Below are 111,785 nucleotides of genomic sequence, written 5' to 3'. Positions count from 1 at the left end.
AATGGCGCCAAGGTCGTCATCGCCGACGTGCAGGACGAGCCTGGCCAGGCCCTGGCCAAGGAATTGGGCCAGCGCTACGTGCATTGCGACGTGACGCAGGAAGCCGACGGCAAGAGCGCCGTGGCCGCCGCGCTGGAACTGGGCGCGCTGTTTGGCCTGGTGAACTGCGCGGGCGTGGCCCCGGCCGCGAAGATCGTCGGCAAGAACGGCGCGCATCCGCTGGACCTGTTCCAGAAGGTCGTGTCGATCAACCTGATCGGCAGCTTCAACATGATGCGCCTGGCCGCCGAGGCCATGAGCGCGAACACGCCCGAGCCCACCGGCGAGCGCGGCGTCATGATCAACACGGCGTCGGTCGCCGCCTTCGACGGTCAGATCGGGCAGGCCGCTTACGCCGCCTCGAAGGCTGGCGTGGCCGGCATGACTCTGCCGATCGCCCGCGATCTGGCCAAGACCGGCATCCGCTGCATGACCATCGCCCCGGGCATCTTCGGCACGCCGATGATTTTCGGCATGCCCCAGGAAGTGCAGGACTCGCTGGCCGCCAGCATCCCCTTCCCCGCCCGCCTGGGCCGGCCGGAAGACTACGCCAAGCTGGTCTACAGCATCGTCACGAACGACATGCTGAACGGCGAAACGATTCGACTGGATGGCGCCATCCGCATGCCCCCGAAGTGAAAATCCCCCCGCGCCGCGCAGGCTCTGCACGCTTGCCGCCCCGCGCAGGGGCGGCTTTTTCTCCAGGGCAACCTGGCGGGGAACCAGCATGCTTGCGGGGCGCGGGGACTGATATTGCCGTAGCCAGTTCAACTGGCTTTACGCTTGCAGGGCCAGCCGGCCCTTTTTTTACGTAGTCCCATCCATGAGCCTGTTTCGTTCGGCGGCCACCGTCAGCAGCTTCACCCTGCTGTCCCGCATTTCCGGCCTGGTCCGTGACATTCTTGTCGCGCGCGCCTTTGGCGCCGGCCCCATCACCGACGCCTTCTGGGTCGCCTTCCGCATTCCCAACCTGCTGCGCCGCCTGTTTGCCGAAGGCGCGTTCGCCCAGGCGTTCGTGCCCATCCTTGGGGCTGCCCGCAACAAACGGTCGGAAGAAGAAGTGCGCACGCTGCTAGATCGCGTTGCGCTGCTGCTGACGGCCACGCTGATGCTGATCACGCTGATCGGGATCGCGGCCGCGCCCTGGGTCGTGTCCGCCATGGCCAGCGGCCTGCGAGGCGCCGCCCGCGATACCGAATTTGGCGCCGCCGTCTGGATGACGCGGATGATGTTTCCCTACATCTTCTGCATGTCGCTCATCGCATTCGCCTCGGGCGTGCTCAATACCTGGCGCAAATTCGCCGTACCGGCCTTCACGCCGGTGCTGCTGAACCTGTCGATGATCGCCGCCTGCATCTGGCTGGCCCCGCGCATGGACGTGCCGGTCTATGCGCTGGCGATCGGCGTGATGGCGGGCGGCGTGGCGCAACTGGCCGTGCAATGGCTCGCGCTGGCGCGCCTGGGGCTGACGCCGCGTTTCTCGCTGCGTTTCCGCGAGGCCTGGGCCGATCCCACGGTGCAACGCATCCTCAAGCAGATGGCGCCTGCCACGCTGGGCGTGTCGGTGGCGCAGATCTCGCTGCTGATCAACACCAATATCGCAACCTGGCTGACACCCGGCAGCGTGACCTGGCTGTCGTTCGCGGACCGGCTCATGGAATTTCCAACCGCTTTGCTGGGCGTCGCGCTGGGCACCGTGCTGTTGCCAAGCCTGTCGGCCGCGCACGCGCGCGATGACCATGGCGGCTACAGCGCCCTGCTCGATTGGGGCTTGCGGCTGGTGCTGCTGTTCGGCCTGCCTGCCGCGGTAGGCATGGCGCTGCTGTCGGACGGCCTGGTCGCCACCCTGTTTCACTATGGCGCCTTCGCCGCGCAGGACGTGCTGCAAACGCGGCTGGCCGTGATCTCGTATTCGGCCGGCCTGATCGGCCTGCTGGCCGTCAAGATCCTCGCCCCGGGCTTTTACGCCAAGCAGGACATCCGCACGCCGGTGAAGATCGCCATCGGCGTGCTGATCCTGACGCAGCTGATGAACCTGGTGCTGGTGCCCTTCATGGCCCATGCCGGCCTCGCGCTGGCCATCGGCCTGGGCGCCTGCCTGAATGCGCTGGCGCTGCTGATCGGCCTGCGTCGCCGGGGCGTTTACCAGCCGCGTCCGGGCTGGGCGGTGTTCGTCGCGCGCCTCGTGCCCGCCTTGGCGGCACTGGCCGCGCTGCTCTGGTACGCGGACGGCAAGATCGATTGGATCGGCCTTCAATCCCATGCGGGCTTGCGCGCTGCCTGGCTGGGTGGCGTTTTGATCACCAGTGGCGTGGTGTACTTCGGAATGTTGTTACTCTTTGGATTCAGACTTAAGGATTTTGGGCGTCGTCCAAAAGCCTGATTCGGCCGTCCGGGCGACATTCCCACCAAAAAGCCGGCTTCTCGCCGGCTTTTTGCATTAGATTCGTCAAGAATTGCCAACAGCCCGGTAATCTTTGGTAAAAAACCTTTATTATTTACAAATTGCTATTGAAAGGACCCCCGCCGATTTCTGTGCGGGAACATGAAGTGAAGTACGCCCAAGGACAACCCATGGCGGACCAGGTGATCAATTGGTTGCTACTGCTGCGCTCAGGTAAAGCGACAGCGCAGGACTACAACGACTTCCTGGCGTGGCGTGCGGCCGACCCTGTACATGAGAACGCGTGGCAGCAGCTGACGGGCTCGCTAGCAGGATCGACCTTCGGACGGCTTGGCGACGCTTACCCCGCAGCGGGGTATCCCGCCGGTGCCGCGCCCGCCGCACAGTCGCTGATCCCACCGCCCCCGGCCATCATGCCGCCTCGCCGCCGATTTCTGGCCGGTTCGCTGGCGCTCGCCAGTACGGCGGCCTGCGCCGCCTACGTCGGCAATGCCTTCTACCCGCTGAACAACGTCGCCGCGGATGCCGCGACGGCGACCGGCGAACGCCGCCGCTACCTGCTGTCCGATGGCAGCCAACTGCTGCTGGACGCCCGCAGTCGCGTCAACCTGGATTTCACGCCAGCCTATCGGCAGGTTCGCCTGCTGGACGGGGCAGTAACGGTTTCCGTGGCGCCTGACGCGCGCCGCCCCTTCCTGGTTCAGACCGCCGAGGGCACCGTACGCGCCCTGGGCACCCGCTACATGGTGCGCCAGCAAGCCCAGCGCACCGTGGTTGTGGTGCACGAACACGAGGTCGAGGTCGAAACCATGGCAGGCGCGCACGGTACTGTGCGGGCCGGCACAGGCGCACGCTTCGATGTGTCGCGCATGGATATTCCGCGCGCCGAACTGATGGCGGAAGCCGCATGGGAATCCGGCTGGGTCGACGCGCGCGGACGCCCGCTGGCCGAAGTGATCGCCGCCCTGCGCCCCTATCGCACGGGTACGCTGCGCGTGTCCATGGCGGCGGGCGGCCTGCCCGTTTCGGGGCACTTCCCGCTGGACGACACCAACGCCGCGCTGGACACGCTGGAACAGATGATGCCCATCAATGTCCGCCGCTTTACCCCCTGGTTTGTTTCCATCAACGTCGCGACTTGACAACGCTATGCGCGGCACTGTGCCTGCGCCCCGCTTCGTTGTATACTAAGCACCGTGTTTTTATCCAGTAGGCGCCGCGGGTTTTCCTCAAGGCTTTGGTTCTAGGCTTTAGCAGGGGATCATCCGAAAGGGTTCTCTAGCTAGGACTCTTTAGCCCAGGAACTTTTTCCCCTCAGCGCCCCCCGCCCGGTTGACGGGCGCTCCATCGACAGATCTGACATTAAAAGCTTGCAATCCCTTCGGGACTTGCTACAATGTTCGACTTTGCCGAATTCAACTTATATAGCAACATGGCCAATACCGCCCAAGCCCGCAAGCGCGCTCGCCAATCCGTTGAGCGCAACAAGCACAATTCCAGCCTGCGCTCGATGCTGCGCACCGCCATCAAGCGCGTTCGCCAATCTATCGCCGCTGGCGACAAAGCTGCGGCTGGCGACGTGTTCCAGAAGGCCTCGAGCGTGATCGATCGCGTGGCTGACAAGAACATCATCCACAAGAACAAGGCTGCTCGCCACAAGAGCCGCCTGGCTGCCGCTATCAAGGCGCTGGCCTAAGATTCTGCCGCCCCGCTTTCTGGGGCGTCATGAATACGGCAAATGAAGAAGGATGCCCTACGGCATCCTTTTTTGTTGCCTGCTCGATGTGGAACTCCGAAACTGGCTACGTGGCCGAAGCCTCCGCCGTATCGGCCAGCCTGGCCAGGATCGCATCGGCCGCGTCCGACAAGGACGCCATGAACGCATCCACCAAGGGATTCGCTGGCCGATGTTCTGGAAAGACCGCATTCACGCGGAATGGCAGTGACGGGCGCAGCGGCCGGATATGCAGGCCCCTGCCAGCGAAATCCAGCGCGGTCAGCGGGTTGACGATCGCCAAGCCCAGCCCCTGACGCACGAAAGTACACACGGACACTGCCGTCGGCGTTTCCACGATGGAGCGCCGTGCTACCCCCGCCTGGGCGAAGGCTTCGTCGATCTGGATTCGATAGGGGTCATTGGCCGACAGGCTCACGAAGGCGTGGCCCGCAAAATCTGGTAGATCGATTTCCCGCCGTGCCAACAAGGGGTGGCCATCCGGCAGCACGCACACCTCGTCCACCTGTAGCAAGAGCCGCACGCGCGTGCCTGCCGGCGCGGCGTCATGCTCGGTCAAGCCCAGATCGTACCGTTGCGCGGTCAGCCATTCTTCCAGGAAGGGCGATTCCTGCGTCTCCACCGACAGGCTCACCCCTGGATGCTGATCGTGAAACCGGCGAAACGCGTCGGGCAGGATCGAATGCGAGAACGCCGGCAAGGCGATCACCGACAATTGCCCGCCCCGAAATTCCCGCAGACGGGCGGCAGCGGACGCGACGCGTTCCAGCCCTGCATACGACTGGCGGATCTCGTCATACAGCGCCAGGGCCGGCATGGTGGGCCGCAGGCGGCCATGCACGCGCTCGAACAACGCAAAGCCGATGCCCTGCTCCATGCGCGCCAGCTCACGGCTGATGGTGGGTTGCGAGGTGTTGAGCAGCTGGGCCGCGCGCGTGACGCTGCCCGCAATCATCACCGCGCGAAAGACTTCGATATGGCGATGCGTCAGCATCGTGCACTCCATATCAGGAATGAATGGATCTTCAACATATAAGCATTTTACTGGATGCATCAGACGCGGCATCATTGCCGCCTGGTTTCATTCTTTTCTCAAGGTCCACGCTTCATGGCTTTCGATCCGCGCCAACTCACCCAACTCGCCACGCAGCACGGCACCCCGCTATGGGTGTATGACGCAGCGGTCATCCGCGAACGCATCGCCCAGCTGCGTCGCTTCGACACCATTCGCTACGCACAAAAAGCCTGCTCGAATCTGCACATCCTGCGTCTGATGCGCGAGGAAGGCGCGGTGGTCGACGCCGTGTCGCTGGGCGAGATCGAACGCAGCCTGGCCGCCGGATTTGACCCCAAGGGCGAACCCGAAGGCATGGTGTTCACGGCCGACCTGATCGACCACGCGACGCTCGACACCGTGCTGCGCCACGGCATCACCGTGAACGCCGGCTCGCTCGACATGCTGGACCGCGTGGGTCAGGCCTCGCCCGGCCATCGCGTATGGCTGCGCATCAATCCCGGCTTCGGCCACGGCCATAGCAACAAGACCAACACCGGCGGCCCGCAAAGCAAGCACGGGATCTGGATCGACGACGTCGCCAAGGCAGTCGCCATCGTGCGCCGCCACGGCTTGAAGCTCGTCGGCATCCACATGCACATCGGCTCCGGCGTGGACTACGGCCACCTGTCCAGCGTCTGCGACGCCATGGTCGACGTGGTGCGTTCGCTGGACCATGACATCGAAGCCATCTCGGCCGGCGGCGGCTTGTCGATCCCTTACCGCGACGGCGAGCCGCGCATCGACTGCGACCATTACTTTGAACAGTGGGACGCCGCCCGCAAGCGCATCGAACAATTTCTCAGCCATTCGGTCCGCCTGGAGATCGAACCCGGCCGTTTCCTGATCGCCGAGGCCGGCGTGCTGGTGACCGAGGTGCACGCCGTCAACCACCGCCCCGAGCGCGACTTTGCGCTGGTCGATGCCGGTTTCAACGACCTGATGCGCCCGGCCATGTACGGCAGCTTCCATCGCATTTCGGTGCACGCGCCCGACGGCTCGGACCCCAGCGGCGTGGAACACACGCGCATCGCGGTCGCAGGCCCCTTGTGCGAATCGGGCGACGTGTTCACGCAGGAAGAAGGCGGCGTCATGTCCGACCAGTTGTTGCCGCAGCCGCGCATCGGCGACTTCATAGTCCTGCACAATGCCGGCGCATACGGCTCGTCGATGTCCTCGAACTACAACACCCGGCCGCTGGCCCCAGAAGTGCTGCTGGACCAGGGCCAGGCGCGGCTGATCCGCCGCCGCCAGACCGTGGCCGAATTGCTGGCGCTGGAAGACTGAAAGCAAAAGCCCCACGCAGAAAAATCGTGGGGCTTTGTGTCGATGGCGCCCTGCGCCGCGATCAGGTGGGAAAGGCGTCGCGCAGCGCGAACGTGGCCTGCTTGAACACGCCCAAGTCGGTGCCGACGGCAACGAAGTGCATGCCCATGTCCAGATAGCGGCGCGCATCCGCATGCACCGGCGCAAGAATGCCCACCGCCTTGCCCTGGGCCGACACGCGCTGGTGCAGGTGACGAATGGTCTCTTGCACCTCGGGGTGGCCCGGGTTGCCGATATGGCCCAGCGCGGCCGCCAGGTCGGACGGGCCGATGAACACGCCGTCCACCCCTTCAACCGCGGCGATCTCGTCCACGGCCTCGATGCCTGGACGGCTTTCGATCTGTAGCAGCACGCAGATGTTGTCGTTGATGGTTTGCAGGTAATCCGGCACCGTGCCGTAGCGGTTGCTGCGCTGCGCGCCCGCCACGCCGCGGATGCCTTGCGGCGGATAACGGGTGGCCGCCACGGCCAGCCGCGCGTCGGCTTCGGATTCGATGAACGGGATCAACAGGTTGTAAAAACCGATGTCCAGCAGACGCTTGATCTGCACGGGATCGTTCCACGAAGGCCGACCCACGGCGGCGCTGGCGCTGCCCTGCAAGGCCTGCAACTGTTGCAGGAACATCGGCACTTCGTTAGGCGAATGCTCGCCATCCAGCAGCAGCCAATCAAAATCGGCCAGCCCGACCAGCTCGGCCGTGATGTGGCTGGACATGCACATCCAGAAGCCGATCAGCCGCTCGCGCGCCAGGATGCGCTGCCGGAAACGGTTGGGTAAAGGTGAGTTCATTGCCGTCTTCGCTTATGCAAAAAGAAAACCTGAGTTCGTAATATTGGCGCGCCGGGCCGCAGCCCGGCGACTCCGCATCAATCCATGCGCGCGCCCGACGCCTTGGCGGCCTTGCCCCATTTGGTGATTTCGTTGTCGACGAAGGCCGAGAACGATTTGGGGTCATCACCCACCACGACAAAGCCCACGGCCTCCAGCTTCTGCCGGATCTCTGGCGAGCCCAATGCCTTGACCGTGGCCTGGTTCAAGCGCTGGATCACGGCGGGCGGCGTCTTGGCAGGCGCCGACAAGCCAAACCACGATTCGGCCGAGAAGCCCGGATAACCTGATTCCGCCACGGTCGGCGTGTCGGGATAGGCGGGGTTGCGCTTGGCGCTGGCGACGGCCAACGCGCGCAGCTTGCCGGACTTCACTTGCGGCAGCAGCGTGTCCTGATTCAGGAACATCACCGACACGCGTCCGCCGATCATGTCGGTAATAGCGGCGGCTCCGCCCTTGTAAGGCACGTGCACCAGGTCGATCTTGGCGTCCTGCTTGAGCATTTCCATGGCCAGGTGGCCCGACGAACCGCTGCCGGAACTGGCGTGCGTGTACTTGCCGGGATTCTCGCGCGCCAGCTTGATGAAGTCGGCGAAGGTCTTGCCCGGAAACTCCATGTTGGCCACCAGCACGTTCGGCCCGGTCGCCAACAGCGAGATGTGCGCGAAGTCGCTGTTGCGATACGGCATGTTCTGGTAGACGGCGTAGCTGATCGCGTTGGAGCCCACGCCCGACAGCAGCAGCGTGTAGCCGTCAGGCTCGGCCTTGGCCACGACATCGGAACCGATGTTGCCGTTGGCCCCGCCCTTGTTTTCGACGATGACGCTTTGGCCCAGTTCTTTGGACAGCTCGGCCGCCAGCAGACGGCCGACGGAATCGGTGCTGCCGCCTGCCGGGAATGGCACGATCAGCTTGACGGGCTTGGCGGGCCAGGCGCCCGATTGCGCCAGGGCCGCCACCGGCAGCAACGTCATCGCGCCCAGGGTAGCTGCCGCGAGTACAGCAAAGCGCCTGCGCGCCAGGTTTTTGCGTTCTTGCATGGTTGTCTCTCGTCCTCTGGTTTTTTTTAGGATTTCAGCCCGGTGACCGGGTCGGTTGTTATCGGTAAGACAGTGCAGAGCAACGCTGCCGTGCGATCAGATATCGTCCAGCAGGTAAGGCGTGCCCGCGCGCTCGCAAATGCCGCGCAGGCGTTCGGCCAACGCGGCCGAAATGGGTATGCCGGCCCGCAGCCGGCGCGCGTGCTCGGCCGCTTCGGGCTCGCCCGCGACCAGAACGGGCTCGTCGGCGTTCGCGGGCGGCGTGTCGTGCAAGGCGTCGATCATGTCATCCATATCGGATTCGAACGAGCCCGCCGCGCGGAACGCATCGGGATTGAGCGCCAGGAAAAAATGGCCCACGTCGTCGGGCTCACCCGGCTTGCGCGTGGGTGCGCGACGCGCGGCGAACGCGCTGCCACTGAGCGTGCCGCCCAGTATCTGCGCCATCATCGCCAGCCCGTAGCCCTTGTGGCTGCTCATCGCGGGCGTGCCGCCCAGCGGCGTCAGGCCGCCCTCGGGCTGCTGGAAGATGTACTGCATGGCCGCATTGGCGTCGGTGACGGCGCCACCCTGCCCGTCCACCGCCCAGCCCGGCGGCAGCGGCTTGCCCAGGAAGTCATACACCTTGACCTTGTTCGCGGCCACGGTGGTGGTGGCCATGTCCAGCACGAACGGCTCGTTGTGCGCGGCGGGCGCGCCGAAGGCGATGGGGTTGGTGCCCAGCATGGGCATGGCACCGCGCGTCGGCACCATGATGATGCCGTTGGCGCTGCTGGTCACCAGGCCGACCACGCCACGCTCCACCGCGATGCGCGCATAGACACCGGCCGCGCCGAAGTGATGCGAATTGCAGACCGAGACCGCGCCCACCCCGTGTTCCAGCGCCTTGTCGACGGCCATGTGCATGGCCTGCGCCGCCACCGGATAGCCCAAGCCGCCCATGCCGTCCAGCAGCGCGCTGGCGCCGCTGTCGCGCACGATGCGCGCGCGGGCATCCAGCCGCAACGATCCGGCGCGCCATTTCTCTTCGTACGAAGGCAGCATCGAAATGCCATGCGAATCGATACCCAGCAAATCCGTCCGCGCCATCAGGCCCGCCGTGGTGTGGGCCAGGTCTTCGTCCATGCCCCACGCTTGCAGCACCTGCAAGATCTGTTCGCGCACCTGTTCTACCGGCACGTTCCTGGCTGTTGCTTCATTGCCTTGCACTGGTTGTCTCCGTGTTGTTGTGGGGTGAAGTGGCGTCGGCATGCGCGCAATCGGTCAGTCGCGTTCGCGGTCGACCAGCCGATGCCGCGCCTGCCCCAGATGAAACTGCATGGCGACGCGCGCGCGTTCGCTGTCCTGTTCGCGGATGGCGTCCAGGATGGTGGCGTGTTCGTCCACGACACGTTGCGCGCGCTGGCGCGAGCCGGTCCGTGTCAGGCTCAAGGTCAGCCGCATGAAGCCGTTGATGGATTCGTGGATGCTTTCCAGCACGCCCAGATAGAAATCATTGCCGCTGGCCTCGGCGATGCTCGCGTGAAAAGCCAGATCGGCTTCGGGCGAGACCTGGCCATGCGTCAGGCTGTCGGCAAAGGCCGCGTGCGCGTCGGCGATCTTCTTGAGCTGCTCGTCGGTGCGGCGCAGCGCCGCCAGCCGCGCGGCGTCGCCCTCCAGCGCCACGCGCACTTCTTGGGCGCGCAGATACGCGCTGACATTCTGCACGTCGTTGAAGGTCTTCAAACGCGGCGCGGGCTGGTGGCTGACGAACGTGCCCAGCCCTTGATGCGCGGTGATCAGGCCATCGGCGCGCAGACGCAGCAGCGCTTCACGCACCACCGGACGCGAGACGCCGAAGCGTTCCGAGATCTCGTTTTCCGAGGGCAGCTTGTCGCCGACGTTCAGTCCGCCAGAGACGATCTGTTCGAAGATCTGCCCGTAGACCTGATCCGCCAGCCGCACCCGGTGTCCCCGTTCAAGCACGTGGGAACCGGCGGCGTCGGCCTCGGCCGGCGTCTGCGCTTGGGGTGACGTTGTTGATTTGGATCGGGCCACGGAACCTCCTGAATGCGTAAGCCTGTCCACCATTACGCGGACAGCGCCCATCGTACCGCCAACACGCGGCTTGACGGGCGCGGCTCTGCGTTGCCCTGCACCTTTAGGCGGCCACCGCTTCCCGGTCCCACGCGGCCAGCGCGCGCGCAACGGGCGCTACGCGTTCACGCTCGGCGCTGGAAATGCCGGTCAACAGCGGCAGCATGGGGCCCATGTCCGCCACGCCCGACAGCGTCACCGCGTCGTGCAGCACGCGGATGGGGCTGATGCCGTCGCGGCAGTCTTCCAGGCCCAGGTAATGCTCGCGCACCGCCTGCGCCTCGTCGTAACGCCCTTCGCGCAGCAGATGCAGCAAACGCATCGATCCGCGCGGGGCCACGCACACCGAGCCCGACGTGAAGCTCTTCAAACCGAAGTCCCGATAGTGCACGATGGCCGGACGTTCGCCGATGCCGCTGACGATCCACTGCGAGTCCACCGACTCCAGCAGTGACGACAGATACGCGTCCTTGGTCGGGTCGTCCCGCACCACGGCGTATTTGAAGGCGGCGATACGGCCTTCTTCGATCAGACGCGCGGCAGTCTCGGGCGCCAGGTAGTCAGCCGACTTGATATAGACGACGGCGGGTTTGCCCAACGCATCCGTGAAGCGCCGCACTCCTTCGGCCAGGCCTGCGTCCGTGTAAGGAAAGGACATCGGCAACAACATGGCGGTGGGAAACGCGCGCGATCGCAGGATGGCGGCCTGATCCATCATCTTGCCGTAGTCGGGCCCGACCGACGGCAGAATCCACGTGTCCGAACCGGCCAGCCCGGCCAGCATATCCACGATACGCGCATATTCGCTTACGCCCACGTTGTAGAAATTGGCGTTGCCGCCGTACATCACGTTGCGCACGCCGCCCGCTTCCAGATGGCCAAGCAGGGCCTTGTTGGCCGCTTCGTTCAGCGAAAGATCGTCGTGGCGCGCAAGCGGCGGCACGGCGATGACCGAACGTTGCAAGTCCTGCGCGGTGACCGGGGAAGTTTTCATGAACGGGCTCCAGGCTGATCCAGTTGTAAGATAAGTAAGGTGAAAAAAGTATACTTGGTTGACAAGTAAATGCTCAATACCTATATTTCTTTGACAACTGAAAGGCATCAGGAAAGCAAGGCGGGGATCCACTCCTTGCCGTAGTACGCCTCGGGCGATGCCAGGGGCGCAAGACCTCATGGAACACCCACAAACGATGCGCGGCCACGCGCACACCGAGGAGACAGAACCATGCATGCCCCCATCGCGCGACGCCGGCTGATCGTTGCCGCCAGCTTGACGGCCATCGCCCTGGCCTTGCCCGCCGCGCAGGCTCACGCCGACTATCCCGAACGCGACGTGAAGATCATCGTGCCCTTCCCTGCCGGCGGCACCGCCGACATCGCCGCGCGCGTGGTGGCCGCCGAGCTGGGCAAGAGCTGGAATAAATCCGTGGTGGTGGACAACAAGGCCGGCGCAGGCGGCAACGTCGGCACGGCAGAGGCCGCCCGAGCCACTGCCGACGGCTACACCTTGCTGATGGGCACCGTCAGCACGCACGCCATCAACCAGTCCGTCTACAGTAAGCTGCCATACGACCCGGTCAAGGATTTCGTGCCGGTCACGCTGGTCATTCCCGTCCCGAACATTCTTGAACTGAATCCCAAGTTCGCGGACAAGCACGGCATCCGCACCGTGGCCGATCTCATCAAATACCTGAAGGCCAATCCGAACAGCGTGAACATGGCGTCCACCGGCAACGGCACGTCCACGCACCTGTCCGGCGAGCTCTTCCAGACCATGACGGGCACGCAGATGACGCACGTGCCGTACAAGGGCAGCAGCCCCGCGCTGACCGACGTGATGGGCGGATCGGCCGATCTGATCTTCGACAACCTGCCCTCGTCCATGGGCTACATCAAGGGCGGCAAGCTGCGCCCGCTGGCGGTCACGACGACGGCGCGTTCGCCCGCCCTGCCTGATGTACCGACCATGGCCGAAGCCGGCGTGAAAGGCTACGAGGCCTCCAGCTGGTTCGGATTGTTGGCGCCTGCCGGCACGCCGCCCGCCATCGTCGAAAAGATCCAGCGCGACGTCGCCGCCGCCTTGCAGCAAGCGCCCGTGCGCGCGCAGCTTCAGGCGCAAGGGGCCACGCCGTCGGGCAACACGCCCACGCAGTTCAAGCAATTCATGGCGCAAGAGACCGTCAAGTGGGCCGAGGTGGTGAAAACCTCCGGCGCAAAAGTCGACTGAACCCACGCAGATTCAGGTCCGTGCGCAACGCGTGAGCGCCGGACTTTTCATCACCACGCGAACCAGGAGACAACATGAATAAACTGTTCTGCGCGGCTGCCGCCGCGGGCGCCGTTCTACTTGCGGGGCCGGCGGCGCAGGCCGCCGGCTACCCGGAAAAGCCGGTCACCATGATCGTGCCTTTCGTGCCGGGCGGTTCGTCCGACATCACGGCGCGTTCGGTTACGCCGGCGCTGTCCAAGATTCTGGGGCAGACCTTCGTGGTCGAGAACAAGCCCGGCGCCAACAGCGCCATCGGCGCCCAGGCGCTGGCCCGCAGCACGCCCGACGGCTACACGATGATGGTGGGCTCGATCGGCACCTTCGCCATCAACGAGGCGCTGTACAAAAATCTGTCCTACAACCCCAGCAAGGATTTCTCGTACCTGACGCAGGCCGTGCGCAATCCCAATGTGCTGGTCGCCGCGCCCAGCTTCCCCGCCGCCACGGTGGCCGAACTGGTGGCTTACGCGAAGAAGAATCCGGGCAGCGTGTCGTATGCGTCGTCCGGCACGGGTTCGTCCGATCACCTGTCGGCGGTACTGTTCCGCCAACGCACGGACAGCACCGGCGTGGACGTGCCCTACAAGGGCGGCGGCGCGGCCATCGCGGACCTGATCGGCGGACAGGTCAACGTGTCGTTCCAGAACCTGGGCGCGGTGCAGAACCACATCAAGGCAGGCAAGCTCAAGGCGCTGGCCATCACGGGCGACACGCGCGCGCCCGACCTGCCCAACGTGCCCACGCTTGCCGAGGCCGGCATCAAGGACATGGTGGTGTATTCATGGCAGGGGTTTGCCGTGCCCAAGGGCACGCCGCCGGCGGTGGTCGAACAGCTGTCCAAGGCCTTGCAGACCGCGCTGCGCGACCCCAAGACCGAGCAGACGCTGCAAGGGCTGGGCTTCGAAGTCGTCGCCAATACGCCGCAGCAGTTCACGGCCTTCCAGCAAGGTGAGGTCAAGCGCTGGAAAGACGTCATCCAGAAGGCGAACATCCAGCTGGAGTAAGCCGCGCCCTGCTGCGATACGGGGATGCCTGCGGGCATCCCCTTAAGCGGCCTTCAAGGCCGAATCAAGTAGCATGGCCGTTTCGCCACCCTACCGTACGACAACATGACCACAAAGCATCGCATCATCCAGGTCGGCTCGCTGGCCGGCTCCCCTTCCGCCAACAAGAATCTTGCAGACCGCTATGACGTGGTGGAGCTTTGGAAATTTCCCGACCGCAAGGCCGCGCTGGCCGAACATGGCAAGGGCATCACCGCCGTGGTCACGTCGGCCAATTTCGGCGCGGACGCCGACCTGATCAATGCGCTGCCCGACCTTAAAGCCATTTGCAGCTGGGGCGTGGGCTACGAGACCATCGACGTGCAAGCCGCCAAGCAGCGCGGGGTGCAGGTAAGCAACACGCCCGACGTGCTGACCGACTGCGTGGCGGACCTGGCCTGGGGCCTTCTGATCGCGGGCGCGCGCCGCATGGGCCAGGGCGAACGCTTCGTGCGCGCCGGCCAGTGGGGCCAGGTGCACGGCAGCATCCCGCTGGGCCAACGCGTCAGCGGCAAGAAGCTGGGCATCGTCGGCCTGGGACGCATCGGCGAAGCCATCGCCAAACGCGGCACGGGCTTTGACATGGACGTGCGTTATCACAACCGCAGAAAGCGCGACGACATCGCTTATGGCTATGAAGCGTCGCTGGTGGACCTGGCCGCCTGGGCCGACTTCCTGGTGGTGGCAACAGTGGGCGGGCCCAGCACACGCCATCTGGTCAATCAGGCCGTGCTGGAAGCGTTGGGCCCCAAGGGCATCATCGTCAACATCGCGCGCGGTCCGGTCATCGACGAAGCCGCGCTGGTCGCGGCGCTGGAATCGGGCAAGCTGGGATGCGCTGCACTCGACGTGTTCGAACATGAGCCCAAGGTGCCGCAGGCGCTCATGACCAGCGACAATGCCGTGGTCCTGCCGCACATCGGCAGCGCCACGCTGGAAACGCGCCTGGCCATGGAAAACCTGATGCTGGACAACCTGAGGGCGTACTTCGATACGGGCACCGTGATCACGCCCGTGGAATAAGCACGGGCTGCACGCGAGCGTAAACCGCCGTCGCGCAGAAACGAAAAAGCCTCTCGGCGCCCATACCGAGAGGCTTTCGACTTTCCAGCCACTAGAGGCCGGCAGTCTTCCTGCAAAGGAACTATCTAAGGCTTTTCAGCCGACTGCTACTTCGCCGGCGTCGTGGCGCCGGAATGGTCCATCTTTGATGCCGTGCCTGATTTCGCGGCCGCCGGTTTGGCGGACGTCTTGTCAGACTTGTGATGCTTGTGCTGCGCGTGGGTCTTGGTATCACCCGCCTTGGTCGTGGCATCGGCGCCCGCTGCGAACGCCGAAGGCGCAGCAGCAAGACCGAGGCACAAGGCCGAGGTGGATAAGAACGCAGCGATACGGGAGTGGGTCGTCATTACATGAACTCCTGAATGTGCAAGGCCGAAGCCTAACCGACACGGGGCGGCAACATCGCCGCTTACCCCGTACTCCGTTTGAAGATCATGCATGCCGAAGGTTCAACGCGGAACCAGAAAATTTCGGCTGCTAACGGTTGGAAATATGGCTTGGAAACATGCCTAGGATTCGAACGCGAGCAGCGCGACGGTGGCGAACAGCATCAGCGCGAAGCTTGCTCTCAGCTTGCGTTCAGGCAGCTTGTACGCAAGCCGCACGCCGACTGGCACGAACAGCAAGCTGCCGATAGCCAGGGGCACGCCCACCATCCAGTCGGCCTGTCCGGCCCAGCCATAGGTGATCAGCGCGATGGTCGAACCGGGTATCACCATGCTCAAGGCCAATGCCTGAGCCGTGGTCTGCGATAAACGAAACACCGTGGTGATGATGGGCACGGCCAGCACCGCCCCGCCCACGCCGAAGAAGCCGCCCAAGGTGCCGCACAGCATGCCCAGCACGCTGGCGCGGCGCGGCGTGAACGCAGGCGCGGCCGGCTTCTCGGCGTGCTTCTCGGCGTGCTTCTCGGCGTGCTTCTCGGCGTGCTTGCCGGATGCCGGCTGCGGGTGCTGATCGCCCGACTTGCGGCGCGCCGCGAGTCGGCCTGCGCGCCAGGTCTGCCAGACGTAGAACACAGCGATAAAAAACAGGAACACCGCGAAGCTTCGACGCAGCACGCTGGAATCGATGCCCAGCGCCAGGCGCGCGCCGACCCATGTGAACACCACCGCGCCGGCGGCTCCGGCAGCGGCCACGCGCTTGTCGATGCGCGTTTGCTGGTTGTATTTGCGCACCGCCATGGTGATGGCGGGCAGCACCATGATCAGCGCGGTGCCCTGCGCGAGCTGCTGCGACATACCCATCAACAGCACCAGCGCGGGAATGGCGATAAGCCCGCCCCCGATGCCCAACACGCCGCCCATGAAACCAATCAGGCTACCCGCGGCCAGGCACGCGGCGATCACTAACAGACTCACGTCTTGCTCCAACAGCCCCGTCTTGTCGAGGGGCGAAAACAGCGCTTCAGCGCAACTTGTCCAACGCGGCGTCAAGCCGGTCCACTGCCCAGATCTCCAGCCCTTCGATGGGCTGGCGCGGCGCATTGGCCTTGGGAATGAGGGCAATCGAAAAGCCCAGCTTGGCGGCTTCGCGCAGACGTTCCTGGCCGCGCGGCGCGGGGCGGATCTCGCCTGCCAGACCGACTTCGCCGAAGGCGATCAGGCCGCGTGGCAGCGGCTTGTCGCGCAATGACGACATGATGGCAAGCAGCACGGGCAAGTCGGCCGCGGGTTCGGTGATACGCACACCGCCCACCGCGTTGACGAACACATCCTGATCGAATGTGGTGACGCCGGCATGCCGATGCAGCACGGCCAGCAGCATGGCCAGCCGGTTGCCTTCAAGACCCACCGTCAGGCGACGCGGGTTGGGCGCATGCGAGCTGTCCACCAATGCCTGGATTTCAACCAGCAGCGGACGCGTGCCTTCCTGCGTGGCCATCACGCAGGAACCCGCCACCTGCTGTTCGTGCTGCGACAGGAACAAGGCCGACGGGTTGGCCACGCCGCGCAGGCCACGGTCTGTCATGGCGAAGACGCCCAGCTCGTTGACGGCGCCGAAGCGGTTCTTGAACGCACGCACCAGCCGGAACGACGAATGCGTGTCGCCTTCGAAATACAGCACCGTATCGACGATGTGTTCCAGCACGCGCGGACCGGCCAGCGCACCGTCTTTGGTGACGTGGCCGATCATGACGATCGCGATGCCGGTCTGCTTGGCCAGGCGCGTCAACTGCGCCGCGCACTCGCGCACCTGCGATACGGAACCGGGCGCGGCGCTGAGTTCTCCGCTGTACAGGGTCTGGATGGAATCGATGACGGCCACGGTGGGCTTCTGTTCGGACACGGCCGCCTGGATTGCCTCAAGCCGGATCTCGGCCAGCAGGTTGACGTTGCCGGTTTGCAGATCAAGACGGCGCGCGCGCAAGGCCACCTGCTCGGCCGATTCCTCGCCCGTGACATACAGCACGCTGGTGGTTTCCGACAGGGAAGCCAAGGCCTGCAACAGCAGTGTGGACTTGCCGATGCCTGGGTCGCCGCCGATCAGCACCACGGCGCCGGCCACCAGGCCACCGCCCAGGACGCGGTCGAATTCGTCCAGCCCGGTCGGCTGGCGCGGGGTTTCACGGGCCTCGATTTCAGACAGGCTGCGCACGGGGCTGGCCGAGGCCAGCGGCGCGTAGCGATGCGCGGCAGCGGTGGGATTGGAGGATTCCACCGTCTCTTCCAGCGTGTTCCAGGCGTTGCAATGCGGGCATTTACCCTGCCACTTGGGGGTGGTGCCGCCGCACTCGGCGCACACATATACGGTTCGGGATTTAGCCATGCGCGAAAGTGTACCGGCAAGCGCAAGATTTCAATCAGCTTTCAATAACGGGGCCGGGACCAAAATATCATCTTTAAAGCCCAAGAAATTACCGCCGCAATCTTGCAAATCGCGCATAATCGACCAGTGCAGCGCATTGTCGAACCGCCCATCCAGGACGGCATACCCGGCGCCGAACGCCCGTCAGGGCGCAGCAACGGGGATCGCGGCGCATTCGCCCTGCGGCCTTTCTACCCTGGCCGCATAAACCGGAACACGACCCCAGCCACGACGAGACCGCCGGACCACCGGCGCGGCGCCCAGCAAAGGTCAAACGCGTAGGCGCCCTGCCACCGGACGCCGCCGCGAGGAGTACGCGCATGAGCATTACCTATCGGCCCCCATTCGATGAAGACGATGAGCGGGATCTGCGCGCTCTGTACCGCAAGCCCAGGCCGGGCAGCAGTCCCGAACTTGACGCAGCGGTGCGTCGCACCTGGCATCCTGGCCACAGCTGGCACCCCGGTTGGGCCGCCGCGGCCTGCGCCGCGATGGTTGCCGGCCTGTTCGCCTGGACCGACATGCGCGAAGCCGCCGACATGCAAGAGACCAATGCCCCGCTGACCGCTACCCGTGACAGCAGCGCCGATCGTACGCCGGCCCCCGTCGCATTGACGGACGCGCTGGCGACCCGCCAGCCCGCTCCCGTGGCGCAACGCGTCGCCGCGCCTCAGACCGACGCCACCGTTACACCTACTGCCCCTTCCGCTCCGGTAACCGCCGCCGTCGTCACACAAGACGCACAAGTCCAGGCCGCGCCGGCAGGCGTCGCCCAGGAAGGCGACGCCGCCGCCACGCAGGTCATGGCGTTCAGCGATGCCGACATCGAGGCGCGCGTCGCACACATCCGCCAGCTGGTGCAGGATGACCAGCAAGCCGATGCCGTCCAGGCTTTGCGCGAGCTGCAACAGGGCGCGCCCGACCTGACGCTGCCTGACGACTTGCAGGAATTGGCCGACCAGAATCCGGCCTGAGCGCCCCCGCGCAGGCTGGCCCGGCGCGGTTACCGCTCTGCCCAAAGCGCCGCCCGTACCGCCCCCCAGGCGTTGCGGGCGGCGGTGTTGCGCGCATGACGCACTGAAATTTGTGGTCAAAAAGTGGGCGGCTTCTTGCTAACATAGCCGCCATGAGTCCGAGCTTCCACCACCGCAATCTTCCCCACCTGCTGCTATACGCGCGTGAAACCCTGATGGCGCATTTCCGCCCCGTGCTGCACGCGGCTGGCGTCACCGAACAACAATGGCGCGTGTTGCGCACCCTGAGTGAATCGGGCGCGATGGAACCGAACCAGATCGCCCGCAGTTGCCAGATCCTCAGCCCGAGCCTGACGCGCATGCTGGCTGGCATGGAAGAACAAGGCCTGATCAAGCGCGTGCGCTCCAGCGCCGACCAGCGCCGCCAGGAAATTTCCCTGACCCCCAAAAGCCACAAACTGATCGACCGCATGCGCCCGCATGTGGATGCGAAGTACCAGGAAATCGAGGCGAAGATCGGCAAGGAACTGCTCGACCGCCTGTATCAGGACGTCGACACCATGGTCGAGCTCATCCGCCGCGATCCCGCCGCGCCAGCCGAATCGCGCGACGCGTCCGACACGTAGGCCTTCAGTCCGGCACGGGAAAGATGGCGTTGATCTGCCCCGTGCCCGAGCTGGTGAAGTAGTCTGTCACGATCTCGACCGGCTTGTCGTAGCCGTCCCAGCCCAACAGGCCCAGCAACATGGCGGTGTCATGCATCCCGCCCTCGCCCACGCACAGGTCGGCGTATTCGGGCAGCATGGCGCAGAAACTCTTCCAATCGCCCTGGCGCCAAAGTTCGACGACCCGCAGGTCCACCTGCCGGAAAAATTCGCGGCTGATCTGGTGCATGGCGGCTTCGGGACTGTTGTTGTCATTGAAGCGATGCGACAGCGACCCGCTGGCCAGCACGGCCACGCGGCCCTCGTAACCGTCGATGGCCTGGCGCAGCGCCGCGCCGAAGCGCCGGCTCTCGTCCAGGCTATGCCAGGCGCACCAGGCCGCCACCGACACCACCTTGAAGCGGGCATCGCCGTTCATGTAGCGCATGGGCACGAGCGTGCCGTATTCCAGTTCCAGGCTGTCGATTTCGTGGCTGCGCGTACCCACGCCCGCCGCATTGGCGCATTCGGCGATACGGCGGCCCAGATCGGGATTGCCTTCGTAGGCGTAGTGCATGTCCTTGATGAAATGCGGCAGTTCGTTGCTGGTGTAGCAACCTTTGAAGGCGCGGTTGGCATTGACGTGATACCCCGCGTTCACCAGCCAATGCACGTCCAGCACCACGATCGTGTCCACGTCCAGCTCGCGGCAACGCTGGCCGATCACGCGATGGCCCTGGATGGCGGCTTCGCGGCAGCCGTGATGCTTGCCGGGTAGCTCCGACAGATACATCGACGGCACGTGGGTCACCTTGGCGGCCAGTGCAAGCTTGCCCATGATGGTTGTCTCCTTGATGCGTTCACACGCCCCACTTGGGGATGTGGTGGCTGCCCATCGACACGCAGACGTTTTTGATTTCAGCGAACACTTCGTAGCTGTATTCGCCACCCTCGCGCCCGGTGCCCGATTCCTTGGTGCCGCCGAAGGGCTGGCGCAGGTCGCGCACGTTCTGGCTGTTGATGAATACCATGCCCGCTTCGATGTCGCGTGCCAAGCGGTGCGCGCGGCCGATATCGTTCGTCCAGATGTAGGAGGCCAGGCCGTACTTGACGTCGTTGGCCAGGGCCAGGCCTTCGGCCTCGTCCTTGAAGGGGATCAGGCAGGCGACCGGGCCGAAGATTTCTTCCTGCGCGCAGCGCATGCGGTTGTCCACGTCGGCCAATACCGTGGGCCGCACGAAGTTTCCGTTCGCCAGATGCGCCGGCAAGCCGGCCGGCTTGTCGGCGCCGCCCGCCAGGATACGCGCCCCTTCCTGTTCGGCCAGCTGGATGTAGCCGGTGACCTTTTCCCAATGCTGGCGCGTGATCATCGCGCCGACGTGGGTGGCCTCGTCGGTGGGGTCGCCCACCACCAGACGCTGCGCGCGCTCGGCGAACTTGCGCACGAAGTCGTCGTAGATGGTTTGCTGGACAAAGATGCGCGAACCCGCCGTGCAGCGTTCGCCGTTCAGCGAAAAAATCGTGAACAGGGCCGCGTCCAGCGCGCGCTCGACGTCGGCATCGTCGAAGATCAGCACGGGCGATTTTCCGCCCAGCTCCATCGAGTATTTCTTGATGCCCCCGGCGCTGGCCAGGATCTTCTTGCCGGTGACCGTGCCGCCCGTGAACGAGATGGCGCGCACGCCTGGGTGGCGCACCAGCGCATCGCCCGCCTGCGCGCCGTAGCCCTGCACCACGTTGAGCACGCCGGCCGGAATGCCGGCCTCAAGCGCCAGTCTGCCCAACTGGTCGGCCGTCAATGGTGACAGTTCTGACATTTTCAGCACGGCGGTGTTGCCCAGCGCCAGGCAGGGGGCGGTCTTCCAGGTGGCGGTCATGAACGGCACGTTCCAGGGCGAGACCAGCGCGCACACGCCCACCGGCTGGTACAGCGTGTAGTTCAGCATCTGATCGTCCACGGGATACGTGTGCCCGTTCATGCGCGTGCAGACTTCGGCGAAGAAGTTGAAGTTCTCGGAAGCGCGCGGGATCAGTTGCTTGCGCGTCTGTGAAATGGGCAGGCCGGTGTCCTGCGTTTCGAGTTCGGCCAGCAGCGGCACGTTGGCGTCGATGAGTTCGCCCAGCCGGCGCATCAGGCGCGCGCGTTCCTTGGCGGGGGTGTTGGCCCATTTGGGAAAAGCTTCGGCCGCCGCCGCCACGGCCGCGTCGATTTCTTTCTGGCCACCCGCCGCGACCTCGTCGATGGCTGCTCCCGTGGCGGGGTTGTAGGTGACGAAGCGGTCGGCGCTATCGACCTGCTGGCCGTTGATCCAATGCTTGATGCTCACGTGCGGCTCCTGGCTCTTTGACGCGGCTTGCGTTGTGCCGCTGCTTTTTAATTAACACGTTAACTTTAGGCCGCGCTTGTGGCGATGTCAACGGCGAGATGCGTCCATCGTGACGCGCTTTCGATCCATTGCCGCCGATTCACTTTCCCGTTATTCTAATTAACATGCTAACAATTAGGGTGCAGGCACCATGCCCCATATCTGGATTGAGTACTCGGGCAACCTCGCCCTTGATACCCGTGCGCTGATGCGCGTCGTGCAAGACGCCGCCGTCGGCGACGGCAGCTTGTTTCCGCTGGCGGGCGCGCGCACGCGGGCGATGCGTGTCGACGATTGCCTGATCGTGGACGGCCACCCCGACAACGCCTTCGTCCACGTCGTGCTGCGCATCGGCCACGGCCGCAGCGATGCGCAAAAGGCCGCGCTGGGCGAGCGCGTGTTCCAGGCGCTCGATACCGCGCTGGCGCCGTACATGGCCACGCGGCCCTTGGGCATTTCGATGCAGATCGAAGAAGCCGACCCGGTGCTGAACTACAAGCACAACAACTACCGCGACTACCTTGCCCAGCGTGCCGCCGAGGCCAAGGCCGCCCTGGCGCGCCCTCCCCGCACCGTCGTGGGCGTGGCGCTCAACACACGCCAGTCGCTCGCCGCGCTGGGCGACGCCGTCAATGCCCCGCCCTACAAGGCCGCGCCCAAGGCGCCCGTGCTGTACATCAAACCGGCCAATACCTATGCGCGCGACGGCAACACCATCACGCTGCCCGCCGACGTGCACGAGGTGCAGGTCGGCGCCTGCCTGGGCGTGGTGTTCGCACGCCGCGCGACGCGCGTCAGCGTCGCCGATGCGCTGAACCACGTGGCGGGCTATCGCGTGGTGGCCGACTTGTCCGTGCCGCATGACAGCTACTTCCGCCCCGCCCTCAAGCAACAGTGCCGCGATGGCTTCTGCCCGATCAGCGACACGTTGGCACCTGCCTTGCCAAGCTTGGACCCGGACGCACTCGACATCGAAGTGCGGGTGGACGGCATCGTGGCGCAGCGCGCCAGCACCGCCGACCTGATCCGCCCCGTAGCGCGCCTGATCGCCGACGTGACCCAGTTCATGAGCTTCGAGGCGGGCGACATCCTGCTGGTGGGCGCGCCCCACGACGCGCCGCGCGTGCGCGCCGGGCAACGCTACGAGATCCACATCCAGCAGGTGGGCACGCTGGCCAACACGCTGGCCGCCGCGTCCTGAGGAAACCGCCATGAAACACGCACGCATTGTTTACGGAGGCGTCGTCCACCGCGTCACGGAAGCAGACAACGCACCGGGCCACGTACTGCTGCCGGACGGGCGCGTCCTGGCTGAAGAGGCCGTGACGTGGTTGCCGCCCATCGAACCGCGCACCACGTTCACGCTGGCCATCAACTACGCGGACCACGCCAAGGAGCTTGCCTTCAAGGCGCCCGACGAGCCACTGGGCTTTCTGAAAGCCGCAAACACGTTCGTGGGGCATCGCGCACGCACGCTGCGCCCGCTTGACGTCGCCTTCATGCATTACGAATGCGAATTGGCCGTGGTCATCGGCAAGACCGCGCGCGGCGTTTCGCGCGACGACGCCTACGACTACGTGGCGGGCTACACGGTCGCCAACGACTACGCGCTGCGCGACTACCTGGAGAACTGGTATCGCCCCAACCTGCGCGTGAAAAGCCGCGACACCTGCACGCCGCTCGGCCCCTGGCTGGTGGACCGCGACGACGTCCCCGACCCCATGAACCTGAACCTGCGCACCTCGGTCAACGGCGTGCAGACGCAAAGCGGCAACACGCGCGACATGGTGTTCGACGTACCCGCGCTGATCGAATATTTCAGCAGCTTCATGACGCTTGCCCCGGGCGACCTGATCCTGACCGGCACGCCGGACGGCATCGTCAACGTCATGCCGGGCGACGAAGTCGTGACCGAAATCGAAGGCATCGGCAGGCTGGTCAACACCTTGGCTCCCTTCCCGTCCTAACTCCCACTACCGGACCATTCATGCTAGACACCCAGACCGTACGCAGCCTTGCCGCGCGCCTGCACGAGGCCGAACGCACGCGTACGCAGATTCGCCAGATATCGCTGGACCATCCCGACATCGACATCACGGACGCGTATGCCATCCAGCGCGCCTGGATGGACATCAAGCTGGCCGAGGGCCGCACCAAGCGCGGCCACAAGATCGGCCTGACGTCCCGCGCGATGCAGCTGTCTTCCCAGATCGACGAGCCCGATTTCGGCATGCTGCTGGACGACATGTTCTTCGAGGACGGCGGCGCCATTCCCGCCGGCCGCTTCATTCTTCCGCGCCTGGAAGTCGAGCTGGCCTTCGTGCTGGGCAAGCGGCTGCAAGGCCCCAACGTGACGTTGTTCCAGGTGTATGACGCGGTCGAATACGTCATCCCCGCGCTGGAGATCATCGATGCCCGCTCGCACGGCATCGACCCGGACACCAAGCGGCCGCGCAAGGTCTTCGACACCATCGCCGACAACGCCGCGAACGCGGGCGTGGTGATGGGCGGACGGCCCGTGAAGATCGGCGATACCGACCTGCGCTGGGCCGGCGCGATCCTGTCGCGCAACGCCGTGATCGAGGAAACCGGCGTGGCCGCGGGCGTCTTGAATCACCCGGCCAATGGCGTAGTATGGCTGGCTAACAAGCTGGCCGCCCACGACGTGGCGCTGGAAGCGGGCGAGATCATTCTGTCGGGCTCATTCACCCGCCCCGTGGCCGCCCGGCCCGGAGACACCTTCCACGTCGATTACGGCGCGCTGGGTTCCGTCAACTGTCATTTCAACTAAACACGGCACGCCGTCCATGGACATCCTGACCAATACCTTCAAGCAAGCCTTGCGCGACCGCAAACCCCAGATCGGCCTGTGGGCCGGACTGGCCAGCGCCTACACATCGGAAATCATCGCGGGGGCCGGCTTCGACTGGCTGCTGATCGACGGCGAACATGCGCCCAACACCTTGCAGACCACGTTGTCGCAATTGCAGTCGGTGGCCGCCTATCCGGTGGCGCCCGTGGTGCGTCCCGCCTGGAATGACCCGGTGCAGATCAAGCAGATCCTGGACACTGGCGCGCAGACCTTGCTGGTGCCGATGATCCAGTCCGCCGACGAAGCGCGCGCCGCTGTGGCGGCCGTGCGCTATCCGCCTGCCGGGATCCGTGGCGTGGGCAGCGCGCTGGCGCGTTCGTCGCGCTGGAACCGCATCCCCAATTACCTGGAACGCGCCAACGACCAGATGTGCGTGCTGGTGCAGATCGAAACGCCCGCGGGCATCGATGCGCTGGACGATATCCTGGCGGTGGACGGCGTGGATGGCGCCTTCATCGGCCCGGCCGACCTGTCGGCGGGCATGGGCTATCTGGGTCAGCCGGACCACCCCGAAGTGCTGGCGACCATCGATCAGGCCATCGCGCGCATCGTGCGCTCGGGCAAGGCGGCTGGCATCCTGCACGGCGGCGTGACGCAAGCCAAGCACTACCTGTCGCTGGGCGCGACGTTCGTGGCAGTCGGCGTGGACGCGGTGCTGCTGGCGCGCGCGGCGGAAAAACTGGCCGGCGAATTCAAGGATGTGCGTCCGGTGGCGACGGGCAAAGGCCCCTACTGAACCCGCACTCTTCGCAGCAATAAAAAGCGCACCGTGTGGTGCGCTTTTTCGTTGGGTCGGATCGCGGGGTTGAATTCGGCCAAGAGGGGATGCGCGGGTCGGATCGCAAGGTCCGATTCGGCCATTGAGTCGGATCCTCGTGGTCGGGCCACGCAGTTCGACTCGCCCCCAGGATCCGATCAGGAACGGCCAGCTACGCTGCCGCCTCCGTCAACCCCCAGCACCTGCCCGGTGATGAAACCGGCGTCGTCCGACAACAGGAAAGCAATGGCGGCGGCCACTTCGGCCGGGGTGCCCAGGCGCTTCATCGGCACCGAAGCCAGCGCCCGCTTTTCGCCTTCGCTGCCCGCAGGACGGGTGGCGCGGAACATTTCCGTTTCGATCGGGCCCGGTGCCACCGCGTTTGCGGTCACGCCGTATTCGGCCAGCTCCAGCGCCCAGGTGCGCGTGCAGCCCACCAGCGCGCTCTTGGCGGCCGAGTAAGCCGTGCGGTCCAGGCCGCCATGAATGGCGCGGCTGACCACGTTCACGATGCGGCCGGCGCGGCGTACCTTCATGGATTCGATGAACGCCTGGGTCACCTGCACAGCCACCCGCACATTCAGGTCCAGCACGTTGTACAGCGTGGCCAGATCGATCTCGCCCAGCGGCTGCGGCGAGGCGATGCCCACGTTGTTGACCACCGCATCCACGGGAAACTTGTCGCGGATTTCGCGCAGGACTTCTTCGGTGCGACCAGCGTCGGCCAGGTCACAGGCGTACAGGTAGCCGGGAAAATCTACGTCGGTGGTGTTGCGCGCGATGCCAACCACATGACAGCCCATGTCGGACAGACGCTGCGTCAGCGCCCAGCCGATGCCTTTGGTGGCGCCCGTAATGAGCACGCATTTGTCCTTCATGGAATGAAACCTCGTCGTCAGATTGCTGGGTCAAAAACGGGCGCTTGGGCGCCCGGTTTTCCAAGTAGACACCATCCTGGGATGGCTGTCTTGTAAATTGCGTAGCAATTTCTGCCCACTGGACACCCGGCGAAAATCCGGCCCGGCCGGGCGGGCAAGCCGCGATGGGCGGGTTCAGGCGTCGCGGCTGACCGGTACGCGCGGCGCCAGGGCGCAGAGCAATTCATAGCCGATGGTGCCGGCAGACTGCGCCACGTCGTCCACCGAGGGGCCGTCCTCGCCCCAGAGCACCACGGGCGTGCCGACGCCAGCAGCGGGAATCGGGTCCAGGTCGACGATCAGCATGTCCATCGACACGCGGCCGACCAGCTGTGTGCGGATACCAGCCACGACGACCGGCGTGCCGGTGGTGGCGTGGCGCGGGTAGCCGTCGGCGTATCCGCAGGCGACGATGCCGATCCGCATGGCGCGTTCGGCGCGGAAGATGGCGCCGTAGCCGACGGAATCGCCCGCCTTGAGTTCCTGCACGGCGATGATCTCGGAACTGAGCGTCATGGCCGGCTTCAAGCCGAAGGATGCGGCTTGCGCGTCGGCAAAGGGCGACGCGCCGTACAGGCAGATGCCCGGGCGCACCCAGTGCGTCTGCGTGGGCGAGCTGACGGCGATGTCGGCGAATCGCAGCGTGGCGGCCGAGTTGCAGACGCTGATCGTGCCCGGCAACTTATGCGTCACCGAATTGAACAGGGCCAATTGCTCGGTCACGCCCTGGGGACCATCGGCGCACGCGAAGTGCGTCATCTTGCCCACTGAGCCCAGGGTGCCCTGCTGTTGCAGCAACATGGCGCGTTCAAAGGCGGCGGGGTAGGACGCGGGGCTGAATCCCAGGCGGTTCATGCCGCTGTTCAGCTTGAGCATGATGTCCACGCGGCGCGAGAAGCGGGCGCGCGCGAGCATGTCCAGCTGCTCGCGGTTGTGTACCGTGGTGCTCAGGTGGTAGCGGTCGATCAGGTCCAGGTCGGCCGGCTTGAAGAACCCTTCCAACAGCAGGATCGGACCGCCCCAGCCCGCCTCGCGGCAGCGCACGGCCTCGTCCAGATCCAGCATCGCCAGGCCCTGCGCCTTGGAAAACCCCGTCACGGCCTGTTCGATGCCATGCCCATACGCGTTGGCCTTGATGACCGCCCAGATGGAGGGCGGCAGCCCGCCCACGGCGGCGGCAGTCTGTTCGAGGTGGCGGCGCACGGTGGCAAGATTGTGCGCAAGAGCGGATACGGAAACGGTGGCGGATATGGGACGCGGCATGGTGTGAGATCCTGTGGCGCTTAAGTCTAACTGATCGCCGCCCGGGTCAGGGATGGCATGGCGCCCCGAAAGGCGACTACTCTAAAATGATGCGATCCCGCTCCGGGAACGCCTTCTGTACCGCTATCCATGTCCATCGATCACTACGAGAATTTTCCCGTCGCCTCGCTGCTGTTGCCGCGCCGGCTGCGTGGCGCCGTGACCGATATCTACCGCTTCGCCCGCGCCGCGGACGATATCGCCGATGAAGGCAGCGCCTCGGACGAAGAACGGCTGGCGCAGTTGGCCGCGTTCCGTACCGAGCTGCACCGCATCGGCGCCGAACCTGGCAACACGCCCGCTCCGGGCCTGCCGCCGCTGGCCGACATCTTCACGCCGCTGGCCCAGACCATCGCGCGCCATCAGCTACCCATCACGCCGTTCTACGATCTGTTGTCCGCCTTCGAGCAGGACATCACCGTCAAACGCTACGAAGACTACGCCACGCTTGCCGACTACTGCACGCGCTCGGCCAATCCGGTCGGCCGGCTGATGCTGCATCTGTTCGATGCCTCCAGCCCTCGGGACGTCGCCGAAAGCGACGCCATCTGCACGGGCTTGCAATTGGTGAACTTCTGGCAGGACGTGCGGGTGGACTGGCACAAGCATCGCGTCTATCTGCCGCAGGAAGATCTGCGCCGCCACGGCGTCACCGAGGAAGACCTGGCCGCGTGCCGCCTGACCCCCGCGTGGCGCGAACTGATGGCTTTCCAGGTCGAACGCACGCGCGCGCTGCTACACTTCGGCGCTCCGCTGGCGCGCCGCCTGCCCGGCCGCATCGGCCTGGAGCTGCGCCTGGTGGTGCAAGGCGGGCTGCGCGTGTTGGAGCGTATCGAGGCGAGCAGCTACGATGTATTCATGAATCGCCCCGAATTGGGCGCCAAAGACTGGGCCATCATGCTGTGGCGCTCTATCAAGTAACAGGCCCTGCCTATCTATGACCCCTGACGAATATTGCCAGGAGAAAGCCGCCAAAAGCGGTTCCAGCTTCTACTACTCATTCCTGTTCCTGCCGCCCGAACGCCGGCGCGCGATCACGGCGCTTTACGCCTACTGCCGCGAAGTGGACGACGTTGTCGACGAATGCACCGACCCGTCGCTGGCCCGCATCAAGCTGGCCTGGTGGCGCACGCAGGTCGACCAGATGTTCGACGGCAAGCCCGATCACCCTGTCACGCGCGCGTTGCAGCCGCATCTGCAAACCTGTTCCATCACCCGCGAGCGCTTGCTGGCCGTGGTCGATGGCATGGAAATGGACCTGGACCAGACGCGCTACCTGGACTGGCCGGGCCTGCGCAAGTATTGCTGGCATGCGGCCGGCGTGGTGGGCGAGCTGTCGGCCGGCGTTTTCGGCTATAGCGATCCCAAGACGCTCGTCTACGCCGAAAAGCTGGGCCTGGCGTTCCAGATGACCAACATCATCCGCGACGTCGGCGACGACGCGCGCCGGGGCCGCATCTATATTCCGGTCAATGACATGCAGCAGTTCGAGGTCAAGGCGTCGGACATCCTGAACGGCGAATACTCCGAACGCTTCAGCGCGTTGATGAAGTTCCAGGCCGACCGGGCCCGCGAACTCTATCGCGAAGCCATGAGCAACCTGCCCGAAGTAGACCGACGCTCGCAGCGCCCGGGCTTGATGATGGCGGCGATCTACCACGCGCTGCTCGATGAAATCGAGCGCGACAACTGGCAGGTGCTGCACCAGCGCATCTCGCTGACGCCGCTGCGCAAGCTGTGGCTGGCCTGGAAAACCTGGGTGGGCGGCGGACGCGGACTGGTCCGCCGGCTGGCCCGGTGAAGGCGGCGGTAATCGGCGCGGGCTGGGCTGGCCTGGCGGCCAGCATCGCCCTGCGCGAAGCGGGCGCCAAGGTGACGGTGTTCGAAGCCGGCCACACCCCCGGCGGCCGCGCGCGCCGCGTCTTCCACGAATCGTTCGAAGCGCCGCTGGACAACGGCCAGCATCTGCTGGCGGGCGCCTATCGGCAAACGCTGGCGCTCATGCGCCGCGTTGGCCGCAATCCCGACGCCCTGCTGATGCGCCGCCCCTTGCGGTTGGCCAGCCTGGATGGGCGCTTCCGCCTGTCCGCCCCTCGCTTGCCCGCCCCCTTGCACATGGCTGTCGCGCTCTTTTCCGCGCGCGGCCTGAGCTGGGCGGACCGCTATGCCGCGCTGCGCCTGATGCGCGGCCTGAAAGCCATGTCGTGGTCGCCCCCGCGCGACTGGACCGTGCTGCAACTGCTGCACTATCACGCGCAATCCGATGCGCTGATCCGCCAGCTCTGGGAACCGCTATGCCTGGCCGCGCTGAACACCCCGTGCGCCAATGCCAGCGCCGCGCTGTACGCCCGCGTGCTGCGCGACAGCTTGGCTGGCGCGCGCGAAGACAGCGACATGCTGCTGCCCTGCACCGATCTGTCGGCGCTGTGGCCGGACGCGGCGGCACGTCAGGTGACCATGCGCTATGGCAACACGGTGCGCCAGCTGCATCCCTCGGATGACGGCATCGTCGTCAACCAGGAACGCTTTGACGCTGCCGTGCTGGCGGTGCCGCCGACCTACGCGGCCCGGCTGCTTGACGCCCCCTTGCGCGAGGCCGGCGCGACCGGTCTGCTGGAAGCGCTCAAGGCCTTCGACTATCTGCCGATCGCCACCCTGAACGTGCGCCTGGCAGAACCGTGGCAGTTGCCCGAGCCCATGATGATGCTGCGCGAAGAGGCCGCGCGCGGACACGTCGGGCAATGGGTGTTCGACCGCGCGCAGTTGGCGGGCGACACCAAGGCGGGCGAACTGGCCATCGTGGCCAGCGCCGCCACCAGCATCGCCGAGCGCAATCGCCGGCAGGTCATCGAGGCGCTGATCGACCAGGTCGCCGAACAGGCGGCGCGCCATCCCGCGCGCCTGCCGGCCATGCCCGAAGTGACTGCCGCCGAACTGCTGATTGAAAAGCGCGCCACCTTCGCGGCGGTGCCGGGCCTGACGCGGCCACTGAACACCACGCCCTGGCGCACGCTGGCCTTGGCCGGCGACTGGACCGACACCGGCTACCCCGGCGTGCTGGAAGGCGCCGTGCGCAGCGGCCTGCAAGCCGCGCGAGTGCTGAATCCGCGCGCAGACTGAAGCGCCAACGCGGCGGGCGCCAGCCCGCCGCGCCCGGTTCAGCGCATCAGGTGCACGGTGGCGATGCCCGCCGCAGTCAGCAGCAATGACCCCACCAGACTCACGCCCGCATAGCCCAGCGCGGTGCCGTAAGCGCCCCGTTCCAGCATCGACACGGTTTCCGCCGAGAACGTGGAAAACGTGGTCAAGCCGCCCATGAAGCCGGTGATGGCGCCCAGGCGGATCCAGGCGGGCCACTCGGGATGCCCCGCGACCAGCGCGAGCGCCACACCCACGAAGTACCCCCCCGCCAGATTCACGGTGAAGGTGCCCCATGGCCAGGACTCGACGTTCAACCACAGGCTGACCAGCCAACGCGCCCACGCACCCAGCATGGCGCCCAGCCCGACGGCCAGAAAATTCAAGGGAATCAGGGTTTGGTAAGCGGACATGAGACGGGGCGTGTGGCGCGGACCACGGCGCAAGCAAAAGACCAGCAGCAGCATAACGCGCTCTGGCCAAAGCCCGACTGAAAAACGCACGCTGCCGCAAGATCAGGCCAGGCCGGATTCAACGCGGCGCGCCTTCGAAATCAATTGAAATCAGCTTGCATCAGAGATCGGACTTCTTATACGAGTAATTCTCATTAAATGTTAGAATCCGCGGCTTCAAATCGAATCCCGCATGGACAGTCAACCCACCCCACGGCGCCGGGCCTACTGGCTCAAGACGTTGCACCAATGGCACTGGATCAGCTCGGCCTTGTGCCTGCTGGGGATGCTGCTGTTTGCCGTCACCGGCCTGACGCTGAACAACGCGTCGCACATCGAATCCAAGGCGGTGGTCACGAGCCGACAGGCACAATTGCCCGCGCCCCTGCTCCAACAGTTGGCCGCGCCTTCCGGGCAGAAGAAAGCGCCCCTGCCGGCTTCCGTGGCGCAGTGGCTGGACGATACGCTCGATGCGGGCGCGGCAAGCAAGACGGCCGAGTGGTCCCCCGACGAGGTCTATCTGTCGCTGCCGCGCGCGGGCGGCGACGCCTGGCTGTCCATTGACCGCGCCAGCGGCGACATCGAATACGAACGCACCGATCGCGGCTGGATCTCGTACCTGAACGATTTGCACAAAGGCCGCAACACCGGCCTGGCCTGGAGCTGGTTCCTCGACATCTTCGCCGTCGCCTGTCTGGTTTTTTCGCTGACCGGACTGGTGCTGCTCAAGATGCACGCCGGCAACCGCAGCGCGACCTGGCCCATGGTGGGGCTGGGCGTCGTGATACCGGTCGTTCTGGCGCTGCTCTTCATTCACTGATTCCTTCGATCCGCCCTGGAGATTTCCATGCGCAAACTGTTGTTGTCGGCCCTGCTGGCCGGCGCAATCGCCCGAACGGCCAACGCGGCCGACATCGGCCTGTCCATCGAAGTACCGCGCCTGGATGTGGCCGAATACCACCGTCCTTACGTTGCGATCTGGATCGAGAACCCCGATCAGAGCGTGGCCGCCGACCTGGCGGTCTGGTACGACGTGGCCAAGAAGAACAACGAAGGCACCGAGTGGCTCAAGGACATGCGCCAATGGTGGCGCCGCAGCGGCCGCAACCAGCAATTCCCGGTTGATGGCGTCAGCGGCGCGACCAAGCCGGTCGGCAAGCACGCCCTGAGCTTTGACGCGGGCTCCAAGCCGCTGGCAGCACTCAAGCCCGGCCAATACGCGGTCGTCGTCGAAGCGGCGCGCGAAGTCGGCGGGCGCGAACTGGTGCGCATCCCCTTCCAGTGGCCACCGCAAAAGGCGGAGCAACTGAGCGCGCAAGGCGAACACGAACTGGGCGCCATCGCGCTCAACCTCAAACCCTGATGCCCCATTCATGCCCACAAGGAGCGCAACCATGAAATCCGCCGCCAAATTCGCCGCCGCCCTGGCGCTTTGCCTGCCCTTCGCCGCCCACGCGCATGATGTGTGGATCGTGCCCTCGTCCACCGTGCTGTCGGGCGTGGACAGCTGGATCACGGTCGACGCCGCCGTCGGCAACGACAAGTTCTATTTCAACCACGCGCCGCTGCGCCTGGACGGCCTGGCCGTCGTCGCGCCGGACGGCCAGGCGGCCGAAGCCGAGAACATCAATCGCGGCAAGCTGCGCAGCACGTTCGACTTGCAGCTCAAGCAAAGCGGCACGTACCGCGTGGCGGTCGTCAATGACGGCGTGTTCGCGCGCTGGAAGGAAGACGGCAAGAACAAGCGCTATTTCGGCAAGGTGGAAGGCATGACGCAGGCCGTGCCCGCGAATGCGCAGGAACTGGAAGTGTCGCAAAGCCTGGGCCGGGTCGAGACCTTCGTGACGGCAGGCAAACCCTCGGCCATCAAGCCGGTGGGACGCGGCCTGGAACTGGCCCCGGTCACGCACCCGAACGACCTGTTCACCGACGAAGCGGCAACCTTCCAGATGCTGCTGGACGGCAAGCCCGCCGCCAGCCTGGAAGTGAACGTCGTGCCCGGCGGCAGCCGCTACCGCGACAAGGTCGGTGAAATCAAGCTCACCACCGACAAGGACGGCAAGTTCTCCGTGAAGTGGCCGCAGCCGGGCCTGTACTGGATCGAAGCGGGCATGGAAGACGCCGTCGTCAGCGTGCCGCAGGCCAAGAAGCGCCGCCTGTCCTACGCCGGCACCGTCGAAGTGCTGCAACCCTAAGGGCCAAAGTCAGGTGTCGGCTGCCCCGTCTTACGCGCCTCGCGGCACGGCGGCTCCCGCTGTGCGCGTGGCCTATGGCGCGATGCCAGCGCCGCTGCCCGCGCTGGCGGCGCTGGCGGGCGCGACCATGGGCACCACGTGGTCAGCGCGCATGGCCTTGCCTCCCGGCGTCGATGCCGAAGCCGCGCGCAGCGCGGTGCAGGCCGCGCTGAACGAGGTCGTGGCGCAGATGAGCACCTGGGAATCCACGTCCGACATCACGCGCTTCAACCAGGCGGCGCCCGGCTGGCAGGCGCTGCCCGATGGCTTTTTCTATGTACTGCGCCATGCGCTGGCCCTCGCTGAGGACAGCGGCGGCGCGTATGACCCCACGGTTGGGCCGCTGGTCAATGCCTGGGGTTTCGGCCCGCATCAACGCGCCTTCGAACCGCCCTCGCCCGCAGCCATCGACGCGGCGCGCGCCCGTTGCGGCTGGCGACGCGTCGCGCTGGACGCCACGCGGCAGGCCGCGATGCAGCCGGGTGGTGCCTATCTGGATTTGTCGTCCATCGCCAAGGGCCATGGCGTGGACCGCGCCGCGCTGGCGCTGGACGCGCTGGGCATCAGCCAATACCTGGTGGAAGTGGGCGGCGAATTGCGCGCGCGCGGCAAGCGGCCCGACGGCCAGCCCTGGCGCGTGGCAATCGAAGTGCCCGACGCCAGCGACCAGCACGCGCTGGCCTTGCCGCTGCAAGCACTCAGCATCGCCACGTCGGGCGACTACCGGCGGCATGCGGGCAGCGGCGACGCGCGCTATGCCCACACGATCGATCCGCGCAGCGGGCAGCCGGTGCGTAACAACGTAGCCTCCGTCTCGGTCCTGCATGCCGAATGCATGATGGCCGACGCGCTGGCCACCGTCCTGACCGTGCTGGGCGAGGCCGACGGCCTGGCCTATGCCCGCCGCCACGATCTGGCAGCCCTGTTCATTTTGCGCGACGCCCACGACTACCGCGTCGTCGCCACTCCGGCGTTCCAGGCGCTGGCCCAAGCCTCCTGATCCGATGAGCCCGACCCGATTGTTCGCCGCAGCGTGCGTGGTGGGAGTGTGGCTGTTGCTGTGCCTGTGGGCATGGCGACGCGCACGGCGGGAGCGCGCACGCCAGGCGCAGGCGCTGGCCGCCCTGGACGCACCGGCCGACACCGATACCCTGCTGATCGCGCATGCCAGCCAGACGGGCTATGCGGAAACGCTGGCGGCGCAAACCGCCGCGTCGCTGCGCGCGGGCGGCCTGTCGGTACATGTGGCGGCGCTGGGCCAGTTGGACCTGGACCGGCTATCCGGCTACCGCCGCATGCTGTTCGTGTCCAGCACCTATGGCGAAGGCGATCCGCCCGATGCCGCGGCGGCTTTCGCCAGCCAGATGCAGGCATCCGCCTCGCACGTACTGGCCGGTGCGCAGTATGCGGTGCTGGCGCTGGGCGATAGCGAATACGCGCAGTTCTGCGGCTTCGGGCATCGGCTGGATGATTGGCTGCACGCGCAAGGCGCGACGCCCTTGTTCGATCTGGTGGAAGTGGACAACGGCGATCCCGCCGCGCTGCGCCACTGGCAACATCACTTGGGGCAGCTCACGGGCCTGACCGACATGCCAGACTGGCAGGCGCCCGACTACGAATCGTGGCGGCTCGCCGCGCGCACGCTGCAAAACCCCGGCAGCCAGGGCGCGCCCTGCTATCTGCTGACCTTGACGCCGCCAGCCGGGCAAGCGCCGCAGTGGCAGGCCGGCGATATCGCGGAAATCGGCCCGCGTCTGCTACGCGGCGGGCCATTGCATGCCCACCGCGAATACTCCATCGCGTCGCTGCCGCAGGACGGCGCGATCGAACTGCTGGTGCGCCAGATGCCCGGCGCCAACGGCGGCCTGGGGCTGGGTAGCGGATGGCTGACCCAGGTGGCGCAGGTGGGTGACCTGATCGATCTGCGCGTGCGAACCAACCGCAACTTCCACGCGCCTGACGATGACCGGCCGATGATCCTGGTGGGCAACGGCACCGGGCTGGCCGGCCTGCGTGCGCTGATCAAGGCGCGCCGCCTGGCGGGCCATCGGCGCAACTGGCTGATTTTCGGCGAGCGCAACGCCGCGCATGATGCATTCTGCGCCGCCGACATCGCCGCGTGGCGCGATGACGGCAGCCTGGAGCGCGTGGACGCGGTGTACTCGCGCGACCAGCACGAACGCCGCTACGTGCAACACGTACTGCGCGAGCACGCCGACGCCCTGCGCGCCTGGGTGGCGGCGGGCGCGGCAATCTATGTCTGCGGCAGCCTGCAAGGCATGGCCGCGGGCGTGGATGCCGCGCTGCGCGACATCCTGGGCGAGGACGCCTTGCAGGCCCTGCTGCACGCCGGCCGCTACCGGCGCGACGTGTACTAGGGCGCTGCCCCGTCCTGATTACTGCAACTTGATCTGCGCGCGGTCGATCACCGTCTTCCAGCGATCGCGTTCGGTGCGGATCTGCTCGGCGAATTCAGCCGGCGTATTGCCCAGGGCGAAAGCGCCCGTCTCTTCCATCTTGGCGGCCGTGGCCGGGTCGCGCACCGCCTGCGCAAACGCCTGGGCCAGCTTGTCGCGCACGTCGGCGGGCATGCCGGCCGGTCCCACCACGCCGTACCAGGCGGTGACGTCGTAGTCCTTGTAGCCCTGCTCCGCAAACGTAGGCACGTCCGGCAGGCGCGGGTTGCGCTCGGTGCCCGTGATGGCCAACGCATGCAGGTGCTTGCTCTTGACGTAGGGCAGCGACGACGGGAAATTGTCGAAGATCACCGGCACCACCCCGCCTACCGTGTCGGTCAGCGCGGGCGCGGAGCCCCGATAGGAAATGCTGTTCATCTTGCCGCCGATGATTTGCAGGAACCAGATCATGCCCAGGTCGTTCACCCCGCCCGCGCCGGCATTGGCGTAGCCGTCCTTGTTCGGATTGGCGCGCACGTGCGAGACGAAATCGGCCAGCGTGCGAGCCGGATAGCTCGGATTCACGCTCAGGATGTTGGGGCTGGTGACCAGGTTGCTGATGGGCGTGAAGTCCTTGACCGGGTCATACGCCAGGTTGGGGAACAGATGCGGCGCGGTGCCGTGAGTGCTGACGGTAGCCAGGCCCACGGTGTAGCCGTCAGGCTTGGCGCGCGCCGTGGCCGCCATGCCGATGGTGCCGGACGCGCCCGTGCGGTTCTCCACCACGATCTGCTGGCCCAGGATCTCGCCCGCCTTCGCCGCCGCCACCCGCCCGACGATGTCGGTGGGACCGCCCGCCGGGAACGGCACGATCAGCGTGATGGGGTGATCCGGAAAGGCGGCGTGGGCGGCGGGCAGCAGCGCGGCCAGCGCCAGGGCGACCAAAGTCTTGCGCATCATGATGGGGTTATCTCCTTGGGGGTGTTGTGAGCGGCTTGGCGCCGCAGAATCTTTCCGGGCCGTGTCATGCCCGGTGTTTCGGGATACACCTGCTGGCCATTGACCAGCACGTGTTCCACGCCGACCGACGGCAGCGTGGGCGTGTCCCAGGTGGCGCGGTCGCTCACGGTGTCCGCGTCGAACACCACGATATCCGCCCATGCGCCCACACTGATCTGGCCGCGCCCGGCCAAGCCGAATACGCGCGCCGGCAGCGCCGTCATCTTGGCGATGGCGGCTTCAAGCGTCAGCAATTCGGCTTCGCGCACATAGCGTCCCAGCACGCGCGTGAAGCTGCCCCACAGGCGAGGGTGCGGATGCGCGTCGTTGGGCAGGCCGTCCGACCCGACCATGCAGCATTCATGCTGGAAGATGCGCTGCACTTCGGCCTCGTCCATGGCAAAGTAGATCGCGCCGGCAGGGCAAAGTCGCTGCGCCGCTTCCTCCTTGCCGCAACCCCAGCGCGCTGCAATATCGGCCAGCGATTCGCCGCTGCATTCGGGATGCGGCACCGACCATGTGATGCGGATGTCGTCGATGCTGTCCGCGCGCTCGGGGATCAGGATGGTTGAACTGCCCGGATACGGATAGATATCCAGCGCCACGTCGATGCCTTCGGCGCGCGCGCGATCAATGTTGGCCAGCGTGGCGCGGCTCTTTCCCCAATTGCGCGGCATCATGCATTTGTGATGCGACAGCACCGTCGCGCAACCCGTGTTGCGGCCCACCGATAGCACTTCATCGACAGCGGCTTCGACGTGGTCGCCCTCGTTGCGGATATGGCTGGTGTGCAGCGCACCGTGGGCGGCGGCCACTCGGGCCAGGCCGTCCAGTTCTTCCTGCTGGGCGACGCCGCCGGGCTGGTAGGCCAGGCCCGTGCTGAAGCCCACCGCACCGGCAGACAACGCGTCGTCCAGCATCCGCTGCATGGCGTCCTGCTCGCTCGCAGTCGGGGTGGCGGACGGGTCGCGCATGGCGGCCAGGCGCAGATTGGCATGGCCGACCAGGGCAGCGACGTTGATCATCGGCTGCTGCTCGCGCAGCGTATCGAAATAGGCGTGCATGTCGGCAAACAGCGGCGTCTCGCCCAGCAGCGCAAGGGCTGCGGCGGTGTTGCCCGGCAAGGGCGCGGGCGCGCCGCTGACGCCGCAGTTGCCCACCACCACCGACGTGATGCCCTGGCTCGTCTTCCAGGGCAGGCCCGGCTTTTCCACGAACATCAGGTCGTCATGGCCGTGCGAATCGATGAAGCCGGGCGCGACGATCTTGCCGCTTGCGTCGATACGGCGTGCAGCGCGCTCGCCCTGCAGGTCGCCAATGGCCGCCACGCGTTCGTCCTTCACGCCGACGTCCGCGCGCCGGCGCGGGCCGCCCAGGCCGTCGATGAGCCAGCCGCCTTCAATGATGAGGTCCAAATCTGCGTGTTGCATGTGCGCCCTGCCTGGATGAAGCCCCTAGTATCGTCCGGGCGATCAATCTGCAAAAATTGTTTTTATTGATCCATCTATCGTCTTTTGAAATGAATCGTCTGCCCAAGCATGTCACCTTGAAGCACCTGACCGCCTTCGTCGCCGTGGCGCAGGAATCCAGCTTCACGCACGCGGCCAAGCGCCTGTTCCAGACGCAGTCGTCGGTGACCAGCCTGGTGCGCCAATTGGAAGATGCCTTGGCCACGCAGCTGTTCGCGCGTACCAGCCGGCGCGTGCTGCTGACCGCCGCGGGCGAAGAATTCCTGCCCCGCGTGATGCGTCTGCTGGCGGATTTCGACGGCGTGATCGAAGACGTGGTGCGCTTTGGCGCGCTGGAGCGCGGGCGGGTGGGCGTGGCGGCCGCGCCCTCGGCGATCACCGAGATCATCGCGCCGGCGGCCGCCGCATTCGCGGCGCAATACCCGGCCGTGCGGCTGTATCTGAGCGACGACAATTCAGGGCGCATCCAGCGCAAGGTTGCTGCCCGCGAGGTGGATTTCGGCCTGACCAGCCGCTGGGCCGACGCGCCCGGCCTGCGTTTCGAGCCCTTGCTGGAAGACCGGTTCGGGGTGCTGTATCGCGCCGATGACGCCCAACTGCGGCCGGGCCGCGACGGAACCATGCGCTGGTCGGACCTGGCCGGCCGCAAGTTGGTGGGGGTGGTGGACGAGACCGGCATCATGGCGCTGCTACGTGCGCGCGCCGATTTGCCCATCGAAGCGGGCGCGCCATTCTACGAAGCCTCCAGCACGACCTCGCAGGCCGCGCTGGTCAAGGCGGGCCTGGGCGTTGCCTTGCTGCCGGCGCTGGCCGCCGCGCGCGTGCGCGAACCGGGACTGGCCTATGCGCTGCTGTCGCGCCCGACCGTCGTGCGCACGGTGTGCGTCATCCAGCACAAGGAATATCCGTCCAGCCCCGCCGCCCAGGCGCTGATCGGCGCCATCCACGACTACCTGCGGCGCGCGCCGCTGCCTGCCGGATGCAGGCGGGTGCCGGCCGCCCGCAAGGCTTTGACTGAATTATCTTAGGGGTGTGGCGGCGGTTGCGCTGCGGAGTACGCGCCGCGTGTCTTAGCTGATATGGCCGCGCTTGCGTTGCGGAGTGCGCGCGCGATGTCTTAGCTGGCATCGCCGCGCTTGTGTTGCGGGGCGCGCGCAGCATGTCTTGGCGGGCGTGACCGCGCTTGCCGTGCGGGTCGTGCGCATCATGTCTTGGCGGCGAGGCCGCAGTCGCGCTGCGGCGCACGCCGCGAGTCTTGGCGGCGTCGCCGTCGCCGCGCCTACACCGCGCGCAGCTTTTCGTCCAAGGCCGCCAGTCCCGCCGCGAACACACCCTGCCCCACGGCGCGGGCCACGTCGGCAAGCTCCGCGCCTTCGACGCGGAAGTCGGCCCACCATTGCACCAGCGTCTGCGCGTTTGCATCCGGACCGGTTTCGGTGATGCGATGCAAGGACACGCCCGCCGTGTAGTCGCGCATCGGCAGGCTGGTTTCGATGATGCTGTAGCGCAGGGCCGTACCCGGATCGTCCAGCATCAGCAGCTGCTCGCGCACGAAGCCGCCCGGCTTGAGCGTCAAGTACCGCACGCTGCCTACCGCGTCATGGCGGCCGTCGGCCTCCAACCGGCTTTGCGCGATGCCGGGGTGCCAATCGGCCAGGCCGTTGAAATCCCGAAAGCACGGCCACACTTTTTCAAGCGGCGCGTGGATGACGGCACTGACATGTACGGTATGCGGCATGGGAACCTCAGAAGGTCAGGTTTTTGAACTCGCGGGTTGCGGCGGTCAGGGCCTGTTCGGTGGGCAGGCGTTCCATCGAACTGGCGCCGTAGAAGCCATGACAGTGCTTGCACGCACGCAGCACGTGGGCCGCGTCCTCGGGCGTGGCGATCGGGCCGCCATGGCAAAGCACGATGATATCCGGACGCACCGCCAGCGCGGCATCGGCAATGCGGTCGATGGCGGCGACGCAATCGTCCAGCGTCTGCGACGTTTCCGCGCCGATGGATCCGCCCGTGGTCAGGCCCATGTGCGCGACGATGATGTCGGCGCCCGCCCGCGCCATCGCCACCGCGTTGTCTTCGTTGAACACGTATGGCGTGGTCAGCATGCCCTTTTTATGGGCCAGCCGGATCATGTCGACTTCCAGCGCGTAGCCCATGCCCGTTTCTTCGAGGTTGGCGCGGAAGTTGCCGTCGATCAGGCCGACGGTGGGAAAGTTCTGCACGCCGGCAAAGCCCTGGCGCTTCAGGTCGTCCAGGAAGACGTCGAAATCGCAGAAGGGATCGGTGCCGTTCACGCCCGCCAGCACGGGCGTCTTCTTGACCACCGGCAACACTTCGCGGCCCATGTCCACGACGATCTCGTTGGCGTTGCCATAGGCCAGCAGGCCGGCCAGCGAGCCGCGTCCCGCCATGCGGTAACGGCCCGAGTTATAGATGACGATCAGGTCGATGCCGCCCGCTTCCTCGCATTTGGCCGACAAGCCCGTGCCCGCGCCGCCCCCCACGATGGGCGTGCGCGCGCGCACCATGGCGCGAAACTTGTCCAGCAGTTCGTTACGGTCAAAACGCGGCATGACGGCCTTCCTCAATGTGTTGCGATTTCAAGAAATTGTTCTACCGCCGTCCGGGCGAACAGCGGGTCGTTGATGTGGCACGGCACGCGCACCAGGCGGCGGTCCTGGGTTTGCACCACGTGGGCTTGCAGGGCCGCGAACAGGGCGGCGTCGGCCTCGGGGTCCCAGAACGCCTGGCCCGGCGCATCCAGCGCGGACACGCCACCTTCCGGAATCAGAAAGCGCACCGGCCCCTGGCATTGATTCAGCTTGGCGGCGATCCACTCGCCCTGCCGGGTGTTTTCCTCGACCGTGGTGCGCATCAGCGTCACCTGCGGATTGTGCGGATAGAACTGGCGGCCCTGGTAGCGTTCGGGGATGGTGTCCATGCCGCCGAAATTCACCATGTCCAGCGCGCCGCAAGAACCCACATACGGCGCGCCCGTGCGGGCCACGGCGCCGAAGCGGTCTTCTGTGCAGGCCAGCACGCCGCCAAAGAGAAAGTCGCAGACTTCGGTGGTGGTCAGATCCAGGACGCCTGCCAGCAGCCCGCTGTCCAGCAGCTTTTCCATCGACTGGCCGCCCGTGCCGGTGGCATGAAACACCAGGCAGTCATAACGCGAATCCAGCAGCGGCGTGACCTGCTGCACGCAGGCCGTCGTCACGCCGAACATGGTGATGCCCACGGCCGGACGGCTATCGTCCTGGCCGGCGGCGGCGTTGGCGGCGGCCATGCGGTGCGCCCCCGCAATGGCGCCCGCCGCGTTGGCCAGCACGCGCCGCGAAATGCGGTTCAGGCCGGCGACGTCCGTGACGGAATACATCATCGCGATATCCGACGGGCCGACATAGGGCGCGACGTTGCCGGAGGCCATCGTGGACACCATCACCTTGGGCGTGCCGATCGGCAGCGCGCGCATGGCCGGCGCGATCAGCGCCGTGCCGCCAGAGCCGCCCAGACCCATCATGGCGCCGATGCCGGCGTGGCCGGCCACGTAGCGCTCGAAGGCCTGCGCCATCGCCGCGATTGCCGTGCCCCGGTCGCCGGTGAACACCGCGTCCGCGCCCCCCGGATGGCTGGCGGCCACTTCGCGCGCCTGCACCTGGGCCGCGCTGGGCGCGCCCGTGGTGGACACGTCGACCGAGACCACGTCCAGGCCCTCGCGGCGCAGCAGGTCCACCACATACTCGGCTTCCTGGCCCTTGGTGTCGTAGGTGGCGGCGACAAAGACCCGCCGGTTCGAATGCGTCATGGCTCCTCCGCGGGCGGCTACACTCGGTGCGCGCCTCGATATGTGAGGCCCTAAGGCCCTGTAGAATCAAGAAATGAGACGAAAGAATCATACTGAGACACCAATCTCACGTCAAACCTCGGCAGCGTCCGCCAGCCGCGCGTCGCGCGGTGCGGCGGCTCGGCTGATCGCCCCCGCCAGCCCGCAGGCGGCAGCCAGCGGCGAACCCCCGCACGGGCCCCGCGCGCGCATGCGCAAGACCCTGCTGGACGCGGCGCAACAGCTGATGGCGCAAGGCATCACGCCCTCGGTCGCCGAATTGGCGGAACACGCCAAGGTTTCGCGCGCCACGGCGTATCGCTACTTTCCCAGCCAGAGCGCTTTGATCGCAGCCGTCGTGGACGAAAGCCTGGGCCCGATCCTGGCCTGGGACTCGGATGCGCCGGACGCGGCCACCCGCGTGGACGAGCTGCTGCGCTTCGCCTATCCCCGGCTGGCCTCGCACGAAGCGCCTTTGCGCGCCGCGATCATGGTGTCGCTGCAACAGCACGCGGAAGCCAGCGCGGGCAAGCCCGCCTCGGATCCCCGGCTGGTGCGGGGCCATCGGGTCGACATCCTCAAGCGCGCCATCGCCCCCTTGGCGAACGAGCTGACGCCGGAGCAACAGGCGCGCGTGGCGCAAGCGCTGTCGCTGGTCTACGGCACCGAAGTGTTCCTGGTCCTGAAAGACATCTGGCACCTGGACCTGCCCGCCGTGACGGACGTGGTGCGCTGGACCGCCAACGCGATCATCAAGCAGGCCCTGGCCGAGGCGCGCGCCCCCAAGCCATAGCGACTGCGGACGCGCACGCGTTCTTGCGTAGCGGCTGCGGACTCCACGCGTTCTTGTCACGGCCACGTCACCCGGCACCGGCATAGTTCGGCGTTTTGCGGCCTGCCTTCGCGGGCCGCCAGACGTTGGAGTGTGTCCATGCAGTTCGAAGTATCCCGCTTGCGGCGGGCCATCATGCCCTTGTCGCTGGCTTGCGTCACCCTGTTGAGCGCCTGCGGCGGCAGCGATGACGACGACGAAGCCGTCGTCACCGAACCCTCGCCCCCGGTCGTGACGGAGCCGGCCCCGCCCGTGGATCCCAAGCCCGTGGAAACCGGCGCCTGGAGCGCGGGGGATCTGCACGTGCACACGTATCAATCGGACGACGCGCAGGTCAGCCTGGAAAGCGCGCTGGACCAGGCTTTCGACCGCTACAAGCTGGACTGGGCCGCCCTGTCGAACCATCTGCGCTTGTCCGGCCGCGACCACACCGGCATCGCCTTGGCCGGTGGCGCGATTCCGTTCTCCACGGGCATGGCGCTATATGAGGCGCCCTTCATCAAATCGGCGCAGGCTGCGGGCCGCTACGCGGGCAAGATCATTTTCTCGTCGTTCGAATGGGACATGCCCACGCATGACCACGTCAACATCGGGATCGGCACGGATGACCCGATGTCGGCCAAATCGCTGGAAGCGGTGGCCGAGTTCGAATACCTGTTCACCAATCGCGACCCTGCCCTGTTCGACCCCTTGCTGGCCTCGCGCCTGTCCGGCCAGACCCGCGCCTACACCACGCACGCCGACTCGCTGGCGGCATTGAAGTGGCTGCGCGACAAGCACCCCGACAGCTACATGCTGCTGAACCACCCGTCCCGCTACGCGGGCAAGTACACCGTGGCGCAACTGCGTGAAATGAACGACCTGGCGCCCAACGTGTTCTTCGCCATCGAAGGCATGGTGGGCAATCAGATGGAACCGGATCGCGGCGGCTACGCCACGGCCTATACCAACGCCTTCCTGCCCAACCGCACCTATGGCGGCGTGGATTACCTGGTGGCCCGCCTGGGCGGCACCTGGGACGCGCTGCTTGGCGAAGGCAGGCGCATCTGGACGGTGGCCGATTCCGACTTCCATTTCCGCACGGCTTCGGGCCTGTACAGCTCGGGCTATGCGCCCGGGGAGTACGCCAAGACGCACGTGTGGAAGGACGGCGAGAACATGGCGGCGGTCGTGGCTGGCCTGAAGAGCGGCCGCGTGTTCGGCGTGTTCGGCGACCTGATCGATGCGTTGGACTTCCAGGCGCAGGGCGCATCGGGCGCCGTCCACATGGGCGGCGAGCTGCAAGCCACCAAGGGAGAGAAGGTGGAAATCACCATCCGCTTTCGCAGCCCGGGCAGCAACAACTATGAATACCCCATCGAAAGCGGCAACCCCACCTACGTCAAGCCGACGGTCAACCACGTCGACCTGATCGTGGGCGACGTGGTCGCGCGCGCTGCCGCCGGCACGGCCGCCTACGACGCCGACAGCAATGCGTCCACCCGCGTGCTGGCCCGCTTCACGCGTGCCGACTGGACCGTTGACGCCGATGGCTACAACGTCATCAAGACCACGGTGACGGCGGACCGCAGCCAGTACCTGCGCCTGCGCGGCACCAATCTGGGCGTGGACGTGGCTGGCGAAACGGCGGCGGGCGAACCGCTGCCCGACGCCAAGGTGGACCTGGCCGACAACGCCGCCCGCTTCAACGCCATCAATGCGCGCAACTACAACGACCTGTGGTTCTATTCGAATCCGGTGTTCGTGACGGTCGCGCAGTAAGCGCCCCAGCGTCGCACAAGACGAAAAAAAGCCTGGCATTTTTCAATGCCAGGCTTTTTGTTTGCCGCTTTGCTTGCCGCTTTGCTTACTGCAAGGTTCGGGTGAACACGAATTCCCCGTCGCGCCAGTCCACCGGCACCACGTCGCGCGGCCCGAACTTGCCTTCCAGTATCAGGCGCGCCACCGGGTTCTCGATCTGTTGCTGGATCGCACGCTTCAAGGGGCGCGCGCCAAACACCGGATCGAAGCCGGAACGGGCCAGTTCCGCCAGCGCGGCCTCGGTGACTTCCAGCCGCATCTCCTGCTTTTCCAGACGCGCGCCAAGGCGACGCAGCTGGATGCGGGCAATCGATTCGATGTGCTGTGCTTCCAGGCCATGGAACACAACGACCTCGTCGATACGGTTCAGGAATTCCGGACGCAGGGTCTGCCGCAGCTCACCCCACACCACTTCCTTGACCACGTCGTACGGTTGCCCGGCCAGGCTCTGGATGTGATGCGAGCCCAGGTTGGACGTCATCACGATCACGGTGTTGCGGAAGTCCACGGTGCGGCCCTGGCCATCGGTCAGGCGGCCATCGTCCAACACTTGCAGCAGCACGTTGAACACGTCCGGATGCGCCTTTTCGATCTCATCGAGCAGCACCACGCTGTAGGGCTTGCGCCGCACGGCTTCGGTCAGGTAGCCACCCTCTTCGTAGCCCACGTATCCGGGCGGCGCGCCGATCAACCGCGCCACGGAATGCTTCTCCATGAATTCGCTCATGTCGATGCGGATCAGGTGCTCTTCGGAGTCGAACATGAACTCGGCCAGCGCCCGCGTCAATTCGGTCTTGCCCACGCCCGTGGGGCCCAGGAACAGGAACGAACCATACGGACGCGACGGGTCCGCCAGACCCGCGCGCGAACGGCGGATGGCATCGGACACCAGGCGCACGGCCTCGTCCTGGCCGACCACGCGCTTGTGCAGGAATTCCTCCATGTGCAGCAGCTTTTCGCGTTCGCCCTGCATCATCTTGGACACCGGAATGCCGGTGGCTCGCGAGACCACTTCAGCGATCTCTTCGGCGCCGACGCGGGTGCGCAACAGACGCGGGCGGCCATTGTCGCCCTCGGCGTTTTCAGCAGCCTGCTGGGCGCCCACTTCGGCCGCCTTCAGGCGCGATTCCAGATCGGGCAGCTTGCCGTATTGCAGTTCGGCCAGCTTGTCGAATTGGCCCTTGCGTTGCAGCTCGGCCATTTCGGCGCGCACGCTGTCGATCTCTTCCTTGATCGCCTGGGTGCCTTGCACCGCGGCTTTCTCGGCCTTCCAGATTTCCTCGTAGTCGTTGTATTCGCGTTGCAGCTTTTCGAGTTCGTCCTCGATCACGCCCAGGCGACGCTTGGACGCGTCGTCGGTTTCTTTCTTGACGGCTTCGCGCTCGATCTTCAACTGGATGATGCGGCGGTCCAGCTTGTCCATCACCTCCGGCTTGGAATCGATTTCCATGCGGATGCGCGCGCCGGCCTCGTCGATAAGGTCGATGGCCTTGTCGGGCAGGAAGCGGTCGGTGATGTAACGGTGCGACAGTTCAGCCGCCGCCACGATGGCCGGGTCGGTGATTTCAACGCCGTGGTGGATCTCGTAGCGTTCTTGCAGACCGCGCAGGATGGCGATGGTGGATTCCACGTCGGGTTCGTCCACCAGCACCTTCTGGAAGCGGCGTTCAAGGGCCGCGTCCTTCTCGATGTACTTGCGGTATTCGTCCAGCGTGGTTGCGCCGATGCAGTGCAGTTCGCCGCGCGCCAGCGCCGGCTTGAGCATGTTGCCCGCGTCCATCGCGCCTTCGGCCTTGCCCGCGCCGACCATGGTGTGCAGTTCGTCGATGAAGACAATGTTGCTGCCGTCGTCCTGGCCCAGTTCTTTGAGCACGGCCTTCAGGCGTTCTTCGAATTCGCCCCGGAACTTGGCGCCGGCCAGCAGCGCGGCCAGGTCCAGCGACAACACGCGCTTGCCGCGCAGCGTTTCCGGCACTTCGTCATTGACGATGCGCTGCGCCAGCCCTTCGACGATGGCGGTCTTGCCCACGCCGGGTTCGCCGATCAGGACGGGGTTGTTCTTGGTGCGGCGCTGGAGAATCTGGATGGTGCGGCGGATTTCGTCATCGCGGCCGATCACCGGATCCAACTTGCCCTGACGAGCGCGCTCGGTCAGGTCCAGCGTGTACTTGGACAGCGCTTCGCGGTTGGACTCGCCTTCCGCGCCGGAGACGTTTTCGCCACCGCGCACGGCGTCGATGGCGGCTTCCAGCGCCTTTTTCTGCAAGCCCGCTTCACGCAGGATGCGGCCGGCCTCGCCTTTGTCTTCGGCCAGCGCCAGCAGGAACAGTTCGCTGGCGATATAGGTGTCGCCCCGGCGCGCCGCTTCCTTGTCGGTGCGTGTCAGCACCGCGTTCAGGTCACGGCCGACTTGCACGTTGTCGTCGCCCTGCACCTGCGGCAGCGACTTCATGGCAGCCTCCAGCGCGGGCTGCAGACGGTTGACGGCCACACCGGCGCGCGCCAGCAAGCTGCCCGCGCCGCTGTCCGGATCGGATAGCAGCGCCGACAGCACGTGCACGGGCTCGATATAGGGGTGGTCGTTACGGGCGGCCAGACTTTGAGCGTCGGCCAGGGCTTGCTGGAACTTGGTGGTTAGTTTGTCGAATCGCATAATGGTCGTTTGGCTTGTTGGAGAGCCTGACCGATACGTGCCGGCTGGCTCGATACCTTGAATATGTGGCCGGATGACAATATTTCAACACCCGGTCGCCCAATTCACTGCTTCGACGTGCGTGATAAACCGATTCATGAGCATATACGTTTTTATCTACGGCACCCTACGCGCGGGCGAAATCAATGACCTGGCGCAAGCCGCCGCCGCGCGGGGTCTGCCCCCTGCCCAACGGATCGGCCCGGCCACCGTGCCCGGCATGCTGGTCGACTTCGGCCAATGGCCCGGACTGATCCCGGTGGCCGACGGGCGCCGGGTGCGGGGCGAGGTCTATCGGGTGCGGCCGGCCCTGCTTGCGCTGATGGACGAAATCGAGGAATACGTACCAGGACAAAAATGTTGCTTCGTGCGCCGCGAAACTGTCGCACGGCTGGATTTATCCGCCGGCCGCACACGCGAGCTCCACTGCCATTACTATCCTATTGATCCGGCGTTACGGGGGGCGGCCGTGGATATTGCGGCCGACGACTGGATCGCCTACCGGCAGTCACGTCTATCTAATACCGGCTGGTAAGACACCCGTAGTAACAACCGACTACAATGGATTTTGTCTTCACGCTTGTATACCCGTTTTCGCCCTTCCCGGCGCGACGGGCACTATAAAGGTCATCGTATGCAAAAACGGGTTCCCGTCGCCCCGGATGCCGCCCACTGCTCCACGTGCATGTTGGGTCACGTGTGTGTGCCCGTGGGCATGGCAGCCGCCGAAGTGGAAAAGCTGGACGAGCTGGTGCAAGAGCGCGTGCGCCTTGAAAAAGGCAAGATGCTGTACTCGCTGGACCAACCGCTTGACGCTGTCTACGGCGTGCGCTTCGGCAGCATCAAGACGCAGCTCGAAGACGCTACCGGCCAGATCCAGATCACCGGTTTTCACCTGCCCGGCGAAATCGTCGGCATGGACGGCATGCTCGAAGGCAAGCACGTATCCGCCGCCGTCGCGCTGGAAGATTCCGAGGTCTGCGTCATCCGCCTGAACGAAGTGGACCGCGTGGCGACGCATCTGCCGTCGCTGCAACAGCAGTTCCGACGCCTGATGAGCCGCGAGATCACCCGGTCGCACCAGATGCTCGCCTCGTTGGGCTCGATGCGCTCCGAACAGCGCCTGGCCGCATTCCTCTTGAATCTGTCGCAACGCTACGCCTCGCTGGGCTATTCGTCGACCGAGTTCGTGCTGCGCATGAGCCGCGAAGAAATCGGCAACTTCCTGGGCCTGACCTTGGAAACCGTCAGCCGATTGTTCTCCCGATTTGCGCGCGAGGGGCTGATCAAGATCAATCAGCGCGAGGTCCGCATCCTGGACCTGCCCGCCTTGAAGCAACTGCTGGGCCACGAGGGCTGCTGAACGCCCGCCGCGCCATGCGCCGCGCGCCTGCCCCTTCCGCTGCACACCTGGCGCCTGCCGCCACGCGCCTGGCCCCGTGGCGGGCGCTTGGCGCCGCATTCGTCCTGGCGGCCCTGCTGGCGCCACGGCCAGCCCCGGCGCAGACGCCCCTGCCCGACCCCTACGACTACGACGAGACCGTGCCCGCGCCCAAGCGCACCGCGCCATTGCGCTGGCAACCTGTGGAACTGGGCAAGCCGGGGCATCGCTACAAAATCCCGGTCTACGCCAATCGCAATCTGGCCAAGGACGACCTGCGGGACATCAAGCAGGTGCTGATCGTGGTGCACGGCGTCAAGCGCGACGCCGACCGCTATTACGACACGGCCGCGCAACTGTTGACGCACAATCCCGACCGCGCCCGCGACACGCTGATCCTCGCGCCCCGTTTCTCCGGCTCGATCGATTCGGGCTTCGCCGGCATGGCGGCCTGGCGCAAATCAAGCTGGGAAGACGGCGAAGAGAGCATCCAGGCCAATGGCCGGCCCGCCCCCGTGACCTCGTTTCAGGTGCTGGACGATCTGCTGCGCAGCCTGGATGACCGCAAGCGCCTGCCTGCCCTGGCCGGCATCGTGCTGGCTGGCCACTCGGCCGGCGCGCAACTGGTGCAACGCTACGCCATCCTGAACAATGTCGACGGCCCACTGCGGCGCGACGGCCTGATGTTGCGCTACGTGATCGCCAACCCGTCGTCCTATCTGTACCTGTCCAACGAACGCCCGCGCCCGGACGGCAAGGGCTACGCGCCCTACGAGCGCGGCATCTGCCCGACCTACAACCAGTACAAGTACGGCACCGACAAGCTGCCGGCCTATTCACGCGAGACCGACGACTCGCGGCTGTTCGTGCGCTACGCGGCGCGCGACGTCACCTACCTGCTGGGCGGCGCGGACAACAACCCCGAACACCGCTTGCTGGACAAGACCTGTGGCGCCGAAGCACAGGGAGCCACCCGCCTTGCCCGCGGCACCGCCTACGTGCAATACGAATACGTGCTGGCCGCGCGCGGCCCCAAACCCGTTCCCCTGCACCGCAGCAGCTTCGAGGTGGGCGGCGTCGGGCACGACAACAAGGGCATGTTCGGATCGGTCTGCGGGGCCCAGGCGCTGCTGGGCAGCGGGGCCCAGACGGGCGAACGCGCCGCCGCCTGCGACATCATCCCGCCGCGCGGCAGATAGCCTCGCGCCCCCCCGCCACGCGCCGCCCCGGCAAGCGGCATACCTGACCGAAATCTGAAAACCGGCGAGTCGCCAACGCGTGCATTTCGCTGCGGGCTGGCGCAAGATAACGCCCATGCGTGTTCCATTTCGCGGCTGACCTTGCGATCTTGACGGGCGAGGACAAGGCGCGCTCGCGTGTCCGGCGACCCCCGACAGGCTCATATCGAGAACAGTCATGACGCAAACGTATCTGGCCATGCCCGACGCAAAACGGCGCATCAAGGCCATCTTCGTCGGCTCCATGGGCAATCTGGTCGAGTGGTACGACTTCTACGCCTACACCGCCTTCGCCCTGTATTTCGCGCCCGCCTTTTTCCCCTCGCACGATCCCGTCGTCCAGCAGTTGAATGCCGCCACGCTCTTTGCGGCCGGCTTCATCGTGCGGCCCTTGGGCGGCTGGCTGTTCGGCCACCTTGCCGACCGCCACGGGCGGCGCATCTCGTTGATGGTATCCGTGGGGATGATGTGCGTAGGCTCGCTCATCATCGCGGTCACGCCCACCTACACCACGATCGGGCTGGCCGCGCCCGCGCTGCTGGCGCTGGCGCGCGTGATCGAAGGATTGAGCCTGGGCGGCGAGTACGGCGCCAGCGCCACGTACCTGACCGAGATCGCCGACCCCGAACATCGCGGCTTCTATTCCAGCTTCCAGTACGTCACGCTGATCGGCGGCCAGCTTTGCGCGATCCTGGTGCTGCTGCTGTTGCAGAACGTGTTCCTGACGCACGAACAGCTGGTGCAATGGGGCTGGCGCATTCCCTTCGTGATCGGCGCGCTGCTGGCCATCGTGACGGCGCTCATGCGGCGCGACATGCCCGAGACCGACTCGTACAAAGAGGCCCAGAAGACCAAGCCGAAGACCAGCTCGCTGCGCGGCTTGACGAAGTATCCGCGTGAAGTCGCCATCGTGGTGGGCCTGACGGCGGGCGGTACAGCCGCCTTCTATACGTTCACCACCTATATGCAGACGTTCGTGCGGCAGACATCCGGATTCACGGACATCACCACCACCTACATCATCGCGGGCTCGCTGATCTTCGCGTTGATCCTGCAACCGCTGTACGGCGCCCTGTCCGACAAGATCGGCCGCAAGCCGCTGTTGATTTTCTTCGGTGTCGCGGGCGCCGCGTTGACGGTGCCCATCCTGATGACCTTGTCGCACACCCGCTCGCCGTTCATCGCCTTCCTGCTGATCTGTGGGGCCTGGGTGTTCACGGCCGGCTATACGTCGATCAACGCCGTGGTGAAGGCAGAATTGTTTCCCACCAACATCCGCGCCACCGGCGTGGCGGTTCCATACGCTGTCACGGTATCGATCTTCGGCGGCACGGCGCCGGCCATCGCGCTGTTCTTCAAGCAGCAAGGCCATGAGCAGTGGTTCTACTACTACCTGGCCGGCGTGATCTTCGTGTCACTGCTCGTGTACGCCACGATGCGCGACACCAAGCACCAATCCGCCATGCACCGCCACGACTGACTAGGGAAATTCCGTATGCGGCCGGCTTGACGCCGGCCCTTTCACGGGCAGATACTTAACCTTATGGTTAACTTAAACGACACCGCGCTGGACAGAATTTTTTCCGCCCTGGCGGACGGCACCCGACGCCGGGTGCTGGCCGACCTGGAACAGGGCACCGCGTCGGTCAGCGAACTGGCCCGCCCGCACGCGATGTCGCTGCCCGCATTCCTGAAACATCTGCGGGTGCTGGAGGATGCCGGCCTGATCGCGAGGGCCAAGGACGGGCGCGTGGTCAGCTGCACTCTGTCGGCCGAGCCCATGCAAGTGGCCTCCAACTGGTTGGCGCGCTACGAAAAATTCTGGACCGGCCAACTGGATTCGCTGGCCCGATACCTGTATCACGACGAGGAGATACATCCATGCCCCCCAACTTCCCCCACGCCGACGGCCCCCTCGAATTGCGACTCACCCGCCACTTCGCCGCCTCGCCCGAGCGGGTCTGGCGCGCCTGGACCGACCCGCAAGCGCTGATGAAATGGTTCGGTCCCGCTGGCACCCAGCGCGTGTTGCAGGCCGATACCGATGTGCGCGTGGGCGGCGAGTATCAGGTGGGATTCGTGACGGAAGACGGCCAGGCGCATTACGCCAGCGGCGTCTACCAGGAGGTCCAGCCCCTGCGCCGGCTGGTGTTCACCTGGGCCTGGCGCGATACGCCGGACGAAACCTCGTTGATCACCCTTGAATTCACCCCCGCGCAGGCAGGCACCGAGCTTGCCTTCCTGCAAACCCCGTTCGTCGATCAAGTCACCCGTGATGGCCATGAAACTGGCTGGCTGGGCGCCATGGATCGGCTGGCGGATCACCTGGCAAGCCCGCTCTGAGCCGCCGCTTGCCGTCTCGCGGGCCTCTTTGGCCCGCCTTCAAGGAGCCGCAGCATGCAAACCAAGCACGAAGTCGTATCCCGCCCCGAATGGGAAGCCGCGCGTCTGGCGTTGCTGGCCCGCGAAAAAGCGCTGACCCGCAGCCAGGACGCGCTCGCGCGCGAACGCCTGGACCTGCCCTGGGTACGCGTCGACAAACCCTATTCCTTTCAGGGCGAAACCGGGCCCGTGGGCTTGGCAGACCTATTCAACGGCAACAGCCAACTGATCGTCTACCACTTCATGTACGACCCCGACTGGCGGGAAGGATGCGTCGGCTGCTCATTCCTTGTCGACCACCTGGACGCCGCGCGCGTGCACCTGTCCCACCACGACGTGGCGGTGGTGGCGGTATCGCGCGCGCCGCTCGCCAAATTGCGGACGTTCAAGCAACGCATGGCTTGGCGCTTTCCCTGGCTGTCGTCCGAAGGCTGCGATTTCAATGTCGACATGCAGGCATCGGTGACGCAAGCCGATGGCAGCGTTCAGGAACGTTCCGGCGTCAGCGCTTTCTTTCGCGATCCGGACGGCGAGATCTTCCACACCTACTCGACCTTTGAACGCGGCGTGGAGCGCTTGGTAGGCGCGTACAACTATCTGGAGTTCGCCCCGCTGGGCCGCAACGAACACGGCCCACATTTCAACCTGGGCGACTGGGTACGCCATCATGACCGGTACGACGACGCCGCGCCGTCGCATTGCAGCGCCTGCGGCTAACGCGGCCCGCGCGCTGGCCAGCCTATGGCTCGCCTGCGTGGCGGCGATGCTGATCGGGCTGTTGATCGATACACAACGAACGCCCGCGCCCTTGCTGGCCAGTGAATGCGGCGCGCCCGGCGGCTGGTGGGACATGGCTTGGCGCCACGCCGTGCTCATGCCCGCCACCACCGCCACAATGGCGCTGGCAGCGTTGGCGCCGTGGCCCGGCGCGCCCGCCATGATCGGCCGCCTGGGTTGCGCCGTGCTCATGGCGGTCGGCATGGTGCTGGGGGCAAGGCTGGGCGTGCTGGCGGCGCAGACGCTGGCGGGTCCGCCCTTTGCCGGTTTGGTGCTGGGCATGACGGCGGGAATGGCCGCTGCGTTGGCGCCCCTGGCGGGGCTAAGGCAAAGCGCATGCCGCTGACGGCCGAATCACTGGTCCGCCAGCCATCGCCCCCTACGCTTACCGACCCACGAAAAACTTCTAGCGCCGCGCACCGGTAAGCGGCCGCACGACGGGCGCGGCAGGTTCCAGCGGCGCGGCAAGCGGCGCCTGGATCTCAAGCGGTGACGTAGCCCGGGCAACGCAGGGCAGAATCCATCCCTCTTCCTTTTCGTCCCGCGACAGCCCCGGCCACTCGACGGAATACGTCACCGAACCCTCCAGCAGCAGGCACAGGCAGGCGCGGCACGTTCCGTTGCGGCAAGAGCTGGGCAGCTTGATGCCCGCAGCCTGCGCCGCAAGCAGCACCGACGTATCCGCCGCTGCGTCAAAGCGCAAGCCGGCCGGTTGAATCAGGACGGGAAATGCGGACATGGTGACTCAGCCCTGATTGTCCTGCCACTCCAACTGCCACGCGCCCGACAGGACGTTCTGCATCCACAGCACGCAAGTCAGCGTCTTGGCGTCCGTGACCTCACCGCGACTGCATGCCGCCAGCAGCTCGGCGGGGTCGGCGCTGATCACGTCCAGGAATTCGTCCTGATCCAGTTGCCGAGGCCCGGCCCGCAGACCGCGCGCAAAGAAGATGTGGATGATTTCGGTGGAATAGGCGATGGCCAGGTGCAAGGCGCCCGCATGCGCCCACTGGTCGGCCGTGTAGCCGGTTTCTTCAAGCAATTCGCGCTTGCCGCAAACCAAGGGGTCTTCGCCCGGATCCAGCTTGCCAGCGGGAAACTCGGTCATGACACGGCCGATGGGGTAGCGAAACTGGCGCTCCAGCAAGACGCGGCCGTCATCCATCAAGGGAATCACCACCACCGCGCCGGGGTGCACGATGTACTCGCGCGTGGCCGTGTGGCCGTTGGGCAAGCTGACGGTATCGCGGCGGACCTTCAGAAAGCTGCCCTCAAAGGGCGCTTCGCTGGTTACCAGCGTTTCAACAAGATGATTGTCGCTTTGAGCAGAGGGGCGGGTCATGACGGCGTCTGGGTCTATTGAAGCAGGCGGCCGACGGGCCGCCTCGGGCAAGCAAGGCAGCTTACCATCGCCGCCGCGCGCCACGCAGCCGCAAGCCCCGCCGACGGCTCAATCGAACTTGCGCTTGGCGTCCAGCGCCAGGCCCGCGCCGATGCTGCCGAACAAGTCGCCTTCCACGCTGCGCGCGCCCGGCACCAGTGCCGATACCGTCTCGCGCAAGCGCGGCACGCGGCTGGAACCGCCCGTGAAAAATACCGTATCGACGTCCGTCGTTGCCACGCCCGCATCGCGCAACAGCGCGCCTACGGTGGTTTCGACTTTCTCGATCAAGCGGCCTACGCAGGCATCGAACGAGGCCCGCGACACGTCCACCGCCAGATCAGGCGCGACGCGCGACAGATCGATGCGCGCCGCCGGATTTTCCGACAGGGCAATCTTGGCCTCTTCCACCTGCACCGCCACCCAGTGGCCGGCGCGCTGCTTGACCAGGTTCAACAGCAGGTCGATCTTGTCACGGTCGCCGGCTTCGGCGCGGATGTACGCAAAATGCTCGGCCGCCTTGCGGGTGTACGCCTGGTTGATGGTGTGCCAGCACGCCAGGTTGCCGTATTGCGTGGACGGCACATCCTTGCCGCTGCGCAGTTGGCTGCCCAGGCCCAGCAAAGGCATGACGTGCGCCAGGCTCAGTTGCTTGTCGAAATCCACGCCGCCGATATGCACGCCGCCGTAAGCCAGGATGTCCTCGCGCCGATCCGCCTTGGCAGCACGGCCAGGACCCAGGCGGATCAACGTAAAGTCTGACGTCCCCCCGCCGATGTCGATGACCAGCACCAATTCTTCACGATCAATCTGAGATTCGTAATCGAACGCGGCGGCCAGCGGTTCGAACTGGAATTCGATGTCGGTGAATCCCACGCTGCGCGCGATCTCTCCCAGCGTGTCCTGGGCGGTCTGGTCGGCGGTCTCGTTGTCATCGACAAAGAACACCGGCCGGCCCAGCACCGCACGCGTGAAATCGCGGCCAGCGGCCGTTTCAGCGCGTCGCTTCAGCTCGGCGATGAAGCGGGTCAACAACACGCGAAACGGAATGGAGCGCCCCTGCACTTCCGTCGAGCCATCGATGAGCGAACTGCCCAGCAGGCTTTTCATCGAACGCATCAAGCGTCCGTCATAGCCCGCCAGGTAATCGGAAATCGCCGCGCGGCCATAGCTGACCTCAGCGTCTTCGTCATGGAAAAAAATGGCCGATGGCAAGGTGGTCTTGCCATCTTCCAGGGCGAGAAGCGCGCGCTGGTCGGGGCGGCTCCAGCCTACGGTGGAGTTGGACGTGCCGAAGTCGACGCCGCATGCGGTGGAGATCATGGAGAATTCTGGGGCTGAAAGCAAAACGGCGGACAAGTGTACTCGCTTCGCTCGCGGGAGGGCGTAACGGACGGCAGTCCGGACGATGGACCTTCGCCAGAACCTTAATGGCGTCCCATTGCTCAAACGCGCGCTTGGTCCAGGGTTCGCGGCTGAACTTCGTGGGTCGGAACGGGACTTTTGACTTGCGCCAGCCCCAGCCGGTGAACTGCCGGTTGATGGGGTTTTTGTGGACCTTGGTGTAGGGAGCGCAATAGCGCAGCCAGTCCACGCGTTCGGGGCGGCCTACGACCATGGCGTCGGTGAGTTCGGCGGGGAGGCCGCGCCACGAGGTCGCAATAGGAGGAATAAGAAAACGCAGGAACATTCGTCAAGGAGCGCGGATTCGCTTAGTACTTACCGCAAAACTCCCCGCTTTCTGATTCTTCCTATGGAAATAAAAATGGCGGCATGGTCTTGTGGCGGATTACCTCTTTGTCTGAAAGGGTCCGTGTCATGATCAGAATTGATCTCGCCTCCCTGATCGATCGCTTGAGCCCCGTTTGTCGTCAGGCGGTGGAAGAGGCCACCAGCCTTTGCATCAGCCAGCATTGCGCCGAGATCACCGTCGCGCGCGTGCAATCGGCGGCAGCTGTCGATGCCGCGGACGACGCGCGCTACCAGCGCGCCATGCGCGAGACGCCGGCAGCCGAAGCGCTTGAGCTGACGCAGGCCGAGGCGCCGTCCCTGCCCGGCCATGCCGCTGGCGCGGACCTGCTGCACGGCCTGCTGCACACCGACAAGCTGCCACAGGCCATGGATGCCTTTCAGAGCTTTGTGATCCGGGCGCGCTTGCGGCAAGTCAACGGGTCTCGCAGCCGGGCAGCCCCAAGCCTGGGCATCCCAAAACGTACGTTGGCGCGCCGCTGTCAGGCGTGGAATCTGGATCGGGAGGACCACACTTCATGAAACTCGCTACCCCTCTGGTATTGCTGATGCTGGCTGCGCCCGCTGGACAGGCGGCCGACAACATCGAGGCGTCCGCGCGCGAATGCACGGCCATTGTGTCCGCAGTCGAAAGACTCGCTTGCTTCGATTTAGCGGCGGGCACGCCGCCCGCGCCTAGCAACAGCTATCGGCGCAGCGTTGCGGTGGATCCGACCGCCAGCTCGTCAACCGCGCCCGCGAACCAGGCCGCCCCCGACGCATCGGCGCAGTTGCTGCCGCCTTCGACCCGCGCTGCCGACATCGTCCGGCAAAACGAAGCGGCTCGAACCGAAGGAGACCGGACCTTCCTGATAAGCGATTCGAACGAGCCGCCATCAGGGCAGCAGCGCGTGGTCATTTCCGCGCCCGCGCTGAACATGCGTCCGCCGATCTATCTGGCGATCACCTGCCTGTCCAACATTTCGCGCCTGCAACTGTTGACCGAACGGCCTTTCGAACGCCATCAGATGACGGTGCAGCTGTACATGGACGATCGGCCCTTGTCGCCCGCACGGCCCTGGCGCGTGCTGGACGAAGGCAATGTGGCCGACGCCGGGCGTGGGCTGGTCGCCATCGAGCAGTTGCGGCCATTCGTGGCCGGCACGCGGTTGCGCCTGGAAAGCGACTATGCGCCGGTCAATGGCCTGGCGTTCGACGCCACAGGCCTGCAAGCATTGCTGTCGCGTCAACGCGAGGCATGTCACTGGTGATGCAGTACGCCGCTCTTGATGTGCAGGCGCTGCTGGCGCCGCTCGATGGCTTTGCCTTGCCGCAAACCCTGCTGGCCGAAGCGTCCAGGCCGCCCGCCTCGACGCCCGCTCCTGCGACCGCGCCCCGGGGCAGCCCCAAAGCGCCTACGCCCAAGGGTCCGCCACGATCGCCGCCCAAGGCAGACGCCGCGACGCCCGCGATGCTGGCCGTAAACACGGCGGCGCGCTGATGGACGGCGGTTGCAAGAGTTGCGGCACTGGCAGCTGTTGCGGAAATTGCCGCAGGGCCGGCCACGACAAGTGCGCGGCCGGCCCTGCACTGACTCTTACTGCTGCTGGCGGCGTTGCTCCAGCTCTCTCAGGCATTGCGCAACGCCCGACTGCATCTGCGCGTTCGACACAGCCGCGCGGTCGGACACCTCGCGGCAACGCACATACTGCGCGCGGCTTTCTTCCGTGTCGCGGATGACCGGCGGCGGGGTGGTGGGATCCGGCGTGACCGTCATGCGCAGGGTGGACGGCGGCGATTGGCTGCCATCCTTGGAGGGCATGCTGGGAAACTGCATTTCCTGCGACGCGGGCGCGGCATTCTGCGCGTGCGAGACGCTTGCGCCCCCGAGGGTGCAAAGCGCGGCGAACAGCACGGCCGAGACGGAAGTTTTCTTCATAGGGTCCTCTCTTGAATGAGCATGCGCCCCGGAACGTCCGGCTTTCGAGTCTGAACCCCGGGGCGCGCCGGCCTATCGTAGCGCCGCGCGCGGGCGCTCGACGTGCCAAACCGCTACAAGTCGCGCCGCAGTTGTTTCGCACCGTTTCCAAGTTGGCCGCGCCGCCCGCGCTTGCCGACATTCTGCGATCACCGATCAGCGACCACGGGCTCTTGTCAGCACCTGACAGGCCACATCGGCCGCTACGCCTTGGGCGATGGCCGCGTCCGCGAGGCGCGCAGCGGCTCCAGCAGCGAGGACAGACCGTTGTGATCCAGCTCGTGCATCAACGCCAGCAGCCGGCCCAGTTCCCCAGGCGGAAATCCCTTGCGCGCGAACCACGCCAGGTAAGGACCAGGCAGGTCGGCGATGCAGCGCCCCTTGTACTTGCCGAACGGCATGTCGCGGGTCACCAGCAGGTTGAGCAGTTCAGGATCCATGGCGCGTCAAAAGGTTGAGTCGGGCAGTCTACCGCAGGCGTCAAGCCGCACTGCAAAGGCCGCCTCAGCGCTGTCTGGACCCTTACATCCCGTTTCAGCACCTCTGCGTTACTGTCCGTATCGTGAATGCGTACCCGGGCTTGCCCCGCCAACCCCGATACACCGGCCAGACACCCATTCCTTCAAACCCTTTCCACCAGGAGCTCGCCATGATGAAAACCACCCTGACCTGCACCCTGAGCCTGGCCCTGCTCGCCGGCTGCGCGCCGTTCAAGTCCCATGATGCGCGCGACACGCCCGCCGATAACCACACTGCCCGCAATGCGCTGGACTGGCCGGGCAGCTACGAAGGCACCCTGCCCTGCGCGGATTGCCCCGGCATCAAGACACGGTTGACGCTATTGAAGGGCGACCGCTACGAACGCCAGACTCAATACCTGGACCGCGAGCCGCAACCGGAAATCGTGACCGGCACGTTCAGCTGGGAGTCCGACGGCAGCACCATCCGGTTGGACGCTTCCGGCGACAGCCAACGCTACTTCGTCGCCGAGAACCAGGTCATCATGCTGTACCGCGACGGCACCCGCCCCACCGGCCCGCTGGCGCCGCACTACATTTTGCGCCGCGCCCAATAGCGCGAGGCGGCAGCGCTGACATCAGCGCCCGCGCCGGCCGGCAACGCAGTTTCCACGCGCTGCGCTTGCGGCTATTCTCCAGGACAACACGCCGCCCCCTTGCGGCGCTCATCCGCCAAGGACGCCATGAAGACCGACCACGAACTGCTTTCCGCCTTCGCTCCCACCGGTACGCTGCGCGCGTCCATCAACCTGGGCAATCCCATCCTGGCCAACACCGACCCGGCCACGGGTCAAGCAGGCGGCGTGTCGGTGGACCTGGCCACGGAACTGGCGCGGCGCCTGGACGTCAAGCTGGAATTGGTGGTGTTCAAGTCCGCTGGCGAATCGGTCAACGCCGTGGCCGCCGAACAGGCCGACGTAGGATTTTTCGCGATCGATCCGTTGCGCGGCGAACAGATCGCCTTTACCGCACCTTATGTCGTGATCGAAGGCGCGTACCTAGTGCGCGAGGATTCGCCGATCACGGCCATGGAACAGGTCGACAACAAGGGCGTGCGCGTGGTGGTCGGCAAAGGCAGCGCCTACGATCTTTATCTGACGCGCGAACTCAAGCAGGCCGACATCTACCGAGCGCCCACCTCGCCCGCCGTCGTGGATACGTTCATCGAGCAGAACCTGGAAGTGGCTGCGGGCGTGAAGCAACAATTGCAGGCCGATGCGGCCCGGCTGGGTGGCCTGCGGCTACTGGATGGTCATTTCATGCTGATCCGCCAAGCCATGGGTGTGCCCAAGAGCCGCGGCGATAAGGCCAGCGCGTATCTGGCCGCTTACGTCGAAGCCATGAAGAAGTCCGGCTTCGTAGCCGACGCGCTGGCGCGTCACAAGATCCAGGGCGCGGCGGTGGCGCCGTTGCAAGACTGAGCTTTCATCTCAACGCCGTCGTGCATCGCACGCCGCCAGACAAAGAGCCGGACGAACCGGCTCTTTCTACATCCACGCGTGGCAAGCGTCAGTGGCTGATCATCCAGGGCCTCGCGCCCGCGAAGGACTTGGCGCCGTCGGTGCTGGTGCGGGTCTTGCCCCGCGTCTGGCCCCCCGCGCAACACCCGCAATTCATGCCATGCCCCGAGCGCGAACTGCGCGGCTCGTTCGCGCTGCGTTCGTTGACGGCGCGGGCGCGATTCACGGCAGACGACAACGCCGAGATGGCTGGCGCGCCGCCGATGATGCGGCCGGACAGCGCGCCGCACTGCGGGCAGGCGACCGGATCGCGCCACTGCGCCAGCGGCTGCAACGCGGCGAAGTCGCCGCATCCTCCGCAGGAATAGTCATACATGGGCATCAAGGGTCTCCTAGCGGTCGCGAGAGAGCGGCATGTCCACCCCGCCCTGGATGTGTTTAACGGGCCCCGACGCCGACGGCTGAATATCGAAGTCGAAGATCTCGGTGGGCAGCCACAGCGTGGCGCAAGAGTTGGGTATGTCGACCACGCCGCTGATGTGCCCTTGCACGGGTGCGCACCCCAAGAGCGAATAGGCCTGCGCGCCGGAATAGCCGAATTTCTTCAGGTATTCGATCGCGTTCAGGCACGCCTGCCGATAGGCGACGTTCACGTCCAGGTAATGCTGCTTGCCCTCTTCGTCCACCGAAATGCCCTCGAAGATCAGGTAGTCCTTGTAGGCCGGGGTGATCGGACTGGGCTTGAAGATGGGATTCTTGATGGCGTATTTTTCCATGCCGCCCTTGATCAGCGTGACGCGCATGTGTACCCAGCCCGCCATTTCGATGGCGCCACAGAACGTGATTTCGCCATCGCCTTGCGAGAAATGCAGGTCGCCCACCGACAGGCCGCCGCCCTCGACGTAGACCGGAAAGAATACGCGCGCACCGCGTGACAGGTCTTTGATGTCGCAGTTGCCGCCATGCTCGCGAGGGGGCACGGTACGCGCGCCTTCGGCGGCTGCGCGGTCGCGGTCAGCGCCTTGCAGGGCTCCCATGTGAGCAGTCTTGGGCGCGGGCGGATTGGCCAGGGGCGGCACGCGATTGGGATTGGTGTCGATCAGCGCCTGTTCGCGCCGGTTCCACGTTTGCAGCAGCTTCTTGTCCGGCAGGCAGCCGATCAGTCCGGGATGGATCAGCCCCGCAAAGTTGACGCCGGGGATGTGGCGCGACGAGGTGAACATGCCGCGAAAATCCCAAATGGATTTCTGTGCGTGCGGAAAATGTTCGGTCAGGAAGCCGCCCCCATTGTTGCGGCTGAAGAACCCGTTGAAGCCCCACAGGCTGTCGGACTTGGCGCCGATATCCAGCAGGTCGACCACCAGCAGGTCGCCGGGCTGCGCGCCCTCGACACCCACCGGACCCGAAAGAAAGTGCACGGTGGACAGATCCACGTCGCGCACGTCGTCGGCGCTGTCGTCGTTCTTGATCGCGCCGCCTGTCCAATCATAGGTTTCCAAAACGAAATCATCACCCGGCTTGACCCAGACGGCCATCGGTATGTCGGGATGCCAACGATTATGGATCTGTTGGTTTTCGTAGGGGGACTGAGCCAGATCGACCTTGATGAGGGGTGTTGTCATTCTCTTTCATCTCCAACGTACGTGTTGATAAAACAGAACAGCAGCCGCAAAGCGCGTCCGATCCCATTGCGGGCCGGCTTCTATATAAATTCATGAGCGGTGATTGATGGTAGACGCGTTCACGCGATTGGCCATACTGGTTTTCCATGCAGTGGCAGGCCCCCGCCTCGCAATCGCATGAGCCCTCTTTCGCACCAGTTATGATGCAGGCCACGCCACACCAGGGTTTTACGCATGGCAGCCAAGCACCGCCGGCCACTGGCCATTTTTCTCATCATGACGGCATGCGCAGCCGGTCTCGCCCATGCGGATGAAGACTGCGTCGCGCGCATCGACGGCCAGTCGGCCGCCATCAAGCGCGCGCAGGATGTGCAGCGCACGCGCGAAGCCGCCAACGATCTGCAATTGAACCGCGAGCTCTGCCAGGGCCGTCTGGATCTGCTGGACGCGCGCTTCGCGCTCAGTGATGATTTCGAGGCGTGCCGCCGCAAGGGCACGGCGTTCCCGGAAAAGGTCGTGCGCGAACTGACGCGGGCGTCCGAAGAACTTGCCGATTCGAAAGCGGCCTGGGTGCGTACCTGCGGCCGCTACATGAAAGATTGACCGCCGGCTCGTCGGGCTGAACGAAAGACCGAAAGACCGGCGTCAGCCTCAGATGGACATTTCCATCTCGACGCTTTGCGGAAAGAAGATCGCGCGGCTGGGATCGAAGCCATAGCGCGCTTCGAATTGCGTGGCGTCGGCGGCCAGCGCCAAGACGGAATTCAAGATGAAATCCGCCTTGTCATCGGACAGCAGCACGCTGAAATTCAAGCGGATGAAGCCGGGCTTTTCAATTTCACGGCCATCCAGGATGGCTTGCCGCATCTGCCGCGACTGTGTCTGTCCAATGCCCAGCAGGCGGTGGACATACGGCCCCGCGCAGGCGCAACCGCCGCGCGCCTGAATACCGAAACGGTCGCTCAACATGCGCGTCACCAATTGCTGGTGCACATGGCCGCCCTTGCCGTCGCTGACGCGAAAAGAGAAGATCGGCAGGCGCTCGGCTGACAGCGAGCCCAACAGTTCCAATTGCTTGGCGCCCTTCCACGCGGCCAGCGCGCGCTGCACGAAGTGGGCATTGCGTTGGCGCATGAAGTCCGCGCCCAGCGCGTCCTTGACCAACAGCACCAGGGCGGCGCGGATATCGCCCACCACGTTCGGCGTGCCCGCCTCTTCGCGCGATTCCAGGCTGGCGCTGTAGTCGTGCCCCTCGGGTGAGACAAATTTGACCGTGCCGCCGCCCGGCCAGGTCGGCGTGGTGTCGAGCACAGCGTCGCGACGAACGATCAGCACGCCGGAAGCGCCCGGCCCGCCAATGAATTTATGCGGTGAAAAGACGATGGCGTCGATTGAAGCATCCGGGGCCGGCGTCATGTGGATGGGCAGGTACGGCGCACCGCCCGCGTAGTCCCACAACATTTTTGCGCCCGCCTGCTTGACGCGCCGCGTGATGCCGGCCACGTCGGCCACGATGCCGGTCACGTTAGAGGCAGCCGACAACGCGCAGACCACCAGCGTGCCTTCGGGCGCTTGCAGCGCCGCGTCCAGCGCGGCCAGATCGGGCCCGCCCAGCTCGGCTTCCGGGACTTCGACAATCTGCGCGCCGCATTCACGCCACGGCAGGATATTGGAATGATGTTCGTAAGGCCCGATGATGACCCGGACCGGTTTGCCCGCCGCCACCGCCGCGTGTACGCCAAACAGATGTACGAGGCGATTGATGCCGGCCGTCGCGCCGGACCCCGCGAAGATCACTGCGTGCGCGTCGTCGGCGCCGCAGCAGCGCGCGATCGCGGCGCGGGCTTCGCGGCGCAAGCGGGTGATGTAGCCACCGCAGTACGACGCTTCGGTGTGGGAATTGGCGTAATAGGGAAGCACCTGTTCCATGACGAAGCGCTCGACCTGCATCAGCGCGCGGCCGGACGCCACGTAGTCGGCATAGACCAAAGGCTTGCGGCCAAAGGGTCCTTCGATGACGGCATCCTTGCCGATCAAACCATCGGCAAGCTGGGCGGCGATATCAGGGGTGTTGAGGCTGTTCTGAAACTGCTGCAACGGACCTTCGGGGTTCGTGGCCGTGGCGGTAAGCGTAGTCATGGTGGTCTTCCAATAGATCCGAAATATCATACGATGGAAGCCAACAACAAACATCACCGTTATTTTGCTTATATTTTCGGATATTGGGTCATATGAACGATCAACTTGAAAAAATAGACAAACTTGATCTGAGCATCATCTCTTGCCTGCAAAAAGATGGTTCCCTGTCGCAGCGCGAGCTTGCCGATCGGGTTGGACTTTCCCAGAACGCATGCTGGCGCAGGCTTCAACGCTTGAACGCCTGCGGCATCATTCGCGGCACGCGCGCCGAGGTCAGCCTGGTTGCGCTGGGGTTGGACCTGACCGTATTCGTAATGATCCGCACCAGCCACCACGCCAAGGTCTGGGCAGACGGTTTTCGGCAGCACGTCGAGCGCCTGCCCGAAGTGACGGAGTTCTACCGCATCGGCGGCGATTGGGATTACCTGATCAAAGTCGTCTGCCGAGGCATGGCGGGCTACGATCGCTTCTATCAAAAGCTGATCACGGACTTTGAACTGTCTACGGTGACGGGCTTTTTCAGTATGGAAGCCATCATCGAAAACCGCCCGCCCGATCTGCGTCTGCTGGACAACTGATGCCCGCGTCGCTCGGGAACTTTCGTGGGCGACGCGCTTCAAACCCCCTGCCGTTCGCCCCCCCCCGGGCGAGATCAAATTCCTTGGCGTCACTTTGAAGACGCCCCCCTGGAGACCCGCAAGGCCATGATTCTTTAAGCCCTCCTTCCGATACCTCTTTGCCCTTGGCATGCGTCGATTGCCGCCCGCCACGCAAAGCGTTTCATTGTTCTGGAGAGCTATCCATGGCCCGGTCTTACAGCGCGCCCCCGTCGGCGCATTCCCCGACGCAATCCGCGTCCACCTTCATCAGCTTGCAGCACGTCAGCCTGGCGCTGCCCGATGGGCGTGTCCTGCTTGACGACATCAGCTACGACTTCCCTCTTGGACGCCACGGCCTCATCGGCCGCAACGGCGCAGGCAAGTCCGTGCTGTTGCAGGTGATGGCAGGCGCTGTGCCGCCACAGACCGGCCGCGTAACCCGGCATGCCAGCATCATCTATCTTCCGCAGGCGCCCAGCTACCCCGACGACAGCACGTTGGCGGACGTTGCGGGACTCGGCCACCGCTTTCGCGCGCTGGCTCGTATCGAGGCAGGCAGCACAGACCGCGCGGATTTCGATCTGGCCGAAGATCATTGGCTGATTCATCAAGATTGGGCGCGCATGCTGGGCGATGCCGGCCTGCCGGACTGGCCGCCCGAGCATCCCGCGCGCGCGGCCAGTGGCGGCGAGCTGATCCGCGTGGCGCTGGCGGGCGCTTTCCTGCAAGAGGCCGATGGACTGCTGCTGGACGAACCCACCAACCACCTTGACGCGCAAGCGCGGGATTGGCTGATCGACAAGATCCATGCGTGGCGAGGCGCGCTGATTGTCGTCAGCCACGACCGCCAATTGCTGGATGCGATGGACGGCATTGCCGAACTGGACGATGGCGAGCTGACCGGACACGCCGGCAACTACAGCGCCTGGCGCGCTCACCGCGACAGACAGGACGCCGCCGCTGTCGCCGCGCTGGCGCATGCCCGCAACGAACGGGCGGCCGGCCTGCGCGCCCTGCGCGAACAGCACGACGCGCAGCAGCAACGCAGCGCGCGCAATCGCCGCAACGCTCGCGACACCAACCAGGCCGCGATCCTGCTGGGCGGCAAAAAGGCCAGCGCCCAGGCGCACGCCGGACGTGAACGATTGCGCCGCGAACAAGCGCGCTCCGCGCTGGAAGACGCCGTCAGGCAGGCCGCCCAAGATGCGCCGATGGCAGCAGGCGTCGCCCTGGCCTTGCCCGACACCAGCGTGCCCGCCGGCCGGCGCGTGCTGCATCTGGAAGGCGCGCGCCCTCCCTATCCAACACAAGCGCGACCGATCACGCTGACCCTGGACGGCCCTTTCCGGCTGGCGATCCAGGGGCCCAACGGCTGCGGCAAAAGCACGCTGCTGGCGATGCTGGCTGGCGAAGTTTGCGCTCGCGACGGTCGTTGCGATGTGCGCGTCCCCACGGCAATGCTGGACCAACGCGCAAGCGGATTGCGCGACGACATGTCGCTGCTGCAAAGCCTGGACGGTCTGGGCGCAACGCTTGCACCGGGCGAACTGCGCAGCCGCCTGGCGCTGCTGGGCCTGGGACCCGCCCAAGTCCAGGCGCCCGCCGCCACCCTGAGCGGCGGCGAACGCATCAAGGCCGCGCTCGCCTGCGCGCTCTGGCGCAAGCAGCCGGCGCAATTGCTCTTGCTGGACGAACCCACCAATCACCTGGACCTGGCCTCGGTGCAGGCGCTGGAAGACGCCTTGGCCCACTATCCCGGCGCCATGGCGGTGGTCTCGCACGACGCGGTTTTCCTAGCCCGGATCGGTCCCACGCACGAATTGACCTGGTCCGACAACGGCTCGTGGGTATTACGAGAATGCAGTCCCTTATTACCCAGGGTTATCCCGAATGCCTCCATACAAACAAATCGTCAATAATTCGCCAACGTTTTATCATCGATCCGTCCCCTTGCCCTTGCCATGACTGCTTCCATCCGGGACGCCATCGTTTCTTCCGCTCATTTGGCCACCTCCGCCCCGCAATTGTCCGAGGTGGAATTCGGCCTGATCATCGCGTCGCACGCGTTCAATCGCTGGATGGTGCGCTGCATGTCGTGCGCCGGCCTGCCTGACCTGACCTCGCTGGACATCCTGGTGCTGAACCACGTATTCCATCGCGGGCGCGGCAAGAAGCTGGCCGACATCTGCTTTACCTTGAACGTTGAAGACACCCATCTGGTGAATTACTCGCTCAAGAAACTTGAGCGCCTGGGTGTGGTCCAAAGTGCCAAGACCGGCAAGGAAGTGATCTACACCACCACCGACGCCGGCGCCGCCGCCATTGCGCGCTATGCCGAAGTGCGCGAGCAGTGCCTCGTCAAATCGTTCATCGACTCGCCCGCGGCGGATGACGCCAGCCACCAATTGGCCAACACCCTGCGCGCCCTCTCGGGCTTGTACGACCAGGCCGCCCGCGCCGCCACCTCGCTGTGAGAATCCACGTTGTCTAGCTCCATCGCCTCTACCTCCGCCCCGCTGCTGTCCGTGCGCGGCGTATCGGTTGATTTCAATACCGACAATGGCGTGTTCCGCGCCGTCGACGGCCTGGACTTCGACGTCCAGCCGGGACGGACGCTGGCGATCGTCGGCGAATCCGGTTCGGGCAAGTCGGTGACGTCCATGGCGATCATGCGGCTGACGGACTACTCGAACGGGCGCATCGCCACCGGCCAGATCCTGTTCCGCGACAACGATGGCCGCGAAACCGACCTGACCCAGGCCACCGACGAGCAGATGCGCGCCATACGCGGCAACGACATCGCGATGATCTTCCAGGAGCCCATGACGTCGCTGAACCCCGTGTTCACGATTGGCGACCAGATCGTCGAAGCCATCATGCTGCACCAGCAACTGTCGCGTTCGGCGGCGCGCCAGTCGGCGCGCAAGCTGCTTGAAAAGGTCCGCCTGCCCGATGCCGAACAACTGCTGGACCGCTATCCGCACCAACTGTCGGGCGGCATGCGCCAGCGCGTCATGATTGCGATGGCCCTGTCCTGCCAGCCGCGCCTGTTGATCGCCGACGAGCCCACCACCGCGCTGGACGTGACGATCCAGGCCCAGATCCTGAACACCATCCGCGAGTTGCAGCGCGACCTGGGCACCGCCGTCATCTTCATCACGCACGACATGGGCGTGGTGGCCGAGATGGCCGATGACGTGGTCGTGATGCTGCGCGGCAAGAAAGTCGAGCAAGGCACCGTCGAGGACATCTTCAACGCGCCCAAGCATCCGTACACGCGCGCGCTGCTGGCCGCCGTGCCGCGCCTGGGCAGCCTGACCGGCCGCGATCTGCCGCTGCGCACGCCGCAAACCGTACTGGATGGCGACACGCTGCGCGAAGTGGGCGAAACGCGTGAACAGGACACCGCCACCTACGACGAACCGGTGTTGCGCGTTGACAAGCTCACGACGCGTTTTGATGTCGGCCACAATCTGTTCGGCCGCGTCACGCACCGCGTGCATGCCGTGGAAGAAGTCAGCTTCGACGTCTACCCCGGCGAAACGCTGGCGCTGGTGGGCGAATCCGGCAGCGGCAAGTCCACCATCGGCAAGACTTTGCAGCAGTTGGTGGCCCCGACCTCGGGCGCGGTGCGCTACAACGGCCAGGACGTCTTCTCGATGGACGCCGCCGGCCGTCAGCGGCTGCGCCAGGAAATCCAATACATTTTCCAGGACCCTTACGCGTCGCTGGATCCCCGCAAGACGGTGGCCTTCAGCATCGCCGAACCCATCCGCACGCACGGCCTGCTGCATGGCGACGAAGCCATCGCCCGCCGCGTGGGCGAATTGCTGGAACAGGTCGGCCTGAAGCCCGAGCACGCCCGGCGTTATCCGCACGAATTTTCTGGTGGCCAGCGTCAACGCGTGTGCATCGCCCGCGCGCTGGCCAGCAACCCCAAGCTGATCATCGCCGACGAATCTGTGTCGGCGCTGGACGTGTCGATCCAGGCGCAGATCCTGAACCTCTTGATGGACCTGCAAAAAGATCGCGGCCTGTCGTACCTGTTCATCACGCACGACATGGCGGTGGTGGAAAAAGTCAGCCATCGCGTGGCGGTGCTGTACCTGGGCCAGATCGTAGAACTGGGCACGCGTCGCCAGATCTTCGAATCTCCTCAGCATGCGTACACGCGCAAGCTGCTGGCCGCCGTACCGGTGGCCGAACCCGGCCGCCATATCGACACCTCGCTGATCGAAGGTGAAATCCCCAGCCCGGTACGCCGCGTCGGCGACGAACCGGCCATCATTCCGCTGATCGAATTCGCGCCCGGCCATCAAGTGGCCCGCGCGGCATAGAGACAGCCCTTACTTTTCCTCGGTGTGATCCGAGTTCCCGTCCCTGGAGCGACCATGCAATTCCTACGCACCACCTTCACCGCCACCGCCCTGACCCTGGCGCTGGGCGGCGCGCTGCCCGCCGTCTTCTCGACCGCGCATGCCGCGGGCACACTCAGCGTGGCCATCAACCAGGACCCGGGCAGCTGGGATCCCATCGACACCTTCGTGACCTTCTGGGGCTCGGTCGGCGGCAACCTGTACGACGGCCTGACGATGCGCGGCGCCGACCTGAAGTTGCAGCCAGGCCTGGCCACCAGCTGGGAATACCTGGACGACAACAAGCGCCTGCGCTTCAAGCTGCGCGAAGGCGTCAAGTTCCATAACGGCGAACCGTTCAACGCTGAAGCCGTCAAGTTCACGTTCGACCGCCTGCTGGGCGCGGAAGGCGCCAAGGGCCCGCAGAAGTCCAACTACGACTCCATCGGCGAGATCAAGGTGGTGGACGACTACACGGTCGACTTCATCCTGAAGCAGCCCGACCCCGTCCTGCTGACCAAGCTGGCCGGCTATGGCGCGATGATCGTGCCGCCCAAGTACATCAAGGAAAAGGGCGAGGACTACTTCAACACGAACCCGGTCGGCACCGGCCCGTTCAAGTTTGAAAGCTATCAGCCCAAGGTCAACGTGACGCTCGCGCGCAACGATGAATACTGGGGCGGCAAGCCCAAGCTGGACAAGGTGGTGTACCGCTTCATCAGCGAACCCGGCACCCAGGTCGCCGAGCTGCAAGCGGGCCGCGTCGACATCGCCACGCTGATCCCGCTGGGCCTGATCGAGACGGTCAAGAAGTCGGGCAACGCCGACGTCATCTCGACGGGCGGCCCGGTCGCTTTCGCGCTGCGCTACAACACCAAGGGCGGCATCACGCAAAACCGTGACGTGCGCCGCGCGCTGATCATGGCGGTGGACCGCGAGGCCATCGTCAAGCAGCTGCTGCTGGGCCAGGCCAAGGTCATCGCCAGCTTCCAGGGTCCGCAATCGTTTGGCTACAACCCCGAACAAAAGCCCCTGCCCTTCAACCCCGCCGAAGCCAAGAAGCTGTTGGCCGCAGCCGGCGTGAAGCCCGGCGCCACCGTACAGATCGACGTGCGCGGCAGCGATTCGAACTTCCGCGAAGTGGCTCAGGCCGTGTCGGGCTACCTGCAAGGCGTGGGCGTGCGCGCCACCATCAAACCCTATGAAACCGGCGTGCTGCTCAACGACATCATCCCGGGCGGCAAGACGGGCGAAATGTGGCAGAACCAATGGGGCGGCTGGACGTACGACTACGACAACACCGCGTACCTGATGTATCACTCGGGCCAGAAGTGGAACCCGTATGACAACGACGCCAAGCTGAACGGCATGCTCGAAGCGCAACGCACCGTCTACGACGTGAAGAAGCGCGAAGCCATGTTGCAGGAAATCGCCACCTACGTGGCCGATCAGGCGCTGGAAATGCCGCTGTACAGCCTGAACACCATCGTTGGCGTGAACAAGCGCGTGAAGAATCTGGAAGTTCCGGGCGACATCCGCTTCCGCTTCCTTGAAACCAGCGTGGAATAACCCTTGTGACAACGCGACGCGCCCGTAGCATAGGGCGCGCCGCGTGCCCGCATCCCGCCAGCGCGATGCGTATTGCAGCATCAACATTAGCGATCCGCCCCGGTGCAAGCCGAGGCGGCGATTCATGACCGGATTTCTCATTAAACGCGTGTTGCAGGCGATCTTCGTGATCGTCGCCGTGACGCTGCTTGTCTCCTATGCCGTGCGCCTGACCGGCGACCCCGCGCTGATGCTCAGTCAGGGATCGGGCAGCGTCACCGAACAGGACCTGGCCAACATCCGCCAGGCACTGGGCCTGAACCGCCCCTTCCACGAGCAATACCTGTCGTACATGCAGGGCCTGTTGCACGGCGATTTCGGCCGCAGCTTCATGGGCGGCACGTCGGTGGCCAAGCTGATTGGCGACGCCCTGCCCGCCACGCTGATGCTGGCGTTCACCTCGCTGATCGTCTCGATCCTGATTTCGCTGCCGCTGGGCATTCAGGCCGCCATCAAGCGCGGCAAGGCCACCGACCAGGCGATTCGCATCCTGTCTCTGGTGGGCCTGTCGTTTCCGAACTTCTGGCTGGCGTTGATGCTGGTGCTGCTGCTGTCGATCACCTTCCCGCTGCTGCCGCCGTCCGGCTGGAGCGGGCCGGCCAGCCTGGTGCTGCCGTCATTGACCATGGCCATCATTCTCAGCGCCACCAATATCCGCCTGGTGCGCACGACCATGCTGGAAACGCTGTCGGCGCAGTACATCATGGTGGCGCGCAGCAAGGGCCTGAAAGAACGCGTGGTGCTGTACAAGCACGCGCTGCGCAACTGCGCGATTCCGCTCATCACGTATCTGGGCCTGCAATTTGGCGGCCTGATCGGCGGCATCGTCGTGATCGAAATGGTCTTTAACTGGCCTGGCCTGGGCACCCTGGCGTTCGACGCCATTTCCGGCCGCGACTACCCGGTTCTGCAAGGCACGGTCACCGTGCTGGCCACCGTCATCGTCCTGGTCAACCTGATCGTCGACATCGCCTACGGCATCGTCGATCCCCGTATCCGCACGCGTTGAGCCTTATGCAGACCACCACTCCTACCGCCGCGCCCAAGGCCGTCAAGCCGCGCAGCCGCTACCGTTCGCTGGAATTCGTGCTGGGCGCGCTGCTCACCGGCGTCATGATCCTGCTGGTGCTGACCTCGGGCTGGCTGTTCCCCGATGGCGGCGAAGCCATGGACCTGTCCGCGCGCCTGATGGCGCCGTTCACCTCGGCCGCCCATCCCTTTGGCACCGACCCGCTGGGCCGCGATGTACTGGCCCGCGTCATCGTGGGCGGCAAGATCTCTTTGATGGTCGGCTTTGCGTCCGTGATCGGCGGCGCGCTGCTGGGCATCGTGATGGGCCTGATCGCCGGCTACTACCGCGGCTTCTGGGACATGATCGTCATGCGTTTCGCCGACGTGCAACTGGCGCTGCCCTTCATCCTGGTGGCCATCACGTTCATCGCCATCCTGGGCGGCGGGCTGTTCAACGTCATCTTCTTCATGATCGTGTCGCAGTGGGTGCAGTACGCGCGACTGGTGCGCGCCCAGGTGCTGGCGCTGCGCGAGCGCGAGTTCGTGCTGGCCGCGCGCGCGTTTGGCGTACGTGACCTGGCCATGATCCGCCACCATATCGTGCCCAACCTGCTGGGCCCGCTGGTGATCCTGATGACCTTGAACGTGGCCAACAACATCCTGCTGGAAAGCAGCCTGACCTTCCTGGGGCTCGGTGTCGATCCGATGATTCCCAGCTGGGGCGGCATGCTGGCCGATGGCCGTACCTATATGCAGACCGCATGGTGGGTCAGCGTCTTCCCCGGGCTGGCGATCATGCTGACCGTGCTGGGCCTGAACCTGCTGGGCGACTGGCTGCGCGACCGCCTGGACCCGACCGGAAAGGTGTAAAAGATCAGATGCCCCGCAAGGGGCATTTGTCTCTTTGCCGGATGCCGCAAGAAACCCGAAGGAACACTAAGCATGTCTTTGCTTGAAAAAACATTTGACCGCACGCTGGACGCCTGGACGCACGCCTACATGGCGCCCGCCTGGCGCGGCGCGGTCGTAGAAGGCTGGCTGTTCGAAGGCGTGGAAGCCCGCCGCGCGGCGCAAGCCCGGCTGGCGCAGGCCGGCGTCACCGCGCGCTTTCGCAGCGCGTACAAACCGCTGGTGCATTTCTTTCTGGAAGAAGTCGAGCGCGACGGCCTGGTGTCCGCGCGCGTGCGCTACCCGCTGCATGAACATGCGCAGGCCAAGCGCTTCACGTTGGAAGCCTATCCGCTGATCGCCCTGCTGCCGGACGTGCAGGTCGACCTGCAAGCCGGCGCGGCCGACCTGCACTACGACGTCACGCTGACCTACGCGGATGGCCGCCAGATCGACACGCGCGTGTTCGCGCCCAACGTCGTCGGCGCCGCCCAGGATGGAACGCCCGAGCTTTCGCCCACCGGCTGGCTGCGCGTGCGCGATGCCGACGGCGCCGTGCAGACCGATGGCGCGCAATCGACCGAATACCAGCAGGTGTTCCGCAGCATCGTGGATACCGTGCGCAACCACCCCTGGGGCGCGCACGAGCCGTACTTCGACCGCCTGGAAATCCGGGTGGACCTGCCCGGCATGGATTTCGCGCTGCCGGTCGACGAAGAAATCGTCAGCACCTTCGAGGCCCTGCACGAGGACGTGTATTTCACTTTGCTGGAACACTTCCAGCATCACTCGGGCCGCCCGTCGGGCGATCGTGGCCTGCAACCGGGCCAGATCATTCCCGACATCCGCCGCCATGACGGCGCGGCACGTGTGCAGATCTCGCTTGAGCCGTTTGCCCCGGTCGCGCCGCTGACGCCCGCCTTGCCCGATGCGCCCCTGGCGCAACGCCGCGATCCGCTGGCGGCTGCCGAGATCGCCGGCTGCGTGGCGGCCTTGGGCGGCGACGCGTTCCAGGCGGTCTCGCGGCAAGGCCGGCCCGTGCTGGGCACGTATGTGCGCGGCCCAGGTCCGGCGGTCTTCATTTCGGGCGCGCAGCATGCCAACGAAACCTCGGGCGTTGTCGGCGCGCTGCGCGCCGCCCAGGCGCTGGCCGAACGCGGCGACGCGCACTTCGCACTGATCGCCTCGGAAAACCCCGATGGCTACGCGCTCTTTAACCGGCTGCGCGAACATCACCCGCGCCACATGCTGCACGCCTCGCGCTACAGCGCGCTGGGCGACGATATCGCCTACCGCGAGCACGCTCCTTTCTTCGAGCGCGACGGACGCCATCAGGCGCACGCCATCAGCGGCGCGCAGCTGCACATCAATCTGCACGGCTACCCCGCCCACGAATGGACCCGGCCGCTGTCCGGCTACCTGCCCCGCAACTTCGAGCTGTGGACCATTCCGAAGGGCTTCTTCCTGGTGCTGCGCCATCACCCGGGTTGGGGCGAACGGGCACGCAAGCTGATCGAAGGCGTCACCACGCGTCTGGCTCACAATGTGCCAGGGCTGGTGCAATTCAATGCCCGGCAATTGGAACTCTTTCACGCGCATGCGCTCGAAACCGGGTTCGACGTCATGAACGGCATTCCCGTCCAGATCACCGAGACTGACCGCGAAGAACTGCCGCTGGCGCTGATTTCCGAGTTTCCGGATGAAACCGTCTACGGCGACCGCTTCATCTTCGCGCACACTGTACAAATGGAAACCGTCCTGGCGGCGACTGACCTGTATCGCTCTGGGCTGTAAAGACCAATAAGAAAATGAACATCCGAGAACGCAACCACGGCGACGACCTGGCCCTGGCGGACATCTGGCTCCGTTCGGTGCGCGCCACGCATTCCTTCCTGAGCGAAAAGGAAATCCAGGCGTTGTACCCGCAGATCCTCAACACCTATCTGCCGTCGGTGCGGGTATGGGTCTGTGAAGACGAAACCGGCGAGCTCGCCGGTTTCATGGGCCTGAACGGCAACAAAGTCGAGATGCTGTTCGTAGACGCCAGCAAGCGCGGCAAGGGGGCTGGCCGCCGCCTGCTCAATTTCGCGCGGTCGCTGCACGGCACGCTGCTGGTGGACGTCAACGAACAGAACCCGCAGGCGCACGGCTTCTACAAGCACTATGGATTTGTGGACACCGGCCGCTCGGCGTACGACGACGCCGGCCGCCCGTTCCCGATCATTCACATGAAACTGGCCGGCTGATTCGAACCGATGACCGCCTGCGCGCTTGAACGTGCGCGCCGGCGCGTTATGCCTGGGCTGCGCTGCGCTGACCCTGCGTTGGCCCTGCGCTGTCCGTGCAGTGCCCGGGCCTTGTCCCTGCGCTGTCCCGCGCTAACCCTGCGCCGCCCCCACGCTACCCCTGCGCGTCCTTCGCTTCGTGGCGGCTGCGCCAGGCCTTGAGCGCCTCGCGGTAGGTCTCCATCGCTTCGTCGTAACGGTCGTACACGCACGGGATGCAGCCGCTGTTGCAGCACTCGTCGGGCGCGGGTCGTTCGGGGGGGACTGGCGGGGGATCGTCGTCGGGAAAGGTCGTGGTGCTCATGGCAGGATGTTAACGCGGCAGTGGCCTCGCCCTGGCGTCGGCCGCGCGTTGCAGCGCCAGCCAGTCTTCGCGCAGGATTGCATAGCGCACTTTCGCGTTGCTCTTGTCGCTGGCCGTCTTGCCTACATAGCGCATGCCGGCTTTTTCCAGCACCCTGCGCGACGCCGCGTTCGATTCGATGGCCACCGCGCACAAGGCGTCGACTGGCAAATGCTTGAAACCCAGCGCGATCAGCGCGTTGGAAATCTCGAAGGCGTAGCCCCGGCCCCAGCAGCCCGGTTCAAACGCGTAGGCCAGTTCGATGGCGGCCCGGTCGTCCGTGACCGTGAACTTCAAGCCCGCGCGCCCTGCCGTCGCGCCATCCTCGCGCGTTTGCAGCACGTACATGCCATAGCCGTGATCGGCCCAGTGGGATTCGTTCTGCGCCAGGTAAAGACGGCTGGCCGCCGCGTCGCGCGTGCCGCCCATCGTGGCCATCACGTCCGGGTCGGCGTGCATCCGGGTGATGAAAGACAGGTGCTCGCGCCGCATGCGCTCGGCGCGCAGCCGGTCCGTCAGGAAAACGTCAGGAAAATCAGCCAGCGACATGACATTCGGATAGAAAGGGGAACGACTCCATCATAGCGGCGCGCAGCCGCGCATGACATGAGCCGTTCCGCTTGGCAGGCTTAATTCGCCGGCCGCGCGCGCAGGGCGTCAGGCTTGTCCGCCTTCAGCGCATCCAGGATGCGCTTGCCCACCCGACCGTCCTGCGGCAGATTGCGGCGTTCCTGTTCCGCGCGCACGGCGTCGCGGGTCTTGGCGCCCGGAATGCCATCGGCTTCGCCCACGTCGTAGCCACGGCCGTACAGCTCTTCCTGCAACTGCTTGATCTCGGCGCGCGACAGGCCGGGGTCATCGGTGGGCCACGCCGCGATAATGCCGGGGCGGCCTTGCAGGCGATTGAGCAGCAGCGACACCGCCAGACCATACCGGCGCGACTGGTTGTAATGCAGGATGGCGTCGAAATTCACCGTAGCCAGAAACACCGGCCCCTTGGCGCCGGTGGGCGCGAACAGATAGGCTTGCTCGTCATTGCCGGACGGCAGCTTGAGCACCGAACCGTCGCCCTGCTTCAACCCGGCCTGCGCCCACTGAGCGATCGTGCGGCGATCTTGCGTGCCCACGTATTCGGCGTCGGGCTCGGGCGGGATGGCGGCGGCCACGTCAGCCGGCACGCGCACTTCCACCACGGCGGGCAAGCCATGCGTCCACTTGGCGCGGCGCTTGCGCAGGTGATTGGCGGTCGACGCCAGCGCATCAGGCAGCGAGTTGTACAGATCGATGCGGCCATCGCCATCGCCGTCGGCAGCCAGTTCGTAGAAGGACGTCGGAATGAATTGCGTCATGCCGAACGCGCCGCTCCAGGACCCCACGAAATTGTCCGCGGGCACCGTGCCGTCGCGCAGCAGGCGCACCGACGCGTAGGCGTTCTTTTCCCACAAGGTTTTGTTTTCAGTGCAGGCGCGCGTCAGCCAGGCGTTGAGCACATCGGTCTTGCCGATCTGACGGCCGTAGTTGGTTTCAATGCCGAAAATCGCGACCAGCGTGGCCGGGTCCACCTGGTATTGCTGGCCGATGCTGGACAGTTGCGGGCCGACCTTCTTCATCACGGCCAGACCGTCGTTGACGCGCTCATCGTCCACGGTCTTGGCGATGTAGTCCCACCAGCTTTCCCGACCTTCGGGTTGGCCCTTGGCGGATGCAACGGTCGTGGGCAGCAACTTGGCGTTGGCGGTGTACTTGTCCCAGTCAGCCACGGTCAGGCCGTTGGCGGTGGCGCCCTTGCGCAGCTTGGCGATACACGCCTTGGTGTCCAGCTCGGTCGGGATGATGACCGTGGGCGCGGCGGCGGGGGTGGCGGCGGAGCCAGGCGTCGCGGTGGCGGCAGGGGTTGTTGCGGGGGGTGCGGCAGGAGTTGCGGCGGCAGGCGTTGCGGCTGGCGCGGGAGCAGCGGCGGGCGCTGGCGTGGCTGCGGCGGCGCCTGCCTTGGCGGCTTCCTGCTCGGCGACTACGTCATCGAAGCTGCGCTTGGGCGTCAGCGACGGCTGCGGCGGAGCAGGCACGGACTGGACTCTTGAACCCGTCGCCGAGGCCGGCGATTGCGCGTGCGCCACGCCCGTCGCGGCGGTAATGGCCGCCGCGAGCACGACACGGGTCAGGCATAGGGAATCGATTCGAAGGCGCGATGAACGCTGACGCATGATATTCCTGAAAAATCGAAGTCAGCCCGGATCGTACCGCGACCAGCCGCTGAAATCGAACCATCATGCGTGCCCTGGCCACACCCGCTGCGTCTATTGGGTTTCCTTATGCAACGCGGGCGGTGGCATCCGTGGTTGGCGGCATACGCAACACTCGCGAGCAAACGGCAATCGCGATCACACTGAACAGGGCGAACGCCAGCCCCTGTCCCAACATCACGCCTTCGGCCCCGCCGTAATGAGCGCCCAGCCAAACAAACGGCAAGGTCCCCAACGTCGCCCGCAGCCAACCGATCATCGTGGAATACGCTGCGTAGCCCAAATTATTGAACACGGCTATCGCCACGAAGAACTGGCTGTTCAGCGCCCATGCGAAGCTGGCATAACGGCAAAAGAAGATGATCAGGTCGCGTCCCGGACCCACCACCTGAAACAGGTCTGCCACCCACGGCGCAAACACCGCAAGCAGTGTGGCCACACCCAAGCCATACAGCAAGGCCCAGCGCGACGTGAGCTGTACCGTCTGTTTCACGCGGTCCCATTGGCCTGCGCCTAGATTCTGTCCAAGAATGGGGCCAATTGCGCCCGGCAGCACAAAGTAGAGGGAATAGGCCAGTTGCAGCACTCGGTCGACCACCGTGGCCCCCGCCATAACACTGGGGCCGAACGTGGCGAAAGTCGACACCGTAAAAATCACCGCCGCCGGCGTCGCCAATGCCGTCAGCGCGGCGGGCAGCGCAATCTTTCCAATCGCAGCAAGGTCAGCCAGCAAGGCGCGTCGTCCCGGCCAGTCGACCAATCGATGCTTGCCAAACACCAGCCACCCACCCAACGCCACCGTCACCATGCGCCCCACCCCGCCAGCCCACGCAACTCCCTGCATGCCTGCGTCCAATACAAAAATGGCAACAGGAACCAGCACAGCGACCGTCGCGGTGCCGGCCAGCAATACCCACATCGATTGCCGCCCTCGCCCGGAGGCTCGCAGCAAGGTGGACAACATCATGCCCACGCCCATCACCACGGCAAACGGCGTCGTGATCCGGACGTAGGACAAGAGATGCTCGCGTAATTCAGACGCCAGTCCGATGGCGGTCGTAAACGGCGCAATCGCCGCCAGGTAAACGGCGGCTGCGCCAAGCGCCGCGCCCGCCATCAGCACCAGCGAAGCGCCGGCCAAGGTGCGAGCGCGCGGCAGATTTCCCGCGCCCAATGCGCGCGAGACCAACGCGGCGCCTCCCACCGTCACACCGATGGACACGGAAGTAATGGTGAACTGCGTCATCGAACCAAAACCCACCGCGCCCATCACCGCCTCATCCTGCAACGTACCCAGGTACAGCAAAGACAGGAACTCGACGGCGACGACAGCCAGCATGCTTGCCCAACCCGTCAGCGCCATTTCGAGCACGTGCGGTCCGAGGGGGCCCGATACGAAACGCGCACGCGGCGGTTCCAACGCCGAAGCGACTGAAGTATCGACGGCAGTTGGCGAGAGAGCCGTCCTGGCGGCGGAATCGGCGCGCGAGCTACGGGCCATGTCTATTGGGTCGGCATTTGCTCACGCAACTGCCCCAGCCGTTCGATGGCCGCCTCATGGCCCTGCGCGGCGGCGGCCTCGTACCAGCGCAGCGCCTCCTTCATATCGGCTTGCTCCAGGATCAAGCCCTGCATGAACTGCGCGTCGGGGTTGCCGCGCTGGGCGTCGGCCAGCAACGCGCGCTGGGCCAGCGCGTCCTGATGGGGCGACTCGCCGTACACATGCACGTCGTTGGCCACTGGATCTTCGATCAGCGTGCGCAGCGAAGGCGCGGTATGCGCGAACTGCTGCCGCCAGAACCAGGCGGTCAGCACGGTGAAAAGAGCCAGGATCAAGAAAGAGATAAGCAGGGTTCTGCGAGTCATGGTTAGAGAGTGAAGAAGATCATCGGGGCGCGGGCGCGAACCAGTACTGCGCCACGCTGCTTTCATTGGAATACCACGGCAACAGGCCAAGGGTGTCGGACTCGCGCTCTACGGTCACCAGCAGGCCGCCCGCTTCCTGGCGAAACATTGCCACGTGACGACGCACGCCCATCGCCTCGTGCTGGCGCCAGTCATGCCGCACGCTGACCCATAGACGCCCTTGCGTGCAGCCCGTATGGCGTTCGATGCGATCGGGCCGATCCATCCGGCTGTCGCCTGACAGATCCGTCAGATCCTCGCCGCCATTTTGCATGGGCAGTCGCCCGCTCGACCGCGCGCCCTTCCCGTCCAACGCCAACGCCTGCCAGCCCGTGCCGTCGGGCGACAGCGTCACCGTTGCCCCGTCCGAGGATTGCCACTCCGGCAACGGCGTATCGCGCATGCCGGGAAGGTCCAGCGGATAGACGAAGAAGGTGTGCAAGTCCTTCAGCGTAGCGGTTGGCTCGCCCGCCCGAAACTCACCTTGCGCGCGGTACGCACCGGCCAGGTCCGGGCATTGCGCCGAATCCGACGGCAGCACCAAGGGCGCACCGCTCTTGAACGAGGGCCAGGACACAGGAACCCCGTCCACGCGCGACACCCCGCAAGCGCTCAGGCCCCACATCAGCAGCATGGCTGCTGAGATACGGCGCAGTGTCCGAAGGCGCGGCGCGCAAGGGGCCGATAAGCTTGAATTCATGGATGGCCTTTTCTGCCGGCTCGCGCGTTTACGCGAAGCGCGGCGCGATTAGTCTGAGGTCTCGCCCGGCGAAGACTATATATGAATCGGGATCCGGCGTTGCCAAGCGGTGCGCGGCAGAGAATAATCGGCACATCCCCACCGGTCGTTCGCCATGACACCCTTCCGAGGCAAGCTCCGCATCCGTCATCTGGAAATCGTGCTGACCGTTTCCGAATTGGGCAATCTGTCCAAGGCGGCCGCGCAGTTGCACAGCACGCAATCGGGCCTGTCGCGCGCCATTGCCGAGATCGAGGAGCTTGTCGGCGCGCGCCTGTTCGAGCGCACGGCCAAGGGCACCACCTGCACGCCGCTGGGCGAGGCCATGTGCCGTCATGCCCGCCTGCTGCTGACCGATTTTCGCAAGGCGGAGATCGATCTTGCCGCCGTGTCGCGCGGTGACGAAGGCAGCCTGACCGTGGGCTGCTTTTCCATGTTCGCGGGCTGGCCGGTCGCCCAGGCCGCACGTTCGTTCCGGCAGGCCTATCCTCGCATCACGCTCACCATCGAGATCGGCACGCACGAACGGCTGATCGAAGACCTGGACGCGGGTGCGCTGGACGTGCTGATCAGCCGCTTCTCGTCCACCGTCAACCCGCAGATCTACCGCTCAACCACCTTGCTGGAAGATGCCGTCGTGCTGGGATGCGCCGTGCATCATCCACTGGCCGGCCAGACGGGCACGACGCTGGCCGACTATGTGGGCTATCCGTGGATTACGGCGTTGCCCGGCAGCCGCATCCGGGGCGAGCTGGAAATGTCCCTGCGCCAGGCCGGTTTGCCGATTCCGGATATGATCGGCGCCCTGTCCCTGGAGTTCGGCCGCGAAATGCTGCTGGACGGCCACTATCTCTGGATGCTGCCCGGCAGCGTGGCCACGGTGCGGCAAGCGCGTGGAGAACTGGTTGTGCTGCCCGCGCGTCCCGCTATCAAGAAGTCGCCGCTTGCCGCGATATGGCGTCGCGACCGCCCCAGCACACGCCAGGCGCGTGCGTTCGCGGCGCATCTGGCGCAGGCCATCCAGGCGGACGAGGTCGCGCTGGCGGCCTGACTCCCCTTTTGAATACGCCCCTTTTTTATCGGAGCACCCATGTACGACTGGCTCAACGCACTGCCCAAGGCGGAACTGCACCTGCATCTGGAAGGCTCGCTGGAACCCGAGCTGCTGTTCCAGTTGGCGCAACGCAACGGTGTCGCGCTGCCCTGGCCCGACATCGATGCCCTGCGCGGCGCCTACAACTACGGCAATCTGCAAGAATTCCTCGACCTGTACTACATGGGCGCTAACGTGCTGCGCACCGAGCAGGACTTCTACGACCTGACCTGGGCTTACCTGTGCAAGTGCCGCGAGCAGAACGTGGTGCACACCGAACCCTTCTTCGATCCGCAGACGCACACCGATCGCGGCATTCCCTTCAAGGTGGTGCTGGACGGCATCAGCCGCGCGCTACAGGACGGGCGCGAACAGCTGGGCGTATCCAGCGGGTTGATCCTGAGCTTTCTGCGCCATCTGCCGGAAGAACAGGCGATGCGCACGCTGGACGAGGCCCTGCCGTTTCGTGATGCCTTTGTCGCGGTCGGCCTGGACAGTAGCGAAATGGGCTTTCCGCCCCGCTTGTTCCAACGCGTCTTCGACCGCGCCCGCGCTGAAGGCCTGCCCGCCGTCGCCCACGCGGGCGAGGAAGGCCCGCCGGAATACATCTGGGAAGCGCTGGACCTGTTGAAGGTACTGCGCGTGGACCACGGCGTGCGCGCCGCCGAAGACCCGAACCTGATCGCCCGCCTGATCGACGAACAGATTCCCTTGACAGTCTGTCCCTTGTCGAACACGCGCCTGCGGGTGTTCGACCACATGCGCGATCACAACATCCTGTCCCTGCTGGATGCCGGCGTGAAGGTCACGGTGAATTCCGATGATCCGGCCTACTTCGGCGGCTACGTCAACGAGAACTTCCATTCGCTGTACGAGCATCTGGGCATGACGCAAGCCCAGGCCAAGGCGTTGGCGGATAACAGCCTGGATGCGCGTATCGTGAAATGAGGTGGGGATGGGGGTGGCGAGGCTGGTGACGGTGAGGCGTCGGGAAGACGCAAGACGGCACTGGCAGCAAGCGCGGTCATGCCGATCAAGGCGCGCTGCGAGATTCCGCGTCCATCTCATCCGGCCACTGCACTCGTGGGGCCCACCGAAGCGCCAGGTTATACGCGGGCACGTCATTCGCATCGCGGGTTCGATGTCGCACGGTGGCAAGGCGTCCGGGCCTTGCTGCATGTAGGTGCAGATTCATAACGACAAGCAGCGGGCCAGAACTGGCCCGGTCGGGTCAACACAGGCACATCACACGGCTTTTGCGCGTTTTCGACGCGTACGCCCTGCTTCCCTTAGCCATGCGTGTTCCGCATGGCTTTGCTCGAAACCGGCATGGCTGCCACATCGGTTTGGTCCCTACCATAGGCATGCGCTGCCCGCGTCTTGGCGGGTGTCGATACGCAACAACCATGCAAAGGGGCTGATATGAATCGAACCGTCCAGGCTGTGCTGCCTGCGGGCACACTGACCGGCATCGAAGAGCAAGGCGGCGTGTGCCGCTTCAACGCTATTCCCTATGCGCGGCCGCCCGTCGGCCATCTGCGCTTCGCGCCGCCCCAGCCCGCGACATGGCAAGGGGTTTTCGACGCTACGCGACGCGGGCCGGTGGCGCCGCAGTTGCCATCGCGCTTGCGCGACGCCATGGGAGACTTCAGCGATCCCCAGTCAGAAGACTGCCTGCACCTGACGGTATGGACGCCGGCCGTGGACAGGGCGCGGCGACCGGTCGTGGTGTGGCTGCATGGCGGCGCCTGGCAAAGCGGCGGCGGCGCGCTGGATTGGTACGACGGCGCGGCGCTGGCGGCTCGCGGGGACCTGGTGGTGGTGGCAGTCAATTACCGCCTGGCCGCGCTGGGCTGGCTGTATGTGCCGGGCCAGACCGCGAACGTGGGCCTGCTGGATCAGGAGGCTGCCATCGACTGGGTGTTGGACAACATCCTGGAACTCGGTGGCGACCCCGAACGCTTGACGGTGATGGGCCAGTCGGCCGGGGCGTCCTCGATCTGCGCAATGCTAGCCCGCAAGCCACGCTTTGCGCGCGCCATCCTGCAAAGCGCCGCGCTGGGCCGGGGCTTCCGGTCGGCGGCGCAGGCGCAGGCATTGGGACAGGCCTTTCTCCAAGCGGCAGGCGTCGAATCGTTGGATGCCGCGCGCGAGCTACCCGTGTCTGCGTTGCTGGCGGCGCAGCAAGCGCCTGCGATGGCCGAGGTCTTGCGCGCCGAGGGCAGCACCCGCAGCCAGTTCTGCCCGGTGCTGGACGGACAGGTCCTGCCTGAAGACATCGAGCCCGCGTTAGGTCGGGCGGCCGCGAGTGCCGACGTGCTGGTGGCGTACACGCGCAACGAGATGGCCGCCTTTCCGGGGCAGTTGGTCCAGGCGCGGGAGGGGATGGGTGGGGAGGCACCGACGGGCGCGAGCAGTGCGGCGAATGGGACGAACGCGACGAATGGAATGCACGCAACGAACGAGACGAACGCGAAGCCCGAAGCCAGCGGCAAGACCGAACCCAACGGCAAGACAAGCGCCAACGACCAACACGACCCCGTGCAGGAAGACCCCATCGGCGATCAAGTCTTTGGCGCTCCGTCCCGCGCCTGGGCGCAAGCCGCTGTCGCACAAGGCCGGCAGGCGTGGCTTGCCCGTTTCGACGTTGCGCCATCCGCGCGCTTCAAGGCCTGCCACTGCATCGAACTGCCTTTCGTGTTCGACACGGTTGCCGCCTTCGGCGATGCGCCGATGCTTGCCGGATTAGCTCCGTCCCACGCGCAGCGATTGGCCGAAGCAACGCAGCAGGCGTGGATCGCCTTCATCCGGGGCGAAGCGCCGGGCTGGCCGATGGCGCCGCATCTGCACGTGTTCGCGTGAAGGACGAATTCCGCATTCTGCATTCCGGATCGCACATCTGCATCGTGCATCTGCTTCTGCGTCGCACATTCCGCATCTGAACATCCTGCACACACCAACAACACAAGGGGAACACCATGTTCAAGACAATCTCGCTGGCGCTCACCATGGCGCTGCTTGCACCCGTGGCCGCGCATGCCGCCTATCCCGAAAAGCCCGTGAAGATCATCGTGTCCAATCCGCCCGGCGGCCCGGTCGACGTGATGCTGCGCGTGCTGGCCAGCAAGCTCGGCGCCGCTTGGGGCCAGCCGGTGGTCGTCGAGAACCGGCCCGGCGCGTCCGGCATCATCAGCACCGGTGCGCTGGTCAAGTCTGCGCCCGATGGCTATACGCTGGGCATGGTGGTGGCGTCGTCCGTGACCATCGTGCCGTTCGCGGTCGACAGCCTGCCCTTTGACACGCAAAAGGACTTGCAGCCGATCTCGCTGGTGGCGCGCACGCCATTCATCTTCATCGTGCCCAAGGACAGCCCCATCAAGACCTGGGACGACTTCGTGCGCGAGAGCAAGACGCGCAGCCTCAGTGTGGGCTCGTTTTCAATTGGCACCGCCTTTCATCTGGTCTGGGAACAGACGGCGCGGCGCGCGGGCATCCGCGCGTTGTACGTGCCGTCGTCCTCGTCGGGCAAGACGCAGAACGATTTGATCGGCGGGCAATTGGATGTGGGCCTGGATGCGCCGTCCAGCTCCAAGGGCCTGATCGACAGTGGCCGCTTGCGCGCGCTGGCCATCACCAGCCCGGACCGCTTTGGCGGCCTGCCCGACACGCCCACGTTGAAGGAATCCGGCCTGGATTATTCCCCGCAACCCTGGATCGGACTGATGGCGCCCGCGGGCGTGCCCGCCGAGCGTGTGGCGCTGATCCAGAAGTCGGTCAAGGACATCCTGCAAGAGCCGGCGATGCGCGAGCAGATGCAGACGCTGGGCATGATTCCCATCGGCAGCACGCCCGAAGAACTGGCCGCCACCATCAAGGCCGACCGCGCCGAGATGGCGCCTCTGATCAAGGAACTGGGCATTAAATTGCAGTAGCAAAATTCCATCGCTCGGAATCAAAACCGGCGGAATTTAAGCATCCGTAACAAACCCGCCGGCCGCGTGGCGCTTGGGTAAGATCCTCACCCAATAACAGGTTAACAACCACGAGGAGAACACCATGCAGTCTCGCAATATGCGATTCCGGCTGGCGCCGCTGGCGCTGGCCGCTCACCTCTTGATGGGTGGCGCGGCCTTCGCGCAAAGCGCCCCCGGCACACAAGGTCCGCTGACGCCCGCGCCGAATGCCGCGCTGTCCGAACAGATCGACACGCGTGCGCGCGCCATCGAAGACAAGCTCATCGCCTGGCGCCGCGACATCCATCAGCACCCTGAACTTGGCAACCAGGAAACGCGCACCGCCAAGCTGGTCGCCGATCATCTGCGCGCGCTAGGCATGGACGTCAAGACCGGTGTGGCGGGCACGGGCGTTGTCGCCGTGCTCAAGGGCGGCAAGCCCGGCCCGGTGGTCGCGCTGCGCGCCGACATGGACGCGCTGCCCGTGAAGGAACAGGTGGACGTGCCCTTTGCCTCGAAGGCCAAGGGCACGTACCTGGGCAAGGAAGTTGACGTGATGCACGCCTGCGGGCACGACACCCACACCGCCATCCTGATGGCCACGGCCGAAGTGCTGGCCGGCATGAAAGACGAATTGCCCGGCAGCGTGAAATTCATCTTCCAGCCCGCCGAGGAAAGCCCCGCCGACTTCGAGCCCGACGGCAAGAAGATCTGGGGCGCCAAGATGATGGTGCAGGAAGGCGTGCTGGACAATCCCAAGGTGGACGCCATCTTCGGCCTGCACGTATCCAGCGCGTATCCGGCAGGCTGGCTGTCGTGGCGCAGCGGGCCGGCCATGGCGGCGGCCGACCAGTTCTGGATCGACGTCACGGGTAAGCAGACGCACGGCGCGCGCCCCTGGTCTGGCATCGACCCGATCGTCGTCAGCTCGCAGATCATTCTTGGCCTGCAAACCATCGCCAGCCGCCAGATCAACAGCATGCTGGAGCCGGCGGTCATCACGGTAGGCGCGATCCACGGCGGCAACCGCATGAACATCGTGCCGGACAGCGTTGCCATGACGGGCACCATCCGCACCTATGACGAGGGCATGAAGAAGGACATCCACCAGCGCATCACGCGCACGGCCGACATGATCGCGCAAAGCGCGGGCGCCAAGGCCGACGTGCGGGTAGTGGAGCTCTACAACGCCACCGTCAACAACCCCCGCCCTGACCGAGAAAATGGGGTCGACCCTGCGGCGCGTGGCGGGCGAAGGCAACTATGGCCTGCAACCCAAGTCCACCGCCTCGGAGGACTTTTCCTTCTATCAGGAAAAGGTGCCGGGCATGTTCTTCTACCTGGGCGTGACGCCCAAGGGCACCGACGTGGACAAGGCCGCGCCCAACCATTCCCCGCGCTTTTACGTGGATGAATCGGGCTTGATCAACGGCGTGCGCGCGTTGTCGAATCTGACCGTCGATTACATGGCGCGCGCACAGCAAGGCGGCTGACCACACTGCGGCTATTGCGCATTGACGCCCGGCCGGCCGCTGGATACAGTGGCCGGCAACCTGACGCCGTCGTTATCGATGGCGTTGTCTTTTGTCCAGCTTGCGGTTCGCCGCAGCCCTACCTTCCGGATTCTCCATGAACAGCTACCGCGTCGGCATCGCCGGCTTCGGCGCCATCGGCCAGGCCGTGGCGCAATCCCTGGATGCCGGGCTGCCCGGCCTGACCCTGACCGCCGTCGCCGTTCGCGACCCCAAGGCCGCGCCCGACTTCGCCTGGACAGGGCAAGCGCCTGCCTTCACCACGCTGGACGCGCTGCACGAGCATTGCGACGTGGTGGTGGAATGCGCGCCGGCCGCGGTGTTCCGTCAACTGGCCCAGCCCGTGCTGCGCGCGGGCAAGAAACTGGTGGTGCTCAGTTCCGGCGCCCTGCTGGCCAACGAAGACCTGATCGACGTCGCGCGCGAGCATCGCGGCCAGATTCTCGTGCCCTCGGGCGCCATTCTGGGGCTTGACGCCATCACCGCCGCCGCCGAAGGCGTCATTCATTCGGTCACGATGATCACCCGCAAGCCGCCGCGCGGCCTGCTCGGCGCGCCGTACCTGACCGACAACAACATCAACCTGGACAACGTCACCGAACCGCGCCTGATTTTCCGGGGCTCGCCGCGCGAAGCCGCAACGGGTTTTCCGGCCAACCTGAACGTGGCGGTCAGCGTGTCGCTGGCGGGCATCGGTCCGGATCGCACCACGCTGGAAATCTGGGCAGATCCCACGCTGGAGCGCAATGTGCACCGCGTCGAAGTCGTGTCCGACGCCGCCACGTTCTCGATGGAAATCCAGAACATCCCGTCGGCCAACCCCAAGACGGGGCGCATCACCGCGCAGAGCGTCATCGCCGCGTTACGCAAGCTGACCGGGCCGCTGCGCGTGGGAACCTGAGTCAGAAACGCAGGCTGATAGGTGTGCTGCGCAGCGGGTCCTCAACGAGTCACGCAAGCTTGCCGGCCTGCTGCGCGTCGGGACCAGAGCGAATCAATCATGCTCACCAGCGTGCAACACGCCGGACCTCAAGCATCACGCGGCTTCGCGCAGTGCCGCCGCGCCCGGCGCCGGATCCGCCGCACCCATCGTCCAGCCACCCGCGCCGTCCAGATACAGGCGGTGCGTGTGGAACGGATCCAGCGTGCTGCGATGGCCCACGCTGACCAGCATGCAGTCGGGCAGCGCGCTGCGCAGCAGGCTGTACAGCATGTGCTCAAGGCCTTCGTCGGTCGCCGACGTCGCTTCGTCCAGGAACACGATGGCGGGCCGGTTGAACAGCACGCGTGCAAAAGCCACGCGCTGCTGTTCGCCAATGGACAGGATGCGCGACCAGTCCGTCACCTCGTCCAGTCGTTGGCTCAGATGGCCCAGGTTGACCTGACGCAACGCGTCGACCAGCCGCGCGTCATCCTGCGGCTGCGCCTGCCCAGGGTAGGCCAGCGCACTGCGCAGGTCCCCCAGCGGCAGGTACGGCCGTTGTGACAGGAACAAGGCCGAGGCCCCTTGCGGCCGGCGCACCTGGCCTTGCGCATAGGGCCACAAGCCGGCCAGCGCGCGCAGCAGCGTCGTCTTGCCGCTGCCCGACGGCCCCTTGATCAACAAGGTCTGGCCGGGGCGCAACCGCAGGTTCAGGTCGCGCAGCAACACGTCGCCATCCGGCCGCCTGATCGTCACGCCGTCGATGTCAAGGCCATCGGGCAAGGGCTCGGTGTGCACCGACGGCAGCGCGCGCGCCGCTTCGTTGGCATCCAGAAACCCATTGAGCCGGTCCAGCGTGGCGCGATATTGCGCGAAGGTGTCGTAGGACGTGCGGAAGAACGACAGCGCATCCTGCACCTGACCGAATGCCTGCGAAGTCTGGATCACATCCCCCAGCTTGATCGCCCCGCTGAAAAAGCGCGGCGCCTGCAAGATGAAGGGAAACACCACGGCCACCTGACTGACCGACAGGTTGAAGCCGTCGAACTTCAGGCCCCGGTACACACGCGCCCAAAGGTTGGCGATGTACGCCGTAAAGCGGCCCCACAAGGTCGCGCGTTCAACCGCTTCGCCCTGATAGAACGCCACGTTCTCGGCGTTCTCACGCAGCCGCACAAGCGCATAACGGAAATTCGCGGTCAGGCGCTCGGACAGGAAATTCAGGCGGATCAGCGGCCGTCCGATCTTGAACGCGAACCAGGTGGCGACGATCACGTACAGGAACACGATGAACACCATCGCGCGCGGGACTTCCACGCCGGCCACGACCAACGGCCCGGACAGACCCCACAGGATGCCGGTGAACGCCACCAAGGACACCATCGCGCTCAACGCGCCGATGGCCAGCGTGCGCGAACCGGTCACGAACATGGCGATGTCCTGCTCGATGCGTTGGTCGGGGTTGTCGACGGGTTCGTCAACGAAGTGGCCACGGTAGTACGCGCCCGCGCCCAGCCAGTCGCGCGTCAGGCGGTCGTTGAGCCAGACGCGCCAATGGATGTCGAAGGCCTGGCCGGCGTAGCTATCGGCTAGCGTGCGCACGACGTGCACACAGGCCAATACCGAAAAGATGCCTAGAAAGCGCCAGAATGCGGTTTGGTCCAGCGCCTGGAGCGCGCTGTAGAAGCCGTTGTACCAGAACGAAAACAGCACGGTCATGCGCACGGCGGCCATCGCCAGCAACAGCAGCAGCGCCAGCATCAGCAGCGGACGCCAACTGCGCCGTGGCGTCAGGTATGGCCAGGCCAGACGCCAGAATTTGCGCCCCCATTCCGTGGTGCGCGCCAGCGCGAACGCCGCCACGCCCAGCGCGACGGCGGTGATGCCAAAGGCGCGCGCCAGCCAGATCGCGCTTTCCATCAGTTGCTGTTGCCAGTTCAGATCCATTCGCGCATCCCCATCAAAACCGTTTCTGGTTAGACGGGGCCGATGCGCGGGGTTCCGCGAAAAATGCCGCTTTAAGCGTCGCTTAAGCGTTCTGGCTGGGTAACTGAAGGCACATTGAAAGCGGGGATGGATTTCGCCGGCATCCAGGCGCTTTGGCGTGAATGGTTGGCGGGCGTCGGGATCTGACGTGGCGAGAACCGGCAGCGCGCGGGCTGGCAGATTGGAGCAGGAAATTGACGCTGCCTAGGACTGGATTGGAGGACACTTGCAGCGCCTGCCCTCATCAGAGTGGCCATGACATTCAGCGCCCCCCCAAATCCAGACGGCAAGACCCATCAGCGCGCCCCCAGATCCAGATTCGCAAACACATCGGCCAAGGTCGGTACGGATCTAGCCGGCCAGATCGCGCTCAGGTCGAAGCTGGGCAGCGCCTGCCCGTCGCGGACTTCGCAAAAGCGCACGCCGCCGAAATTCATCGTGCGGATCCAACTGGGCAGCAGCGCCACGCCGCATCCGCCCGCCACGCAGGACAGGACGGTCAGCGTACGATTGGCTTCCTGCGCCACCTGGACGGCGTGGCCGCCCTTGCGCATGGCGTCCATGATGCCGGCATGGAAGGCCGGCAATTGCGCCTGCGGATACATCACCAGGCCGGCCTGCGCGATCTGCGCCATCGACACCGTGCCATCGGCCGCCACGTCGAACTCGTCGGGCACGGCCGCGACCAGCCGATCGCGCAGCAGCTGCCGTTCGCGCATGTGGCCGCCGACGGCGACGGGCGTGTGCATCAGGCCGATATCGATTTCGCCGGTTTGCAGCGCATCGGCCTGCTCGGCGTTGCTCATTTCGCGCAGGATCACGCGCACGCCGGGCGCCTGCCGACGCATTTCGCGCAGCGCGCGAGGCAGCGTGTCGAACAGCGCCGACGACACCAGCCCCACCGTCAATTGCCCCGCGCTACCGCGCCCGATCTCGCGCGCGCGGTGCGCCGCTGCGTCGATACGCGCCACGCTGATGCGCACGTCTTCCAATATGGCCAGCGCCGCCGGCGTGGGCGCGGCCCCTTGGCGCGAGCGCTCGAAGAGGCGCACGCCCAGGTCCTTTTCCATGCGGCCCAGCGCCTGACTCAAGGCAGGCTGCGCGATGCCCAGCCACTCCGAGGCGCGGCTGACGCTGCCGTGGTCCACCACCGCCAGGAAATATCGCAGGTGCCGGGTTTCCATATTGATCCGATATATAAAAAGCAGTTTTACAGAATGGAAAACTATACCTCTCCTGCCTAGAATCCGGCTCATAGAACAGCGCGCGGTAACGCCCGCGCACAAGACAGGAGACCGCATTGCCCCCGCACCCTTCCGGCGTCGCCGTCGACACCCACGCGCACGTGTTCCGGCAGGACCTCGCGCTTGCCGACACGCGGCGCCACACCCCCGATTACGACGCCACGCTCACCGAGTATCTGACGCTGCTGGACGCGCATGGCATGAGCCACGGCGTGCTGGTGCAGCCCAGCTTCCTGGGCACCGACAACAGCCACCTCGTGCAAGCGTTGCGTGCCGCGCCGGATCGGCTGCGCGGCGTGGCCGTGGTGGACACTGCCATCAGCGATGCGCAATTGCAGACGCTGGCCGATGCCGGCGTGGTGGGCATCCGGCTCAATCTGATCGGCTTGCCCACGCCGCCCCTGCACGCGCCCGACTGGCAAGCCCTGCTCGCCCGCGTCGCGGCGCGGGGCTGGCATGTTGAAGTGCATGCGCAGGCCCAGCGGCTGCCCGAGATATTGCCGGCGCTGCTGGCGGCCGGCTGCCGCGTGGTGGTCGATCACTTCGGCCGGCCCGACCCCGCGCTGGGCGTGACGGATCCGGGCTTTGCCTACCTGCTGCAACAAGCGGACAGCGGGCAGGTCTGGGTGAAGCTGTCGGCTCCCTACCGCAACTGGCCGGCTGGCAAAGAAGACGACGCCGGCCGCCAGGCCGCTGCGCTGCTGGTGCGGGCGTACACCGCCCAGCGCCTGATGTGGGGCAGCGATTGGCCTCATACCGAACATCGGCACGTGGCGTCCTACACGGCGGCGACGCAGTGGCTGGACGCCTGGATCGACGATCCCACCGAACGGCGCTGCGTGCTCGCCGACACGCCGTTGCACCTATTCCAATTCCAAATCCAAGGAGACAAACCATGACCTCATTTATCAAGCGCCTGACGCGTTGCAGCGGCATGCTGGCCGCCGCCGGCCTGCTGGTGGGCGCGGCCGCCACGGCCCACGCCGCCTACCCGGAACGCCCCGTGACGCTGGTGGTGACCTATCCGCCTGGCGGCACCGTGGACGTCGTCGCCCGGCTGATCGGCCCGAAGCTGGCCGCCGAGCTGGGCCAGCCGGTCGTCATTGAAAACCGGGGCGGCGCCGGCGGCATGATCGGCGGCGCGATGGTGGCCAAGGCGCAGCCCGATGGCTACACGCTGATGCTGGACGCTTCCAACCACGCGCAGAATCCCGCGCTGCATTCCAAGATGCAGTTCGACACGCTGACCGCATTCGCGCCCGTCTCGCTATTGCTGCGCGTGCCCAACGTGCTGGTCGTCACGCCGTCCTATGAAGTGAAGTCGGTGGCGGACCTGATCAAGCTGGGCAAGGCAAAGGATCCGGTCTATTTCGCGTCGGCGGGCCCGGGCTCGGCCCAGCATCTGGCCGGCGAATTGTTCAACCTGCTGGCCAAGACGCACCTGCAACACGTGGCCTACAAAGGCGGCGGCCCGGCCATGATCGACGTGATGTCGGGGCAGGTCCCGGTCATGTTCGCCAGCATGGGCTCGGCCTGGCAGCACGTGAAGAACGGCAAGCTGCGCGCGGTGGCGGTCGGCGGGTTGGAGCGCTCCAAGACGGCGCCCGATCTGCCCACCATCGCGGAATCCGGCGTGCCGGGCTACGAGACGTATGAATGGAATGCGGTGTTCGCCCCCGCCGGCACGCCGCCGGCCATCGTGGACCAGGTGTCGCAAGCGCTGGCCAAGGTGCTGCGCGACCCTGCCATTGCCGAACAACTGGCGGGGATCGGCGCCGAAACGATCGGGTCGACGCCGGCCGAGCTGGACACGTTCCGTCGCGCCGAAATCGCCAAATGGCAGCGCGTGGTCAAAGAAGCGAATCTGAAACTGGATTGATGCGGGCGGGCCGATGGCTCGCCTGAGTCACCGCCCGAGTTCCCGCCTGAGTTCCCGCTGGATCTGAAGCGCCCCCAACGGGCGCTTTTTTTGCGCCCGCGCCCCGGCGCTATGATGGCGGCTTGGCAAGAGCACATCGCAGAGAACAGCAAGATGGACAGGATTCGACTCGACAAATGGTTATGGGCGGCGCGCTTTTACAAGACGCGCAGCCTGGCCGTGCAAGAGATCGGCAAAGGCCGTGTCTTCGTGAACGACCAGGCCGCCAAGCCGTCGCGCGAGGTCGCGGCCGGCGACCACATCACGATCCGCAAGGAAGATCCCGCGCTACAGGTGCGGGTCGTTGCGGTCAGCGGGGTGCGTGGCCCCGCGCCCGTGGCGCGCCTGCTGTATGAGGAAACGCCCGACAGCATCGCCGCGCGAGAACGCGCTGCGGAAATGCGACGTCTGGCGCCGGAGCCCGCCCTGGGCATCGAAACCGGCCGGCCCACCAAGCGCGACCGCCGCCTGATCGATCAGATGCGAGGCAAGTCATGAAGCGCGCATCGACGGGCGGACTCGTCTATTCCACGGAAAGCGGCCGCATGTGCCCGCAATGCCGCCAGCCGCTGGCGCAATGCCAATGCCAGTCCGCCACGCGGGCTGCCCCGACGGGCGACGGCGTGGCCCGCGTCTCGCGCGAGACCAAGGGCCGGGGCGGCAAGAGCGTGACGGTGGTGCGCGGCCTGGCATTGGATCCCATGGCGCTTGCCGTGCTGGGCAAGCAATTACGCACCGCTTGCGGCTCGGGCGGCACGGTCAAGGACGGGGTGATCGAAGTGCAAGGCGATCACTGCGAGCGCATCATCGACGCGCTGACAAGCAGCGGCCATCGCGCCAAGCGCGCGGGCGGCTGAACACCACAGAGACGAACATGAATGATCTGGCAGTAAGCGGCGTGGCCAGCTGGCACGCCCACGTGTACTTCGACGCGGCCAGCCGCGACGCCGCCTTCGCATTGCGCGAGCGCGTCGTGGCCCGGTTCGACGGCAAGATGGAAATGGGGCGCTTCCATGAGCGCCCCGTTGGCCCGCATCCGCAATGGAGCTATCAGATTGCGTTCGCCCCGGCGCAGTTTGCCGAGATCGCCACCTGGCTCACGCTGAACCACGGCGCGCTGGATGTTTTCATGCATCCGAACACCGGTGATTCACTGCGCGACCATCGTGATTGCGCAGTGTGGATCGGGCACAGCCACACGTTGAACCTGAAGGCGCTCGGGGCCTGAACGCCTATAGCGCGCGACCGACGATCAGCGGGTCCAGCGCCATGCCGGGTTCGGCGCTTTTGCCTTCGTATGGCAGGCGGGTCAGCACATAGCGCATGGCGTTCAGGCGCGCGCGCTTCTTGCAGTCCGACTTCACCACGATCCACGGCGCATCCGCCGTATCGGTATGCGCGAACATCGCTTCTTTGGCGCGCGTGTAGTCGTCCCACTTGTCCAGCGAGGCCAGGTCCACCGGACTCAGCTTCCATTGCTTGAGCGGATGCACCTTGCGTTGCAGGAACCGGCGGCGCTGTTCCTCTTGGCTGACCGAGAACCAGAACTTCACCAGATGAATGCCGCTGGACACCAGATGGCGTTCAAAGTCCGGCACCTGACGCAGGAAGTCCAGATATTCCTGCTGCGTGCAAAAGCCCATCACGCGCTCGACGCCAGCGCGGTTGTACCAGGAGCGATCGAACATCACGATCTCGCCGGCCGTGGGCAGATGCTGCACGTAGCGCTGGAAATACCACTGGCCCTTTTCCGTATCGGACGGTTTTTCCAACGCCACCACGCGCGCGCCACGAGGGTTCAGGTGTTCCATCATGCGCTTGATGGTGCCGCCCTTGCCCGCCGCGTCGCGCCCCTCGAACAGGATCACCACGCGCTGGCCGGTGGCCTTGACCCAGGCTTGCAGCTTCAGCAGTTCCACTTGCAGCTGGTACTTCTGCTTTTCGTAATTGCGACGCAGCATGCGGTTGCGGTAAGGATAAATGCCTTCGCGCCAGGCAGTGGCCAGTTCCTCGTCCGGATTGCGGCTGGCGGCGGGCGCCTGGGTGTTGGCCTCCACCAGCGCGCGATGCACCGCGCGCGCGTCGTCCGGCGACAACGCTTCAATGACCGAGCGCAACGCCTCGTGGGCCTGCGCCTGCGGCACCACGTTGTAGCGCCGCGCAATGTCGGCCAGCACCGAAACCGCTTCCTGGCGCGCGGCATCTTCACGCGCCAGCACCTTCTTGCGCGCCAGCACGGCACGCTCGGTGGGCGGGGTGATCGTTTGCGCAGACGAGGACGGCTGGGCCGAAGAACCAAAGGAGGGCTTGGCGGATTGCCCGCTCGCAGGATTGGCCGATTGCCCAGTCGAGGGCTGCGTGGATTGTCCGCTCGATGAGTTGGCGGACTGCCCGGTCGAGGACTTTGCGGATTGCCCGGCCGGGGGTTTCGCCGACCGCACTGCCGATCGCTTGGCCGCCCGCGCAGCAGAAGGTACGGCCGCCTGCCCCGAGGCAGATCCTGCCGACGGCGCGGCCGATGCGCCGGCCTCTGGCGCACGGCGGACGCGCGGTGGCCGGCCGGTGGCTACCGTGCGCTTGGCCGCCCCGGCCGATGCACCAGCGCGTTTGCGTGGCGTCGCGGCGACGTCTTGCGGGGAGGCTTCTTGCGGTGTCTTATCTGTCATAGCTCCTGTCCTTGCTGCGCTTGTCGTCTACCCCAGGCTGGCCGGCCCTCTCACGGGGCGCCCCTTCGGGCAAGGCGCAACCCTACCCGCTTTAGAGCGACACGGGATTGACGAGAATCAAAGGTTGTAACATTTATTACACACCCACGCGCCGCTACACTGCGTTCACCTCCCGTGGCTCCACGCGATCCGCCCTTTTCCAATTCCATTTTTCTATCTCATGTGGTCACGCCTCAAACGCTTCCTGTCCGGCCCGCCGCCTCCGGAAGACCCCTTTCGGCAATCCGTGAGCTTTGACGACGCCGGCTTCACGCGGCACTGCGAACTGGCGCGCGCCATCGGCGTGCAGCAGCATTGGGCCTGGGCCGACGTCCACGAATTCGGCTTTTCCTTCAGCCAGGCGATATACCCAGACCCCTGGCATGGCGACTACATGGAAAGCGCCTGGTATCTCTGGGTGCGCTGCGAGGACGACGACATGATGCGCGTGTTCCTGGACCACGAATTGCTGGATGTCGACGCCCTGCCCCCCGCCTTGCTGCGCAACCTGCCGGGGCTGGACCTCAGCGTGCTGCGCGCGGGGCTCGCCACCGCCCGGCGCGGCGACCGCCATTTCGAAGGTGCGGGCGAATGGGCCGCGTGGCGGCGCGATTCCGCCGCGTCATAGCGCGCGGTCAGAGCGGGTCGGCACGGCACTTGCGGCGGGCGACATCGACTGGAAAGGCGCGTTGACGCGTCCAGACCGGCTCGATACATTCAAGCCCGATGACCCCATTTTTGGTGCGCCATGACTCCGCAGCACGACACCCTTACGCTTTCCCGCCGCCTGCGCGCGCGTCTGGCCGGACGGCGGTGGTGGGTCGGGGCCGCGCTGGTGCTGCTGGCGCTGGGCGTGGCGGTGGGTGGGATCCGCATGCGCGAGCGCGCCGAGGAAAAAGTCGCCACCGCCGAGATCCGCAAAGTCGCCGACACGTTGAACCAGATGGTGACAGGCGGGGACGGCGTGCCCGAGAATCTGCCCTCGATCGACCCCACTCCCAAGGCGAAGGGTTTTTATGGCGAACTGGAACGCGCCATCAAAACGGTGGCCAGCGAGCGGGTCGCGCAGCACAAGGCCTATCTGAATGAACTCAAGGAAATCGGCATGCCCCGGCTGCTGGACGCCCATCGGCTGGCGCTGGACACGGGGCTGGTGGAAAGCCGCATGATGCTTGAGCTTGCCGAACGGCTGGTGCCCAAGTACCGCGACCAGAGCATTCAGGTGCTGAAAGACATGCCCGAGCTGATCCGCTCGCTGGCCATCCGCGAACCCGAGAAGCAAAAGATGATGGCCACCTTGACCTCGACGCTGGAACGGCGCAGCGACAGCCTGGGCAAGGTGTGGTCGCTGGAGACGAACATTCTTCAGGAATTTGGCCAGATGATCACGCTGTTGGACGACAACCGCCAATATTGGTACGCCGACCACGACGAACTGATGTTCGAGCGCGACGATGACCTGAAGCGCTTTTATCAGCACATGGCGGCGATCAACCGCATGGCCAACGAGCAGGAAAGCCTGGGCAAGCAGCAGTTGGCCAATTTGTTTTCGGCGTTGCCTTAGAGGCGCGCCCGTCAGCGCTGCGGCCGCTTCTCGTCGAAGAGGCCGGGGTCAGCGGGAAACTCCGGCCCATGGAACATCGCGGCGGCTTGCAGCATGGCGCACATGAGCGCCCGCAACCACCCGCCTTCGCGGGGCGTGGGGCTGCCGGAATCCAGGGGCAAATCGTGCCGGGGGGGTCGGATCGTCATGGTCGAATCGCCAGCGCGCGTGGCGCGTAAAAGCTTGTGCGGACTAGACGGACGATTCTAGGTACTCGCCTGGCTTTCCCCAACGACGACTTGGTTGAATCCTTATTACAGCGCTGTCTTCATGGTCGCGCGCGCGGGCCGCGCCACCTGAAGCGAATCAGAACGGCTTGACCAGCACCAGTGTCACGATGACCCCACAGGCAAGCACGGTGAACGGCGCGTATAGATCCACCATGGGCGGGCGCTTGAGCGAGCCCTGGGCCATGCGCCGCAGCGACGCGCTTTGGATGCCGAGCAAGGCGGACAGCGCCAGCGCGAACCCGACCTTGACCCAGATCCAGTTCATGGCGAACCAGCCGAACGTCATGGCCAGATGCAGCCCGATCAACCACGACACCAGCATCGCGGGCGTGGTCACCCAGAGGGTCCAACGGCGCAGCGCGCCTAGCATCTTGCGTTCTTTGGGCGCGTCCTCGCCCTCCTGCGGGGCCGACGTCAGCAGGAACAGCGAGACAAACAGAGAACCGGTAAGCCAGGCGACCACAGCGGCCACGTGGGCCATTTTCAGCAGTTGATAAGTCATGGCCGGCATTATCGCCGCATGCGGCGCGGGAAGAGGGTCGATGCGGGGAACGGCTGCAGCGGAGCCTGGACGGCGCGTGGTAGTGAAACGCCAGCGCAACCCTGCGCTGGCGTGCGCGCGTCAGCGGCCGGTGGCGGGCGTATCGGACGTCGTCGTCGCGGGGGATGTTGCCGGGCTGGCTGCGGAGGTGCTTGCCGAGGGAGCCGCCGAAGTCGTTGACGAGGTGGTCGCCGTAGAAGCTGCGGAAGTCGTTGACGAGGCAGTTGTCGAAGCAGATGCCGGAGTCGTTGCCGAGGCAGCGGCCGAAGTGCTTGCCGGTGGCGTCGTCGGCGCAGCAGAACCCGACGTAGCCGGCACGGCGGGCGTGGTGCCCGTTTCAGTATTCCCAGGCGTGGACGGCGGAGTCGGATGCGGGGTGTCGCCAGCGGGCTTGTCGGCACCCGAATTGACCGCCTTGTCCGGAACCGCGCCCGGCCCCGACGGGCCATTGGCCGCGGCGGGGTTCAGGGTGTCGGCGGGTGCGTCCGGCGAGACGACCGGGTCGGCAGGCGGCGCGGCCGGCTTGGCCTGCGAGCCGCGCGCGCGGCTGGGCGGGGGCACATGCGGCGTGGCGGCGGCTTCGGCATCGGGCAGGAAGCGCTGCAACAGCTGGAAAAAACCTTCGTAGAACTTGGGCCGCGAGACGGTCTGGCTGGCCGTTTTCACCAGCGAATCGTCGCTGGAGCCGAAAGGCATGGACACCTGGCCCAGCACGCTGACGCCCACGCTGGCCGAGCTGGTGGTGCGCTTGATCGAGTAGCGATCCTGCACGGCATTGGCGAACACGGTGGCCCGCTGGTTCGCGCTGCCGTCCGAGGCGCAATCGATATTGAAGTTGATCTGCGTATGCAGCCCGTCTTCGCCCTGGAAATTCTTGTGGCCCGACACGCGGGCGGGGTCGAATCGGTCGATGTTGTAGCCCTGACTCAGCAAGGCGCGCCGGCCTGCGTCGCAGGCGGTGGTGCTGGCGGTGGGAAAGGTGCGCGAGAACACGTCGTTCTGCGTGAAGTCTTCTCTTTCGAAAGCCGGCTTGGGGGAAGCGCATCCCGCAAGGATCGCCGTCAGGCAGACCAGCAGGGCAACGGGCAGACGACGGGTAACGCAGGGCATGAGGGGTCCAGCTTTTGGCGTAAAGCCGGCATTATCGGCCAGGAAGGGGGCCTCTGGCGAATGGCCCCTTGCTGCGGTGATAGGTTGAAACAGATTTAACGGGGCCGGGGCCAAGGTTTTGCTCTGGCCCCGTTTCGACAGGAACGCCGCCTTGTCAGGTCCGAGCAAGCCTGAGCTAGCCTAAGCAAGCCTCAGCGAGCCGGAGCAAACCCAAGCAAGCCTGAGCGAGCCCGAGCGAGCCTAAGCAATCCCGATCAAGTCCCGACAGCCCCCATCACGTCCACACCCCATGACGCCCGCGCCCCTTCACGCTCCGGCCCGGCCAGCACTGGGCACGCTGCCGCCATCCAAGCGCGCGGGCATGTTCTCGGCCGTATGCGCGGCGCCCCCCTGCCCCGCTTCCTCTTGCGCCAGGCTGCGCCGATAGCTGGCACAGCCGGCCGCCAGCAGCACGACGCACAACACGGTGGCCACCCCGATCAACAGCGACAGCGACTGCCCCACCGCCGCTGGCCGCTGGAACAGCCGGTCGGTCAGCAGCGCGACCGCCGTCGTGCCCAACCCCAAGCCGATCAGGTTGGAGATCAACAGGAACAAGGCCGACACCTGAGCGCGGATCTGGTTGGGCGGCAGGATCTGCATCGCCGCTGTGGACGTCGGCATCGGAAAGGACGCGAAGAACATTGCGGGCAGCAACAGGCCGACCGACGCCCACAAGCTGTCCACCTGCGTGAACGCCACGGCCGGCAACGCCATGCCTACCGCGCCGATCACGCCCGCGCGCAGCGGGGCATCGCGATGGCCACGTTTGGCTAGCCCGTCCATCAGCCAGCCACCGCAGAACACGCCAGCGGTATTGGCCACCAGCACCACTACGCCCAGCATGTAGCCGACATCCACCGGCGACATGCCGAACTTGCGCATGTAGAACGCCGGCGTCCAGCCCAGCAACGCAAACAGCACCATCGCGTAGAACGAAAATCCCAGGTAATGGCAGAAGAACGTACGGCGGTGGCGACCCAGGAAGCGAAAGGTATCGGCGACGCTGGGTTTGTGTGCATGGCCATCGGCGTTGCGGCGCAAGCCCAGCCGCTGCGGGTCGCGCACAGTCAGCAGGATCAGCAGCGCGACCAGCAGGCCCGGCAACCCCACGATGAAAAACGTGACCTGCCACGGCCGCATCGCGCCTATCCAGGGCACCACGACGCTGTCCACGCTCTTGAGCAGGTTGATGACATAACCGCCAATCAGGAACGCCATGCCGCCCCCGATGAACGAGCCGATCGAATAAATGCCTACCGCGCGGCCCAGCCTGTCGCGCGGAAACATGTCACTAAGCATGGAATAGGTGGCGGGCGACAACGCGGCCTCGCCCACGCCGACGCCGATGCGCGCCAGGAACATGTGCGCGAAGCTGCGCGACAGGCCGCAGGCGGCGGTGGCCAGACTCCAGAACGCCACGCCGATCGCGATGATCTTCGGGCGCGAATAGCGGTCGGCCAGCAAGGCGATGGGGATGCCCATGACCGCGTAGAAAAGCGAAAATGCCAAGCCGTGCAGCAAGCTGAACTGCGTGTCCGACAGTTGCAGATCGTGCTTGATCGGCTCGATCATCAGCGCCAGGATCTGTCTGTCGACGAAGGAAAGTATGTACGCTAGCATGCATATCACGACGACATACCACTCGTAGGCGTAGCTTCGTTTGGTCTCAGGCGGCAGCGTCGCGTCAGTCATGTTTTTCCCTTGTCGTTGTCCATCTTTTGTAGGTCTTTGCGCACCCGGGCTCTATACACCGCGCGCAACGACTGTTCCCACCGCGCAGGAAAGCATGTTCAACAACACCACTTTGCTGAACCGCCATTGCTTGCTGGACTCGGGCAACGCCGCCGAGGTCAAGGACCAGGTCAGCCAACACCTTTGGTCGCACCGCATGTGCGTGGCTCAGGGCAAACCCTTGCAGTCGCGGCTGTATGGCGTGTTCTTCGGCAATGCGGCGCTGTTCGACCTGCACTATGGCGCCGAAGTCGAGATAGACGCGGGCGACATCGCCAGCTACTACCTGATCCGCATCACGCTGCAAGGCTCGGGGCTGGTCACGCTGGGCAAGCGCAGCGCGGCCATGCAAGCCGGCAGCCTGACGATTTCCTCGCCCTCTGAACCCAGCGTCATCAGCATCGGCCGCGACTGCCGCAACCTGATCCTGCGGGTCGAGCGCCAGGCGCTGGAACATCAGTTGCAGCGCCTGCTGGACCGCCCCATCAAGCACGCGCTGGTGTTCGACCTGGAAGCGCCGCCCGACTCGCCGGGTCTGGCCGCCGTGCGCGAAACGCTGGATTATCTTTGCCGCCTGTACCAGCACCCTGCCACCGACGGGGTCACGCAGACACTGGCCGTGGGCTTTTCCGACTATCTGCTGGCATTGCTGCTGACCCAGTTGCCGCACAATTATTCCGACGCGCTGCGCGCGGACCACCGCCAGCCGCTGCCCCAGCACGTGCGCCGCGCACGCGACTACATCGAGAACCATGTCGATGAATCCCTGTCGCTGGCGGACCTGGCCGCGTACTGCGGCGTATCGGTGCGGACGCTGCAAAACGGCTTCACGCAGTTTCTCAAGCAAAGCCCCAGCGACTACGTGCGCAACGAGCGCCTGACGCGGGTGCATGCCGCGCTGGAAAAGGCCACGGCGGGCGATAGCGTGACCGACATTCTGCTGCGCCACGGCGTGACCAGCTTTGGCCATTTCGCCACCCATTACCGCAAGCGCTACGGCTGCCTGCCTTCCGAGACTTTGCGCCGGGCTCGCCCCTAGCGCTGCGCAATCCCTTGCCGGATCGGAATGACGCCTGCGCGTTTGGCGCAGTCCGCGCGCCGGGCGACCGCTAGGATCAAAGCTTCATTGAAGGAGCTTGATCATGCGAATCAGCGTACTGGGCGGCGGCCACGGCTGCTACGCGGCCGCGGCCGAACTTGCCGAAAACGGACATGAAGTCTACTGGTGGCGACGCGACGATGCCGCCTTTGATGGCTTGCGCGAGGCCGGTGCGCTGACTGTCACCGACTATCGCGGAACCCGAAAGGTGGCGTTGGGCGTAGGCCCCGGAAAACTGGCGTTGCGGCCCGCGCTGGAAGATGCCGTGGCCCACGCGCAGGTCCTCGTCGTTCCGCTGCCGTCAACCACCCACGACGCGTTGGCTCCGATGCTGGCGCCATTGTTGAAAGAGGGGCAGGTGGTGTTCCTGCCGCCCGGCACGTTCGGCAGCTACCTGTTTGCACGCGCGCAGCGGGACGCCGGCAACAACGCCCGCGTCGCCTACGCGGAAACCGGCACCCTGCCCTACCTGGCGCGCAAGCACGGCAACACGGTCGTCATCAGCGGCTACGCCACGCGCTTGCCCACAGGCGTGTTTCCTGCCCGGCTCTCGGACGACGCGCTGGCGCTGCTGGGCCAGGCCTACCCCAGCATCGAGCCCATCGAAGACGGCCTGTCCGGCGCGCTGATGAACGCCGGGCCGATCATCCATCCGCCGCTCATCATGATGAACGCCGGCCCGCTGGAGCACTTCGACAAGTGGGACATCCATAACGAAGGCACGCAGCAGTCGATCCGCCGCGTCACCGATGCGCTGGACGCCGAACGCATCGCCATCCGCGAGGCGCTTGGCTATGCCGCGCCGCACTTCCCGCTGGCCGACCACTACGCCAGCGAAGGCGACGAATGGATGTACGGGCGTGGCGCGCACGGCAAGCTGACCGACAGCGGCGATTGGCGCGAAACCATCGACCTGCACACGCATCGCTACATGCTGGAAGACACGCGCCTGGGCCTGTCCTTCCTGGTGTCCACAGGCCGTTGGGCGGGCGTCGCCACGCCGGTCGCCCAGGGCTTGCTGGCGGTCGCCAGCGCCATCACGGGCCGCGATCTCTACGCCGAGGGCCGCACGCTTGAACGGTTGGGACTGGACCGTCTGTCACGCGCCAGCATGGCGGAACTGCTGCAAGAAGGATGCTGAACATGGAAGACAGAATCTGCGTGATCGGCGCCGGCCGCATGGGTGAAGGCATCACCCTGTCCTACGTCCACGCCGGACGCGCCGTGACGCTGGTCGACATCAAGCCCAGAAGCGCGGCTGAACAGGCCGAACACCATGCCCGCGTGCTGGCCAACCTGCGGCGTGAACTGCACACCTTGAGCCAGCTGGGCCTGTTGGACGAGAAGCAAGCCGACACCGCCATGCAACGCGTGCGCCTGTGCGGGCGCGACGAGGCGGCGGCCGACCTGCAACGCGCGCGCATCGTCTTCGAAGCCGTGCCCGAGCGGCTGCAAGCCAAGCGCGACGCCTTCGCGTGGTTGGGCGAGGTCTGCGCGCCGGATGCCATCATCGCGTCGACCACATCGACCTTTCTCGTGACCGAGTTGGCGGAACTGGTGCAAGGCCCCCAGCGCTTCCTGAACGCGCACTGGCTCAACCCGGCGTTTCTGATCCCGCTGGTCGAAGTCAGCCGAGGGCCGCAGACCGATGACGCATCGGTCTCGGCATTGCTGGATGTGCTGCGACAGGCTGGCAAGACACCCGTGCAGTGCGCACCCACAGCTGGCTACATCGTGCCGCGCATCCAGGCACTGGCCATGAACGAGGCGGCGCGCATGGTCGAGGAAGGCGTCGCCAGCGCGGCAGACATCGACACGGCCGTGCGGCTGGGATTCGGCCTGCGCTTTTCCGTGCTGGGCCTGCTGGAATTCATCGACTGGGGCGGCGGCGACATCCTGTACTACGCGTCGCGCTACCTGAGCGACGAGATCGGCCCGCGCTTCGCATCGCCGGACATCATCGGCCGCAACATGGAACAAGGCCGCAACGGCCTGCGCGATGGCCAGGGCTTTTACGTCTACGCCGGCATGGACGTGGACGCATACAAGATGCAGCGGCTGGAACAGCTATGCCAGCGGCTGGAGGTGATGGGGATGTTGCCCCGCTTTGACGCGGCGCGCGGTGCGGGGGGTGCAGGGGGCTAAGTAGGCTCGGCGCCTCGCCCTCCAGCCGCTGATTGACGACCTGCAAGGAAACCCGCCGATGCGCGATGACGCCGCCTAGTGCGAGCCGGCTTCAAGAATGCGATACGCAAGGCGCACGCGCGCCTCGTTCGGAATATTCCGATTTGCCAGGATCACCACACCGATCTTACGGGCCGGCACGAACGCCACATACGCGCCGAAGCCGTTGGTCGAACCGGTCTTGTTGATCCACACATCGCCGCGCGGGGCCTGCGGCGGATTCAACGCCCTCGCCGGCTGGCTTTGGCTGTTCATCGTGCCCGCGTTGGCGGTCAGCAAGTCATCCAGCGTGACGGGATATGCCAGTTGCTCCCAGGCCAGATCCTGCGTCATGGGGCCGATTTCGTAATAGCCCACATGCGTGGCGGCAAGCGCCTGCGCCACCTCGGCATTGACGACGTTGGGCTTGCGGCCCGGCATGCGGGATTCACTGGCCACGCCCATGTTGGCGTCCACGAAGCGGATCAGATCGCTGGCGCTGGTCTTGATGCCGTAGGCTTCGGCCGCCAGCACCCCCGGGTTGACGCGCACCGGCGCATTTTGCTTGTTGTAGCCCTGCGCATAAGCGCTCATCTTGGCGGCCGGCACGTTGATGTACGTATTGGCAAGACCCAGCTTGGGCAACAGGGTCTGTTCCATCGCCTGCGCAAAGGGTTGCTCCAGGCTCTTGGCCGCCACCACGCCCAGCATGCCGATGCTGGGGTTGGCATAGGTACGGGTGGTGCCCGGAGCATAGCGCGGCGTCCATGCGGCAAGATACGCCATCAGCTGTGCGTCATCCTTCACGGCGTCGGGTACTTGCAGCGGAAAACCGCCGCCCGTATGCGTACCCAGATGAATCAGGTTCAGCTTGCCGAATTCCGTGCCTTTCAAGGCCGGAACGAATCGCGCGGGGCTGTCTTCAAGCGTCAGCTTGCCCAGCACCTGCGCGTAGGTGGCCAGCGTGGCGGTGAAGGTCTTGCTGATGGAGCCGACTTCGAACAGCGTGTCGGGGCCGACGGGCGCATGCGTTTGCAGCGACGCCACGCCATAGCTGCGGAACTCGTGCCGCCCCTCACGCGTCACGGCGATCGCCAGGCCGGCCACGTCATACTCGCGCATCAGTGCTTGCACTGCGTCATCGACATTGGCGCTGGGGGGGACGGGCTCGGCATTGTTGGACTGAGCCGACGCGGCGGATCGAACGCTATCGGCGACCAAGCCGCCCGCCTGAACGCCAGGCACGGCGAGCACTGAAAACATCGCGCCACCGGCAATAGCGGCCAAGGTTTGCAAAAGAGCGCGACGCGCTGCGTGAAAGCTCATTCCTGAATTCCTGAGTAGGGGTCCGCGCCGGCCCATCGGCGCACGCGACATAGTACTGACCCTGAATCAAATGCGACAGGAACTTAGATGAATTCTGCCCCGCCCGTCCAGCTCGCCAAGCTTATGAAGACGGTGTCGCCGGCCCCACCAGCAGCGCATAGGGGTTGATGGCACCCCCGTCGTAGATGCCGTAGTGCAGATGCGGTGGCGTGCCCTTCGCGTTGCCGGTATTGCCGACGTAGCCCAGCACGTCGCCCGGTGCGACCAGTTGCCCGCGTTCAATGTCGGCATAGGCGTCCAGGTGCGCGTAGTAATGCCGTTGGCGCCCGGGCCCCAGCACCCACACCACCTGCCCGCCCAGGTTATTCGTGCCGACCTGCATGACCACGCCTTCCGTTGTAGCCAGCACGGGGGTGCCGCGCGCGGCGAAGATATCGATGCCTTCGTGCCGCCGGCCGCCTGAGCGCGCCGCGCCCCAGGTGTCGGTCAGCCTTGATTTGGCGATGCCCTGTACGGGGACGGGCAATGAGGTAGGGGCTGGCTGCCAGGACAGCCGCGCCATGTGCCAGGGCGCGCGCGCGGCATCTGGCAGGCGGGGCCAGGCCCAGACCGCGAGTGCGATCAGGCCGCCAAGGATGACGATGCGCCGAATGAAGCGAACGATAGGGTTAGCAGTCATGCAGGGTTCGACGGCGGGCACGGGGATGGGTTCCTCTTCACTGCGCTGATGGATTTACACCAGCACCAGACATACCGGCGTGGGCGTCTGCGCCACAACCTCCATGCCGCCCAGGAGCCCGGTCGCGGCATCGATGCGCAGTCGCAGGATCGAATCACCCTTCTGGTTCAGCGCATAGAGGCTGCCGCCATCGGGCGACATCGTCATCGCGCGCGGAAAGCGCAGGCCTTCCGTCCAGTCTTGCACGCGTGACAACGCGCCGTCCGCGCCGATGCGGAAGACGGCGATGCAATCCGCCTGCGGGTGGTCGTTGTTGACGCGGCGGGTCGACGCATAAAGGAAGCGGCCTGACGGGTGCACGAGCAATGCCGCCGCATTGCCCACGCCGCTAAAGCCCGGTGGCGTGGCCGGCACGACGTGCCGCCGATCAAGCACGCGGCCCGCGCGGGTGTCGTAGCCGTAGCAGGCGATCGTGGCGTCAAGCTCGTTGACGACATAGAGCAGCGCGGCGTCGGGATGCAGCGCCAGATGGCGCGGCCCGCTGCCGGGCGGCAGTACCGTGCGGCCGGACAGCGACAGATTGCCATCCTTGAACGTGAACAGATTGATGCGGTCGCTGCCCAGGTCAGTGGCCAGCACGCGGTGGCCGGTGGGGTCGAACAGCACCATGTGCGGATGGGCGGATTGCTGTTCCGGGCGCGGGCCCGAACCGGTTTCCTTGACGATGCCCGAGACCTCGCCCAATGCGCCGTCGGCCTGGATGGGCAGCACGTTATAGGTGCCGCCCAGGTACTGCGCGGTGATCAGATGTTGGCCGTCGGGCGATACGGCCAGATGCGCGGGCGCGGTGCTGGACAGTGACAGCGCCTGACGGTTCAGCAGGCGCAGACTGCCATCGGCGGCGTCTATCGCGTAGGCTTCGGCCGTGCCCCGGGGCAGGCCTTGCCACTGTTCGATTTCATTGATGGCGTACAGAAAGCGCCGCGACGGATGCACGGCCAGGTAGGACGGATTTTCGCTTTCCATTACCTGGATCAAGCGCCACCCGCCTTGCGGACGCAAGGCGTAGACGTGTATGCCCAACGAGGGTGGCCCGCCGGCCGTGCCGCCCGGTGCGTCCCGCGTGTATGAACCGACATACGCAAAGCGAGCGCTGGCGGAACCGGAGGCGGTGGCCCCCATGGCCGACAGCCACGGCGCCGCCGCGCCGGCAGCCGACAGGCCGCCCGCGAACTGGATGAAGGATCTGCGCGGCGCGCTGGTCAGGGAGTTCATGGCGTGGTCCGGCAAAGCGAGAGGCGCGCCGTCATGGGCGCACCGACATCGCATGGTGAAAGACATTGTTCGGATCGTAGCGGCGCTTGACCTCTTGCAGGAAAGGATAAAGCTCGCCATCGCCGTAGTACAGCCGTGGCCAGAAGGGATACGCCAGCATGTCGCAGTCGGGGTAGTTGATGTAGCAGCCCTGGTAGCGGCTGCCGGGGTACGGCGTGCCCGCATGTTCGGACGCCCCCGCGCGGCTGGCGGGATCGGTATAGACGTCGCGGTAGAAGTCTGCGATCCAGCCCGTGTGGGCGGCGTCGTGGTCGGCATGCGTCCAGTAGGTTTGGTATTGCAGCTTCATGATGGATTCGCGCTGGTGCACGGCGGTGTCGCGCAGGCGATCCGGCTGGTTGATGGCGCCCCCGTAGGAATCCACCTGCAACAGCGATTGGCGCAGGTCGGCCCCCGGCACGTCGCGCGCCAGATGCGCGTGGATACGCGCCGCCTCGTGCGCGGTGAAGTTGTGCTTCATGTAGGCCGACTTGTATTTGCCGCGCTGGTTAGGCCCTGAACCGTTCAGCGTCTGCGTGGCGGTCAGCCAATCGTGGCGGATGACGGTGTGGGGCTCGCTGCAAAGCAGGTCGCCGCCTGCGCGCGGACGCGGCAGCCCGGGCGTGGTGGCGCGCGCCGCCACGGGTGCGCAGGGGCGGAAGCGGTCCAGGAAATCGTGCAGTGGCGTCAGGTCCTGGCAGGTGCCGTCGGGGTTGCAGAACTGCACGATCATGACGATCTGCCCTGCGGAGCGATGCGTCAGCTTGAGCAGCGAAAACATGCCCCAGGTATCGGCTTGCGTACCGCGTGTGGCCCAATAGTTGCCGTAGATATCCAGCAGCTGCGCAAAGCGGTTCGGCGTCATGGCCGACCAATCGAAGGCGACGGTGGCGAGGGCCACTTCGCGCGGGGCTCGCGGCAATGAGGCAAACCCATAGCTGGTGATGACGCCGAAGTTTCCGCCGCCGGCGCCGCGACAGGCGCGAAACAGGTCGGCGTCGTGCGTGGCGTCGACGGTGCGTGGCACGACGGCGCCGCTGGCGTCCACGGTGAGAATGTCGACAGCACTTAACCAGTCGCATGCCAGCCCTTGCAGACGCGACAACAGGCCGTAGCCGCCGCCGCTGATGTGGCCGCCCGCCGCCACCGAATAGCAGGACCCGCCGGGCAATGACACGCCGTGGCGCTTGTACAAGTCCAGATCGCCGTTCCAGTTCTGCGACCCGGCGGCCACGCGCAGCAGACCGTCGCGAGACGGCACTCGTTCAAGCAGGCTGAGATCGAGGATGACGCCACCGGGGTTGTTCGATACGAAGTCTTCGTAGCAATGGCCGCCGCTGCGTATCGTGGGCCGCTTTCCCTGCGCGACGATACGCGCAAGCGCCGCCGCCGCTTGCTCGGGCGTATCGCACAATTCGATGCGCGACGCCGCAAGAGCCGGCCGCGTAGGCCATCGTAAGTTGAAGCCCTTTTTCAAGGTCTCGTAGCGCGGATCGCCCGGCGTCACGCTGATGCTCATCTTGACTGGCCCTCCTGGCCTGGGGTCAGGCCGTGACGCATCAAGGATAGGCCGCTGGCTTCGCAATAGCTGTAGTAGAAATCTTATTTTCGCGGCGCATTCTGCTAGGGGTTTTGATGATTGTTCTGATCCCCCCGAAGCGCCCGCTATTGATAGCGATCGCGGTAGCCCACGGGCGACATGCCGCAGTGCTTGCTGAAGATGTCGCGAAACGCCTTGGTGTCGTTGTAGCCCACCTCGTACATCACCTGGGCCACGCTCTTGCGCGAACTTTCCAACCGCTTCTTGGCCGCTTCCACCCGCACCCGCTGCAAGTACTGCACGATGCTGTTCCCGGTGGCCTGGCGAAAGCGCCGTTCCAGCGTGCGCCGGCCCAAGGCGTGGCGCTCGGCCAGCGCTTCGACGGTGATCTTTTCCGTGTAGCAGCGTTCGATGTAGCTTTGCACCGCGCGCACCACGTCGTCGGCGTGCGCCTTCTGACCCATGAACACCGAAAACGGCAATTGGCTTTGCCGGCTCCAATCCAGTTGAAAGTATTTGGCGCACCAGATGGCGGTGTCGCGGTCGGTATATTTTTCGATCAGGTGCAGCACCAGGTGCGCCGCCGAAAACGCGCCGCCGCTGGTGTAGACGCCGTTCTCGGCCATGACCACGCGGTCGCTGATCCAGCGGACGTTGGGGAACAGCGTGGCGTACAGATTCTGCGCCACCCAGTGCACGACGGCCTGCTGCCCATCCAGCACGCCGCCGGCCGCGAGCAGCGCCGCGCCCATGCACAGGCTGGCCACCTCGCCACCGCTGCGGTAGTGCCGCGATAACCAGTCGATCAGTTCGCGATTGGACAGCACCACGTCGGACACCGTGCCCAGCAAGGGCGGTGCGATGCAGATGTCGATATGCGGCGCGTCGGCCAGCACCAGATCGGCCTGCACCTTGATGCGCCCGTCGTCCAGGCTGACTTCGCGAGTCAGCGCCAGGGTGCGCACCTGGAATTGCGGCTCGCGGCCCTGCGCCGCCAGGTAGTCGTTGGCGACGAGGAAGCCGTGGCGCGCGGTTTCCAGGGAGGCAATATTGGCCCCCGTCGGCAGTAGGAAGGCGACGTTTTTCATGGCGTTAAGCATACGCTCGGGCGCTGTCGCAATCCACCCGCAAAAATGTCGCAATCCCCTATCTGAATGCGCGTCCGATCCCGATAAAGTGGGGGCTGCCGGCCTGCGTGCCGGGCGTGGGCAGCGCGACCAGCGGGCGCGCCACCCACGACACAACAACAGCAACCAAAGGAGTATGCGATGCAAGAATACGTTGATGGTTTCGTGCTGCCGGTGCCCCGGGCAAACGTACTGGCGTACCAGAAGATGGCGGAAAGCGCCAAGGCCGTCTGGCTGGAACATGGCGCGCTGGACTACCGCGAATGCGTGGCGGATGACCTGGGCACGGAAACCTTCCGGTCGTTTTCGGAAGCGGCCGGCGCCAAGGAAGACGAAACCGTGGTCTTCGCGTGGATCGTGTACGCGAACAAGGCCGAACGCGACCGGATCAACGCGCTGGTCATGGCCGACCCGCGCCTGGCCAACGTGAGCTGCGAAAACGTGTTCGATTTCAAGCGCATGTCCTGGGGCGGCTTCTCGACCCTGGTCGCAAAATAAAAAATGCGGGGCGTGTCGATTTCGGCACCCCCCGTTCGTCGTATAGGCAGGGACCGGGCCAGGCTCCGTCCCCACTGTTCCCTCAACGATTCTGGAGACGCATCATGGCTACGCCCGCCACCAAGCCCATTCCCGACGGCATGCACACGCTGACCGCGCACATTGTTTGCGAGGGCGCGTCCGACGCCATCGCCTTCTACAAAAAAGCCTTTGGCGCGGAGGAGCTCGCCCGCCTTCCCGGGCCGGACGGCAAGGTCATGCATGCGGCCATCCGCATCGGCGATTCGGTGCTGATGCTGATGGACGACTTTCCGCAATGGGGCAGCCTGGGGCCGAAGGGGCTCAAGGGTTCACCCGTAACCCTGCACCTGTACGTCAAGGACGCGGACGCGTCGATGAAGCAGGCAGTCGATGCGGGCGCCACCGTGGCGATGCCCGTGGCGGACATGTTCTGGGGCGACCGCTATGGCCAGGTGATCGATCCGTTCGGCCACCGCTGGTCGATCGCCACGCACCAGTTCGATTACACGCCCGAGGAAATCCAGCAGAACATGGCGAAGATGGGCGAGGCGTCAGGCTGCGGCAACGCCGACTGACGCCTCTCGGCCGTCAAGCTTGGCTTTTCCCGTCCTGGGGCGTGTACGGCCCCAGGAAGTCGAGCTTGCCGATCTTCACGCCCGCGTGGCGCAGGATGTCGTAAGCGGTCGTCACGTGGAAATAGAAGTTGGGCAGCGCGAAGCTCAACAGGTAGGTATCGCCCCGGAATTCCGGTTTGAAGTCGCCGAAGTTGACGACGATCTGGCGGTCTTCTGCGCCTTCCAGCTGCTCGGCCGTCACGCTTTGCAGGTAGGCGATGGTGTCGGCGATGCGCTGCTGCAATTGCGCCAGCGTGGTCTCATCGTCGGGAAACTTGGGGGCCTGCCCCTGCGACAAGCGCTGAACGGCAAATTTGGCGCTATCGCTGGCGCGCTGAATCTGGCCGGACAAGGGGTACATGTCGGGCGCCACGCGCGCGTTGACGAGTTCGGCGGGATCCATACCCGCGGCCTGGGCGTGGGCCTCTGCCTTGTCGAGCAAGGCGGCCAGCACGGTCATGCCGCGGATGAAGACAGGCACGGACGCCTGATAGACGGAAAGGCTCATGGCGCAGATTCCAGTGTTCGGAGAGGCCGGCATCCGCGTTCAAAACAACGCGGGCACGGAATCCATCGATCTTACTGCCGCGCCGGCCCGTAGCCCCTAATTGCCGGGCCGACATATCCATTCCCGATTGACGAACAATCCCGCCAAAATCCCACCGCCAACATCGCCCGGCATCACTGCCCCGGCGCGCCCGTGCGCCGCAGGCCCTGGAAGAAGCGCCACACCAGCGCCGAAGCGTCCGGGCCGTTGTGCGCGTGATATTTCACCGACGGGTCGCCGCCGCTCCAGGCATGTTCCAGCCGCGTGATTTCGCATAGCCGCAGCACGGTCTTGCGTCCCCGGATCAGGTCC

General features: G+C 65.5%; 113 protein-coding genes and 1 pseudogene (2 of these 114 only partly in view). 66 read left to right on the top strand and 48 right to left on the bottom strand.

The features are described 5' to 3' along the window. From API01S_RS02175 to rpsT, 4 genes are all read left to right on the top strand, one after another. Positions 1-678, top strand: partial view of a 3-hydroxyacyl-CoA dehydrogenase gene (locus tag API01S_RS02175; RefSeq protein WP_006220294.1) — the 3' portion only. Its footprint begins 81 nt before the window's first position; 678 of the gene's 759 nt are visible here — the last part of the coding sequence; its start codon lies beyond the left edge, outside the window; the stop codon is at positions 676-678. 184 nt (positions 679-862) lie between these two features. After that, positions 863-2,422, top strand: a complete 1,560-nt coding sequence (murJ, locus tag API01S_RS02170) for a murein biosynthesis integral membrane protein MurJ (protein ID WP_050730075.1) — start codon at positions 863-865, stop codon at positions 2,420-2,422. 191 nt (positions 2,423-2,613) lie between these two features. Then, a complete protein-coding gene (locus API01S_RS02165; RefSeq protein WP_050730074.1) occupies positions 2,614-3,585 on the top strand; it encodes a FecR family protein in 972 nt (323 codons plus the stop codon). Positions 3,586-3,875: 290 nt separating this feature from the next. Beyond that, positions 3,876-4,139: a 30S ribosomal protein S20 gene (gene rpsT / locus API01S_RS02160; protein WP_025135824.1), complete on the top strand. Its 264-nt coding sequence runs from the start codon at positions 3,876-3,878 to the stop codon at positions 4,137-4,139. 106 nt (positions 4,140-4,245) lie between these two features. Here rpsT and API01S_RS02155 read toward each other — a convergent pair whose 3' ends face one another. Next, positions 4,246-5,172, bottom strand: a complete 927-nt coding sequence (locus API01S_RS02155) for a LysR family transcriptional regulator (protein WP_050730073.1) — start codon at positions 5,170-5,172, stop codon at positions 4,246-4,248. Between the two features lie 114 nt (positions 5,173-5,286). Here API01S_RS02155 and lysA point away from each other — a divergent pair, with 114 nt between their 5' ends. Then, positions 5,287-6,519: a diaminopimelate decarboxylase gene (lysA, locus tag API01S_RS02150; protein ID WP_050730253.1), complete on the top strand. Its 1,233-nt coding sequence runs from the start codon at positions 5,287-5,289 to the stop codon at positions 6,517-6,519. A 61-nt stretch (positions 6,520-6,580) separates the two neighbouring features. On the opposite strand, the gene garL is transcribed toward lysA, so the two are convergent. The 5 genes from garL to API01S_RS02125 all read right to left on the bottom strand — a co-directional run bounded on the left by garL (position 6,581) and on the right by API01S_RS02125 (position 11,497). Next, a complete protein-coding gene (gene garL / locus API01S_RS02145) occupies positions 6,581-7,348 on the bottom strand; it encodes a 2-dehydro-3-deoxyglucarate aldolase (RefSeq protein WP_006220300.1) in 768 nt (255 codons plus the stop codon). Positions 7,349-7,425: 77 nt separating this feature from the next. Next, positions 7,426-8,427, bottom strand: coding sequence for a Bug family tripartite tricarboxylate transporter substrate binding protein (locus API01S_RS02140; protein WP_061302923.1), 1,002 nt, complete (start codon positions 8,425-8,427; stop codon positions 7,426-7,428). A 96-nt stretch (positions 8,428-8,523) separates the two neighbouring features. Continuing rightward, on the bottom strand, positions 8,524-9,678 hold the full coding sequence (locus API01S_RS02135; RefSeq protein ID WP_409360595.1) for an Ldh family oxidoreductase: 1,155 nt from the start codon (positions 9,676-9,678) through the stop codon (positions 8,524-8,526). A gap of 12 nt (positions 9,679-9,690) precedes the next feature. After that, the gene (locus API01S_RS02130) at positions 9,691-10,464 is read right to left on the bottom strand and encodes a FadR/GntR family transcriptional regulator (protein WP_006220303.1); all 774 of its coding nucleotides are present in this window, start codon (positions 10,462-10,464) and stop codon (positions 9,691-9,693) included. Between the two features lie 103 nt (positions 10,465-10,567). Then, positions 10,568-11,497, bottom strand: coding sequence for a dihydrodipicolinate synthase family protein (locus tag API01S_RS02125; protein ID WP_006220304.1), 930 nt, complete (start codon positions 11,495-11,497; stop codon positions 10,568-10,570). A 231-nt stretch (positions 11,498-11,728) separates the two neighbouring features. On the opposite strand from API01S_RS02125, the gene API01S_RS02120 reads away from it, so the two are divergent. The 3 genes from API01S_RS02120 to API01S_RS02110 all read left to right on the top strand — a co-directional run bounded on the left by API01S_RS02120 (position 11,729) and on the right by API01S_RS02110 (position 14,838). Then, a complete protein-coding gene (locus API01S_RS02120; RefSeq protein WP_006220305.1) occupies positions 11,729-12,730 on the top strand; it encodes a Bug family tripartite tricarboxylate transporter substrate binding protein in 1,002 nt (333 codons plus the stop codon). Positions 12,731-12,804: 74 nt separating this feature from the next. Beyond that, positions 12,805-13,776: a Bug family tripartite tricarboxylate transporter substrate binding protein gene (locus tag API01S_RS02115; RefSeq protein ID WP_061302921.1), complete on the top strand. Its 972-nt coding sequence runs from the start codon at positions 12,805-12,807 to the stop codon at positions 13,774-13,776. Between the two features lie 105 nt (positions 13,777-13,881). Then, complete coding sequence (locus tag API01S_RS02110) at positions 13,882-14,838, top strand: 2-hydroxyacid dehydrogenase (RefSeq protein WP_006220308.1); 957 nt, start codon at positions 13,882-13,884, stop codon at positions 14,836-14,838. 146 nt (positions 14,839-14,984) lie between these two features. On the opposite strand, the gene API01S_RS02105 is transcribed toward API01S_RS02110, so the two are convergent. The 3 genes from API01S_RS02105 to radA all read right to left on the bottom strand — a co-directional run bounded on the left by API01S_RS02105 (position 14,985) and on the right by radA (position 17,646). After that, entirely contained in the window at positions 14,985-15,224 is a 240-nt protein-coding gene (locus API01S_RS02105) for a hypothetical protein (RefSeq protein WP_050730069.1), read from the bottom strand. A gap of 162 nt (positions 15,225-15,386) precedes the next feature. Further along, positions 15,387-16,238, bottom strand: coding sequence for a sulfite exporter TauE/SafE family protein (locus API01S_RS02100; RefSeq protein WP_061303814.1), 852 nt, complete (start codon positions 16,236-16,238; stop codon positions 15,387-15,389). A 46-nt stretch (positions 16,239-16,284) separates the two neighbouring features. After that, entirely contained in the window at positions 16,285-17,646 is a 1,362-nt protein-coding gene (gene radA, locus API01S_RS02095; protein WP_006220311.1) for a DNA repair protein RadA, read from the bottom strand. 359 nt (positions 17,647-18,005) lie between these two features. On the opposite strand from radA, the gene API01S_RS02090 reads away from it, so the two are divergent. Together API01S_RS02090 and hpaR are read left to right on the top strand one after the other, a co-directional pair. Continuing rightward, entirely contained in the window at positions 18,006-18,659 is a 654-nt protein-coding gene (locus tag API01S_RS02090; RefSeq protein ID WP_061302919.1) for a RodZ family helix-turn-helix domain-containing protein, read from the top strand. Between the two features lie 152 nt (positions 18,660-18,811). Further along, on the top strand, positions 18,812-19,285 hold the full coding sequence (gene hpaR, locus API01S_RS02085) for a homoprotocatechuate degradation operon regulator HpaR (RefSeq protein WP_061302917.1): 474 nt from the start codon (positions 18,812-18,814) through the stop codon (positions 19,283-19,285). 4 nt (positions 19,286-19,289) lie between these two features. Here the strand turns inward: hpaR and hpaD are convergent, their stop codons facing one another. Then, entirely contained in the window at positions 19,290-20,141 is an 852-nt protein-coding gene (gene hpaD / locus API01S_RS02080) for a 3,4-dihydroxyphenylacetate 2,3-dioxygenase (RefSeq protein ID WP_061302915.1), read from the bottom strand. Between the two features lie 22 nt (positions 20,142-20,163). After that, a complete protein-coding gene (gene hpaE, locus API01S_RS02075) occupies positions 20,164-21,630 on the bottom strand; it encodes a 5-carboxymethyl-2-hydroxymuconate semialdehyde dehydrogenase (RefSeq protein ID WP_061302913.1) in 1,467 nt (488 codons plus the stop codon). 190 nt (positions 21,631-21,820) lie between these two features. On the opposite strand from hpaE, the gene API01S_RS02070 reads away from it, so the two are divergent. Genes API01S_RS02070 through hpaI form a run of 4 tightly spaced genes read left to right on the top strand, consistent with a single transcriptional unit; the run spans position 21,821 to position 25,277 of the window. Then, positions 21,821-22,870: a fumarylacetoacetate hydrolase family protein gene (locus tag API01S_RS02070; protein ID WP_061302912.1), complete on the top strand. Its 1,050-nt coding sequence runs from the start codon at positions 21,821-21,823 to the stop codon at positions 22,868-22,870. A 10-nt stretch (positions 22,871-22,880) separates the two neighbouring features. After that, positions 22,881-23,636, top strand: a complete 756-nt coding sequence (locus tag API01S_RS02065; RefSeq protein ID WP_061302910.1) for a fumarylacetoacetate hydrolase family protein — start codon at positions 22,881-22,883, stop codon at positions 23,634-23,636. Between the two features lie 20 nt (positions 23,637-23,656). Then, positions 23,657-24,460 carry a 2-oxo-hept-4-ene-1,7-dioate hydratase gene (gene hpaH, locus API01S_RS02060; protein ID WP_006220316.1) on the top strand — a complete coding sequence of 268 codons (804 nt, stop codon included), beginning with the start codon at positions 23,657-23,659 and terminating at the stop codon, positions 24,458-24,460. A gap of 16 nt (positions 24,461-24,476) precedes the next feature. Next, on the top strand, positions 24,477-25,277 hold the full coding sequence (hpaI, locus tag API01S_RS02055) for a 4-hydroxy-2-oxoheptanedioate aldolase (RefSeq protein WP_006220317.1): 801 nt from the start codon (positions 24,477-24,479) through the stop codon (positions 25,275-25,277). 179 nt (positions 25,278-25,456) lie between these two features. On the opposite strand, the gene API01S_RS02050 is transcribed toward hpaI, so the two are convergent. Together API01S_RS02050 and alr are read right to left on the bottom strand one after the other, a co-directional pair. Then, the gene (locus API01S_RS02050; protein WP_006220318.1) at positions 25,457-26,176 is read right to left on the bottom strand and encodes an SDR family oxidoreductase; all 720 of its coding nucleotides are present in this window, start codon (positions 26,174-26,176) and stop codon (positions 25,457-25,459) included. Between the two features lie 174 nt (positions 26,177-26,350). Beyond that, a complete protein-coding gene (gene alr / locus API01S_RS02045) occupies positions 26,351-27,478 on the bottom strand; it encodes an alanine racemase (RefSeq protein ID WP_061302908.1) in 1,128 nt (375 codons plus the stop codon). Between the two features lie 129 nt (positions 27,479-27,607). Between alr and hpnC the strand changes: the two genes are divergently transcribed. From hpnC to hpnE, 3 genes are read left to right on the top strand one after another with little or no spacing between them, the layout of a single operon-like run. Continuing rightward, a complete protein-coding gene (hpnC, locus tag API01S_RS02040; RefSeq protein WP_050730061.1) occupies positions 27,608-28,438 on the top strand; it encodes a squalene synthase HpnC in 831 nt (276 codons plus the stop codon). A 16-nt stretch (positions 28,439-28,454) separates the two neighbouring features. Continuing rightward, positions 28,455-29,318, top strand: a complete 864-nt coding sequence (gene hpnD, locus API01S_RS02035; protein WP_006220321.1) for a presqualene diphosphate synthase HpnD — start codon at positions 28,455-28,457, stop codon at positions 29,316-29,318. Continuing rightward, on the top strand, positions 29,315-30,637 hold the full coding sequence (gene hpnE, locus API01S_RS02030) for a hydroxysqualene dehydroxylase HpnE (protein WP_050730060.1): 1,323 nt from the start codon (positions 29,315-29,317) through the stop codon (positions 30,635-30,637). The genes hpnD and hpnE overlap by 4 nt, the downstream gene beginning before the upstream one ends. Positions 30,638-30,675: 38 nt before the next feature. On the opposite strand, the gene crcB is transcribed toward hpnE, so the two are convergent. Next, positions 30,676-31,068, bottom strand: a complete 393-nt coding sequence (gene crcB / locus API01S_RS02025; RefSeq protein WP_050730251.1) for a fluoride efflux transporter CrcB — start codon at positions 31,066-31,068, stop codon at positions 30,676-30,678. Between the two features lie 232 nt (positions 31,069-31,300). Here crcB and API01S_RS02020 point away from each other — a divergent pair, with 232 nt between their 5' ends. The 5 genes from API01S_RS02020 to API01S_RS02000 all read left to right on the top strand — a co-directional run bounded on the left by API01S_RS02020 (position 31,301) and on the right by API01S_RS02000 (position 35,719). Then, positions 31,301-31,927: a PepSY-associated TM helix domain-containing protein gene (locus tag API01S_RS02020; protein WP_006220325.1), complete on the top strand. Its 627-nt coding sequence runs from the start codon at positions 31,301-31,303 to the stop codon at positions 31,925-31,927. 27 nt (positions 31,928-31,954) lie between these two features. Beyond that, positions 31,955-32,470: a DUF2271 domain-containing protein gene (locus API01S_RS02015; RefSeq protein WP_006220327.1), complete on the top strand. Its 516-nt coding sequence runs from the start codon at positions 31,955-31,957 to the stop codon at positions 32,468-32,470. A 31-nt stretch (positions 32,471-32,501) separates the two neighbouring features. Continuing rightward, positions 32,502-33,302, top strand: coding sequence for a DUF4198 domain-containing protein (locus API01S_RS02010; RefSeq protein ID WP_061302906.1), 801 nt, complete (start codon positions 32,502-32,504; stop codon positions 33,300-33,302). Between the two features lie 82 nt (positions 33,303-33,384). Then, positions 33,385-34,341 carry an FAD:protein FMN transferase gene (locus tag API01S_RS02005; RefSeq protein ID WP_061303812.1) on the top strand — a complete coding sequence of 319 codons (957 nt, stop codon included), beginning with the start codon at positions 33,385-33,387 and terminating at the stop codon, positions 34,339-34,341. A gap of 4 nt (positions 34,342-34,345) precedes the next feature. Continuing rightward, a complete protein-coding gene (locus tag API01S_RS02000) occupies positions 34,346-35,719 on the top strand; it encodes a sulfite reductase subunit alpha (RefSeq protein WP_061302904.1) in 1,374 nt (457 codons plus the stop codon). Between the two features lie 18 nt (positions 35,720-35,737). On the opposite strand, the gene API01S_RS01995 is transcribed toward API01S_RS02000, so the two are convergent. Both API01S_RS01995 and API01S_RS01990 read right to left on the bottom strand, forming a co-directional pair. Further along, positions 35,738-36,697, bottom strand: coding sequence for a tripartite tricarboxylate transporter substrate binding protein BugE (locus API01S_RS01995; RefSeq protein WP_006220331.1), 960 nt, complete (start codon positions 36,695-36,697; stop codon positions 35,738-35,740). Continuing rightward, positions 36,694-38,166 carry an N-acyl-D-amino-acid deacylase family protein gene (locus API01S_RS01990; protein ID WP_061302902.1) on the bottom strand — a complete coding sequence of 491 codons (1,473 nt, stop codon included), beginning with the start codon at positions 38,164-38,166 and terminating at the stop codon, positions 36,694-36,696. The genes API01S_RS01995 and API01S_RS01990 overlap by 4 nt, the downstream gene beginning before the upstream one ends. Positions 38,167-38,255: 89 nt before the next feature. On the opposite strand from API01S_RS01990, the gene API01S_RS01985 reads away from it, so the two are divergent. Continuing rightward, positions 38,256-39,233: a LysR family transcriptional regulator gene (locus API01S_RS01985; protein ID WP_061302900.1), complete on the top strand. Its 978-nt coding sequence runs from the start codon at positions 38,256-38,258 to the stop codon at positions 39,231-39,233. 251 nt (positions 39,234-39,484) lie between these two features. On the opposite strand, the gene API01S_RS01980 is transcribed toward API01S_RS01985, so the two are convergent. Genes API01S_RS01980 through API01S_RS01970 form a run of 3 tightly spaced genes read right to left on the bottom strand, consistent with a single transcriptional unit; the run spans position 39,485 to position 42,013 of the window. Next, entirely contained in the window at positions 39,485-39,943 is a 459-nt protein-coding gene (locus API01S_RS01980; RefSeq protein ID WP_061302898.1) for an SRPBCC family protein, read from the bottom strand. A 7-nt stretch (positions 39,944-39,950) separates the two neighbouring features. Next, on the bottom strand, positions 39,951-40,781 hold the full coding sequence (locus tag API01S_RS01975; protein WP_061302896.1) for a phosphoenolpyruvate hydrolase family protein: 831 nt from the start codon (positions 40,779-40,781) through the stop codon (positions 39,951-39,953). Between the two features lie 11 nt (positions 40,782-40,792). Beyond that, a complete protein-coding gene (locus API01S_RS01970; protein ID WP_061302894.1) occupies positions 40,793-42,013 on the bottom strand; it encodes a Tm-1-like ATP-binding domain-containing protein in 1,221 nt (406 codons plus the stop codon). Positions 42,014-42,176: 163 nt separating this feature from the next. On the opposite strand from API01S_RS01970, the gene API01S_RS01965 reads away from it, so the two are divergent. Continuing rightward, positions 42,177-42,824, top strand: a complete 648-nt coding sequence (locus API01S_RS01965; protein WP_061303810.1) for a TetR/AcrR family transcriptional regulator — start codon at positions 42,177-42,179, stop codon at positions 42,822-42,824. 138 nt (positions 42,825-42,962) lie between these two features. After that, the gene (locus tag API01S_RS01960) at positions 42,963-44,624 is read left to right on the top strand and encodes a CehA/McbA family metallohydrolase domain-containing protein (protein WP_061302892.1); all 1,662 of its coding nucleotides are present in this window, start codon (positions 42,963-42,965) and stop codon (positions 44,622-44,624) included. Positions 44,625-44,709: 85 nt separating this feature from the next. Here API01S_RS01960 and clpB read toward each other — a convergent pair whose 3' ends face one another. Further along, complete coding sequence (gene clpB, locus API01S_RS01955; RefSeq protein WP_006220340.1) at positions 44,710-47,316, bottom strand: ATP-dependent chaperone ClpB; 2,607 nt, start codon at positions 47,314-47,316, stop codon at positions 44,710-44,712. Positions 47,317-47,452: 136 nt separating this feature from the next. On the opposite strand from clpB, the gene API01S_RS01950 reads away from it, so the two are divergent. From API01S_RS01950 to API01S_RS01915, 8 genes are all read left to right on the top strand, one after another. Then, on the top strand, positions 47,453-47,890 hold the full coding sequence (locus API01S_RS01950) for a gamma-glutamylcyclotransferase family protein (protein WP_061303809.1): 438 nt from the start codon (positions 47,453-47,455) through the stop codon (positions 47,888-47,890). A 99-nt stretch (positions 47,891-47,989) separates the two neighbouring features. After that, positions 47,990-48,718 (top strand): helix-turn-helix domain-containing protein, encoded by a 729-nt coding sequence (locus API01S_RS01945; protein WP_050730052.1) that lies wholly within the window; start codon positions 47,990-47,992, stop codon positions 48,716-48,718. Positions 48,719-48,732: 14 nt separating this feature from the next. Continuing rightward, positions 48,733-49,935 (top strand): hypothetical protein, encoded by a 1,203-nt coding sequence (locus API01S_RS01940; protein ID WP_156487045.1) that lies wholly within the window; start codon positions 48,733-48,735, stop codon positions 49,933-49,935. Positions 49,936-50,152: 217 nt separating this feature from the next. Beyond that, positions 50,153-51,454 (top strand): MFS transporter, encoded by a 1,302-nt coding sequence (locus API01S_RS01935; protein WP_006220344.1) that lies wholly within the window; start codon positions 50,153-50,155, stop codon positions 51,452-51,454. 63 nt (positions 51,455-51,517) lie between these two features. Next, entirely contained in the window at positions 51,518-51,967 is a 450-nt protein-coding gene (locus API01S_RS28670) for an ArsR/SmtB family transcription factor (RefSeq protein ID WP_084802339.1), read from the top strand. Next, positions 51,856-52,317: an SRPBCC family protein gene (locus API01S_RS01925; RefSeq protein WP_084802338.1), complete on the top strand. Its 462-nt coding sequence runs from the start codon at positions 51,856-51,858 to the stop codon at positions 52,315-52,317. Before API01S_RS28670 ends, API01S_RS01925 begins: the two co-directional genes overlap by 112 nt. Positions 52,318-52,371: 54 nt before the next feature. Further along, a complete protein-coding gene (locus tag API01S_RS01920; RefSeq protein WP_061302888.1) occupies positions 52,372-53,073 on the top strand; it encodes a DUF899 domain-containing protein in 702 nt (233 codons plus the stop codon). Next, complete coding sequence (locus API01S_RS01915) at positions 53,024-53,479, top strand: hypothetical protein (protein ID WP_254598510.1); 456 nt, start codon at positions 53,024-53,026, stop codon at positions 53,477-53,479. Before API01S_RS01920 ends, API01S_RS01915 begins: the two co-directional genes overlap by 50 nt. Positions 53,480-53,539: 60 nt before the next feature. Here API01S_RS01915 and API01S_RS01910 read toward each other — a convergent pair whose 3' ends face one another. From API01S_RS01910 to API01S_RS01900, 3 genes are all read right to left on the bottom strand, one after another. Beyond that, positions 53,540-53,872 carry a 2Fe-2S iron-sulfur cluster-binding protein gene (locus API01S_RS01910; protein ID WP_006220349.1) on the bottom strand — a complete coding sequence of 111 codons (333 nt, stop codon included), beginning with the start codon at positions 53,870-53,872 and terminating at the stop codon, positions 53,540-53,542. A 6-nt stretch (positions 53,873-53,878) separates the two neighbouring features. After that, positions 53,879-54,475: an NUDIX domain-containing protein gene (locus tag API01S_RS01905; RefSeq protein WP_061302885.1), complete on the bottom strand. Its 597-nt coding sequence runs from the start codon at positions 54,473-54,475 to the stop codon at positions 53,879-53,881. A 108-nt stretch (positions 54,476-54,583) separates the two neighbouring features. After that, positions 54,584-55,837 (bottom strand): Hsp70 family protein, encoded by a 1,254-nt coding sequence (locus API01S_RS01900; RefSeq protein ID WP_061302884.1) that lies wholly within the window; start codon positions 55,835-55,837, stop codon positions 54,584-54,586. Between the two features lie 495 nt (positions 55,838-56,332). Here API01S_RS01900 and API01S_RS01895 point away from each other — a divergent pair, with 495 nt between their 5' ends. From API01S_RS01895 to API01S_RS01885, 3 genes are read left to right on the top strand one after another with little or no spacing between them, the layout of a single operon-like run. Beyond that, positions 56,333-56,785, top strand: a complete 453-nt coding sequence (locus API01S_RS01895) for a hypothetical protein (protein ID WP_061302882.1) — start codon at positions 56,333-56,335, stop codon at positions 56,783-56,785. Beyond that, positions 56,782-57,513, top strand: a complete 732-nt coding sequence (locus API01S_RS01890; protein ID WP_217481104.1) for a type VI secretion system-associated protein TagO — start codon at positions 56,782-56,784, stop codon at positions 57,511-57,513. The genes API01S_RS01895 and API01S_RS01890 overlap by 4 nt, the downstream gene beginning before the upstream one ends. Then, on the top strand, positions 57,501-57,743 hold the full coding sequence (locus API01S_RS01885) for a hypothetical protein (protein ID WP_156487044.1): 243 nt from the start codon (positions 57,501-57,503) through the stop codon (positions 57,741-57,743). Before API01S_RS01890 ends, API01S_RS01885 begins: the two co-directional genes overlap by 13 nt. Positions 57,744-57,839: 96 nt before the next feature. Here the strand turns inward: API01S_RS01885 and API01S_RS01880 are convergent, their stop codons facing one another. Then, positions 57,840-58,181, bottom strand: coding sequence for a hypothetical protein (locus tag API01S_RS01880; RefSeq protein ID WP_006220355.1), 342 nt, complete (start codon positions 58,179-58,181; stop codon positions 57,840-57,842). Positions 58,182-58,423: 242 nt separating this feature from the next. Then, on the bottom strand, positions 58,424-58,660 hold the full coding sequence (locus API01S_RS01875; RefSeq protein WP_006220356.1) for a DUF3820 family protein: 237 nt from the start codon (positions 58,658-58,660) through the stop codon (positions 58,424-58,426). Positions 58,661-58,869: 209 nt separating this feature from the next. Here API01S_RS01875 and API01S_RS01870 point away from each other — a divergent pair, with 209 nt between their 5' ends. Beyond that, entirely contained in the window at positions 58,870-59,295 is a 426-nt protein-coding gene (locus API01S_RS01870; RefSeq protein ID WP_006220358.1) for a copper resistance protein NlpE, read from the top strand. A 126-nt stretch (positions 59,296-59,421) separates the two neighbouring features. Then, the gene (locus API01S_RS01865; RefSeq protein ID WP_061302878.1) at positions 59,422-60,159 is read left to right on the top strand and encodes an ABC transporter substrate-binding protein; all 738 of its coding nucleotides are present in this window, start codon (positions 59,422-59,424) and stop codon (positions 60,157-60,159) included. A gap of 88 nt (positions 60,160-60,247) precedes the next feature. On the opposite strand, the gene API01S_RS01860 is transcribed toward API01S_RS01865, so the two are convergent. Beyond that, positions 60,248-60,580 (bottom strand): FmdB family zinc ribbon protein, encoded by a 333-nt coding sequence (locus API01S_RS01860; RefSeq protein WP_061302876.1) that lies wholly within the window; start codon positions 60,578-60,580, stop codon positions 60,248-60,250. Positions 60,581-60,590: 10 nt separating this feature from the next. Continuing rightward, complete coding sequence (gene fmdA, locus API01S_RS01855) at positions 60,591-61,820, bottom strand: formamidase (protein ID WP_006220362.1); 1,230 nt, start codon at positions 61,818-61,820, stop codon at positions 60,591-60,593. Between the two features lie 234 nt (positions 61,821-62,054). Between fmdA and API01S_RS01850 the strand changes: the two genes are divergently transcribed. Then, positions 62,055-62,423 carry a hypothetical protein gene (locus API01S_RS01850; RefSeq protein WP_061302875.1) on the top strand — a complete coding sequence of 123 codons (369 nt, stop codon included), beginning with the start codon at positions 62,055-62,057 and terminating at the stop codon, positions 62,421-62,423. 48 nt (positions 62,424-62,471) lie between these two features. Here the strand turns inward: API01S_RS01850 and API01S_RS01845 are convergent, their stop codons facing one another. After that, positions 62,472-63,959: an aminotransferase class V-fold PLP-dependent enzyme gene (locus API01S_RS01845; RefSeq protein ID WP_061303800.1), complete on the bottom strand. Its 1,488-nt coding sequence runs from the start codon at positions 63,957-63,959 to the stop codon at positions 62,472-62,474. Between the two features lie 92 nt (positions 63,960-64,051). On the opposite strand from API01S_RS01845, the gene API01S_RS01840 reads away from it, so the two are divergent. The 9 genes from API01S_RS01840 to API01S_RS01800 all read left to right on the top strand — a co-directional run bounded on the left by API01S_RS01840 (position 64,052) and on the right by API01S_RS01800 (position 74,666). After that, positions 64,052-64,537 (top strand): Lrp/AsnC family transcriptional regulator, encoded by a 486-nt coding sequence (locus API01S_RS01840; RefSeq protein ID WP_061302873.1) that lies wholly within the window; start codon positions 64,052-64,054, stop codon positions 64,535-64,537. 224 nt (positions 64,538-64,761) lie between these two features. After that, positions 64,762-66,477, top strand: a complete 1,716-nt coding sequence (locus API01S_RS01835; RefSeq protein WP_061302870.1) for an ABC-F family ATP-binding cassette domain-containing protein — start codon at positions 64,762-64,764, stop codon at positions 66,475-66,477. Between the two features lie 42 nt (positions 66,478-66,519). Next, the gene (locus tag API01S_RS01830) at positions 66,520-67,032 is read left to right on the top strand and encodes a winged helix DNA-binding protein (RefSeq protein WP_006220367.1); all 513 of its coding nucleotides are present in this window, start codon (positions 66,520-66,522) and stop codon (positions 67,030-67,032) included. 9 nt (positions 67,033-67,041) lie between these two features. Further along, on the top strand, positions 67,042-68,895 hold the full coding sequence (locus API01S_RS01825; RefSeq protein ID WP_050730039.1) for an ABC transporter ATP-binding protein: 1,854 nt from the start codon (positions 67,042-67,044) through the stop codon (positions 68,893-68,895). Between the two features lie 54 nt (positions 68,896-68,949). Continuing rightward, on the top strand, positions 68,950-70,482 hold the full coding sequence (locus API01S_RS01820) for an ABC transporter substrate-binding protein (protein ID WP_061302868.1): 1,533 nt from the start codon (positions 68,950-68,952) through the stop codon (positions 70,480-70,482). A 124-nt stretch (positions 70,483-70,606) separates the two neighbouring features. Then, complete coding sequence (locus API01S_RS01815; protein ID WP_006220370.1) at positions 70,607-71,530, top strand: ABC transporter permease; 924 nt, start codon at positions 70,607-70,609, stop codon at positions 71,528-71,530. Between the two features lie 5 nt (positions 71,531-71,535). Continuing rightward, positions 71,536-72,402 carry an ABC transporter permease gene (locus API01S_RS01810; protein WP_061302866.1) on the top strand — a complete coding sequence of 289 codons (867 nt, stop codon included), beginning with the start codon at positions 71,536-71,538 and terminating at the stop codon, positions 72,400-72,402. 72 nt (positions 72,403-72,474) lie between these two features. After that, positions 72,475-74,214, top strand: a complete 1,740-nt coding sequence (locus API01S_RS01805) for a M14 family metallopeptidase (RefSeq protein ID WP_061302864.1) — start codon at positions 72,475-72,477, stop codon at positions 74,212-74,214. Between the two features lie 14 nt (positions 74,215-74,228). Then, positions 74,229-74,666, top strand: a complete 438-nt coding sequence (locus API01S_RS01800; protein WP_006220373.1) for an acetyltransferase — start codon at positions 74,229-74,231, stop codon at positions 74,664-74,666. Between the two features lie 154 nt (positions 74,667-74,820). Here API01S_RS01800 and API01S_RS01795 read toward each other — a convergent pair whose 3' ends face one another. The 6 genes from API01S_RS01795 to API01S_RS01770 form a co-directional block, all read right to left on the bottom strand. Then, the gene (locus tag API01S_RS01795; RefSeq protein WP_061302862.1) at positions 74,821-75,009 is read right to left on the bottom strand and encodes an oxidoreductase-like domain-containing protein; all 189 of its coding nucleotides are present in this window, start codon (positions 75,007-75,009) and stop codon (positions 74,821-74,823) included. 9 nt (positions 75,010-75,018) lie between these two features. Next, on the bottom strand, positions 75,019-75,597 hold the full coding sequence (locus API01S_RS01790; RefSeq protein ID WP_061302860.1) for a GNAT family N-acetyltransferase: 579 nt from the start codon (positions 75,595-75,597) through the stop codon (positions 75,019-75,021). Positions 75,598-75,677: 80 nt separating this feature from the next. After that, the gene (locus API01S_RS01785; protein ID WP_061302858.1) at positions 75,678-77,252 is read right to left on the bottom strand and encodes a lytic murein transglycosylase; all 1,575 of its coding nucleotides are present in this window, start codon (positions 77,250-77,252) and stop codon (positions 75,678-75,680) included. A 106-nt stretch (positions 77,253-77,358) separates the two neighbouring features. Then, positions 77,359-78,654 carry an MATE family efflux transporter gene (locus tag API01S_RS01780; RefSeq protein WP_084802373.1) on the bottom strand — a complete coding sequence of 432 codons (1,296 nt, stop codon included), beginning with the start codon at positions 78,652-78,654 and terminating at the stop codon, positions 77,359-77,361. Between the two features lie 140 nt (positions 78,655-78,794). Then, positions 78,795-79,157 carry a hypothetical protein gene (locus API01S_RS01775; protein WP_061302854.1) on the bottom strand — a complete coding sequence of 121 codons (363 nt, stop codon included), beginning with the start codon at positions 79,155-79,157 and terminating at the stop codon, positions 78,795-78,797. A 19-nt stretch (positions 79,158-79,176) separates the two neighbouring features. Then, positions 79,177-79,830, bottom strand: coding sequence for a hypothetical protein (locus API01S_RS01770; protein WP_061302852.1), 654 nt, complete (start codon positions 79,828-79,830; stop codon positions 79,177-79,179). A 220-nt stretch (positions 79,831-80,050) separates the two neighbouring features. Here API01S_RS01770 and API01S_RS01765 point away from each other — a divergent pair, with 220 nt between their 5' ends. The 6 genes and pseudogenes from API01S_RS01765 to API01S_RS01740 all read left to right on the top strand — a co-directional run bounded on the left by API01S_RS01765 (position 80,051) and on the right by API01S_RS01740 (position 87,414). After that, positions 80,051-80,986: a LysR family transcriptional regulator gene (locus API01S_RS01765; RefSeq protein WP_050730030.1), complete on the top strand. Its 936-nt coding sequence runs from the start codon at positions 80,051-80,053 to the stop codon at positions 80,984-80,986. A gap of 39 nt (positions 80,987-81,025) precedes the next feature. Then, the gene (locus API01S_RS01760; RefSeq protein ID WP_050730029.1) at positions 81,026-81,976 is read left to right on the top strand and encodes an adenosine deaminase; all 951 of its coding nucleotides are present in this window, start codon (positions 81,026-81,028) and stop codon (positions 81,974-81,976) included. Positions 81,977-82,450: 474 nt separating this feature from the next. Beyond that, complete coding sequence (locus tag API01S_RS01755; protein ID WP_061302850.1) at positions 82,451-83,890, top strand: carboxylesterase family protein; 1,440 nt, start codon at positions 82,451-82,453, stop codon at positions 83,888-83,890. 116 nt (positions 83,891-84,006) lie between these two features. Then, positions 84,007-84,960 (top strand): Bug family tripartite tricarboxylate transporter substrate binding protein, encoded by a 954-nt coding sequence (locus API01S_RS01750; RefSeq protein WP_061302848.1) that lies wholly within the window; start codon positions 84,007-84,009, stop codon positions 84,958-84,960. A 124-nt stretch (positions 84,961-85,084) separates the two neighbouring features. After that, positions 85,085-86,474, top strand: a pseudogene (locus tag API01S_RS01745) (amidohydrolase). 136 nt (positions 86,475-86,610) lie between these two features. Further along, entirely contained in the window at positions 86,611-87,414 is an 804-nt protein-coding gene (locus API01S_RS01740; protein WP_061302846.1) for an aspartate dehydrogenase, read from the top strand. A 135-nt stretch (positions 87,415-87,549) separates the two neighbouring features. Here the strand turns inward: API01S_RS01740 and API01S_RS01735 are convergent, their stop codons facing one another. Together API01S_RS01735 and API01S_RS01730 are read right to left on the bottom strand one after the other, a co-directional pair. Then, positions 87,550-89,382: an ABC transporter ATP-binding protein/permease gene (locus tag API01S_RS01735; RefSeq protein WP_061302843.1), complete on the bottom strand. Its 1,833-nt coding sequence runs from the start codon at positions 89,380-89,382 to the stop codon at positions 87,550-87,552. Between the two features lie 335 nt (positions 89,383-89,717). Continuing rightward, positions 89,718-90,605, bottom strand: a complete 888-nt coding sequence (locus API01S_RS01730; RefSeq protein WP_061302840.1) for a LysR family transcriptional regulator — start codon at positions 90,603-90,605, stop codon at positions 89,718-89,720. Between the two features lie 116 nt (positions 90,606-90,721). Between API01S_RS01730 and API01S_RS01725 the strand changes: the two genes are divergently transcribed. The 5 genes from API01S_RS01725 to API01S_RS01705 all read left to right on the top strand — a co-directional run bounded on the left by API01S_RS01725 (position 90,722) and on the right by API01S_RS01705 (position 93,811). Beyond that, a complete protein-coding gene (locus API01S_RS01725) occupies positions 90,722-91,564 on the top strand; it encodes an amidohydrolase family protein (protein ID WP_061302838.1) in 843 nt (280 codons plus the stop codon). Then, positions 91,561-92,544, top strand: coding sequence for a tripartite tricarboxylate transporter substrate binding protein (locus API01S_RS01720; protein WP_061302836.1), 984 nt, complete (start codon positions 91,561-91,563; stop codon positions 92,542-92,544). The genes API01S_RS01725 and API01S_RS01720 overlap by 4 nt, the downstream gene beginning before the upstream one ends. A 153-nt stretch (positions 92,545-92,697) precedes the next feature. Beyond that, entirely contained in the window at positions 92,698-93,081 is a 384-nt protein-coding gene (locus tag API01S_RS01715) for an RNA-binding S4 domain-containing protein (protein ID WP_039884321.1), read from the top strand. Next, positions 93,078-93,440: a translation initiation factor Sui1 gene (locus tag API01S_RS01710; RefSeq protein ID WP_006220412.1), complete on the top strand. Its 363-nt coding sequence runs from the start codon at positions 93,078-93,080 to the stop codon at positions 93,438-93,440. The genes API01S_RS01715 and API01S_RS01710 overlap by 4 nt, the downstream gene beginning before the upstream one ends. Before the next feature lie 17 nt (positions 93,441-93,457). Then, complete coding sequence (locus API01S_RS01705) at positions 93,458-93,811, top strand: DOPA 4,5-dioxygenase family protein (RefSeq protein WP_061302834.1); 354 nt, start codon at positions 93,458-93,460, stop codon at positions 93,809-93,811. Positions 93,812-93,815: 4 nt separating this feature from the next. Here the strand turns inward: API01S_RS01705 and ppk2 are convergent, their stop codons facing one another. Then, positions 93,816-94,844, bottom strand: a complete 1,029-nt coding sequence (gene ppk2, locus API01S_RS01700; protein ID WP_244976752.1) for a polyphosphate kinase 2 — start codon at positions 94,842-94,844, stop codon at positions 93,816-93,818. A 691-nt stretch (positions 94,845-95,535) separates the two neighbouring features. Between ppk2 and API01S_RS01695 the strand changes: the two genes are divergently transcribed. Then, complete coding sequence (locus API01S_RS01695; RefSeq protein ID WP_322788513.1) at positions 95,536-95,916, top strand: hypothetical protein; 381 nt, start codon at positions 95,536-95,538, stop codon at positions 95,914-95,916. 120 nt (positions 95,917-96,036) lie between these two features. After that, the gene (locus API01S_RS01690; RefSeq protein WP_061302828.1) at positions 96,037-96,852 is read left to right on the top strand and encodes a hypothetical protein; all 816 of its coding nucleotides are present in this window, start codon (positions 96,037-96,039) and stop codon (positions 96,850-96,852) included. An 11-nt stretch (positions 96,853-96,863) separates the two neighbouring features. Here the strand turns inward: API01S_RS01690 and API01S_RS29105 are convergent, their stop codons facing one another. From API01S_RS29105 to API01S_RS01675, 4 genes are all read right to left on the bottom strand, one after another. Further along, entirely contained in the window at positions 96,864-97,040 is a 177-nt protein-coding gene (locus API01S_RS29105; protein WP_156329929.1) for a hypothetical protein, read from the bottom strand. A 157-nt stretch (positions 97,041-97,197) separates the two neighbouring features. After that, a complete protein-coding gene (locus API01S_RS01685) occupies positions 97,198-97,623 on the bottom strand; it encodes a CopD family protein (RefSeq protein WP_231689454.1) in 426 nt (141 codons plus the stop codon). Between the two features lie 120 nt (positions 97,624-97,743). Then, complete coding sequence (locus tag API01S_RS01680; protein ID WP_061302826.1) at positions 97,744-98,772, bottom strand: DUF2242 domain-containing protein; 1,029 nt, start codon at positions 98,770-98,772, stop codon at positions 97,744-97,746. Between the two features lie 306 nt (positions 98,773-99,078). Beyond that, positions 99,079-100,506, bottom strand: coding sequence for a spinster family MFS transporter (locus API01S_RS01675; protein WP_061302824.1), 1,428 nt, complete (start codon positions 100,504-100,506; stop codon positions 99,079-99,081). 94 nt (positions 100,507-100,600) lie between these two features. Between API01S_RS01675 and API01S_RS01670 the strand changes: the two genes are divergently transcribed. The 3 genes from API01S_RS01670 (at position 100,601) to API01S_RS01660 (ending at position 103,789) form a co-directional block, all read left to right on the top strand. After that, a complete protein-coding gene (locus API01S_RS01670; protein ID WP_050730015.1) occupies positions 100,601-101,584 on the top strand; it encodes an AraC-like ligand-binding domain-containing protein in 984 nt (327 codons plus the stop codon). Between the two features lie 103 nt (positions 101,585-101,687). After that, positions 101,688-102,785 carry an NAD/NADP-dependent octopine/nopaline dehydrogenase family protein gene (locus API01S_RS01665; RefSeq protein ID WP_050730014.1) on the top strand — a complete coding sequence of 366 codons (1,098 nt, stop codon included), beginning with the start codon at positions 101,688-101,690 and terminating at the stop codon, positions 102,783-102,785. After that, entirely contained in the window at positions 102,779-103,789 is a 1,011-nt protein-coding gene (locus API01S_RS01660; protein WP_050730013.1) for a 3-hydroxybutyryl-CoA dehydrogenase, read from the top strand. The genes API01S_RS01665 and API01S_RS01660 overlap by 7 nt, the downstream gene beginning before the upstream one ends. A 75-nt stretch (positions 103,790-103,864) precedes the next feature. Here the strand turns inward: API01S_RS01660 and ampC are convergent, their stop codons facing one another. The 5 genes from ampC to API01S_RS01635 all read right to left on the bottom strand — a co-directional run bounded on the left by ampC (position 103,865) and on the right by API01S_RS01635 (position 109,766). Further along, on the bottom strand, positions 103,865-105,070 hold the full coding sequence (gene ampC, locus API01S_RS01655) for a class C beta-lactamase (protein ID WP_305790721.1): 1,206 nt from the start codon (positions 105,068-105,070) through the stop codon (positions 103,865-103,867). 184 nt (positions 105,071-105,254) lie between these two features. Next, positions 105,255-105,812: a M23 family metallopeptidase gene (locus tag API01S_RS01650; RefSeq protein WP_061303798.1), complete on the bottom strand. Its 558-nt coding sequence runs from the start codon at positions 105,810-105,812 to the stop codon at positions 105,255-105,257. 54 nt (positions 105,813-105,866) lie between these two features. Next, a complete protein-coding gene (locus API01S_RS01645; protein ID WP_084802372.1) occupies positions 105,867-107,087 on the bottom strand; it encodes a lactonase family protein in 1,221 nt (406 codons plus the stop codon). Between the two features lie 31 nt (positions 107,088-107,118). Next, complete coding sequence (locus tag API01S_RS01640) at positions 107,119-108,645, bottom strand: FAD-dependent oxidoreductase (protein WP_061302823.1); 1,527 nt, start codon at positions 108,643-108,645, stop codon at positions 107,119-107,121. Between the two features lie 146 nt (positions 108,646-108,791). Continuing rightward, the gene (locus API01S_RS01635) at positions 108,792-109,766 is read right to left on the bottom strand and encodes a GlxA family transcriptional regulator (protein ID WP_050730010.1); all 975 of its coding nucleotides are present in this window, start codon (positions 109,764-109,766) and stop codon (positions 108,792-108,794) included. Between the two features lie 168 nt (positions 109,767-109,934). Between API01S_RS01635 and API01S_RS01630 the strand changes: the two genes are divergently transcribed. Continuing rightward, the gene (locus API01S_RS01630; RefSeq protein ID WP_061302821.1) at positions 109,935-110,291 is read left to right on the top strand and encodes a DUF1428 domain-containing protein; all 357 of its coding nucleotides are present in this window, start codon (positions 109,935-109,937) and stop codon (positions 110,289-110,291) included. Between the two features lie 104 nt (positions 110,292-110,395). Further along, entirely contained in the window at positions 110,396-110,887 is a 492-nt protein-coding gene (locus API01S_RS01625; RefSeq protein ID WP_006220431.1) for a VOC family protein, read from the top strand. 13 nt (positions 110,888-110,900) lie between these two features. On the opposite strand, the gene API01S_RS01620 is transcribed toward API01S_RS01625, so the two are convergent. Next, positions 110,901-111,434 (bottom strand): DUF1993 domain-containing protein, encoded by a 534-nt coding sequence (locus API01S_RS01620; RefSeq protein WP_061302819.1) that lies wholly within the window; start codon positions 111,432-111,434, stop codon positions 110,901-110,903. A gap of 173 nt (positions 111,435-111,607) precedes the next feature. Beyond that, positions 111,608-111,785: the final stretch of an extracellular catalytic domain type 1 short-chain-length polyhydroxyalkanoate depolymerase gene (locus tag API01S_RS01615; RefSeq protein ID WP_006220434.1), read on the bottom strand. Its footprint extends 908 nt past the window's final position; only the last 178 of its 1,086 coding nucleotides appear in the window; its start codon lies off the right edge, out of view — the gene reads right to left on this strand; it ends in the stop codon at positions 111,608-111,610.

This window comes from Achromobacter piechaudii NBRC 102461 (genome assembly GCF_001571245.1).
GTDB lineage: Bacteria > Pseudomonadota > Gammaproteobacteria > Burkholderiales > Burkholderiaceae_B > Achromobacter > Achromobacter piechaudii.
This window is presented reverse-complemented; position numbering and strand designations above follow the sequence as displayed.

Coding starts and splice junctions, on each gene's coding strand:
- API01S_RS01945 (WP_050730052.1), top strand. CDS start 47,990: ATGCAAAAACGGGTTCCCGTCGCCCCGGATGCCGCCCACTGCTCCACG.
- API01S_RS01850 (WP_061302875.1), top strand. CDS start 62,055: ATGGCAGCCAAGCACCGCCGGCCACTGGCCATTTTTCTCATCATGACG.
- API01S_RS01830 (WP_006220367.1), top strand. CDS start 66,520: ATGACTGCTTCCATCCGGGACGCCATCGTTTCTTCCGCTCATTTGGCC.
- API01S_RS01975 (WP_061302896.1), bottom strand. CDS start 40,781: ATGCCGCGTTTTGACCGTAACGAACTGCTGGACAAGTTTCGCGCCATG.
- API01S_RS01775 (WP_061302854.1), bottom strand. CDS start 79,157: ATGACTCGCAGAACCCTGCTTATCTCTTTCTTGATCCTGGCTCTTTTC.
- rpsT (WP_025135824.1), top strand. CDS start 3,876: ATGGCCAATACCGCCCAAGCCCGCAAGCGCGCTCGCCAATCCGTTGAG.
- clpB (WP_006220340.1), bottom strand. CDS start 47,316: ATGCGATTCGACAAACTAACCACCAAGTTCCAGCAAGCCCTGGCCGAC.
- hpaI (WP_006220317.1), top strand. CDS start 24,477: ATGGACATCCTGACCAATACCTTCAAGCAAGCCTTGCGCGACCGCAAA.
- API01S_RS02140 (WP_061302923.1), bottom strand. CDS start 8,427: ATGCAAGAACGCAAAAACCTGGCGCGCAGGCGCTTTGCTGTACTCGCG.
- API01S_RS01815 (WP_006220370.1), top strand. CDS start 70,607: ATGACCGGATTTCTCATTAAACGCGTGTTGCAGGCGATCTTCGTGATC.
- API01S_RS01675 (WP_061302824.1), bottom strand. CDS start 100,506: ATGACTGACGCGACGCTGCCGCCTGAGACCAAACGAAGCTACGCCTAC.
- API01S_RS01685 (WP_231689454.1), bottom strand. CDS start 97,623: ATGACTTATCAACTGCTGAAAATGGCCCACGTGGCCGCTGTGGTCGCC.
- API01S_RS01905 (WP_061302885.1), bottom strand. CDS start 54,475: ATGACCCGCCCCTCTGCTCAAAGCGACAATCATCTTGTTGAAACGCTG.
- API01S_RS01970 (WP_061302894.1), bottom strand. CDS start 42,013: ATGACGCATTCGAACCGGCGGGTCTTTGTCGCCGCCACCTACGACACC.
- API01S_RS02050 (WP_006220318.1), bottom strand. CDS start 26,176: ATGAAGGACAAATGCGTGCTCATTACGGGCGCCACCAAAGGCATCGGC.
- API01S_RS01660 (WP_050730013.1), top strand. CDS start 102,779: ATGCTGAACATGGAAGACAGAATCTGCGTGATCGGCGCCGGCCGCATG.
- fmdA (WP_006220362.1), bottom strand. CDS start 61,820: ATGACAACACCCCTCATCAAGGTCGATCTGGCTCAGTCCCCCTACGAA.
- API01S_RS01680 (WP_061302826.1), bottom strand. CDS start 98,772: ATGCCCTGCGTTACCCGTCGTCTGCCCGTTGCCCTGCTGGTCTGCCTG.
- API01S_RS01715 (WP_039884321.1), top strand. CDS start 92,698: ATGGACAGGATTCGACTCGACAAATGGTTATGGGCGGCGCGCTTTTAC.
- ampC (WP_305790721.1), bottom strand. CDS start 105,070: ATGTTTTCAGTGCTCGCCGTGCCTGGCGTTCAGGCGGGCGGCTTGGTC.
- API01S_RS01910 (WP_006220349.1), bottom strand. CDS start 53,872: ATGTCCGCATTTCCCGTCCTGATTCAACCGGCCGGCTTGCGCTTTGAC.
- API01S_RS01740 (WP_061302846.1), top strand. CDS start 86,611: ATGAACAGCTACCGCGTCGGCATCGCCGGCTTCGGCGCCATCGGCCAG.
- API01S_RS01765 (WP_050730030.1), top strand. CDS start 80,051: ATGACACCCTTCCGAGGCAAGCTCCGCATCCGTCATCTGGAAATCGTG.
- API01S_RS02005 (WP_061303812.1), top strand. CDS start 33,385: ATGCCAGCGCCGCTGCCCGCGCTGGCGGCGCTGGCGGGCGCGACCATG.
- API01S_RS01665 (WP_050730014.1), top strand. CDS start 101,688: ATGCGAATCAGCGTACTGGGCGGCGGCCACGGCTGCTACGCGGCCGCG.
- API01S_RS28670 (WP_084802339.1), top strand. CDS start 51,518: ATGGTTAACTTAAACGACACCGCGCTGGACAGAATTTTTTCCGCCCTG.
- API01S_RS01705 (WP_061302834.1), top strand. CDS start 93,458: ATGAATGATCTGGCAGTAAGCGGCGTGGCCAGCTGGCACGCCCACGTG.
- hpnD (WP_006220321.1), top strand. CDS start 28,455: ATGACCCCTGACGAATATTGCCAGGAGAAAGCCGCCAAAAGCGGTTCC.
- API01S_RS01935 (WP_006220344.1), top strand. CDS start 50,153: ATGACGCAAACGTATCTGGCCATGCCCGACGCAAAACGGCGCATCAAG.
- API01S_RS01885 (WP_156487044.1), top strand. CDS start 57,501: ATGTCACTGGTGATGCAGTACGCCGCTCTTGATGTGCAGGCGCTGCTG.
- alr (WP_061302908.1), bottom strand. CDS start 27,478: ATGCCGCGTCCCATATCCGCCACCGTTTCCGTATCCGCTCTTGCGCAC.
- API01S_RS02110 (WP_006220308.1), top strand. CDS start 13,882: ATGACCACAAAGCATCGCATCATCCAGGTCGGCTCGCTGGCCGGCTCC.
- API01S_RS02115 (WP_061302921.1), top strand. CDS start 12,805: ATGAATAAACTGTTCTGCGCGGCTGCCGCCGCGGGCGCCGTTCTACTT.
- API01S_RS01915 (WP_254598510.1), top strand. CDS start 53,024: ATGACCGGTACGACGACGCCGCGCCGTCGCATTGCAGCGCCTGCGGCT.
- API01S_RS02165 (WP_050730074.1), top strand. CDS start 2,614: ATGGCGGACCAGGTGATCAATTGGTTGCTACTGCTGCGCTCAGGTAAA.
- API01S_RS01785 (WP_061302858.1), bottom strand. CDS start 77,252: ATGCGTCAGCGTTCATCGCGCCTTCGAATCGATTCCCTATGCCTGACC.
- API01S_RS01690 (WP_061302828.1), top strand. CDS start 96,037: ATGACTCCGCAGCACGACACCCTTACGCTTTCCCGCCGCCTGCGCGCG.
- API01S_RS02090 (WP_061302919.1), top strand. CDS start 18,006: ATGAGCATTACCTATCGGCCCCCATTCGATGAAGACGATGAGCGGGAT.
- API01S_RS02070 (WP_061302912.1), top strand. CDS start 21,821: ATGCCCCATATCTGGATTGAGTACTCGGGCAACCTCGCCCTTGATACC.
- API01S_RS01645 (WP_084802372.1), bottom strand. CDS start 107,087: ATGAACTCCCTGACCAGCGCGCCGCGCAGATCCTTCATCCAGTTCGCG.
- hpaR (WP_061302917.1), top strand. CDS start 18,812: ATGAGTCCGAGCTTCCACCACCGCAATCTTCCCCACCTGCTGCTATAC.
- API01S_RS01940 (WP_156487045.1), top strand. CDS start 48,733: ATGCGCCGCGCGCCTGCCCCTTCCGCTGCACACCTGGCGCCTGCCGCC.
- API01S_RS01670 (WP_050730015.1), top strand. CDS start 100,601: ATGTTCAACAACACCACTTTGCTGAACCGCCATTGCTTGCTGGACTCG.
- API01S_RS01640 (WP_061302823.1), bottom strand. CDS start 108,645: ATGAGCATCAGCGTGACGCCGGGCGATCCGCGCTACGAGACCTTGAAA.
- radA (WP_006220311.1), bottom strand. CDS start 17,646: ATGGCTAAATCCCGAACCGTATATGTGTGCGCCGAGTGCGGCGGCACC.
- API01S_RS01875 (WP_006220356.1), bottom strand. CDS start 58,660: ATGGATCCTGAACTGCTCAACCTGCTGGTGACCCGCGACATGCCGTTC.
- API01S_RS01870 (WP_006220358.1), top strand. CDS start 58,870: ATGATGAAAACCACCCTGACCTGCACCCTGAGCCTGGCCCTGCTCGCC.
- API01S_RS01840 (WP_061302873.1), top strand. CDS start 64,052: ATGAACGATCAACTTGAAAAAATAGACAAACTTGATCTGAGCATCATC.
- API01S_RS02120 (WP_006220305.1), top strand. CDS start 11,729: ATGCATGCCCCCATCGCGCGACGCCGGCTGATCGTTGCCGCCAGCTTG.
- hpaH (WP_006220316.1), top strand. CDS start 23,657: ATGCTAGACACCCAGACCGTACGCAGCCTTGCCGCGCGCCTGCACGAG.
- API01S_RS01880 (WP_006220355.1), bottom strand. CDS start 58,181: ATGAAGAAAACTTCCGTCTCGGCCGTGCTGTTCGCCGCGCTTTGCACC.
- API01S_RS01625 (WP_006220431.1), top strand. CDS start 110,396: ATGGCTACGCCCGCCACCAAGCCCATTCCCGACGGCATGCACACGCTG.
- API01S_RS01980 (WP_061302898.1), bottom strand. CDS start 39,943: ATGCCGCATACCGTACATGTCAGTGCCGTCATCCACGCGCCGCTTGAA.
- API01S_RS01790 (WP_061302860.1), bottom strand. CDS start 75,597: ATGTCGCTGGCTGATTTTCCTGACGTTTTCCTGACGGACCGGCTGCGC.
- API01S_RS02015 (WP_006220327.1), top strand. CDS start 31,955: ATGCGCAAACTGTTGTTGTCGGCCCTGCTGGCCGGCGCAATCGCCCGA.
- API01S_RS01730 (WP_061302840.1), bottom strand. CDS start 90,605: ATGGAAACCCGGCACCTGCGATATTTCCTGGCGGTGGTGGACCACGGC.
- API01S_RS02020 (WP_006220325.1), top strand. CDS start 31,301: ATGGACAGTCAACCCACCCCACGGCGCCGGGCCTACTGGCTCAAGACG.
- API01S_RS01780 (WP_084802373.1), bottom strand. CDS start 78,654: ATGGCGCTGACGGGTTGGGCAAGCATGCTGGCTGTCGTCGCCGTCGAG.
- API01S_RS01995 (WP_006220331.1), bottom strand. CDS start 36,697: ATGATGCGCAAGACTTTGGTCGCCCTGGCGCTGGCCGCGCTGCTGCCC.
- API01S_RS02065 (WP_061302910.1), top strand. CDS start 22,881: ATGAAACACGCACGCATTGTTTACGGAGGCGTCGTCCACCGCGTCACG.
- API01S_RS01760 (WP_050730029.1), top strand. CDS start 81,026: ATGTACGACTGGCTCAACGCACTGCCCAAGGCGGAACTGCACCTGCAT.
- API01S_RS01865 (WP_061302878.1), top strand. CDS start 59,422: ATGAAGACCGACCACGAACTGCTTTCCGCCTTCGCTCCCACCGGTACG.
- API01S_RS02010 (WP_061302906.1), top strand. CDS start 32,502: ATGAAATCCGCCGCCAAATTCGCCGCCGCCCTGGCGCTTTGCCTGCCC.
- API01S_RS01810 (WP_061302866.1), top strand. CDS start 71,536: ATGCAGACCACCACTCCTACCGCCGCGCCCAAGGCCGTCAAGCCGCGC.
- API01S_RS01805 (WP_061302864.1), top strand. CDS start 72,475: ATGTCTTTGCTTGAAAAAACATTTGACCGCACGCTGGACGCCTGGACG.
- API01S_RS01630 (WP_061302821.1), top strand. CDS start 109,935: ATGCAAGAATACGTTGATGGTTTCGTGCTGCCGGTGCCCCGGGCAAAC.
- API01S_RS01835 (WP_061302870.1), top strand. CDS start 64,762: ATGGCCCGGTCTTACAGCGCGCCCCCGTCGGCGCATTCCCCGACGCAA.
- API01S_RS01770 (WP_061302852.1), bottom strand. CDS start 79,830: ATGCTGCTGATGTGGGGCCTGAGCGCTTGCGGGGTGTCGCGCGTGGAC.
- API01S_RS01990 (WP_061302902.1), bottom strand. CDS start 38,166: ATGCAACACGCAGATTTGGACCTCATCATTGAAGGCGGCTGGCTCATC.
- API01S_RS01750 (WP_061302848.1), top strand. CDS start 84,007: ATGTTCAAGACAATCTCGCTGGCGCTCACCATGGCGCTGCTTGCACCC.
- API01S_RS01895 (WP_061302882.1), top strand. CDS start 56,333: ATGATCAGAATTGATCTCGCCTCCCTGATCGATCGCTTGAGCCCCGTT.
- API01S_RS01925 (WP_084802338.1), top strand. CDS start 51,856: ATGCCCCCCAACTTCCCCCACGCCGACGGCCCCCTCGAATTGCGACTC.
- API01S_RS01950 (WP_061303809.1), top strand. CDS start 47,453: ATGAGCATATACGTTTTTATCTACGGCACCCTACGCGCGGGCGAAATC.
- API01S_RS02125 (WP_006220304.1), bottom strand. CDS start 11,497: ATGAAAACTTCCCCGGTCACCGCGCAGGACTTGCAACGTTCGGTCATC.
- API01S_RS02105 (WP_050730069.1), bottom strand. CDS start 15,224: ATGACGACCCACTCCCGTATCGCTGCGTTCTTATCCACCTCGGCCTTG.
- API01S_RS01900 (WP_061302884.1), bottom strand. CDS start 55,837: ATGATCTCCACCGCATGCGGCGTCGACTTCGGCACGTCCAACTCCACC.
- hpnC (WP_050730061.1), top strand. CDS start 27,608: ATGTCCATCGATCACTACGAGAATTTTCCCGTCGCCTCGCTGCTGTTG.
- API01S_RS01960 (WP_061302892.1), top strand. CDS start 42,963: ATGCAGTTCGAAGTATCCCGCTTGCGGCGGGCCATCATGCCCTTGTCG.
- murJ (WP_050730075.1), top strand. CDS start 863: ATGAGCCTGTTTCGTTCGGCGGCCACCGTCAGCAGCTTCACCCTGCTG.
- API01S_RS01860 (WP_061302876.1), bottom strand. CDS start 60,580: ATGCCCATGTATGACTATTCCTGCGGAGGATGCGGCGACTTCGCCGCG.
- API01S_RS01795 (WP_061302862.1), bottom strand. CDS start 75,009: ATGAGCACCACGACCTTTCCCGACGACGATCCCCCGCCAGTCCCCCCC.
- API01S_RS01920 (WP_061302888.1), top strand. CDS start 52,372: ATGCAAACCAAGCACGAAGTCGTATCCCGCCCCGAATGGGAAGCCGCG.
- API01S_RS29105 (WP_156329929.1), bottom strand. CDS start 97,040: ATGACGATCCGACCCCCCCGGCACGATTTGCCCCTGGATTCCGGCAGC.
- API01S_RS01620 (WP_061302819.1), bottom strand. CDS start 111,434: ATGAGCCTTTCCGTCTATCAGGCGTCCGTGCCTGTCTTCATCCGCGGC.
- API01S_RS01800 (WP_006220373.1), top strand. CDS start 74,229: ATGAACATCCGAGAACGCAACCACGGCGACGACCTGGCCCTGGCGGAC.
- API01S_RS02135 (WP_409360595.1), bottom strand. CDS start 9,678: ATGCCGACGCCACTTCACCCCACAACAACACGGAGACAACCAGTGCAA.
- API01S_RS02155 (WP_050730073.1), bottom strand. CDS start 5,172: ATGCTGACGCATCGCCATATCGAAGTCTTTCGCGCGGTGATGATTGCG.
- hpaD (WP_061302915.1), bottom strand. CDS start 20,141: ATGGGCAAGCTTGCACTGGCCGCCAAGGTGACCCACGTGCCGTCGATG.
- API01S_RS01635 (WP_050730010.1), bottom strand. CDS start 109,766: ATGCTTAACGCCATGAAAAACGTCGCCTTCCTACTGCCGACGGGGGCC.
- API01S_RS01720 (WP_061302836.1), top strand. CDS start 91,561: ATGACCTCATTTATCAAGCGCCTGACGCGTTGCAGCGGCATGCTGGCC.
- API01S_RS01845 (WP_061303800.1), bottom strand. CDS start 63,959: ATGACTACGCTTACCGCCACGGCCACGAACCCCGAAGGTCCGTTGCAG.
- lysA (WP_050730253.1), top strand. CDS start 5,287: ATGGCTTTCGATCCGCGCCAACTCACCCAACTCGCCACGCAGCACGGC.
- API01S_RS01890 (WP_217481104.1), top strand. CDS start 56,782: ATGAAACTCGCTACCCCTCTGGTATTGCTGATGCTGGCTGCGCCCGCT.
- garL (WP_006220300.1), bottom strand. CDS start 7,348: ATGAACTCACCTTTACCCAACCGTTTCCGGCAGCGCATCCTGGCGCGC.
- API01S_RS01650 (WP_061303798.1), bottom strand. CDS start 105,812: ATGACTGCTAACCCTATCGTTCGCTTCATTCGGCGCATCGTCATCCTT.
- API01S_RS01820 (WP_061302868.1), top strand. CDS start 68,950: ATGCAATTCCTACGCACCACCTTCACCGCCACCGCCCTGACCCTGGCG.
- API01S_RS01985 (WP_061302900.1), top strand. CDS start 38,256: ATGAATCGTCTGCCCAAGCATGTCACCTTGAAGCACCTGACCGCCTTC.
- API01S_RS01755 (WP_061302850.1), top strand. CDS start 82,451: ATGAATCGAACCGTCCAGGCTGTGCTGCCTGCGGGCACACTGACCGGC.
- API01S_RS01710 (WP_006220412.1), top strand. CDS start 93,078: ATGAAGCGCGCATCGACGGGCGGACTCGTCTATTCCACGGAAAGCGGC.
- crcB (WP_050730251.1), bottom strand. CDS start 31,068: ATGTCCGCTTACCAAACCCTGATTCCCTTGAATTTTCTGGCCGTCGGG.
- API01S_RS01735 (WP_061302843.1), bottom strand. CDS start 89,382: ATGGATCTGAACTGGCAACAGCAACTGATGGAAAGCGCGATCTGGCTG.
- API01S_RS02000 (WP_061302904.1), top strand. CDS start 34,346: ATGAGCCCGACCCGATTGTTCGCCGCAGCGTGCGTGGTGGGAGTGTGG.